This window comes from Streptomyces sp. NPDC013157 (assembly GCF_042899865.1).
Classification (GTDB): domain Bacteria; phylum Actinomycetota; class Actinomycetes; order Streptomycetales; family Streptomycetaceae; genus Streptomyces.
Genome location: NZ_JBIBAK010000025.1, coordinates 1 through 113137 on the forward strand (window position 1 = coordinate 1; position 113137 = coordinate 113137).

98 protein-coding genes and 4 pseudogenes (1 of these 102 cut by a window edge) are annotated in these 113137 nt (G+C 71.4%); 44 read left to right on the plus strand and 58 right to left on the minus strand.

Going from position 1 to position 113137, the window contains the following annotated elements; translation table 11 throughout:
- Positions 1–152: 152 nt before the first annotated feature.
- Together ACFY6U_RS47095 and ACFY6U_RS47100 are read right to left on the minus strand one after the other, a co-directional pair.
- Positions 153–1985: a bifunctional metallophosphatase/5'-nucleotidase gene (locus ACFY6U_RS47095; protein WP_390048581.1), complete on the minus strand. Its 1833-nt coding sequence runs from the start codon at positions 1983–1985 to the stop codon at positions 153–155.
- Positions 1986–2147: 162 nt separating this feature from the next.
- Entirely contained in the window at positions 2148–3431 is a 1284-nt protein-coding gene (locus tag ACFY6U_RS47100; protein WP_390048583.1) for an adenylosuccinate synthase, read from the minus strand.
- A gap of 197 nt (positions 3432–3628) precedes the next feature.
- Here ACFY6U_RS47100 and ACFY6U_RS47105 point away from each other — a divergent pair, with 197 nt between their 5' ends.
- Entirely contained in the window at positions 3629–4474 is an 846-nt protein-coding gene (locus ACFY6U_RS47105; RefSeq protein WP_390048585.1) for a diacylglycerol kinase family protein, read from the plus strand.
- On the opposite strand, the gene ACFY6U_RS47110 is transcribed toward ACFY6U_RS47105, so the two are convergent.
- From ACFY6U_RS47110 to ACFY6U_RS47120, 3 genes are read right to left on the minus strand one after another with little or no spacing between them, the layout of a single operon-like run.
- Positions 4452–5063, minus strand: a complete 612-nt coding sequence (locus ACFY6U_RS47110) for a Uma2 family endonuclease (RefSeq protein ID WP_390048587.1) — start codon at positions 5061–5063, stop codon at positions 4452–4454. The genes ACFY6U_RS47105 and ACFY6U_RS47110 overlap by 23 nt on opposite strands.
- Before the next feature lie 35 nt (positions 5064–5098).
- Positions 5099–5863: an ethanolamine ammonia-lyase subunit EutC gene (gene eutC, locus ACFY6U_RS47115; protein ID WP_390048589.1), complete on the minus strand. Its 765-nt coding sequence runs from the start codon at positions 5861–5863 to the stop codon at positions 5099–5101.
- Positions 5860–7242: an ethanolamine ammonia-lyase subunit EutB gene (locus ACFY6U_RS47120; RefSeq protein WP_390048591.1), complete on the minus strand. Its 1383-nt coding sequence runs from the start codon at positions 7240–7242 to the stop codon at positions 5860–5862. Before ACFY6U_RS47120 ends, eutC begins: the two co-directional genes overlap by 4 nt.
- Positions 7243–7402: 160 nt before the next feature.
- On the opposite strand from ACFY6U_RS47120, the gene ACFY6U_RS47125 reads away from it, so the two are divergent.
- Together ACFY6U_RS47125 and ACFY6U_RS47130 are read left to right on the plus strand one after the other, a co-directional pair.
- Complete coding sequence (locus ACFY6U_RS47125; protein ID WP_390048593.1) at positions 7403–8914, plus strand: APC family permease; 1512 nt, start codon at positions 7403–7405, stop codon at positions 8912–8914.
- A 135-nt stretch (positions 8915–9049) separates the two neighbouring features.
- Positions 9050–10612: an LPXTG cell wall anchor domain-containing protein gene (locus ACFY6U_RS47130; protein WP_390048595.1), complete on the plus strand. Its 1563-nt coding sequence runs from the start codon at positions 9050–9052 to the stop codon at positions 10610–10612.
- 11 nt (positions 10613–10623) lie between these two features.
- Here the strand turns inward: ACFY6U_RS47130 and ACFY6U_RS47135 are convergent, their stop codons facing one another.
- A complete protein-coding gene (locus ACFY6U_RS47135) occupies positions 10624–11139 on the minus strand; it encodes a GbsR/MarR family transcriptional regulator (protein WP_390048597.1) in 516 nt (171 codons plus the stop codon).
- Positions 11140–11213: 74 nt separating this feature from the next.
- Between ACFY6U_RS47135 and ACFY6U_RS47140 the strand changes: the two genes are divergently transcribed.
- Together ACFY6U_RS47140 and ACFY6U_RS47145 are read left to right on the plus strand one after the other, a co-directional pair.
- Positions 11214–12116, plus strand: coding sequence for an ATP-binding cassette domain-containing protein (locus tag ACFY6U_RS47140; protein ID WP_390048599.1), 903 nt, complete (start codon positions 11214–11216; stop codon positions 12114–12116).
- On the plus strand, positions 12113–13684 hold the full coding sequence (locus ACFY6U_RS47145) for an ABC transporter permease (protein WP_390048600.1): 1572 nt from the start codon (positions 12113–12115) through the stop codon (positions 13682–13684). The genes ACFY6U_RS47140 and ACFY6U_RS47145 overlap by 4 nt, the downstream gene beginning before the upstream one ends.
- 10 nt (positions 13685–13694) lie before the next feature.
- Here ACFY6U_RS47145 and ACFY6U_RS47150 read toward each other — a convergent pair whose 3' ends face one another.
- Both ACFY6U_RS47150 and ACFY6U_RS47155 read right to left on the minus strand, forming a co-directional pair.
- On the minus strand, positions 13695–14297 hold the full coding sequence (locus tag ACFY6U_RS47150; RefSeq protein ID WP_390048602.1) for a Uma2 family endonuclease: 603 nt from the start codon (positions 14295–14297) through the stop codon (positions 13695–13697).
- 87 nt (positions 14298–14384) lie between these two features.
- Positions 14385–15590 (minus strand): cytochrome P450, encoded by a 1206-nt coding sequence (locus ACFY6U_RS47155; protein ID WP_390048603.1) that lies wholly within the window; start codon positions 15588–15590, stop codon positions 14385–14387.
- A gap of 143 nt (positions 15591–15733) precedes the next feature.
- Between ACFY6U_RS47155 and ACFY6U_RS47160 the strand changes: the two genes are divergently transcribed.
- Complete coding sequence (locus ACFY6U_RS47160) at positions 15734–16474, plus strand: GntR family transcriptional regulator (RefSeq protein ID WP_390048605.1); 741 nt, start codon at positions 15734–15736, stop codon at positions 16472–16474.
- A 12-nt stretch (positions 16475–16486) separates the two neighbouring features.
- Positions 16487–17731 (plus strand): MFS transporter, encoded by a 1245-nt coding sequence (locus ACFY6U_RS47165; protein ID WP_390048607.1) that lies wholly within the window; start codon positions 16487–16489, stop codon positions 17729–17731.
- 33 nt (positions 17732–17764) lie between these two features.
- Here ACFY6U_RS47165 and ACFY6U_RS47170 read toward each other — a convergent pair whose 3' ends face one another.
- The 12 genes and pseudogenes from ACFY6U_RS47170 to ACFY6U_RS47225 form a co-directional block, all read right to left on the minus strand.
- Positions 17765–17962, minus strand: a complete 198-nt coding sequence (locus ACFY6U_RS47170; RefSeq protein ID WP_390048609.1) for a DUF397 domain-containing protein — start codon at positions 17960–17962, stop codon at positions 17765–17767.
- Positions 17963–18206: 244 nt separating this feature from the next.
- Positions 18207–18578, minus strand: a pseudogene (locus tag ACFY6U_RS47175) (Scr1 family TA system antitoxin-like transcriptional regulator); the annotation flags it as partial.
- A gap of 383 nt (positions 18579–18961) precedes the next feature.
- Positions 18962–19813, minus strand: a complete 852-nt coding sequence (locus tag ACFY6U_RS47180) for an MHYT domain-containing protein (protein WP_390048611.1) — start codon at positions 19811–19813, stop codon at positions 18962–18964.
- Between the two features lie 241 nt (positions 19814–20054).
- Entirely contained in the window at positions 20055–20729 is a 675-nt protein-coding gene (locus ACFY6U_RS47185) for a response regulator (protein ID WP_390048613.1), read from the minus strand.
- Positions 20726–22093, minus strand: a complete 1368-nt coding sequence (locus ACFY6U_RS47190; RefSeq protein ID WP_390048615.1) for a sensor histidine kinase — start codon at positions 22091–22093, stop codon at positions 20726–20728. The genes ACFY6U_RS47185 and ACFY6U_RS47190 overlap by 4 nt, the downstream gene beginning before the upstream one ends.
- Before the next feature lie 108 nt (positions 22094–22201).
- The gene (locus tag ACFY6U_RS47195) at positions 22202–22888 is read right to left on the minus strand and encodes a response regulator (protein ID WP_390048617.1); all 687 of its coding nucleotides are present in this window, start codon (positions 22886–22888) and stop codon (positions 22202–22204) included.
- Positions 22885–24306, minus strand: coding sequence for a sensor histidine kinase (locus tag ACFY6U_RS47200; RefSeq protein ID WP_390048619.1), 1422 nt, complete (start codon positions 24304–24306; stop codon positions 22885–22887). The genes ACFY6U_RS47195 and ACFY6U_RS47200 overlap by 4 nt, the downstream gene beginning before the upstream one ends.
- Positions 24299–25480, minus strand: a complete 1182-nt coding sequence (locus ACFY6U_RS47205; RefSeq protein WP_390048777.1) for an acyltransferase — start codon at positions 25478–25480, stop codon at positions 24299–24301. The genes ACFY6U_RS47200 and ACFY6U_RS47205 overlap by 8 nt, the downstream gene beginning before the upstream one ends.
- A gap of 28 nt (positions 25481–25508) precedes the next feature.
- Positions 25509–26525, minus strand: a complete 1017-nt coding sequence (locus ACFY6U_RS47210) for an alpha/beta hydrolase (protein WP_390048621.1) — start codon at positions 26523–26525, stop codon at positions 25509–25511.
- Between the two features lie 153 nt (positions 26526–26678).
- Positions 26679–27554 carry an alpha/beta hydrolase gene (locus ACFY6U_RS47215; protein ID WP_390048623.1) on the minus strand — a complete coding sequence of 292 codons (876 nt, stop codon included), beginning with the start codon at positions 27552–27554 and terminating at the stop codon, positions 26679–26681.
- Positions 27555–27729: 175 nt separating this feature from the next.
- On the minus strand, positions 27730–28965 hold the full coding sequence (gene kynU / locus ACFY6U_RS47220; RefSeq protein ID WP_390048625.1) for a kynureninase: 1236 nt from the start codon (positions 28963–28965) through the stop codon (positions 27730–27732).
- Entirely contained in the window at positions 28958–29800 is an 843-nt protein-coding gene (locus ACFY6U_RS47225; protein WP_390048626.1) for a tryptophan 2,3-dioxygenase family protein, read from the minus strand. Before ACFY6U_RS47225 ends, kynU begins: the two co-directional genes overlap by 8 nt.
- 181 nt (positions 29801–29981) lie before the next feature.
- Here ACFY6U_RS47225 and ACFY6U_RS47230 point away from each other — a divergent pair, with 181 nt between their 5' ends.
- Entirely contained in the window at positions 29982–30401 is a 420-nt protein-coding gene (locus tag ACFY6U_RS47230; RefSeq protein WP_294005701.1) for a DUF3151 domain-containing protein, read from the plus strand.
- 11 nt (positions 30402–30412) lie between these two features.
- Here ACFY6U_RS47230 and ACFY6U_RS47235 read toward each other — a convergent pair whose 3' ends face one another.
- The 4 genes from ACFY6U_RS47235 to ACFY6U_RS47250 form a co-directional block, all read right to left on the minus strand.
- A complete protein-coding gene (locus tag ACFY6U_RS47235) occupies positions 30413–31003 on the minus strand; it encodes a hypothetical protein (protein WP_390048628.1) in 591 nt (196 codons plus the stop codon).
- Entirely contained in the window at positions 31000–31428 is a 429-nt protein-coding gene (locus ACFY6U_RS47240; protein ID WP_390048630.1) for an ATP-binding protein, read from the minus strand. Before ACFY6U_RS47240 ends, ACFY6U_RS47235 begins: the two co-directional genes overlap by 4 nt.
- 246 nt (positions 31429–31674) lie before the next feature.
- Entirely contained in the window at positions 31675–32460 is a 786-nt protein-coding gene (locus ACFY6U_RS47245) for a zf-HC2 domain-containing protein (RefSeq protein ID WP_390048632.1), read from the minus strand.
- Between the two features lie 25 nt (positions 32461–32485).
- Positions 32486–33088 (minus strand): sigma-70 family RNA polymerase sigma factor, encoded by a 603-nt coding sequence (locus ACFY6U_RS47250; RefSeq protein WP_390048634.1) that lies wholly within the window; start codon positions 33086–33088, stop codon positions 32486–32488.
- A gap of 174 nt (positions 33089–33262) precedes the next feature.
- On the opposite strand from ACFY6U_RS47250, the gene ACFY6U_RS47255 reads away from it, so the two are divergent.
- The 3 genes from ACFY6U_RS47255 to ACFY6U_RS47265 are packed head-to-tail and all read left to right on the plus strand — an operon-like array spanning position 33263 to position 35456.
- Entirely contained in the window at positions 33263–33793 is a 531-nt protein-coding gene (locus tag ACFY6U_RS47255) for a plastocyanin/azurin family copper-binding protein (RefSeq protein WP_390048636.1), read from the plus strand.
- Positions 33790–34782 carry a metallophosphoesterase family protein gene (locus ACFY6U_RS47260; RefSeq protein ID WP_390048638.1) on the plus strand — a complete coding sequence of 331 codons (993 nt, stop codon included), beginning with the start codon at positions 33790–33792 and terminating at the stop codon, positions 34780–34782. The genes ACFY6U_RS47255 and ACFY6U_RS47260 overlap by 4 nt, the downstream gene beginning before the upstream one ends.
- Positions 34779–35456, plus strand: a complete 678-nt coding sequence (locus ACFY6U_RS47265; RefSeq protein ID WP_390048640.1) for a hypothetical protein — start codon at positions 34779–34781, stop codon at positions 35454–35456. The genes ACFY6U_RS47260 and ACFY6U_RS47265 overlap by 4 nt, the downstream gene beginning before the upstream one ends.
- A 128-nt stretch (positions 35457–35584) precedes the next feature.
- Here ACFY6U_RS47265 and ACFY6U_RS47270 read toward each other — a convergent pair whose 3' ends face one another.
- The 8 genes from ACFY6U_RS47270 to ACFY6U_RS47305 form a co-directional block, all read right to left on the minus strand.
- On the minus strand, positions 35585–37060 hold the full coding sequence (locus ACFY6U_RS47270) for an MFS transporter (protein ID WP_390048642.1): 1476 nt from the start codon (positions 37058–37060) through the stop codon (positions 35585–35587).
- 73 nt (positions 37061–37133) lie between these two features.
- Positions 37134–38156 carry a class II fructose-bisphosphate aldolase gene (gene fbaA / locus ACFY6U_RS47275; RefSeq protein WP_294005675.1) on the minus strand — a complete coding sequence of 341 codons (1023 nt, stop codon included), beginning with the start codon at positions 38154–38156 and terminating at the stop codon, positions 37134–37136.
- A 161-nt stretch (positions 38157–38317) separates the two neighbouring features.
- Positions 38318–38866 carry an orotate phosphoribosyltransferase gene (gene pyrE / locus ACFY6U_RS47280; RefSeq protein WP_390048644.1) on the minus strand — a complete coding sequence of 183 codons (549 nt, stop codon included), beginning with the start codon at positions 38864–38866 and terminating at the stop codon, positions 38318–38320.
- Positions 38867–38876: 10 nt separating this feature from the next.
- Positions 38877–39665 (minus strand): aldose 1-epimerase, encoded by a 789-nt coding sequence (locus tag ACFY6U_RS47285; RefSeq protein WP_390048646.1) that lies wholly within the window; start codon positions 39663–39665, stop codon positions 38877–38879.
- Between the two features lie 238 nt (positions 39666–39903).
- Positions 39904–40629: an SRPBCC family protein gene (locus ACFY6U_RS47290; protein ID WP_390048648.1), complete on the minus strand. Its 726-nt coding sequence runs from the start codon at positions 40627–40629 to the stop codon at positions 39904–39906.
- A 63-nt stretch (positions 40630–40692) separates the two neighbouring features.
- A complete protein-coding gene (locus ACFY6U_RS47295; protein WP_390048650.1) occupies positions 40693–42351 on the minus strand; it encodes a polyamine aminopropyltransferase in 1659 nt (552 codons plus the stop codon).
- A gap of 85 nt (positions 42352–42436) precedes the next feature.
- The gene (locus ACFY6U_RS47300; RefSeq protein ID WP_390048652.1) at positions 42437–42967 is read right to left on the minus strand and encodes a DUF2617 family protein; all 531 of its coding nucleotides are present in this window, start codon (positions 42965–42967) and stop codon (positions 42437–42439) included.
- A gap of 331 nt (positions 42968–43298) precedes the next feature.
- Entirely contained in the window at positions 43299–43598 is a 300-nt protein-coding gene (locus ACFY6U_RS47305; protein WP_351486957.1) for a hypothetical protein, read from the minus strand.
- Positions 43599–43738: 140 nt separating this feature from the next.
- Between ACFY6U_RS47305 and ACFY6U_RS47310 the strand changes: the two genes are divergently transcribed.
- Positions 43739–44929: a pyridoxal phosphate-dependent aminotransferase gene (locus ACFY6U_RS47310; RefSeq protein ID WP_390048654.1), complete on the plus strand. Its 1191-nt coding sequence runs from the start codon at positions 43739–43741 to the stop codon at positions 44927–44929.
- Positions 44930–45032: 103 nt separating this feature from the next.
- On the opposite strand, the gene ACFY6U_RS47315 is transcribed toward ACFY6U_RS47310, so the two are convergent.
- Positions 45033–48107, minus strand: coding sequence for an FG-GAP-like repeat-containing protein (locus ACFY6U_RS47315; protein ID WP_390048656.1), 3075 nt, complete (start codon positions 48105–48107; stop codon positions 45033–45035).
- Positions 48108–48615: 508 nt separating this feature from the next.
- On the opposite strand from ACFY6U_RS47315, the gene ACFY6U_RS47320 reads away from it, so the two are divergent.
- The 9 genes and pseudogenes from ACFY6U_RS47320 (at position 48616) to ACFY6U_RS47360 (ending at position 58396) form a co-directional block, all read left to right on the plus strand.
- On the plus strand, positions 48616–48873 hold the full coding sequence (locus ACFY6U_RS47320) for a type II toxin-antitoxin system Phd/YefM family antitoxin (RefSeq protein WP_037676836.1): 258 nt from the start codon (positions 48616–48618) through the stop codon (positions 48871–48873).
- 10 nt (positions 48874–48883) lie between these two features.
- A complete protein-coding gene (locus tag ACFY6U_RS47325; protein WP_390048658.1) occupies positions 48884–49144 on the plus strand; it encodes a Txe/YoeB family addiction module toxin in 261 nt (86 codons plus the stop codon).
- A 157-nt stretch (positions 49145–49301) separates the two neighbouring features.
- Positions 49302–49739, plus strand: a pseudogene (locus ACFY6U_RS47330) (aminotransferase class I/II-fold pyridoxal phosphate-dependent enzyme); the annotation flags it as partial.
- 629 nt (positions 49740–50368) lie between these two features.
- Positions 50369–51826, plus strand: a complete 1458-nt coding sequence (locus ACFY6U_RS47335) for a hypothetical protein (protein ID WP_390048660.1) — start codon at positions 50369–50371, stop codon at positions 51824–51826.
- Between the two features lies 1 nt (position 51827).
- Complete coding sequence (locus tag ACFY6U_RS47340; protein WP_390048662.1) at positions 51828–52220, plus strand: hypothetical protein; 393 nt, start codon at positions 51828–51830, stop codon at positions 52218–52220.
- A 60-nt stretch (positions 52221–52280) separates the two neighbouring features.
- Positions 52281–52640 (plus strand): annotated as a pseudogene (locus ACFY6U_RS47345) (aminotransferase class I/II-fold pyridoxal phosphate-dependent enzyme); the annotation flags it as partial.
- Positions 52641–52949: 309 nt separating this feature from the next.
- Positions 52950–56708, plus strand: coding sequence for a hypothetical protein (locus ACFY6U_RS47350; protein ID WP_390048664.1), 3759 nt, complete (start codon positions 52950–52952; stop codon positions 56706–56708).
- Entirely contained in the window at positions 56698–57054 is a 357-nt protein-coding gene (locus tag ACFY6U_RS47355; RefSeq protein ID WP_390048666.1) for a hypothetical protein, read from the plus strand. Before ACFY6U_RS47350 ends, ACFY6U_RS47355 begins: the two co-directional genes overlap by 11 nt.
- Before the next feature lie 160 nt (positions 57055–57214).
- On the plus strand, positions 57215–58396 hold the full coding sequence (locus ACFY6U_RS47360; RefSeq protein WP_390048668.1) for a hypothetical protein: 1182 nt from the start codon (positions 57215–57217) through the stop codon (positions 58394–58396).
- Positions 58397–58399: 3 nt separating this feature from the next.
- Here ACFY6U_RS47360 and ACFY6U_RS47365 read toward each other — a convergent pair whose 3' ends face one another.
- Together ACFY6U_RS47365 and clpB are read right to left on the minus strand one after the other, a co-directional pair.
- Complete coding sequence (locus ACFY6U_RS47365) at positions 58400–58930, minus strand: YbjN domain-containing protein (protein WP_351486951.1); 531 nt, start codon at positions 58928–58930, stop codon at positions 58400–58402.
- 102 nt (positions 58931–59032) lie between these two features.
- Positions 59033–61666 (minus strand): ATP-dependent chaperone ClpB, encoded by a 2634-nt coding sequence (clpB, locus tag ACFY6U_RS47370; protein WP_390048670.1) that lies wholly within the window; start codon positions 61664–61666, stop codon positions 59033–59035.
- Positions 61667–61779: 113 nt separating this feature from the next.
- On the opposite strand from clpB, the gene ACFY6U_RS47375 reads away from it, so the two are divergent.
- Positions 61780–62193: a pyridoxamine 5'-phosphate oxidase family protein gene (locus tag ACFY6U_RS47375; protein ID WP_390048672.1), complete on the plus strand. Its 414-nt coding sequence runs from the start codon at positions 61780–61782 to the stop codon at positions 62191–62193.
- 187 nt (positions 62194–62380) lie between these two features.
- Here the strand turns inward: ACFY6U_RS47375 and ACFY6U_RS47380 are convergent, their stop codons facing one another.
- Positions 62381–62716 (minus strand): hypothetical protein, encoded by a 336-nt coding sequence (locus tag ACFY6U_RS47380; protein ID WP_089100103.1) that lies wholly within the window; start codon positions 62714–62716, stop codon positions 62381–62383.
- Positions 62713–62937 (minus strand): hypothetical protein, encoded by a 225-nt coding sequence (locus ACFY6U_RS47385; RefSeq protein WP_390048674.1) that lies wholly within the window; start codon positions 62935–62937, stop codon positions 62713–62715. The genes ACFY6U_RS47380 and ACFY6U_RS47385 overlap by 4 nt, the downstream gene beginning before the upstream one ends.
- A 182-nt stretch (positions 62938–63119) precedes the next feature.
- On the opposite strand from ACFY6U_RS47385, the gene ACFY6U_RS47390 reads away from it, so the two are divergent.
- From ACFY6U_RS47390 to ACFY6U_RS47400, 3 genes are read left to right on the plus strand one after another with little or no spacing between them, the layout of a single operon-like run.
- Entirely contained in the window at positions 63120–64085 is a 966-nt protein-coding gene (locus ACFY6U_RS47390) for a helix-turn-helix transcriptional regulator (protein WP_390048779.1), read from the plus strand.
- Positions 64082–65080: a helix-turn-helix transcriptional regulator gene (locus ACFY6U_RS47395; RefSeq protein WP_390048676.1), complete on the plus strand. Its 999-nt coding sequence runs from the start codon at positions 64082–64084 to the stop codon at positions 65078–65080. The genes ACFY6U_RS47390 and ACFY6U_RS47395 overlap by 4 nt, the downstream gene beginning before the upstream one ends.
- A complete protein-coding gene (locus tag ACFY6U_RS47400) occupies positions 65077–66054 on the plus strand; it encodes a helix-turn-helix transcriptional regulator (RefSeq protein ID WP_390048678.1) in 978 nt (325 codons plus the stop codon). The genes ACFY6U_RS47395 and ACFY6U_RS47400 overlap by 4 nt, the downstream gene beginning before the upstream one ends.
- Here ACFY6U_RS47400 and ACFY6U_RS47405 read toward each other — a convergent pair.
- Positions 66017–67081, minus strand: coding sequence for a LuxR C-terminal-related transcriptional regulator (locus ACFY6U_RS47405; protein WP_390048680.1), 1065 nt, complete (start codon positions 67079–67081; stop codon positions 66017–66019). The genes ACFY6U_RS47400 and ACFY6U_RS47405 overlap by 38 nt on opposite strands.
- Positions 67082–67475: 394 nt before the next feature.
- Here ACFY6U_RS47405 and ACFY6U_RS47410 point away from each other — a divergent pair, with 394 nt between their 5' ends.
- The 3 genes from ACFY6U_RS47410 to ACFY6U_RS47420 all read left to right on the plus strand — a co-directional run bounded on the left by ACFY6U_RS47410 (position 67476) and on the right by ACFY6U_RS47420 (position 71008).
- Complete coding sequence (locus ACFY6U_RS47410; protein WP_390048682.1) at positions 67476–69017, plus strand: circularly permuted type 2 ATP-grasp protein; 1542 nt, start codon at positions 67476–67478, stop codon at positions 69015–69017.
- A 214-nt stretch (positions 69018–69231) separates the two neighbouring features.
- Entirely contained in the window at positions 69232–70164 is a 933-nt protein-coding gene (locus ACFY6U_RS47415) for an alpha-E domain-containing protein (RefSeq protein WP_390048684.1), read from the plus strand.
- A 1-nt stretch (position 70165) separates the two neighbouring features.
- Positions 70166–71008 carry a transglutaminase N-terminal domain-containing protein gene (locus tag ACFY6U_RS47420; RefSeq protein ID WP_390048686.1) on the plus strand — a complete coding sequence of 281 codons (843 nt, stop codon included), beginning with the start codon at positions 70166–70168 and terminating at the stop codon, positions 71006–71008.
- 115 nt (positions 71009–71123) lie between these two features.
- On the opposite strand, the gene ACFY6U_RS47425 is transcribed toward ACFY6U_RS47420, so the two are convergent.
- Positions 71124–72233, minus strand: a complete 1110-nt coding sequence (locus tag ACFY6U_RS47425) for a sugar ABC transporter substrate-binding protein (protein WP_390048688.1) — start codon at positions 72231–72233, stop codon at positions 71124–71126.
- A 293-nt stretch (positions 72234–72526) separates the two neighbouring features.
- Between ACFY6U_RS47425 and ACFY6U_RS47430 the strand changes: the two genes are divergently transcribed.
- Positions 72527–74548 (plus strand): PA14 domain-containing protein, encoded by a 2022-nt coding sequence (locus ACFY6U_RS47430; RefSeq protein WP_390048689.1) that lies wholly within the window; start codon positions 72527–72529, stop codon positions 74546–74548.
- 7 nt (positions 74549–74555) lie between these two features.
- Complete coding sequence (locus ACFY6U_RS47435) at positions 74556–76529, plus strand: PA14 domain-containing protein (protein ID WP_390048691.1); 1974 nt, start codon at positions 74556–74558, stop codon at positions 76527–76529.
- Positions 76530–76579: 50 nt separating this feature from the next.
- On the opposite strand, the gene ACFY6U_RS47440 is transcribed toward ACFY6U_RS47435, so the two are convergent.
- The 5 genes from ACFY6U_RS47440 to ACFY6U_RS47460 all read right to left on the minus strand — a co-directional run bounded on the left by ACFY6U_RS47440 (position 76580) and on the right by ACFY6U_RS47460 (position 81843).
- Positions 76580–77026 (minus strand): heat shock protein transcriptional repressor HspR, encoded by a 447-nt coding sequence (locus ACFY6U_RS47440; RefSeq protein WP_089100113.1) that lies wholly within the window; start codon positions 77024–77026, stop codon positions 76580–76582.
- A 5-nt stretch (positions 77027–77031) separates the two neighbouring features.
- Positions 77032–78207: a molecular chaperone DnaJ gene (gene dnaJ / locus ACFY6U_RS47445; RefSeq protein WP_390048692.1), complete on the minus strand. Its 1176-nt coding sequence runs from the start codon at positions 78205–78207 to the stop codon at positions 77032–77034.
- Positions 78208–78243: 36 nt separating this feature from the next.
- Positions 78244–78900 (minus strand): nucleotide exchange factor GrpE, encoded by a 657-nt coding sequence (gene grpE, locus ACFY6U_RS47450; RefSeq protein WP_390048694.1) that lies wholly within the window; start codon positions 78898–78900, stop codon positions 78244–78246.
- Positions 78897–80729 (minus strand): molecular chaperone DnaK, encoded by a 1833-nt coding sequence (dnaK, locus tag ACFY6U_RS47455; RefSeq protein WP_390048696.1) that lies wholly within the window; start codon positions 80727–80729, stop codon positions 78897–78899. The genes grpE and dnaK overlap by 4 nt, the downstream gene beginning before the upstream one ends.
- A gap of 94 nt (positions 80730–80823) precedes the next feature.
- The gene (locus ACFY6U_RS47460) at positions 80824–81843 is read right to left on the minus strand and encodes an MraY family glycosyltransferase (RefSeq protein ID WP_390048698.1); all 1020 of its coding nucleotides are present in this window, start codon (positions 81841–81843) and stop codon (positions 80824–80826) included.
- 228 nt (positions 81844–82071) lie between these two features.
- On the opposite strand from ACFY6U_RS47460, the gene ACFY6U_RS47465 reads away from it, so the two are divergent.
- Positions 82072–84339 carry a heterodisulfide reductase-related iron-sulfur binding cluster gene (locus ACFY6U_RS47465; protein ID WP_390048700.1) on the plus strand — a complete coding sequence of 756 codons (2268 nt, stop codon included), beginning with the start codon at positions 82072–82074 and terminating at the stop codon, positions 84337–84339.
- A gap of 168 nt (positions 84340–84507) precedes the next feature.
- Positions 84508–85791, plus strand: coding sequence for a hypothetical protein (locus tag ACFY6U_RS47470; protein WP_390048781.1), 1284 nt, complete (start codon positions 84508–84510; stop codon positions 85789–85791).
- A gap of 76 nt (positions 85792–85867) precedes the next feature.
- Here the strand turns inward: ACFY6U_RS47470 and ACFY6U_RS47475 are convergent, their stop codons facing one another.
- Entirely contained in the window at positions 85868–87007 is a 1140-nt protein-coding gene (locus ACFY6U_RS47475) for a sugar ABC transporter substrate-binding protein (protein WP_390048702.1), read from the minus strand.
- An 821-nt stretch (positions 87008–87828) separates the two neighbouring features.
- Positions 87829–89175: a S8 family serine peptidase gene (locus ACFY6U_RS47480; protein ID WP_390048704.1), complete on the minus strand. Its 1347-nt coding sequence runs from the start codon at positions 89173–89175 to the stop codon at positions 87829–87831.
- Positions 89176–89450: 275 nt separating this feature from the next.
- On the opposite strand from ACFY6U_RS47480, the gene ACFY6U_RS47485 reads away from it, so the two are divergent.
- Positions 89451–90773, plus strand: a complete 1323-nt coding sequence (locus ACFY6U_RS47485) for a phosphatase PAP2 family protein (protein ID WP_390048706.1) — start codon at positions 89451–89453, stop codon at positions 90771–90773.
- A gap of 303 nt (positions 90774–91076) precedes the next feature.
- A pseudogene (locus ACFY6U_RS47490) lies at positions 91077–91359 on the plus strand (IS200/IS605 family accessory protein TnpB-related protein); the annotation flags it as partial.
- A gap of 38 nt (positions 91360–91397) precedes the next feature.
- Here the strand turns inward: ACFY6U_RS47490 and ACFY6U_RS47495 are convergent.
- From ACFY6U_RS47495 to ACFY6U_RS47505, 3 genes are all read right to left on the minus strand, one after another.
- Positions 91398–91760, minus strand: coding sequence for a cupin domain-containing protein (locus ACFY6U_RS47495; protein WP_390048783.1), 363 nt, complete (start codon positions 91758–91760; stop codon positions 91398–91400).
- A gap of 112 nt (positions 91761–91872) precedes the next feature.
- Positions 91873–94539 carry a SpoIIE family protein phosphatase gene (locus ACFY6U_RS47500; protein ID WP_390048708.1) on the minus strand — a complete coding sequence of 889 codons (2667 nt, stop codon included), beginning with the start codon at positions 94537–94539 and terminating at the stop codon, positions 91873–91875.
- Between the two features lie 119 nt (positions 94540–94658).
- The gene (locus ACFY6U_RS47505) at positions 94659–96056 is read right to left on the minus strand and encodes a helix-turn-helix domain-containing protein (RefSeq protein ID WP_390048710.1); all 1398 of its coding nucleotides are present in this window, start codon (positions 96054–96056) and stop codon (positions 94659–94661) included.
- Positions 96057–96231: 175 nt separating this feature from the next.
- Here ACFY6U_RS47505 and ACFY6U_RS47510 point away from each other — a divergent pair, with 175 nt between their 5' ends.
- From ACFY6U_RS47510 to ACFY6U_RS47525, 4 genes are all read left to right on the plus strand, one after another.
- Positions 96232–96933 (plus strand): DUF4232 domain-containing protein, encoded by a 702-nt coding sequence (locus ACFY6U_RS47510; RefSeq protein WP_390048712.1) that lies wholly within the window; start codon positions 96232–96234, stop codon positions 96931–96933.
- 63 nt (positions 96934–96996) lie between these two features.
- Positions 96997–97119, plus strand: a complete 123-nt coding sequence (locus ACFY6U_RS47515; RefSeq protein WP_351496371.1) for a hypothetical protein — start codon at positions 96997–96999, stop codon at positions 97117–97119.
- Positions 97120–97193: 74 nt separating this feature from the next.
- Positions 97194–98216 carry an aromatic acid exporter family protein gene (locus tag ACFY6U_RS47520; RefSeq protein WP_390048714.1) on the plus strand — a complete coding sequence of 341 codons (1023 nt, stop codon included), beginning with the start codon at positions 97194–97196 and terminating at the stop codon, positions 98214–98216.
- Positions 98217–98322: 106 nt separating this feature from the next.
- Positions 98323–99000 carry a GAP family protein gene (locus ACFY6U_RS47525; protein ID WP_390048716.1) on the plus strand — a complete coding sequence of 226 codons (678 nt, stop codon included), beginning with the start codon at positions 98323–98325 and terminating at the stop codon, positions 98998–99000.
- Positions 99001–99027: 27 nt separating this feature from the next.
- Here ACFY6U_RS47525 and ACFY6U_RS47530 read toward each other — a convergent pair whose 3' ends face one another.
- The 5 genes from ACFY6U_RS47530 to ACFY6U_RS47550 are packed head-to-tail and all read right to left on the minus strand — an operon-like array spanning position 99028 to position 103085.
- Positions 99028–99183: a DUF6131 family protein gene (locus ACFY6U_RS47530; protein WP_390048718.1), complete on the minus strand. Its 156-nt coding sequence runs from the start codon at positions 99181–99183 to the stop codon at positions 99028–99030.
- A gap of 12 nt (positions 99184–99195) precedes the next feature.
- Positions 99196–99876: a D-Ala-D-Ala dipeptidase VanX gene (vanX, locus tag ACFY6U_RS47535; RefSeq protein WP_390048720.1), complete on the minus strand. Its 681-nt coding sequence runs from the start codon at positions 99874–99876 to the stop codon at positions 99196–99198.
- Positions 99873–100913 carry a D-alanine--(R)-lactate ligase VanA-Sc gene (gene vanA-Sc, locus ACFY6U_RS47540; RefSeq protein ID WP_390048722.1) on the minus strand — a complete coding sequence of 347 codons (1041 nt, stop codon included), beginning with the start codon at positions 100911–100913 and terminating at the stop codon, positions 99873–99875. Before vanA-Sc ends, vanX begins: the two co-directional genes overlap by 4 nt.
- On the minus strand, positions 100906–101889 hold the full coding sequence (locus ACFY6U_RS47545) for a D-isomer specific 2-hydroxyacid dehydrogenase family protein (protein WP_390048724.1): 984 nt from the start codon (positions 101887–101889) through the stop codon (positions 100906–100908). The genes vanA-Sc and ACFY6U_RS47545 overlap by 8 nt, the downstream gene beginning before the upstream one ends.
- Positions 101886–103085, minus strand: coding sequence for a lipid II:glycine glycyltransferase FemX (locus ACFY6U_RS47550; protein WP_390048726.1), 1200 nt, complete (start codon positions 103083–103085; stop codon positions 101886–101888). Before ACFY6U_RS47550 ends, ACFY6U_RS47545 begins: the two co-directional genes overlap by 4 nt.
- Positions 103086–103172: 87 nt before the next feature.
- Here ACFY6U_RS47550 and ACFY6U_RS47555 point away from each other — a divergent pair, with 87 nt between their 5' ends.
- Complete coding sequence (locus tag ACFY6U_RS47555; RefSeq protein WP_390048728.1) at positions 103173–103859, plus strand: response regulator transcription factor; 687 nt, start codon at positions 103173–103175, stop codon at positions 103857–103859.
- A gap of 66 nt (positions 103860–103925) precedes the next feature.
- Complete coding sequence (locus ACFY6U_RS47560; protein ID WP_390048730.1) at positions 103926–104513, plus strand: hypothetical protein; 588 nt, start codon at positions 103926–103928, stop codon at positions 104511–104513.
- On the opposite strand, the gene ACFY6U_RS47565 is transcribed toward ACFY6U_RS47560, so the two are convergent.
- The 4 genes from ACFY6U_RS47565 to ACFY6U_RS47580 form a co-directional block, all read right to left on the minus strand.
- Positions 104501–105436, minus strand: coding sequence for a TolB family protein (locus ACFY6U_RS47565; protein WP_390048732.1), 936 nt, complete (start codon positions 105434–105436; stop codon positions 104501–104503). The genes ACFY6U_RS47560 and ACFY6U_RS47565 overlap by 13 nt on opposite strands.
- Positions 105437–105539: 103 nt before the next feature.
- Positions 105540–106760 (minus strand): cytochrome P450, encoded by a 1221-nt coding sequence (locus ACFY6U_RS47570; RefSeq protein WP_390048733.1) that lies wholly within the window; start codon positions 106758–106760, stop codon positions 105540–105542.
- An 11-nt stretch (positions 106761–106771) separates the two neighbouring features.
- Positions 106772–108166 (minus strand): NAD(P)/FAD-dependent oxidoreductase, encoded by a 1395-nt coding sequence (locus tag ACFY6U_RS47575; protein ID WP_390048735.1) that lies wholly within the window; start codon positions 108164–108166, stop codon positions 106772–106774.
- Positions 108163–108390 carry a ferredoxin gene (locus ACFY6U_RS47580; RefSeq protein WP_390048736.1) on the minus strand — a complete coding sequence of 76 codons (228 nt, stop codon included), beginning with the start codon at positions 108388–108390 and terminating at the stop codon, positions 108163–108165. The genes ACFY6U_RS47575 and ACFY6U_RS47580 overlap by 4 nt, the downstream gene beginning before the upstream one ends.
- A gap of 363 nt (positions 108391–108753) precedes the next feature.
- Between ACFY6U_RS47580 and ACFY6U_RS47585 the strand changes: the two genes are divergently transcribed.
- The 4 genes from ACFY6U_RS47585 to ACFY6U_RS47600 all read left to right on the plus strand — a co-directional run.
- Complete coding sequence (locus ACFY6U_RS47585; protein ID WP_390048738.1) at positions 108754–109716, plus strand: cyclase family protein; 963 nt, start codon at positions 108754–108756, stop codon at positions 109714–109716.
- Positions 109717–109818: 102 nt separating this feature from the next.
- Positions 109819–111408 carry a GMC oxidoreductase gene (locus ACFY6U_RS47590; protein WP_390048740.1) on the plus strand — a complete coding sequence of 530 codons (1590 nt, stop codon included), beginning with the start codon at positions 109819–109821 and terminating at the stop codon, positions 111406–111408.
- A 165-nt stretch (positions 111409–111573) separates the two neighbouring features.
- The gene (locus tag ACFY6U_RS47595) at positions 111574–112413 is read left to right on the plus strand and encodes an SDR family oxidoreductase (protein ID WP_390048741.1); all 840 of its coding nucleotides are present in this window, start codon (positions 111574–111576) and stop codon (positions 112411–112413) included.
- A 72-nt stretch (positions 112414–112485) separates the two neighbouring features.
- Positions 112486–113137, plus strand: partial view of a cytochrome ubiquinol oxidase subunit I gene (locus tag ACFY6U_RS47600; RefSeq protein ID WP_390048785.1) — the beginning only. Its footprint extends 734 nt past the window's final position; the window shows 652 of its 1386 coding nt (coding positions 1–652); its start codon is at positions 112486–112488; its stop codon lies beyond the right edge, outside the window.

The window sequence follows — 113137 nt, forward strand, 5'->3', positions numbered from 1 at the left end:
CGCGGCCCGCGGGCGGCCGCCGCGGGGGCCCGCCCCCCCCCGCAGCTCTGTGGCGGGGGGCCGTCCGCCCGCCGGCGGGGGCGGGCTCCCGCGGGAAAATTGGGGGGCCCCCCCCGGGGGGGGGGGCCCACCACTTGTGCGGCTGTGCGGGACTAGAAGACCGGCGTGCCGCCCTGCGTCAGCTTCCAGTTGGTGGCCGCGAAGGCCGACGGGTCGATGGTGCCCTTGGCCGTGGCGTAGGCGATCAGCAGGTCGCGGACCTGGTTGGTGGAGCTGTAGGCGGTCTCCGCGGCGGCGATGTGCGGGTAGCCCGAACCGCCGTTGGCGCGGTAGTTGTTGACGGCGACGACGAAGACCTGGTCGTCGGCGACCGCGGTGCCGTTGTAGGTCAGGTTCTTGACGCGCGAGCCCTCGGCCGCCGCGATGTCGATCTCGTAGTCGACACCGGCCGCCATGTCGTACATGTAGTCCCAGAAGCTGTTGGCGTTGGTGAGGGTGGCGGTGTCCACCGCCGTGCCCGCCGGGACCTGGTGGTAGTACTTCGCCGCGTACTCCAGGTAGTCCTTGAGCTGGGCGCCGGTGAGCTTCTTGCCGTACAGGGTGTTCTCGTAGACGTACAGGCCCGCCACGTCACGGATCGTCACGTCACCGGCCGGGATGGTGGCCGTACGGCTGAAGCACGCGGCCACCGAGATCAGCGGGAGCGCGGCGTCCGCCGCCGACAGACCCGCCTTCACCGCGTCCATCTGGACCTGCTGGATGAAGTCGATGGCGGGGACGTCCTTCCAGCAGGCCTCCGCCGTCGTCATCGCCGCGGTGCAGGTGCCGATCGCGGTGTTGACGTACTTGACGACCAATTGGTGGTCCGCGGTGAGGAGTTCGGTGATCCGCGGGTCCTCGGCCACCGTGTTGCTGTTCAGGGTGGTGGCGGTCTTCTTGGTGATCTTCCAGGAGCCGCGCACGTGCTCCAGCTCGAAGTCGAAGCGGGAGAGGCGGTAGCCGTAGCAGTACGGCTCGGACAGCAGGACGTCCTCGCCCGTCTCCGCGTTCTTCACCGTGTACGACGGGACGTCGACGTGGGTGTGGCCGACGAGGATCGCGTCGATGCCGGGGACCTGCTCGGCGACCAGGTTCGACGCGTTCTCCACGTAGGGGAGTTCGTCGCCCCACGAGGTCGAGCCGTCCAGGCCGGAGTGGTCGGTGAGGAAGACGACGTCGCAGCCGAGGGCGCGCAGCCGCGGTACGTACTTCTTCGCCTGCTCGACCAGGCCGGTGAAGGCCATCTTCCCGGAGACGTTGTCCTTGTCCCACAGGGCGATGCCCGGGTTGGTGAGGCCGAGGATGCCGACCTTGATGTCCGGGCCGTGCGGGACCTTGATGTGCTTGACGGTGTAGGGCCGGAAGGCGGGCTGCAGCGTCTTGGCGTCCAGGGCGTTGGCACCGAGCAGCGGGAAGTCGCACTGCTTCTCGAAGGTGCGGACCGTCTCGATGCCGTAGTTGAACTCGTGGTTGCCGAGGGCCGCCGCGTCGTAGCGCATCTCGTTCATGGCGATCGCCATGGGGTGCTTGGGGCCGCGCTTGCCGTTCTTGCCGGTGATGGGGTCGACGCTCGCGAAGTAGGAGGCGAGGGACGTGCCCTGGATGATGTCGCCGGCGTCGACGAGGAGGACCCGGTCCGCGCCCTTCTCCTTGCGGATGTTCTTCACCAGGGTCGCGATGCGGGCGATGCCGTAGGTGTTGCCCTTGGAGTCCACGGGCGCCGCGTTGGTGTAGTAGTCCCAGTTGAAGACGTGGCTGTGCAGGTCGGTGGTGCCCAGGATGGAGAAGCTCCAGGTCTTGGGCGCCTTCGGCGGCTTGGCGTGGCCGTGGCCGGCCTCGGCGGCCTCGGCGCTGCCGGTACCGACCGTTCCCGCGACGGCCACGGCAGCGCCGGTGACGGCCGACTTCTGCACGAACTCACGGCGGTTCATGGGATTGACGGGCATTCAGGGCTCCTGAAAGGCGGAGAGGACGGGTGGGGCATGCGGGAGGCGGCGGGCTACCCGCGTAGATGCTGACCGTCGCCCGTTACCGGCGTAACCACGGAAACCCCAAGGGCCGGTCAAGGATTACCAAGACCGGCCCAAGTGCGTCGCCCAACCACAGCCCTACAGGAACGAGTTGATCTCGATCGTCTCGTCCCGGCCCGGGCCCACGCCGATCGCGGAGATCGGGGCGCCGGACATCTCCTCCAGCGCCTTCACGTAGTTCTGCGCGTTCTTCGGCAGGTCCGCGAAGGACTTGGCCTTGGTGATGTCCTCGGACCAGCCCGGCAGCGTCTCGTAGACCGGCTTCGCGTGGTGGAAGTCGGTCTGGGAGTACGGGAGTTCCTCGACGCGCTTGCCGTCGATCTCGTACGCGACGCAGACCGGGATCTGCTCCCAGCCCGTCAGCACGTCGAGCTTGGTGAGGAAGAAGTCCGTCAGGCCGTTCACGCGGGTCGCGTAGCGGGCGATGACCGCGTCGAACCAGCCGCAGCGGCGGTCCCGGCCGGTCGTCACACCGCGCTCGCCGCCGATCCGGCGCAGCGCCTCGCCGTCCGCGTCGAAGAGCTCGGTCGGGAACGGGCCGGCGCCGACGCGGGTCGTGTACGCCTTGAGGATGCCGATGACCCGGCTGATCTTCGTCGGGCCGACGCCGGAGCCGGTGCAGGCACCGCCCGCGGTCGGGTTCGAGGACGTCACGAACGGATACGTGCCGTGGTCGATGTCGAGGAGCGTGCCCTGCCCGCCCTCGAAGAGGACGACCTTGTCGTCCTCCAGGGCCTGGTTGAGGACCAGGACCGTGTCGGCGACGAACGGAGCGAGCTTCTCCGCGTAGCCCAGCAGCTCCTCCACGACCTGCTCGACGGCGATGGCCCGCCGGTTGTAGAGCTTGGTGAGCATCTGGTTCTTGACGTCGAGGGCCGCCTCGACCTTCTGGGTCAGGATCGACTCGTCGTAGAGGTCCTGGACCCGGATGCCGACCCGGTTGATCTTGTCGGCGTAGGTCGGCCCGATGCCGCGCCCCGTCGTACCGATCTTCCGCTTCCCGAGGAAGCGCTCCGTCACCTTGTCGACGGTCACGTTGTACGGCGTGATGATGTGCGCGTTACCGCTGATGAGGAGCTTGGACGTGTCGACGCCACGCTCGTTCAGACCGCTCAGCTCGGAGAGCAGGACCGAGGGGTCGACGACGACGCCGTTGCCGATGACCGGGACACACGTGGGCGAGAGGATTCCGGAAGGGAGGAGGTGGAGCGCGTACTTCTGGTCGCCGACGACGACCGTGTGACCGGCGTTGTTGCCGCCCTGGTAACGCACCACATAGTCGACGGAGCCGCCTAGCAGGTCCGTCGCCTTTCCCTTGCCTTCGTCACCCCACTGAGCACCGAGCAGCACAAGTGCGGGCACGCGCGTACACCCCTTCCGGGCGGGGCATGTCCAAGGTCAGGGGCGTACGCGTAAGGTTCGTCGCCGCGTACCACCGCGACCGTCGTTGGCCGCACAACCGTCGGACCGGATGCCCCGGAATAGACGAAGCCCCTGGCGCAATAGCGCAAGGGGCTCTTGCACAGTGATGCTACCCGAGGAAGCGAGGCAGGACCGAGGTGGCGACTTTCGCGAGGTCCGATCAGCTGCTGGTGATCATCGATCCGGCGGCGAGGGAAACGGACGGTGAATCCGTCCGGATCGCGAAAGACGTGCTCAGCGCGGGTGCGGCCGCGAAGGTGTGCATGCCGGAGGGGCCCGAGGAATTCGCCCGTGTGCTGTCCCGCAGGGGCTCGCGGCGGCCGGTGGTCGTCGGGGACGACGGCGCCCTGGTCCGTGCGGTGACCTTTCTGCACCGGAGGCGGGAGCTGGCCGACTGCGTGCTGGCCATGGTCCCGGTCGGGGGCACGCTGGGCGTCGCGCACGCGCTGGGGGTGCCCGCCGGTGCGGTGGCGGCGGCGCGGGCGGTCCTGGACGGGGTGGAACGCCGCATGGACCTCCTCGTCGACGACAGCGACGGGGTGGTGCTGGGCGCGCTGCGGATCCCGCCGCTGGCGGTGGCGGCGGCCAGGGCCCCGGAGCCGGTGCCGGCCCGGGGGTGGCTGCGGCCGTACCAGAACCTCGTGCGCTCCCTGTCCGCGCGCCCGGCCCCGGCCCTGGCCGTGCCCGGCCCGCCGGCACGGCTGCGGGTGGAGGTCGACGGCGAGACGGTCGTCGACCTGGACCAGCCGGTCGAGGGCATCTCGGTGACCCCGGGCGGCCACGACGGCCTCGCCGAGGTGGAGGTACGCCCGCTGTCGGTGGGCGCGGAGGCGACCCCGGTACGGGCCGCGGGGCGGACGGTGACGGTGGCGGGCGCGGACTTCCGCTACCGCGCGGACGGCGGCCTGGCGGGGCCGGTACGGCGGCGGACGTGGCGGGTGGTGGAGGGGGGGTGGGGGCTTACGGTGCCGGGTTCTTCTTGACGGGGGGCTGGAAGCCGCTGGTATCGAGGGTGCAGTCGAAAGGCTTCGGGATATGGAGCTCCTCGCCGAACGGCCGGGTGCAGTGTGACTCGTACCCGTTGACCGAAGGTGTCCAGAACACCGTTGACTGCCCCTTCTGCATGTCGAGGAGCAGGTATACGGGGACACCGGCCCTGCCATAAACCTCGACCTTGTCGGTCAGGTCGTCATCCCGGGTTGAAGTCGATGTCAGCTCGGCGACGAAGACCAGGGCCTCGCCGTCCAAACGATTACTCTCCGTCTCAAAGACCCGCTCGGGAGCTGCATGGATGTCTGGCCCGTACGCACTCTCGTCGCCGGGAAAGACGTAGAGGAACGGCCCCCGATCGATGACGTGCCCCTCCGGAAGATGCGGTTCCAACTGCCTGCACACCAGCGTCATCACTCGGGCGTAGTACCCCTTGGACCACGGCGACACGACGATTTTCCCCCGGTAGATCTCGGCCTTGAAGCCGTCACGCAGGTCCAGCTCATCAAGGATGTCCAGCAGTTCCTCGAAACTGCCGGGCTCGCCGCCGCTTATCACCGGTCGCTCAGTCATCAATGTCATGATGCGCCCTCCCCTCGATGCGAACCAGACGCAACTCAGAGTATCCGGTCGAGCACCTCTCCGTGATCGCTTTCGTCCTTCAGCCCGACCCCCGTCCGCCCCAGCTCCCGCGCCCTCCCCATCAGCCCCGCCAGCTTCCCTGCCGCCGTCTCGTACGCGAGGCCCAGCGGCGGCCGGATGTTGCTCAGGCAGTTGCGGTCGGCGTCCGTCGTCACCCCCGGTGTCGGCCGGTACGTCAGGTACGCGCCCAGCGAGTCCGCCGCCGACATGCCGGGCCGTTCGCCGATCAGGACCACCACCAGGGCCGTACCCATCGTGTGGGCGATGTCGTCGCCGAGGGCCACCCGGGCCTGTTCGGCGAGGACCACCGGGGCGAGGCGCCAGTCCGGGAGGCGGGCAGCCGTCGCCCGGACCACCGCCGCCGCGTGGTCGTGCACGGCCCGGCTGGACAGCCCGTCGGCGACGACGAAGACGACGTCCCAGCTGCCGGCCGGGAGGTGGGCGCGGTCCACGGGGTCGAGGCGGCGGCCCAGGTCGGGGCGCTGCAGATACGTCAGCCGGTCACCGGCCGCGCTGCGGACCCGGACCGTCGGCAGGCCCGCCAGCCCCGCCGCGACCACGTCCGGCTCGAACGGCGAGTGGACCGCGTCCCGGGCCGCCGCGTGCGCCGCCTGGAGGCCCAGGCGGTGCCGGGTGGGGAGGGCGGGGCCGGAGCGGCCGAGGCCGATCCGGGCCTGGGTGCGGCGGCGCAGCAGCGGCCAGAGTTCGTCGAGTCCGGTGGTCGTCGTCACCTCGGTCATGCGGCCAGTTCCCTTCCGATCGCCGCCAGCGGGTGGCCGCCGACCTCCCGTACGCCGCCGTCCTCGGCCAGCAGGCCGACCGACTCCAGCCACGCCTCGAACTCCGGTGCCGGGCGCAGGCCCAGCACCTCGCGCAGGTACAACGCGTCGTGGTAGGAGGCCGACTGGTAGTTGAGCATGATGTCGTCGCCGCCAGGCGTGCAGATCACGAAGGACGCGCCAGCGACGGCGAGCATGGTCAGCATGGTGGCGATGTCGTCGTCATCGGCGTCGGCGTGGTTCGTGTAGCAGATGTCCAGGCCCATGGGCAGGCCGAGGAGCTTGCCGCAGAAGTGGTCCTCCAGGGCGGCCCGGAGGATCTGCCGGCCGTCGTAGAGGTACTCGGGGCCGATGAAGCCGACGACGGTGTTCACCAGGAGCGGGCGGTAGCGGCGGGCGACCGCGTACGCCCGTGCCTCCACCGTCTGCTGGTCCACCCCGTGGTGCGCGTCCGCGGACAGGGCGCTGCCCTGCCCGGTCTCGAAGTACATGACGTTGTCGCCGACCGTCCCCCGGCCGAGCGCCCGTGCCGCCTCGTACGCCTCGTCGAGCAGGCCCAGCGTCACACCGAAGGAGGCGTTCGCGGCCTGGGTGCCGGCGATGGACTGGAAGACCAGGTCGACCGGGGCCCCGCGCTCCATCAGGTCCACGCTCGTCGTGACGTGGCACAGGACGCAGGACTGGGTGGGGATGGCGTAGCGGGTGATCACGCCGTCCAGGAGGTCGAGCAGGTCGCGGACCGCCCTGGGGCTGTCGGTCGCCGGGTTGATGCCGATGACCGCGTCGCCGGAGCCGAGGAGGAGGCCGTCGAGGAGGGCGGCCGCCACACCCGCCGGGTCGTCGGTGGGGTGGTTGGGCTGGAGTCGGGTGGCCAGTCGGCCCGGCAGACCGATCGTCGAGCGGAACGCGGTGACCACCCGTACCTTGCGGGCGACGGCCACCAGGTCCGCGTTCCCCATCAGCTTGGACACGGCAGCGGCCATCTCCGGGGTGATCCCCGGCGACACCGCGGCCAGCGCCCCGGTGTCCGCCGCCAGCAGCCACTCGCGGAACTCGCCTACGGTCAGCCCGGCGACGGGTGCGAAGGCCGCCGCATCGTGGGTGTCCAGGATCAGCCGGGTCACGTCGTCGTCCTCGTACGGGATCACCGGCTCGGTCAGGAAGGTCGCGAGCGGCACCTCCGCCAGCGCCCAGCGGGCCGCGACCCGTTCCCGCGCGCTCGCGGCGGCGAGGCCGGCCAGCCGGTCGCCGGAGCGTTCGGGGCTCGCGGCGGCCAGCAGGCGGGCCAGGGAGCCGAAGCTGTGGCGTTCGCCACCGAGGGTGGCCGTGTACGTGCTCATGGCGGCGACCGTACGAGCCGGGTGTTGCCGACAGATTGCATCAGATTTCTAAAGGTCTGGTTGACAAACATTTAACGCACCGAGACCCTCGACGGACTCATTCGGCCTACAGAGTTCCGGTCCAGTACAGCCAGCGAACAGCAGGAGAGGGGCCACCCCGATGGCAGTGGACGAGGGAGTCGCCCCGGCGACGGAGACAGGCGGCGAGGGCACGGTTCACCGGCTCAAGCCCAACGCGATCGGTCTGCTCGGGGTGGTCTTCATGGCCGTCGCGACCGCCGCACCGATCACCGCGATGACCGGCAACGTGCCCTTCATGGTCTCGTCCGGCAACGGCATAGGCGCGCCGGCGAGCTATCTCGTCGCAATGGTCGTCCTGGCAATCTTTTCCGTCGGCTTCACGTCGATGGCGAAGCACATCACCTCGACGGGTGCCTTCTACGGCTTCATCTCCTACGGTCTCGGCCGCACCGCGGGCCTGGCCTCGGGGCTGCTCGCCACCTTCGCGTACGTCGTCTTCGAACCGGCGCTGATCGGCATCTTCTCGGTCTTCGCCAACACGACGCTCAAGGACCAGACCGGCCTCGACGTTCCGTGGTGGGCGTTCGCGATCCTGATGCTCGCCATCAACGCGACCGGCACCTGGTTCGGCGTCAGCGTCGCCGAGAAGCTCCTCGTGGTCCTCCTCGGCACCGAGGTGACCGTGCTCGCGGCGATGGCGATCTCGGTCGCCCTGCACGGCGGCGGCCCGCACGGCTTCACCTTCGCCCCGGTCAACCCGGTCAACGCCTTCAAGGGGACCAGCGCCGGCCTCGGCCTCTTCTTCGCCTTCTGGTCCTGGGTCGGCTTCGAGTCGACGGCGATGTACGGCGAGGAGTCCCGCGACCCGAAGAAGATCATCCCCAAGGCGACGATGATCTCGGTCCTCGGCGTCGGCGTCTTCTACGTCTTCGTCTCCTGGATGGCCATCACCGGCAACGGCGAGACGGAGGCCGTGAAGGCCGCCTCCTCCGCGAACCCGCTCGCCCTCTTCTTCAACCCGACCGAGCACTACGTCGGCCACTGGGCGGTCGTCCTCATGCAGTGGCTGATGATCACCGGCTCGCTGGCCTGCGGCATGGCCTTCCACAACTGCGCCGCCCGCTACATGTACGCGCTGGGCCGGGAGGGCGTCCTGCCGAAGCTCCAGAACACCATCGGCCGCACCCACCACAGGCACGGCTCCCCGCACATCGCGGGCCTGGTCCAGACGGTGATCTCCGCCGTCCTGATCGCCGCGTTCTGGATCGCGGGCAAGGACCCGTACAACGCCCTCTACGTCCTCCTCGCCATCCTCGGCACCATGGCGATCCTGGTCGTGCAGGCGGTCTGCTCGTTCGCGGTGCTGGTCTACTTCCGCAAGAACCACCCCGAGAGCCGGCACTGGTTCAAGACCTTCGCCGCCCCGCTCATCGGCGGCGTCGCGATGCTCGCCGTGGTCGTCCTGCTGGTGTCCAACATGGGCGTCGCGGCCGGCACCGAGTCCGGCTCACTGCTGCTGAAGGCGACGCCGTGGCTGGTGGCACTGGTGGCGGCGACGGGCATCGGCTACGCGCAGTACCTCAAGCACCGGGCACCGGAGCGGTACGCGCTGCTGGGGCGGACGGTGCTGGAGGAGACGAGGGAGCGGTAGGCGTGGGGGGCCGGTGACCGGTGCGGGCCGGTGGGCTGCCGGACCGAAAGGTGAACTCCCGGACAACCATCGGCATTCGCCGGGTGTCTCAGTGGTGTGGCAGGGGCGAGGGGCGCCCCGCCGGGAGGAGCCACCATGACCCACCGCCGGCACCGATTCGGAGCCGCGCTGGCAGTCTTCGCGGCCGCGGTCGCCGCATGGCTGCCCGTGACGTCTGCCCAGGCCGCCGACGGCCCGGTCGTACACATCTGGCTCCAGGACGACCACCTGGGCCTGCCGATGCCGCCGACGCCGGGCGACCCGACGATGGTGAACTGGGGGCTGCGCAACGACGGCCCCGGCACCGCCAAGGACGTCACCATCAGCGCGGACCTGAGCAACGTCATCGACTGGGTCACCACGGACGCGCCCGTGCCCGCCGACCACGTCTACACCTGGCCCACCCGTGACGTCCCCGAGGGCGAGGCGGCCGGCTCGCTCATCGGCCTGAGCGCCAAGCCCGGCACCCCGCTCGGCACCACCGGCACGGTGACCCTCAGCGGCACGTCCTCGAACGGCACCGTGGTCTCCACCACCGCGAAGGTGACCGTGGGCACCACCGACCTGAAGGTCAACGAACTGGCGGCCCGCAAGGGCGACAAGCCCGGATCCACGATCGACACCCCGGTCACGATCAGCAACGTCGGCACCCTGGCCGCCGACGGGGTCCAGCTGGAGATGCGCACCACCATCGGGCTCTCGTACGCGAAGCACTACTCCAACTGCGTGTACTCCAAGGAGAGCGACACCTACGTCCTGACGGAGCAGGCGCTGTGCACGTTCGACACGGTCGTCGAGCCCGGCAAGAGCTACCGGGTGGACCAGCCGGTCGGGCTGGACGTGACGGACCAGGCCCTGTTCGAGTTCTTCAGCCACGAGGCCCTGCCCCTGTCCGGTAGCGCGCCGAAGCCGGGGGACGGTCCCGTGCTCTCCCTCGTCGCCGCCGGGGACGCCGCCACCGACGGCACGGCGATCGACCGGCAGCACATCGACGCCGACAACACCGCCGACATGGTCGCGGGCGGCGCCACCGCCAAGGGCGCACCGGGCGACCTGGTGCACGTGACCGTCTCCCTGAGCAACGAGGGTCCGGGCTGGGTCGGTTACAACGCGAGCGACGACCAGCCGGCGCTTCTGGTGACCGTCCCCACCGGCACCAAGGCGGAGGAGATCCCCGCCCACTGCAGCGTGTGGAACGACGAGGCGAAGTCCGGTACCGGCGAGCAGACGCCGGGCGCAGCGCAGTACATCTGCCAGTCGAGTCCGAACACGTTCACCGTCGGGGACTCCCGCTCCTTCGACTTCGGTCTGCGGATCCGCGCGAACGCCGCGACCACCACCGGTGAGGCCCTGGCGACCACGGCCTTCGGCAACACCATGACGTTCGACCACACGCACGGCAACGACACCGCGGCCGTCAGGGTCGAGGTCGAGGGCGGCGCCACCGCGACGCCGAGCGCGTCCGCGTCGCCGTCGACGACGGCCGGTACCGGCGGCAACACCCCCGGCACGCAGACGGTCTCCACCACCGGCGACAGCGGTTCCCTCGCCTCCACCGGCAGCAGCGGCGCCGTACCCGTGGCCGCCGCCGGCGGCGCGGCCGCCCTGGTGCTCGGCGGCGGGCTGGTCCTGCTGGTCAGGCGCCGGAACCGGGCCTGAGTCAAGCAGGTTCAGCGGTCTTCGGCGAGGGGTCGCCCCTCGCCGAAGAGCTGATCGCGGTGGACGCGCCAGCGCTCCATCATCTTGCCGATCTCGTCGTCGACGAACTCGAAGAACGCGAGCGTCTCGGCCATCCGGCGCCCCGCCGGGGTGTCGGGGCCGAGGCTGCTCACGCCCTCCCGCAACGCCCCCTCCCACCGCTTGATCACGGCATCCCGGCTGGTGAGGGCCTCGTACCACTGGTTGCTGTGCACCCGGTACCGCTCCCGCCGGGAGCCCGGCTCCCGCTCGCGCGCGACCATGTGCTGCTGGGCCAGATAGCGCACCCCGCCGGACACCGCCGCCGGGCTGACCTGCAACTGCTCCCCCAGTTCGGCCGAGGTCAGGGCACCCGAGTCGGACGACAACAGGGCCGCGAAGATCCGGGCCGGCATGCGCTGCATCCCGGCCTCGACGAGCTGCGCCGCGAAGCTCTCGACGAACTTCGAGACGGCCTCCTGATCGCGCCCCATCGCATCCGTAGTCATGCTCACCAGCCTAGCGGGAGTTTCCACACTTCCTTAACTTCACAATTTTCTGAAGACGGCGTACGTTCTGAACCATGACGCAGGCAATCACGGTCGCCGGGCTCCACAAGTCCTTCGGCCGCACCCACGCCCTGGACGGCCTCGACCTGGCCGTCGAGGCCGGTGAGGTGCACGGCTTCCTCGGCCCCAACGGCGCAGGGAAGTCGACCACGATCCGGGTCCTGCTCGGCCTGCTGCGCGCCGACTCGGGCGCCGCCCAGATCCTCGGCCGCGACCCCTGGAAGGACGCCGTGCAGGTGCACCGCCGGATCGCCTACGTCCCCGGCGACGTGACCCTCTGGCGCAACCTCTCCGGCGGCGAGGTCATCGACCTCTACGGCCGCCTGCACGGAGGCCTGGACAGGGCCCGCCGCGCCGACCTGCTCGACCGCTTCGAACTCGACCCGACGAAAAAGGGCCGGACGTACTCCAAGGGCAACCGGCAGAAGGTCGCCCTGGTGGCCGCCTTCGCCTCCGACGTCGACCTGCTGATCCTCGACGAACCGACCTCCGGCCTCGACCCCCTGATGGAGGAGGTCTTCCAGCGCTGCGTAGAGGAGGAACGGGACCGGGGCCGTACGGTCCTGCTCTCCTCGCACATCCTCAGCGAGGTCGAGGAACTCTGCGACCGCGTCAGCATCATCCGGGCCGGCCGGACCGTCGAGTCCGGCTCCCTCGCCGACCTGCGCCACCTCACCCGCACCAGCGTGACCGCCGAACTCGCCGGTCCCCCCAACGGGTTGGCGCACCTCCCCGGCGTCCACGGTCTCGACGTCCAGGGCCACCGGATCCGCCTCCAGGTGGACTCCGACCAGCTCACCGCCGTCCTCCGTTCCCTCGCCGGGACCGGTGTCCGCTCCCTCACCTCCACTCCCCCGACCCTGGAGGAACTCTTCCTGCGCCACTACCAGGCCGAGGACGAGGCGGTCGCCCGATGAGCACCCTCGCCGGCACCGGCACCCTGCTGCGCTTCGCGCTCCGCCGCGACCGCGTGACCACCCCGGTGTGGATCGCGGTGAACGCGCTGATGGTCCTCTCCATGCCGAACACCCTGAAGAGCCTGTACGGCACGGACGCCGAACGCACCGACCTGGGCCGCCAGTTGCAGACCAACGCCGCCTACCGCGCCCTGATCGGCCCGCTCCACGACACCTCGCTCGGCGGCCTGACGGCATGGCGGGTGGGCGTGTACGCCGGGCTCCTCGCGGCCGTGACCAGCCTGCTCGTCGTCGTACGGCACACCCGTGACGAGGAGGAGACCGGCCGCGCCGAACTCGTGGCGTCGGGCGCGGTGGGCCGCCGGGCGTCCCTGACCGCGGCCCTGCTGGCGGCGGCGGTCGCGAACGCCGTGCTCGCCCTGCTCATCACCGCGGGCCTGGCGGGTCAGGGCACGGCGGGTGCCCTCTCCTTCGGCCTCGGCCTGGGCGCGACCGGCATGGTCTTCGCCACCATGGCGGCGATCGTCGCCCAGCTCACGGAGAGCGCCCGCCTGGCGAGGGGCCTGACGTCGGCGGTGCTGGGCGGGGCCTTCGTGCTGCGCGCCGCGGGCGACTCGGCGAGCAGCGACGGCTCGTCGCCGTGGACGTGGCTCTCCCCGCTCGGCTGGCTGGAGAACCTGCGCCCGTTCGCCGCCGAACGCTGGTGGGTGTTCCTGCTCTTCGCGGCGGCGGTGCTGCTGCAAGGCTGCGCGGCGTATGTACTGGCCGGGCGCCGGGACCTCGGCATGAGCTTCTTCCCGGCCCGCCCCGGCCCGGCCGAAGGCCGCCTCGGCTCCGCCGCCGCGCTCGCCTGGCGGCTGCAGCGGGGCGGTGTGCTCGGCTGGTCGCTCGGCTTCTTCCTGGCCGGCGTGGTCTACGGCGGCCTCACGGAGGGCGCGGCCGACCTGGTCGGCGACAACGACAACGCCCGGGAGATCTTCGAGCGGATGGGCGGCCAGAGCGGGCTGACGGACGCGTTCCTCGCCTCGATGGTCGGGATGCTGGGGCTGGTCGCCGCACTGTACGTCGTCGCGTCGGTCCTCCGCCTGAACGGCGAGGAGACCTCGGGCCGCGCCGAACCCCTCCTCGCCGGCCCCGTGAGCCGCCTGCGCTGGGCGGCCGGCCACCTCACGATCGCCTTCGCCGGCGCCGCCCTGATCATGCTCCTCGCGGGCCTGGGCTTCGCCGTCGGCTACGGCAGGCAGGTGGGCCCGATCCTCGGCGCCTGCCTGGTCCAGCTCCCGGCGGTGTGGGTGATCGGCGGGGTGGCGGTGCTGCTGTACGGCGTCGCGCCCCGCTTCTGCGCCCCCGCCTCCTGGGGCGTGGCGGTGGCTGCCCTCCTGATCGGCTGGGTGGGCCCGGCGCTCGACGCCCCCCGACTCGTCCTCGACCTCTCCCCCTTCGGCCACCTGCCGAAGCTGCCGGGCGGCGGGATGGCATGGGGTCCGGTGGCTACCCTGACCGGGCTGGCGGTGGTGCTGGTGGGGGTGGGGCTGGCGGGGCTGAGGAGGCGGGATCTGACCGGCTGACAGCAGCCGCTCAGTCGACGTACTCCTTGAGCCTCTCGGTGTCGAGTTCGATGCCGAGGGGTTCGGGGAGGACGAGTGCGACGCCGAAGGGTACGGTGCGGCAGTTGCCGTAGCCGACATCCGGCTCCGGATCACTGTAGAGCTTGGCCGTGCAGGCGTCCCGGTCGATCAGCAGGTAGAACGGGATGCCTGCGGCACCGTAGGCAACCGGCTTCTCATGACGGTCAAGGCGGTCGGTGTCGGAGTCGTACGACGTCACCTCGAACACCAGGAGCACCCCGTCGGGATCGGCCCACTCGCCATGCCCGGCGAAGTGGTCCTCGGGCACGAGTACCGCGTCGGGACGCGCCCGGCCCCCGCGGTACTTCTCCACCTTCAGCCCTTGGCCCTGATACAGGTCAAGATCGGGCCTCGCACGCATGCAGCGCTTGCTCAGCCACACGACAATGGTGTTGTGGTCGCCATCGGCCACCCTCTTGACCCCGATCCGCCCGTTGATGAACTCCAACCTGACGGCGTCGTCGGTCTCCTTGGCCGCGAACGCGGCGATCTTCTCGAACTCCTCCACCGACATCTGGGGCAACTGCAAAGCGCGCTCTGCCATAACGGTCATGGTGCACCCCCTCTCAGGTCGTGGCCAGCCTGGCAGGGCACCTGGCGATCTCTCGGGCAGATCAGCACTGATCATCCGAACGGGTGATCACCCCACCTCCACACCCAGCCCCTCCAGCCCCCGGATCACGAAGTTCGGCTTCCGCTCCGGCTCCGCCGCCAGGCGCAGCTTCGGCGCCCGTTCCAGCAGGGCCGTCATGGACGCGGCCAGTTCGATGCGGGCCAGCGGGGCGCCGATGCAGTAGTGGATGCCGGCGCTGAAGGAGATGTGCGGGTTGTCGCGGCGGGTGAGGTCGAGGCGGTCGGGGGCCTGGAACACCGCCGGGTCGTGGTTGGCGGAGCCGAAGAGCATGGCGATCTCAGCGCCCCGCGGGACGGTCGTCCCCTCGATCTCGATCTCGTCCAGCACCCAGCGTTCGAAGAGCTGGAGCGGGGTGTCGTAGCGCATCAGCTCCTCGATCGCGGTGGGGACCAGGGAGTGGTCGGCGCGCAGGGCGGCGAGCTGGGCGGGGTTGCGGAAGAGGGCGTACCAGCCGTTGACCGTGGCGTTGACGGTCGCCTCGTGACCGGCGTTGAGGAGCAGCACGGCGGTGGAGATCATCTCCTGCTCGGTGAGCCGGTCGCCCTCGTCGTGCGCCTCGATGAGACCGGAGATCAGGTCGTCGCCGGGCTCCTTGCGCCGCTCGGCGATCAGCTCCCGCAGGTAGTCGGAGAACTCGACGGAGGCCCGGACCGCCTTCGCGGCCGTGTCCTCGGACGGGTTCAGCTCGTACATCCCGCAGATGTCGGCCGACCAGGGGCGCAGCGGGGCGCGGTCCGCCTCGGGGATGCCCAGCATCTCGGCGATGACGGCGACGGGGAGCGGCTCGGCGACATCGGTGAGCAGGTCGCCGCCGCCCTTCGCCACCAGCCCGTCGACGAGCTCACCGGCGAGCCGGGTGACGTACGGCTTCAGCCGCTCGACCGTGCGCGGGGTGAACGCCTTCGACACCAGGCGCCGGATGCGGGTGTGGTCCGGCGGTTCGAGGTCGAGCATGCCGTGGTCGTTGAGCGTGTGGAACGGCTCGTGCTCCGGCGCGGGCGCACTCCGCCCGAACTCCTCGTGCGTGAACCGGTGCTGGTACGTCCGCCCGAGCCGCCGGTCCCGCAGCAGCGCGGACACGTCCGCGTGGTGCGGAACCAGCCACTGGTTCGTGGGCTCGAAGTACTGCACCCGGCCCTGGGCGCGGAGCTCGGCGTAGGAGGGGTACGGGTCGGCCAGGAAGTCCGGGTCCCAGGGGTCGAAGGCTGCCATGGACGGACGTTAGACCGCCGGTCCCCTTCCTGACCAGGGGTGTAGGGGCGAGCGTCCGACGGAGCGTAGTGCTGCTCCAGTAGCTCTCGGCGGTAGCAGTAGCTTGCGAAGTCCGCCCGGACCCGTGGAACGGAGAATGGCAGATGCCCCGAGAGGCCCCTTATCTGGCCGCCGCCGACGCGTTGCGTAAGCGGATCATCGCGGGAGAGTGGGCGACCGGACAGCGGCTGCCGTCCCGGGCACGACTCGCCGGGGAGTACGGGGTGGGGCGCAATGTCATGCAGCGGGCCGTGGATCTGCTGATCGTGGAGGGGCTACTGGAGGGGCGGGCGGGGTCGGGGACGTACGTCCGTACGCCCCGTGAGCGTCTGCGCATGGTCCGCTCCCGGCGCCGCGAACGCTCCCTGGCCGCCCTGACCGAGCGGGGCCGGGCCGGGGCCTGGGACGCGCACAGCGAGGTACGGGTCCCCGCTCCTCCGGAGATCGCCGAGCGGCTCGCCATCGCCCCCGCAGACCCTTGCGTCCACACGCACTACGAGTTCCTCGCCGATGGCCGGCCCGTCCAGCTCTCCTCCTCCTGGGAGCCGTTGGCCCTCACTGGCGGAACCCCGATCATGCTGCCCGAGCGAGGGCCGCTCGCGGGAAAGGGCGTGGTCGAGCGCATGCGGTCCATCGGCGTGCACGTCGAAACCGTGATCGAGCTTCCCCGCCCGGACCGGGCCACTCAGGCGCAGGCGAACCTGCTGGGAATCGGCGCCGGCGACCTCATCCTCCACATCGAGCGGACCATCCACGACCGCGACGGCCGCCCGGTCGAAACCGCGGACATCGTCATTCCCGACATCCGCCGAGAGGTCGTCTACGAGTTCGCGGTGGAACGGTAGGAACGGCAGCAGATGAGTCACCACCTCTTACGCGAGCCCGACTTCGGCCGTCTCTTCGCCGCCACCGCCCTCGGCCAGCTCGGCGACCGCATCCTCTTTCTCGCCCTCCCCCTGGTCGCGATCGCTGCCCTGCACGCCGACGAGTTCCAGGTCGGCGTGCTGACCGCGATGACCACGGCGGGCTCGCTCCTGGTCGGCCTTCCGGCAGGCGCCTGGGTGGACCGCATGCGAAAGCGCTCCGTGATGATCAGCACCGATCTCGCCCGAGCGCTCGTCCTCCTGACGGTGCCGGTGGCCTGGTGGGCAGGCGTCCTCACCCTCGGCTGGCTCTACGCCGTCGCGCTGCTCCACGGCGTACTGACCGTCTTCTTCGATGTCGCATACACCAGCTTTCTCCCCCACCTGGTCGGCCGGGACCATCTCGTCGAGGGGAACGCGAAACTCTCGGCGATCCGATCCGTGACGAGTATCAGCGGACCGGCGCTGGCCGGACCACTGGTGGGCGGGGTCGGCGCCCCCGCGACGCTGCTGGCGAGTTCGGTAGGGATGGCACTGTCGGGCTTGCTGGCAACCGGTATCCGCCGGCAGGAGGAGAGGCTGGGGCCGGAGGCCGGCGAACACCCGCGACTGGCCCGGGAGATCAAGGAGGGCCTGGCCTTTGTCATCGCTCATCCCATCCTGCGCGCGATCATCCTGGGGGACGCGATGTTCAACCTCTCCCTGGTGATGTACCAGACCATGCTGCTGGTCTACCTGGAGAGGGCAATCGGCCTGAAATCCTTCGGGATCGGCCTCATCCTGTCGGGGATGGGGTGCGGGGCCCTGCTGGGCGCGCTGCTGGCGGCGAAGGCATCGGAGTGGTTGGGTCAAGGCCCGGTCATCTGGCTTGCACCGCTGCTCACTTGCCCGCCGACCGCGCTGATGCCGTTGGCGCAGCCGGGTTGCAGTCTGTACATCGCCGCCGTCGGCCTCGCGGCCCTCTCCCTGGGCGGCGTCATCCGTGTGGTGGCCCAGTCGAGCCTCCAGCAGGCGCTCACACCGGACCGGCTGCTGGGGCGGATGAACGCAACGGCCCGCTTCGTCTCTTGGGGCGGCATCCCCCTGGGCGCCCTGCTCGGCGGCACCTCGGGCTCGCTCTTCGGACCGACGGCCACGCTGGGGATCGGTGCGGCCGGCATGACGCTGAGCGCCCTGCCGAACGTCCTGTCTCGGCCACGCTCCCCACGCGCCCGCTTCGCGCGGCCCAGAAGGGGGTGATCGGGATGTGGGCAGTGGTGGCGGGCAGGCCTGTCACGTTTGCGGGCTACGGCTGCTGTCACCCGACTTGAGGTGATCGACAAAGGCGGTGAAGGAGGCTGCGGGGAAGGAGAGGGTGGCGCGGGTGGGGGCTTTGGAGTCGCGGACGGCTATTCGGGTGACCGTGGTGGCGATTTCGACGCAGGCGTCGCCGTCGCCCCCGCCCGAGTAGGAGGACTTGCGCCAGTTCATCACAGCTCCTTGACCAGTCGGTGGATGAAGTCACGCGACGGGGCGGGATCCAGCGACGCCGACTGCACCCTACGGAAGAGCGTACGTAGCTGTTCCAGCCGTGGCTGCTCATCGATGTACCGCACGCCTGTGGGGGCATCCCGAAGCGCCGTGTCCAACTGGCGCACCGGGCCTCCCAAGTAAGCATCGAGGCCCCGGCTCCGGCGAAGTGTTCGCGCTCGACGGGGATGACACGCACAGTCGCCTGCCCCGCCTCGATCTTGTCCAGGATGAAGCGGAGTTGAGTCAACGACGCCTGGCGGTCGGACACGTGCACCCGTAGGCCGAACTCGTGGACGATCGTCTCGTACGGGGCCGGGTTGTCCCGCTCGATGACAGCGCGGCGCCGCATGCGGTGCTCCGCCCTGAGGGCCACCTCCTCCTCGGACAGGCCCGGATTCGTGTAGCCGAAGACCGAACGGGCGTACTCGGCGGTCTGCAGCAGCCCCGGGACGTACTGGATCACGACCTCGCGCAGGTACGCCGCATGGTGCTCGACCTCGGCTCCGTCCAGGAATGCCTGGGGAAGGACGTCCCGGTACTCCTCCCACCAGCCGCGTGTGCGATCGGTCGCCATCGCGACCAGTGCCTCGACCAAGGGCTCGTCCGTACAGGCGTAGTTGGCGGCGAGGCGGCGCACCCGTTTGGCACTCACCCCTAGCAGCTTGAGAGCTGGGCGCAGCGGGCGGTCCAGGCGCGCACGGCGGAGGACCTGCTGGCCGAAGGCACCGGCTCACCTCGACCACGGGCTCGGCCCGGCGTCCCCGGCGAGGACCAGCCGTCCGTCCGGGTGGGACCTCGTCCGCCGAACGGCCCACCCGGACAGCCTTTGGGCAGGCCAGGTGCCCTGTCCGCTTACCGTCTCTCGGGAACTCCCTCGCCCCGGGCATCCCGCAGGGCAAGGTGCTCGGGATCTCCCGCGTGACGACCGGGGGCGCGGCGCGGCATGACCGAACGGGGTCAGGACGTGTAGCGCCGGTCCGCCAGGGGCTGCGGGCGGTCGGTGGGGGGCCAGGGCTGCTGCTGAGGCGTGGGGAAGGCAGGGGCCGGGGTTTCCGGGGCGGTCCAGTCGCGTTGGCCGCCCACCAGCTCCGGGTCGAACATGACGATCGCCGCGGCCAGGATCAGAGCCGCCACCGGGCCGGCCAGCATGACCAGGAGGAAGGCGAGCAGGCTCGTCGAGGACTGGCCGCCCGCCTGTGCCTGGGCGACGTGGACGCTCACCGCGGACATGCCGGTGTAGTGCATGGTCGAGACGGCCGCGCCCATCACCAGGCTGGCGCCGAGGGTCGCCCAGACCGTGCTGATCGACACCGCCGCCCAGAGCGCGGCGGTCGCGGCGACCACGGCGATCACCACGGAGAGGACGACGACCGCGGTGTCGTAGTGCACGGTGCCGCCGGTGTTCACCGCGGTCATGCCGAGGTAGTGCATCGCCGCCACGCCGAGACCGGTGAGGACGCCCGCGGCACCCAGGGTGACCGCACGCGAACCCCGGTAGCCGACCAGGAAGACGCCGACGGCGACCACCGCGATGCAGACGACGAGGCTCAGCACCGTCCGGCCGGCGTCGTAGCTGACCAGCGCGCCGTCCACACTGAAACCGATCATCGCGATGAAGTGCATGGTCCAGATGCCACAACCGAGGGACACCGCGCCCAGAGCGAGCCAGCCGAATCGTTTCTCCCCGCGTCCGCGGCCGATCGAGCGGGTCGTGCAACGCAGGGCCAGCACGGCGCCCAGGCATGCCATGAGGTAGGCGGCTATCGGGGTGACCAGGCCATAGTGGAACTCGGACACGTCAGCGGTCATCGCGGCAACTTTCTTCACGCGAAACGGGGACGGAGCAGGGGACGGCGACGACTCCCGCCGGGGAAAACGGGAGTCGGTCAGGAGAAGGCACGCGGGGACGGGGATGGCCGGAATCAGCCACCTGGCCGATTCCTTCACCATTCAAACACAACTTGAGCGCACCGTATCCACACCTGTACCGCCCGCGATCGAATCGCAACAACGACCGTGCGCATGGCATGTGCGCCGCCCCGTCGGCCCGCTACCTCGGCGTCACCAGCCGTGCCTCGTAGGCGAACACCGCCGCCTGGGTGCGGTCCCTGAGTCCCAGCTTCACCAGGATCCGGCTGACGTGTGTCTTCACGGTCGACTCGGCCACCACCAGCCGCTCGGCCATCTCCGCGTTGGACAGGCCCTGGGCGATGAGGACCAGGACCTCGGTCTCGCGGTCGGTGAGGTCGCCGTAGGCGGCGTGGGCCGCGGGCATCAGGCGCGGGGGGTCGGAGAGTTTGGAGAACTCGGTGATCAGGCGTTTGGTGACCGAGGGGGCGAGGAGGGCCTCGCCCGACGCCACCACCCGCACGCCTTCGGCCAGTTGGCGGGCCGAGGCGTCCTTGAGGAGGAAGCCGGAGGCTCCGGCGCGCAGGGCCTGGTAGACGTACTCGTCGAGGTCGAAGGTGGTCAGGACGAGGACCTTGGCCGTGGTGTCGGCGGCGACGATCTCGCGGGTCGCCTCGATGCCGTTCAGCTCGGGCATGCGGATGTCCATCAGGACCACGTCCGGGGTGAGTTCGGCGACCTTGGCCACCGCCTCGCGGCCGTTGACCGCCTCGCCTACGACCTCGATGTCCGGCATCGCGTTCAGCAGGACCGAGAATCCCTCGCGCACCATCATCTGGTCGTCGGCGATCAGTACACGGATGGTGCGGTCGGTCATGCGTCACCTTCACGGGTGGTGGCGACAGGGAGGAAGACCGTCACCTCGTAGCCTCCCTCGGACGTCGGGGCCGCCGTCATCTCGCCGTTCAGCATGGAGACCCGCTCCCGCATGCCGGTGATGCCGTGGCCGGCGCCCGGGGACGGTTTGACGAGGGCGGGCCGCGGCGGCGGCCCGTTGACTATGCGCAGGCCCAGGCCTCCGATGACATAGCCGATCTCGACGCGTGCGCCCGCTCCCGGCGCATGGCGCAGGGTGTTGCTCAGCGCCTCCTGGACGATCCGGTACGCCGACAGCTCCACGCCCTGCGGGAGTTCACGCACCGCGCCGGTCACGCCCTTGTCGACGGCCAGTCCCGCCTCCCGCACGTTGTCGAGCAGCGCGTCCAGGTCGGCGAGGGTGGGCTGCGGGGCGTCCGGCACCTCGTAGTCCTCGGCGCGGACCACGCCCAGCACCCGGCGCAGTTCGGTGAGGGCCGCCACCGCGTTCTCCCGGATCGTGACGAACGCCTTCTCCAGCTCCGGCGGCGGGTTCTCCACCCGGTAGGGGGCGGCTTCCGCCTGGATGGCGACGACGGACATGTGGTGGGCGACCACGTCGTGCAGTTCGCGGGCGATCGTGGTGCGCTCTTCGAGGAGCGTGCGCCGGGAACGCTCGTGTGCCGTCTGCGTCTGCTGCGCGGTCACCGTCTGCTCGGCCTCCCTGCGGATCTGCCGGACGGTGACGGCCAGCAGGACTATCGCGGAGACGACCAGCATCGAGCCGACGTCGTTGTCGTAGTGGCCCCCGCCCAGGGCCGAGACGCACACGAAACCGTAGAACGCGGTGATCGCCCACATCCAGGCCGCCGTGCGTGGACGGGTGCGGATCGCGACGACCGTGAGCACCACCAGGTGGGAGAGGAAGTTGGCCGGCTGCCACGGCCATTCGTCCCACGCGTTGGACAGCACGGCGCCGATCCAGGTCACGACGAGGGACAGCCAGAAGGCGGCGACCGGACGCGCCAGCGTGAGCAGCACCGGTGCCAGGACGAGCAGCCCGGACAGCAGGGCCATGGCGGGCCCCAGCGACTGCCGGTCCACGAGGGACACCAGCAGCGCCAGCACGCCGGCCGCGGCCACCGCCAGATGCGTGGTCCATTGCGCGTACTCGCGCAGCGGGCCGGGCAGCCGGCGGGCGAACGGCCGCTCGGTGCTCAGCGGCGGCAACGGCCGGTAGGCGAAGGCGTCCTTGAACAGGTCCTGCCGCAACCTGCCCAGGGCGTCCAGCACCGCCCGGACCTCCGGGCTGCGCGGCTTGTACGGTTCGAACGCGCCGTCCGGCGGCTGTGGCGGCATCGGCTGCGAAGGGGTCGTCTCGGTCACGTACACGACCGTAGGCGGAGGCGGGGGTAGCCGTCGTCACCAGTGAGGCGGGTCCTCGGGCGTCCCTCTCAGGTACTACGGGTACGGCGAGGAGCAGCCGGAGGCCGGTCAGTAACCGGAGGGCCGTACCAGCCCGGACTCGTACGCGAAGACCGCCGCCTGGGTGCGGTCCCTGAGCCCCAGCTTCACCAGGATGCGGCCCACGTGCGTCTTCACGGTCTGCTCGGCGACGACCAGCCGCTCGGCGATCTCCGCGTTCGACAGGCCCTGCGCGATCAGCGTGAGGACCTCCGTCTCGCGCTCGGTCAGATCCGCGACCCGCTCCTTCAGCGGGGCGCGTACCCCGCCCCCGTCCAGCTGGGAGAACTGGGTGATCAGCCGCCGGGTGATGCCGGGCGCCAGCAGCGCGTCGCCGGCCGCCACCACCCGCACTGCCTCCGCCAGTTTGTCCGCGGACGCGTCCTTGAGCAGGAACCCGGACGCGCCGGAGCGCAACGCCTCGTACACGTACTCGTCCAGGTCGAAGGTGGTGAGCACCAGCACCTTGATGTGCGGGCGTTCGCCGACGATCCGGCGGGTGGCCTCGATGCCGCCCAGTTCGGGCATGCGGATGTCCATGAGGACGACGTCCGGAGCGAGTTCGGCGACCTTGGCCACCGCGTCCAGACCGTCCACCGCCTGGCCGACCACCTCGATGCCGGGCTGGGCGTTCAGCAGCACGGTGAAGCCCTGCCGGACCATCTGCTGGTCGTCGGCGATGACCACCCGGATGGGGCTGCCGGTGCTGCTCGTCATGCGCGGTCGTCCTTCGGGTCGAGGGCACGGATGGTACCCGTGGTGGATTCCGCGGTGGGTCCCGCGGTGCGGCGGGGTACCAGTCCGGCGCCGGGAGCGGTGGCCGGGAGCTCCGCGAAGATCCGGTAGCCGCCGCCCTCCCGGGGGCCCGCAGTCAGCGACCCGCCGAGCATCACGGCCCGCTCCCGCATGCCGAGCAGTCCGTGCCCGGCGCCCGGCGACGGCGGCGCGGGCCGGGTCGGCCGGGAGTTCGCGACGGACAGCAGGAGTCCGTAGGCCATGTACTCGATCTCGACATGGGCGCTCGCCCCGGGCGCGTGCCGCAGCACGTTGCTCAGCGCCTCCTGCACGATCCGGTACGCCGACAGCTCCACGCCCGACTGCATCGGGCGCCGCTCGCCGGTGATCCGGGTGGTGACGGTCAGACCGGCCGCCCTGGTGTTCTCGACCAGCGCGTCCAGCCGGTCCAGGGTGGGCTGCGGGCTGTGCGGGCCGGTGCCGGGGTCCTCGGGCGCGTCCTCGTCGGGGCTCTCCGAGCGCAGGACGCCCAGCACCCGGCGCAGTTCGGCCAGCGCCTCCAGCGCGTTGTGCCGAATGCCTTCGAGGTTCTCGCGCAGCTCGTCCGGCGGGTTCTCCACCAGGTGCGGGGCGACCTGCGCCTGGATGGAGATGACCGACATGTGGTGGGCGACCACGTCATGCAGCTCGCGCGCGATCCGGCTGCGCTCCTCCAGCAGGGTGCGCCGGGACCGCTCCTCCTCGGTGAGCGAGGCCTGCCGCCCGAGCTCCGCGCGCGCCTCGCGGCGGCCGCGCAGCGCCGTGCCGAGCGCCACGACGATCACGGACAGGACGACGGTCACCACCGAGGTGGACTGGTGCGGCGGCGCACCCCAGACGCCGTCGAGGAGCCAGGTGACCAGCACGGTCACGGCCAGCGCCTCGACCGTCACCCGCACCCGGACCCGCAGTGCGAGCAGCAGCAGGACCAGCAGCTGTGCGATCATCCCGGCCACGGTCCAGGGCCACGTGAACAGGACCACCGGTGTCGTGCCCAGCCGGCCGTGCAGCGTGAGAGCGGCCACCAGCATGGACCCTGTCGACAGCCACCAGGCCAGGACGGGCCGCCACATCGCGAGGAGCACGGCGCCGCCCGCGGCGAACCCCAGCAGCGTGGCGAGACCGGCACCCAGATGCCCGTTGTGCTGGAACTGCGCCACGCCACCGATCGTGATGCCGATCGCCGCCACACACAGCACGCCGTGCGGCAGCCAGCGCAACCACACGGAAGGGGGCAGCGGGTCCGGTCGGACGGTGCACAGGTCGTCGCGGAGTATCCGCAGCCAGCGCAGCACGCGGCCGATCCCGATCCACTCCGGCCGCCGGGTCCCCGTCTCCGTCACGGCGATCAGCCTAGACATGACGGGCTCCCGTCGGGGTCGCCCGATCGGAGGCGGGGTGGGTCCGGACGAGGCGCGAGCGGGTCCGGGGGCGGCCGCGCTCGTACACGTGGAACGCCGCCCAGCACAGACCGAGGGCCAGGGCGAAGGCCGGGAGCCAGAGCAGGCGGGCCGCGACCCAGCCGAGGTGGTCGGGGGGTGTGTGGAGTCCGGGGAGGGGGCCGAACAGCAGGCCGACGGCCGTGGTCGCCATCATGGCCGTCTGGTGCCAGAGGAAGATCGTCATCGCGGACAGGTTCACGAAGGCCACCACGGCCCAGGCGAGGGGGCGGCGCATCGCGTGACGCAACCGCTCGCGCAGCAGCAGGGCCAGGCCGCACTGGGCCAGCCCGAAGGTGACGGCGGCCAGGGTGGGCGGGTCGAGGTTGGAGACGGCGGCGCCGGGGACGCCGACCATCGACGCCGGGTAGTGCGCCCACGCGACGAGGCCGGCCGTCGCCGCCGTACCGCCGACGAGCAGGACCCAGCCGGCGCGCGGACGGTCCAGTTCGCCGCGGGTCCAGGCGGCGCCCAGGGAGTACGGCACCAGCCAGCCGGCCGCCAGGTTCAGCCAGCCGACGGCGGGCGGGGCGCCGAGGCCGAAACGGAGAAGGTCCACATGGAGGACGACGGCCAGCGGCCACAGGGGGTTGAGCCGGGTGACGAGCGGAGTCGCCGCCGTCAGCGCCGCGAAGACCAGCAGGAACCAGAGGGGAGACAGGGCCAGTTTGGCGAGCGTGCGGACGGTGGTGAGGTCGGTGCCGGACAGGAGCAGGGCGGTGGTCGCGATCGTCCAGAGGGTGAGGAGCGCGGCGACCGGCTTGAAGAGCCTGGACAGACGGGACGTCAGCCAGCGGTGGTAGGGGGTGCCCTGAGCCTGGGCCGTGGCGTGGCTGCGCGTGGCGACGTGGCCGCCGACCAGGAAGAACACGGCGAGGGTCTGGAAGAGCCAGGAGACCGGAGCAAGCCACGGCAGGTGCTGGAGGGGGCTGCTGGTGTGCAGCTCGCCGCCGTCCGCCACCAGCGCCGTGACCAGCCAGTGGCCCAGGACCACACCGAGCACGGCGAACGCGCGCAGGGCGTCCACGGAGCGGTCCCGGCCGGGTGGGGTGGCGATGTCGATGCGGTGGGCGAGGTGGCGTACGCGGTCTCGTATGCGGTCGGGGAGGCGGGGTGTCGGCGGCTTACGCACGGGTGACCTCCGTTGTCTCGCCGAGGACGATCCGGGTGAGGTTGGCCAGGGAGGCCGAGCCCGGGGTGAAGTAGTCGCTGTGGCCGCCGGGGCCCGCCGCGAAGACGCGGGCACCGAAGGCCGGGGAGACGGGGTCGGTGCCGAAGCCGACGGTCGTGCCGAAGAGGTCGGCGCTGACGTGCGGGACCTCGGCTATCCAGTCGTCCGCTCCCCGGGCCGCCCAGACGCGGGCGGAGGTGCGCAGGGCCGCGGCCGAGTCGGCGCCGGTGCCGGGGCTGCCGACCAGGGCGATGTCGGTGACGCCGAGGCCGGTGAGGCCGGGGGCGGCGCGGGCGCAGACCACCGTGCCGTAGGAGTGGCACAGGAGGGCCACGGCCGCCGGCTCGGGAGCGGTGAGGGTGCGCAGTTCGCGGAGGAACGTGCGCAGGTGCGGGGCCGCTTGGCCGGCCCGCGCCGTGGTGAGGACCGTGGTGCTGATCGTGGCGGGGGCCCGGTAGCCGAGCCAGGCGACGACCGCGGTGCGGGTGCCGCCGGGCGCCTCGTGGGCCAGGCGCCGGTACAGGGACTCGGCGGCCGCGTGGAAGCGGGCGAAGGTGTCGAGGGTGGTGTCCGAGCCGGGGACCAGGACGGCGACGCGCGTCGCGTGCGGCAGGTCGCCGAGGACCTCGGTGACCTGGCCGTCGCCTCGGGCGTCGAAACGGAGCAGGTGCCGGGCGGGGGAGGCGAGGACGCGGTCGGCGGCGGCTCGGGAGGAATCGCCGTGGGCGGCGGCCATACGGGCGGCCTCGGCGGCGTTCTCACGGTTGGCGTCGTAGGCGGTGGCGAGGGCGGCCGGAGTGAGGCGGGCAGGGAGCGCGGCGGGCGGCGGGGCGGGGATCCGGGGCCGGACGGCCGCGGAGAGGGGGAGCACCACGGCGACGGTGAGGAGGGTGGCGAGCAGGGTGCGGCGCAGCCTCCCCCGCCAGTGCCCCGGACCCGGCCTCTGCCGCTCCCCCGTCACCGCCGTCATGGTCGGCCCCCCCGTTCAGTCGCCCGGCCATCGGGCTGCTCTGATCGGGAAATTACGGAACGGACCGTGTCGTTCGCGTCCCGCCCGGGAGCTCACCTGGGAGGTAGCTCTCAGGTACTACGGGTATGTGGGGGAAACCTCAGGGACGCACTCTCACCAGGCCAGTTGGGCGATCTCCTCCGCCACCACCGCGCAGGCGTCCGCCGCCGGGTCGATGAGGGGGAAGTGGCCGACCTCCTCCAGGAGCGTCAGGCCCACCACCTCGCCCGCCTTGGCCGCCGCGTCCGCGTAGGACTCGGCGACCGCCTGCGGGACGACCACGTCCGTGCGGCCCTGGACCAGGGTGGTCGCGATGCCGGTCGGGAGCAGGAGCGCGGGGTCCGCGTACGGCTGACGGTCGGCGAACTTCTCGTCGCCGCCGAGGAGTTGCAGGGCCGCGTTGCCGCAGACGTCCAGCTTCTCGGCCATCGCGAAGTCCGCGATCGGGGCCAGGGCCACCACACCCCGCAGCGGCGCCGGGCCGGAGGTGCGCCACGCGGCGTCCGCCGGGAGGACGTGCCGTGCCGCCGCCCACAGCGCCAGGTGGCCGCCCGCCGAGTGGCCGGTGAGGACCGTACGGCGCAGGTCCGCCCGCGGTACCGCCTCGCGGACCAGGGCCGGCAGGGCGTCCAGTGCCGCCGCCACGTCGTCGAAGGTGTCCGGCCAGCGGCCCGCCACCGGGGCCGTGCCGCCCTGCGCGGGGAGCGTCGCGCCGCGCCGGTACTCGACGTTGGCCACCGCGAAACCGCGCCGGGCCAGGTAGTCGGCGAACGGGGTGATGTGGCCACGGTCGTACGGCGCACGCCACGCGCCCCCGTGCAGGACCACCACCAGCGGGGCCAGCGGCTCCTCGGTGCGCGGGGCGTAGAAGTCGATCACCTGGTCGGGATGGTCGCCGTAGGCGGCCGTGGCGTCGGGCGCGACGTGCGGGTGCGAGAAGGCCGACTCCTCCTCGGCGGCGGCCCGGGCTGCTGCGTCGTCGTCCGGCATGCTCCAACCTCTCAGCGGCGTAATGATGTTGGCGGACCAGGGGGGATGTCGGCCGTTGGCCGGGACGGTATCAGGCCCGTGACGTGCGGGGACACGCGGATGTCACGCACGGTGAGGATTGCTCGGTTCTGTACCGTCCCGGTCCCTGGCCGGGGATGACTATGTCGCCATGTCGCTAGGCGACGGCCGTTCCCGACGCCTCCCCCAGCACCTCCGCCAGCACCCGAGCCGCCCGCTCCGTGTCCGCGAAGCCGACGTACAGCGGGGTGAAGCCGAAGCGGAGCACGTCGGGGTGCCGGAAGTCGCCGACCACGCCCCGCTCGATCAGCCGTTTCATCACGTCCCCGGCGTCGGGACAGCGCAGCGCGATCTGGCTGCCGCGCTCCTCGTGGGCCAGTGGGGTCACGCACTCGACGCGGCCCGCCGGGACGTACGCCTCGACGCACTCCAGGAAGAAGTCCGTCAGTGCAAGGGACTTGGCCCGTACGGCCGCCACCGGCACCCCCTCCCACACCTCCAGCGCCGCCTCCAGCGCGAGCATGGAGAGGATGTCCGGGGTGCCGACGCGACCGCGTACCGCCCCCGCCGCCGGTTCGTACGCCGGGCGCATCCCGAAGGGCTCGGCGTGCGAGGTCCAGCCGGGAAGCGGCGAGTCGAAGCGGTCCTGCACCTCCCTTCGTACATACAGGTACGCCGGTGAGCCCGGGCCGCCGTTCAGGTACTTGTAGGTGCAGCCGACGGCCAGGTCGACGCCGTGCTCGTCGAGGCCCACCGGCAGCGCGCCCGCGCTGTGGCACAGGTCCCAGACGGACACGGCCCCGGCCGCGTGGATCGCGGCGGTGAGGGAGGGCAGGTCGTGGAGGCGCCCGGTGCGGTAGTCGACGTGGTTGAGCAGTACCGCGGCGGTACGGTCGCCGAGCGCCGCCGGGACCTCGGCGGGGGTGAGCGGGCGCAGGGTGCAGCCCGTCAGCCGGGCCGCCGACTCGGCGATGTAGCCGTCCGTGGGGAAGGTCGTCGCGTCGACCAGGATCTCGTCGCGGCCCTCCCCCGCCAGCCGTACCGCGCCCACAAGTGCCTTGAAGACGTTGACACTCGTCGAGTCGCCGACCACGATCTGGCCGGCCGCCGCGCCGACCAGCGGGGCGATCCGGTCGCCGATCCGCTCCGGCGCCGTCCACCAGCCGCTCTCGTCCCAGGACCGGATCCGCAGCTCGCCCCACTGTCGCCGGACGACGTCCTCGACGCGGCCGGGGACGTGCGCGGGCAGAGCGCCCAGCGAATTGCCGTCCAGGTAGACGCCCGCGGCGTCAGCCGCATGATCGGACACCGTGTCCAGGACGAAACGCGCGCGCACCCCGGCCAGCTCGTCCTCGGCGTCCAGCTTCTCCGCCCTCAGGGCCCGCTCAGACATGGGACCTCGCCGTCCACAGCTCCGGGAACACGTTCTTGCGGGCGCGCTTCTCCAGCCAGGCGACCCCGGCCGAGCCGCCGGTGCCGGCCTTGGCGCCCATCGCGCGGCGGGTGGCGACCAGGTGGTCGTTGCGCCAGCGCCAGACGAGCTCGGCCACGTCGGTCAGCGCCTCACCCAGGCGGGCGAGGTCGGCGTCCTCGGCGCCGGAGTAGACGGCGGTCCAGGCGGCCTCGACGGCGGGGGAAGGTGTATAGGGCAGTGATATGTCACGTTCCACCAGTACCGCCTCCGGGATCGGATACCCCCGCCGCCCCAGCAGCCGCACCACCTCGTCGTACAGACTCGGCTCGTGCAGCGCCTTCTCCAGTTCCGCGTGCACACGCGGCGCGCCGCGGTGCGGGACGAGCATGGACGCGGACTTCTCGCCGAGCAGGAACTCCATCCGCCGGTACATCGCCGACTGGAAGCCGGAGCCCTCGCCGAGGGCGGAACGGTAGGAGTTGAACTGCGCCGGGGTGAGCTGGCCGAGCGGCTTCCAGGAGGCGTTCAGCGCCTCCAGCTCGCGGGTGGAACGCTTCAGCGCGGCGATCGCGGTGGGGATGTCGTCACCGCGCAGCGCCGCCGCGGCCGTCTCCCACTCGTGGACGATGACGGTGAACCACAGCTCCATCACCTGGGTCGTGACCAGGAAGACCATCTCTCCGGGATCGTCGGAGAGGGTGTGCTGGAGGTGGGTGAGCACGTCCGCCTTGACGTAGTCCTCGTACGGCGTCGTGCCGGCGAAGTCGAGATGCGGGGTCTCGGGCTCGTTCGTTTCGAGAGCCTCATGGGACATCGCTGTCTCCTGTTGTACTCCGGGTAGCGGTCCGCCCCTGCCGATGCCGACACGGGGGCCCCGGTCCCCACCGGCATCTTCCGCAACGTAACCCGGATACGGCAAGGCCCGCCCGTCGGGAACGCCCGTCCGGCGGCGACGGGACGCCGGGTGAGGTCGTCGGCGGTGGCAGACTTGCGCCATGACGACGCACACGAACCTGCTCGGCGGCCCGGAGCCGACGTATCTGCCGGAGAACGAAGAGGCGTACCGCCTGCTGGGCGAGGAGTCGCTGGCTCCCGTCGAGGTGGCGGCGAAGTTCCCGACCTTCTCGCTGGCCTGGGCGCTGCTCGCCGACGAGGCGTTCGAGCGCGGCGCGGTCGTCGAGTCGTACGCCTACGCGCGCACCGGCTACCACCGCGGGCTGGACGCCCTGCGCCGCGCCGGGTGGAAGGGGCACGGCCCCGTGCCCTGGGAGCACCGGGCCAACCGGGGCTTCCTGCGCTGCCTCGCCGCGCTCGCCCGCGCCGCCGGTGAGATCGGCGAGAAGGACGAGAACGAGCGCTGCTGGCAGTTCCTGAAGGACAGCAGCGCGGAGGCGTACGCCGAGCTGCACGGATAGCAGGGGGCGGTTCAGCTTCCGGGGCACCCGGCGGCGGTCCAGGCGGCGTACTCCTGGCGGACGTAGAGCCGGCGTCTGCGGGCGAGCGTGATCGTGTCGGGACGGTACGGGCCTGCCACCAGGTCGGGATGACGGCGGTCGTACCGGACGAGTCGCTCGGCGGTCTCCGCGGCGGCCACGGCCGGGCCGGGGGCGCCGCCCAGGGCCATCCGGTCCATGAGGGCCGCCCTGCGCAGCAGCCAGGCCCGTTCGGCGGCCGTCGGGTCGACCGGGGGGCCGGTGACCGGCCCGGCCCGGCGGCCGTCGCGTTCGGCCCCGAGCGCGAGCAGCCGGTGCATCTCGCGGCGCAGATCCGGCGCGTCCGCGTAGGCGCGGGGGCCGGTGCCGCAGCGTCGGCACGGCGCGGTGTCGTGGCCGGGGGCGTCGGGGACGCCGGGCTCGCCGTGGTCGAGGGCCGATGGAGGCGCCGCGGACCGTGCGGGAACGCCGGCCGGTCGCGGGCAGCCGTCGACGGGGCACGGCTTGTGGGTCGCGGGGGCCCACTCGCGGGGTCGTACGGCGACCCGGTGCCGCGGCTCGCCCGGAGCACCCGGGCCGGTCATGCCGGACACCTCAGGCAGGCGCGGACCTCGCGGCCGCCGCCGGTCTGGTGGACCTCGGTCGACTGGGCGAGGTACTGGACGATGCCGGTGCCGCGGCCGTGTTCGTCGGGGGCCGCGTCGCGGCGACGGCGCTCCACCGTCGTGCCGGAGTCGGTGACCACGATGTGCAGCGTGCCGTGGTCGAGGGCGAGCGACAGGGTCATGTGCTCGCGGCCGTACTGGGCGGCGTTGGCGGCGAGTTCGTCGACGATGAGAACGGCGGAGTCCCGCTCGCTCGCGGGCACGCTCCAGGTCTCCAGCAGATCGGCCGCGAAGTGACGGGCGGCGGAGACATGCGCCTCCTGCGCGGGCAGGGTGAGCAGCGCCTGGTAGCGGCAGGGCTGGCCGGGCAGTGCACCCGGGCGGGGCGAATCGGTCACGAACATGGTCTTCTGGCTCTTCCGTGGAGGTGCGGAGACCGGAACGGGGGGAGACCGCCGACAGTGCCGGGGGTCGGGGTACCGGTCCTGCGTTGGATGCGCTCATTCAGTTCCACGGATGGCAGGTGCCCGACGGTTCGAGCCGTTCGAACCTTTTGCCGGGATTCTCGCGAGTCGCGTTGTGGCCGACGGCAAGTCACCTACGGAACGGGCTGGTTGGCGGTACGCCGTACCGGCATCGGTCTCAGCACCTCACGCCCGGATGGTGACCAGCTTCTGGCCGTCGCCCGCGAGGATCTCGAAGTGCTGGATGTCCCCCGGGGACATGGCGACCGCCCCTGGGACCGTGGTGCCGGGAGGGTATTCGCCCGCCCGCCAGGTGGCGCCGTCCGCCCTGGCGCCGCCGGGCCCAACGGCCTGGAGCCGGCAGGTGATTCCGGCAGGCGCCCCCTTGGCGTGGACCTGTAGGACACTCCCCCAGGCGGAGGGGTAGACCCGCACCGAGGCGGTGACACCGGTGGCGGGGTCGCTTCCGGAGAACGTGCGCCAGGCGGTCGGCGCGGTCGCCCCGGGCGGCGTCGCCTGACTGGTCACGGATCCGACCGTCGCCAGCCACGTGCCGCCGACCGCTGCCGCGATGAACGTCAGGGAGGCGGCGGCACCCGCCAGTTGCAGCCGCCAGGTCCTCCGCCGCCGGACCGCGGCCCGCTGCAGCAGGCTCTCCAGCACACCCGCCTGTGGTGGTGCCGCCACCACCGGCGGCGCGGGCGAGGAGACCTGCGCGCTCTCGGCCGCCTGGGCCACCAGCCGGTCGGCCAGGTCGCCGTCGGCCGCCGGAATCGTCCGGCCCGCGGCCTCGGCCTCGGCCTCGGTCACCGTCGCCAGCAGCGCGGGCAGTCCCGCCAGCCGGACGTGTTCGGTCCGGCACTCGTCGCACTCCGCGAGGTGGACGCGCATCCGTTCCATCTCCGCCGAGGGCAGCGCGCCCAGGACGTATCCACCCAGCGCCAGCCGGAGGGCCTCGTGCTCCGCGCTCACGGTCGCCACCTCCCGCACATCACGGTCACGGCTCGATCCCCCGCTCCTGGAGCGCCAGCCGCAGGGCGTGCAGGGCGTAGTACGTCCGCGACTTCACGGTGCCCAGCGGGATGCCCAGCACCTGTGCGGCCTCCGCCATGGTCCGCCCCCGGTAGTAGGTCTCCAGCAGCACCGCGCGGTGGTCCGGGGACAGCGCCCGGAGGGCGTCGGCGACCGCCCAGCTCTGCAGTGCCTGCTCGATCTCGTCCTCGCCCGGGGTCTGCTCGGCGGCCCGCTCCAGCGCCTCGCCGCCGGCCTCGGCCGGCCTGGCCCGCCGGGCCCGGTGGGCGTCGATGACCACATGCCGGGCGACCGTGCACAGCCACGCCCGGGCCGGGCCGCGTGCGGGCTCGAACGCGGCGGGGTGCTGCCACGCCCGCAGCAGCGTCTCCTGCACCACGTCCTCCGCCCATTGCCGGTCTCCTGAGGTCAGTCGCAGCACGTAGTGGAACAGGGGCCCTGCGTGCTCCGCGTACAGAGTGCGCAGCAGCTCCTCATCCGCGGTCGAAAGCGTTCCTCTACCGGATACACGGCGCGCGGAGCGATCCGGCTCAACCCTTTGCTCACGCTTTCGGAAACTCCGGGGCATAAGTCGATGATCGCGCACATGTACTTCTTTGTCCTGTAACGCAGGGCGCGGTACAGGTAGCGCTCCGCATCACGGTGAAGAAATCCCAGAAAAGCGTATATATGCCGAACCGTATGGCCGTCGCCGTCCGTGGAGCCGGACAAGAACCCCCATACGGCAAGGGACGGATCAGACGTGACCGAGACACACCACCCCCCGAACCCCCACACGCCGGGCCGACGCTCGCGCACTGCGGCCGGGCTGGCCCTCGCCGCCCTCGCCACCGCCGGCGCGCTGGGGCTCCTCAGCGCATGCGGCCAGTCCTCGCACTCCTCGTCCACCGGAGCCGGCGCCATCACGCCCGGTCCGGGCCGGCACGGGGCGGGCTTCTCTCCCGGCGCCTCGCCGATGCCCGGCATGAGCATGCCCGCGAGTCACTCGACCACGGGCACGCAGGCCGCGCCGGTGACCGGGGACGCCGTCGCGATCCAGAACTTCGCCTTCTCTCCGGCCACGCTGAAGGTGAAGGCGGGTACGACGGTGACCTGGACCAACCAGGACACCGACGCCCACACCGTCACCAGCAACGGATCGGGCGGCCCGCTGCGTTCCGCCGCCCTGGTCACGCACGGGACCTACAGCTACACGTTCACCAAACCCGGCACCTATGCCTACCTCTGCACCATCCATCCGTTCATGACCGCCACCGTGGAGGTGACCCGATGACCGCCTACGACGCCTACGACCCCTACCGCGAACCCGATGAGCCCGCTGCCGAACACGGCATGACGCGTCGTCAACTCATGCGGCACGCAGGGTGGTTCGGCGGTGCGGTGGTGCTGACCGTGGCGAGCGGAGAGGTGATCAGCCACATCGCCGACTCCCGGGGCACCGACGCCGAGGCCGCCGCTGCCACCACCACGGCGGGAACCGGCACGCTGCGGTTCGTGCAGGTCTCCGACAGCCACATCGGGTTCCAGGGCCCGGCGAACACGGACGTGGCCGGCTCCTTCACCGAAGCGGTCAACCAGGTCAACTCGCTCGGATTCAGGCCCGACTTCGTCATGCACAGCGGCGACCTGACCCACCTGTCCACGGCCGGGCAGTTCGACCAGGTCAAGCAGATGATGTCCGGGCTGAAGACGGACCGGGTCTTCACCGTGCCGGGTGAGCACGACTCCATCGGCGACGCGGGCCGCGCCTACCGGCGCACCTTCGGCACGGGCACGCTCGGCGACGGCTGGTACAGCTTCGACACCCACGGCGTGCACTTCATCGCCCTGGTCAACACCCTGAGCCTGGAGAAGCTCGGCCACCTCGGCAACGACCAGATCGACTTCGTCCGCAAGGACCTCGCCGGCCTGCCCTCGGACACCCCCGTCGTGGTCTTCAGTCACATCCCGCTGTTCGCCATGTACCCGAAGTGGGGCTGGAGCACCGACGACGCCCTCAAGGTCATCGCCCTGCTGCGCCGCTTCTCCTCCGTCACCTGCCTCAACGGGCACGTCCACCAGCTCTTCACCAAGACCGAGGGCAACATCACCTTCCACTCCGCCACCACCACCGCCTACCCCCTGCCGAAACCGGGCCGTGCCCCCGCCCCCACCCCGCAGGTCGTCCCCGCCCGGCAGCTCAAGGACGCACTCGGCATCCGCAGCGTCGGCTACCGCCAGGGCGACCGCGAGCTGGCCGTCAAGGATCGGAGGCTGGCATGAACGGCCGAAGACTCCTCGTCCCCGCCCTGCGGTGGGCGACTGCCGCAACCCTCGCCGCCGGCGGTTACGTCCACGCCCTGCTGTACGTCGACGGATACCGCTTCGTCCACGTCATCGGCCCTCTGTTCCTCCTCCAGGCCGGCGCGGCCTTCGCCCTCGCCGTCCTGCTGGCAGCAGGGACGCCACGCCTGCTGCTGAGGGCCGCCGCGGCCGGCGTCGCGCTCGGCGCCCTCGGCGGCTTCGCGGCCTCGCGCACGGTCGGCGTGTTCGGGTTCACCGAACACGGTCTGCAGCCCGTGCCGCAGGCCGCCCTCAGCCTCCTCGCCGAGACCGGCACGCTGCTGTTCCTCGCGGCCTGGCAGCTGGCCCTGGCCGCGGCCGGACGACCGGAGGCACCTCCCGGGCGCCTGGAACCACGCCCGGGAAGCGCCTGGCCGAGCCCGCGGCTGCGCGAACTGAGGGACACCGTGCGCGTCCTGCTCGGTCTGGACGACGACACCGCGGTCGTGATCCGCCAGCTCAGGTGCGACGCACGCGGCCGCCCACCGCTGGAAACCGTCGTCGAGGTACTGCCGATGGACGGCGGCGAGACGCACCGCTGGACCCTCCACCGCCCCGCCGACCAGATCACCGAACACGACCTGCGGACCACCCTGCTCCGCCGTCGGCAGTAGCCTCCGCTCCCGCGCCCTGAAGGGGCGCTGGGGGTACCCCCGGCCGAAGGCTGGGGGAGAAACTGCGCGACCAGCCACGACGGCGCCGCAGTCGGCAGACGGCCTCTGCGGCACCTCCAGCGGAGCGTCTAGGGGGCCTTCGCCTCGATCGGCGGCGACGTCACGTTCCCGTGGGTACGGCATTCCGGGCGTACGCAGCCCGGTGCCGGCCTGCGGACCAGGGCGAAGGCCAGGGCCGCGCCGACCACCAGGACACCGGCGCAGATGGGCATGGCCCGGTCGAACGCCGCGTCGAACGCCGAGGGCGACCGGTACGCCTCCGGGCCCATCCCGGCGAGCAGCGGCAGCGCCGCCACCGCGATCAGGCTGGCGGCACGGGCCGCCGCGTTGTTGATGCCGCTGGCGATGCCCGCCCGGGCCGTGTCCACGGAGGCGAGGACGGAGGCGGTGAGGGGGGCCACCAGGGTGACCATGCCGACGCCCTGCACCAGGACCGCCGGGAGGACGTCGGTCAGGTAGTGCGCGTGCTCGCCGACGCGCAGCATCAGGAGCATCGCGGCGGCGCAGAGCAGCGGGCCCACCGTGAGGGGGATGCGGGGGCCGATGCGGTCGGCCAGGGCACCCGAGCGGGCCGAGAAGAGCAGCATCAGGGCGGTCGTCGGCAGCAGCGCCGTGCCGGCGGCCAGCGCCGAGTAGCCCGCCACCACCTGGAGTTGGAGCGCGGTGAGGAAGAAATAGCCGCCGAACGCGCCGTACACGCACAGGGTGACGATGTTGAGCGCCGTGAACTGGCGGGAGCCGAAGATGTCCAGCGGGAGCATCGGGTCCTGGCGGCGCTTCTCGACGTACACGAAGGCCACGCCGGCCGCGACGCCCGCCACGGCGAGCAGGGCCAGGGTCCCGGCCTCGATCAGCGCGTACGTCACCAGGCCGAGGGCGACGGCGCCGAGGACCGCGCCGAGGACGTCGAAACGGCCGTGGCTGCGCTCTCCTCCACTCTCGGCTTCGCTCGAGCGGGAGGTGCCCCCAGAGGACTCCGGGACGTGGCGCAGGGCGATCGGGACGCAGAGCAGCGCCAGTGGGACGTTGAGGAGGAAGACCCAGCGCCAGCCCGGGCCGTCCACCAGCCAGCCGCCGAGGAAGGGCCCCACAGCCGCGCCGATGCCGCCGAAGCCGGACCACAGGCCGACCGCGCGGGCCCGGTCGTCGGGGTGGAAGGAGGCCTGGATGAGGGCGAGGGAGCCGGGGGTGAGGAGGGCGCCGCCGACGCCCTGGAGGGCGCGGGCGGCGATCAGTACGGCGTCGGTCGGGGCCAGGCCGCACATCAGGGACGCGGCCGCGAACCAGACGACCCCGATCACGAAGATCTTCCGGCGGCCGTACTGGTCGCCCAGCGAGCCGCCGAGCAGGATCAGGCCGGCCAGCGTCAGCATGTACGCGTTGATCGTCCACTGGAGCGCGGACAGGCTCGCGTCCAGGTCCTCCCCGATGCGGGGCAGGGCGACGTTGACGACCGTCGAGTCCAGCATCGCCATGCTGGAGCCGAGGACGGTGGTGAGCAGGATCCACTTGCCCTGTGAGGAGGCCAGCCGGACGTCGGGCATGGGTCCAGATATACAGCGGACCCGGCGCTGTCGACAGAGGAAGACAGCCGCCGGGTCCGGACCGTGATACGGACTACTTGATCTTGTTGCCCGCCGAGCGCAGGTTCTGCGTGGCCTCGACGACGCGCGCGGCCATGCCGGCCTCGGCCAGCTTGCCCCAGGTGCGCGGGTCGTAGGTCTTCTTGGAGCCGACCTCGCCGTCGACCTTCAGGACGCCGTCGTAGTTCTTGAACATGTGGTCGGCGACCGGACGGGTGAAGGCGTACTGGGTGTCCGTGTCCAGGTTCATCTTCACGACGCCGTTCTCCAGCGCGGTCAGGATCTCCTGCTCGGTGGAGCCGGAGCCGCCGTGGAAGACGAAGTCGAACGGCGACTGCTTGCCGAACTTGGCGGCCACGCCGTCGCTCAGCTCCTTCAGCAGGTCGGGGCGGAGCACGACGTTGCCCGGCTTGTACACGCCGTGCACGTTGCCGAAGGACGCGGCGAGCAGGTAGCGGCCCTTCTCGCCCAGGCCCAGGGCCTCGGCGGTGCGGATCGCGTCGTCGACCGTGGTGTAGAGGGAGTCGTTGATCTCGTGGGAGACGCCGTCCTCCTCGCCACCGGTCGGGGTGATCTCGACCTCGAGGATGATGTTGGCGCGGCGGGCCTGCTCCAGGAGCTCCTGGGCGATGGCCAGGTTGTCGGCGAGGGTCTCGGCAGAGCCGTCCCACATGTGCGACTGGAAGAGCGGGTTGCGGCCGTTCTTCACCCGCTCCTCGGAGATCGCGAGCAGCGGGCGTACGTAGCCGTCGAGCTTGTCCTTCGGGCAGTGGTCCGTGTGCAGCGCGATGTTCACCGGGTACTTCTCGGCGACGATGTGCGCGAACTCGGCGAGCGCGACCGAGCCGGTGACCATGTCCTTCTTGTACTGACCGCCCAGGAACTCGGCGCCGCCGGTCGAGATCTGGACGATGCCGTCGCTCTCCGCCTCCGCGAAGCCGCGCAGCGCCGCGTGCAGGGTCTGGGTCGAGGTGACGTTGATGGCCGGGTAGGCGAACTTGCCTGCCTTCGCCCGGTCGAGCATCTCGTTGTAGACCTCGGGGGTTGCGATGGGCATCTGTCCGCTCCTTGAGTGTGCGGGTCGGCGTACTGCTTTTTTCTTACGGCCCTGACCTAGACCTTGGGGGCGACGTCATCGTCGTCCCCATCTTTCCAGACATGAACCGATGCTCCGGGCGTCGGTCAAATCCGGGTCAATCCCACTCGTCAACCGGGGTGTCAGTCCAGCCCCAGTTCATCCTTCGAGAAGGCGAACAGGTACGGCACGCCGGCCTGGTCCGCGACCGCCTCGGCCGCGCCCGTCGCCCGGTCCACGATCGTCGCGACGGCGACGACCTCGGCGCCGGCCTCGCGCAGCGCCTCCACGGCGGTCAGCACAGAGCCGCCGGTGGTGGAGGTGTCCTCGACGGCGAGGACGCGGCGGCCCTTGACCTCCGCGCCCTCGATACGGCGCTGCAGGCCGTGCGCCTTGCCTGCCTTGCGCACCACGAAGGCGTCCAGCGTCCTTCCGCGCGCGTGGGCGGCGTGCAGCATCGCGGTGGCCACCGGGTCGGCGCCCAGGGTGAGCCCGCCGACGGCCTCGAAGTCCAGCTCGGCGGTCAGGTCGAGCATGACCTGACCGACCAGCGGGGCGGCCTGGCCGTCCAGCGTGATCCGGCGAAGGTCGATGTAGTAGTCGGCCTCCTTGCCCGACGACAGGGTCACCCTGCCGTGCACCACGGCCTTGTCCTTGATCTGTTGCAGCAGCTCAGCGCGTACGTCCGTCATGCCGACCAGCTTAGAGGCGCGTCCACCTCCAGGTGGTCGCGGCTTCCAGCGGCTCCAGGGGTGTGACGAGCCGGGGGAGCGTGTTCAGCCCGTTGGGCGGTCCGGTCTGCGGCTCCACGCAGACGGCCTCCGCCTGCTCGTCGTAGACGACGACCCACTGCTCGCGGCTGGTGACCTGCAACTGCAGCTGCCCCGGCCAGGTCAGGGTGACGTCGACGCCGTCGGGCATGCCGAAGCAGTCGTCCCAGGGGCCGGGCTTCGGGTCGATGCGGTTGCCGGTGGGCAGGTGGTCCGCGCCGCGCTCCTCCTGCCAGGCGGGGGCGAAGTCCACCTGGGCGTCCTGGCCGCCGAGGTTCCGGTTGAACCAGGGGTGCCAGCCGATCTGCGCCGGGAAGGAGTCGTCGTACGTCTCCACGGACATCGTCAGCGTCAGCGAGTCCTCGGCGAGCTGTACGACGTGGGTGACGCGGGCGGGGTGCGGCCAGGGGGAGCCGAGTTCGCGCGTGATGACGGCCTCGGTCGCCGAGACCCGCGCGGTGCGCCAGGCACCGTCACGGGCGGTGCCGTGGATGGCGTGCGGCGGGGAGTTGAGGGGCATCTGGACGACGGTCGCGCCGTCGAGGAAGCGGCCGTCGCGGATCCGGCCGCACCACGGCACCATCGGGAAGCAGCCGAATCGGTCGCCCTGGCGGAGGAGTTCGAGGGACCCGACTTCGAGACCGGCGATCCGGCCGCCGTTGCCGGGGTGCAGGCGGAGGGTGGCGTCGCCTGCGGTCAGCGTGATGTCTTCGTTACTCACGGGATGAGAGTAGTGGGGGCGCGCCTTGTGCTTCGGCTGCGGGTGCGTGGGGGTTGCTCGCGCAGTTCCTCCCCCGGCCTTCGGCCGGGGGTACCCCCAGCGCCCCTGACGGGGCGCTGTTCAGCCGCGTCCTGCATACCCAGCTGCGGGCAGCTTCGCCAGGTGCCCCCAGGGCGGCACGGGTGGGCGCGGGCGGCACTCTGCCGGCGCCGGTGAGTGTCCCCACCCCCGGGCCCCGTCAACGGCGGCGCCGCAGCGCTCTCGTCACCACGATCGCCGATGCGAGCGCCAGTGCCGCTGCCGGGGCGGCCCAGCGGAGGGCGGAGGCTCCTGCCACCGTCTGGGGTGCCGGGACCGGCGCGTAGCGGCCCCGGGGCGGCGCGTGGTCGACCTCCTCCGCGCTGCGGCCGATCATCGTCCGGCGCGCGTGCGCCGCCTCGGCGAAGATCTCGGGGAGCGGCTCCACCACCGGCTCCGGCTCCGGTGCGAGGGACGGGGGCGGGACCTCCGTCTCGAAGACCGAGGGCGGTTCGGCGGCAGGCGCCGCCGCCTCCCCCAGCCCCTCCGCGAAGCGGCCCAGCAGCCTCGTCGCCGCCGCCTGGACCGCCTCCGCCGACAGCTCGGCGACCCTCCCGTCCGCGGAGGCCGTACCGGTCACCGTGACCGTGCACCCCTCGCCCGTCTCCGCGAGGCGGAACGTCAGCGCCAGCTTCACCGTGCCGGTGCCGCGGGCCTCGGTGGCGTCACCGTCGACCGCGTAGGAACCGTCGTCGTGGGCGCTCACGCGCAGGGAGCCCCGGTAGGTGATCGAGTGACTGCCGATGCGGACCTTGAGGCGGCCGGTGCCGGGGTCGGCGCCCGCGTCCTGCTGGAGGCCGGGGACCGCCCGGGCGACCCGCGCGGGGTCGGCCAGCGCCTCCCTGAGCCGCGAGGCCGGGGCCGGGACGTACACCTGGTGCTCCATGCCGACTGAGCCTACCCAGGAGTCCGTCCGGCACACCCTCCCCGGCGCACCGGCCGGGTCCGTTCAGTACCGCGGGTGCACAAGCGTCGACGGCGGCAGCCCGGCCGCCGGCGTCTGCAGCGCGTCCCGCTCCAGTCCCCCTTCCGTGAGCGTCCGCAGCCGTGGACCGTCGGCCGGGAGGCGCAGCGGCGGCCCGTGGGAACCCGCCGTCGCGAGGAGGAAGCCCCAGTCGTGCGGGGCCCTGGACTCGCCCGCCGAGCGGTCGGGGCCCGGGGTGAAGCCGGCGTCCTGGCCGAGGACCCGGTAGGGCGTCGTGGCGAGGCCCGCCGCCCGCAGGGTCGCGGCGACCGTCCAGAACTCGCGGGGGCGGGCCTGGACCGGTCCGGCGTGGACGACCAGGCGGCCGCCCGGGGCGAGGACGCGGCGGACGAGGCCGTAGAACTCCTGGGAGTACAGCTTGGTGCTGGCGGTGATACCGGGATCGGGCAGGTCGGCGATGACGACGTCGTAACCGGAGTGACCGGAGTGACCGGAGTGGCCGGAGCGGGGCGCCTCGCGCAGCCAGTGGAAGGCGTCGGCGGTGACCACGTGCACGTGCGGGTCGTCGTAGGCGTGGCCGTTGAGCGCGGCGAGGGCGGGGTCGTGGCGGGCGAGGCGGACCAGGCCCGCGTCGAGTTCGACGATGTCGACGCGGTCGACGCCGCGGTGCCGCAGCACCTCGCGCGGGGCCATGCCGTCGCCGCCGCCGAGGATCAGCACGCGCGCGTGCGGGCCGGTCATCGCGGGGTGGACGAGGGCTTCGTGGTACCGGCGTTCGTCGCGGCCGCCGACCCGCAGCCGGCCGTCCAGGAAGAGGTCGAGGGGGCGGCCGTGGGTGCCGCCGGTGAGGACGATCTCCTGGACGTCTGTCTGCAGGGCGACCCGGACGTCCGCGCCGTAGACGGCGTGCCGTGCGGCCCGTTCGAAGTCGCCGACGAGGACGGCCGCGGAGGCGAGGAGGCCGAGGACGGTGACGCCCGCGACGAGGAGGGTCCAGCGGGCCCGGCGGGAGAGGTCGCGGCGGAACAGGCCGAGGACCAGGGCGCCCCCGGCGACGACGTTGACGGTGCCGGTGAGCAGGGTGCCCGTCAGCTGGCCGAGGAAGGGCAGCAGGAGGAACGGGAAGGCCAGGCCGCCGGCCAACGCGCCCACGTAGTCGGCGGCGAACAGGTCGGCCACCGCGCCGCCCGCGTCCTGGCGGCGGATGCGCTGGATGAGCTCCATCAGCAGCGGCACCTCGGCGCCGATCAGCAGACCGATGGCGAGGGAGAAGGCGACCAGCAGGCAGCGCGGGCCGGCGGCCCACAGTCCGCCCCAGCCGCCGGTCCAGGCGAAGACGGCGTACAACGCCATGGCGCTGCAGCCGCCGACCAGCGCCAGCGCGGCCTCCACCGCGGCGAACCCGGCCGCCGCGTGCCAGCGCAGCCGCTTCGCGGCGAGTGAGCCGACGCCCATCGCGAAGACCATCACGGACAGCACGACGGAGGCCTGGGTGACCGAGTCGCCGATCAGGTACGAGGCGAGGGCGACGAGTTCGAGTTCGTACACCAATCCGCAGGCCGCGCAGACGAACACGCATGCCAGCACCAGGAAGCGGCCCGTCCCCGGCCGCACGGGCAGCGGCGCGGGGGCGGCCCAGGACGGCGGTGCGCCGGGAGGGGCCGGTGCGTGCGGATCGATCACTCTGCGACGTTACGTCACTCGCTCGGTACGCTTCGTCACCCACACGTGTGGAACTCGCGGCCCTTTGACGCCCTGTTGGTTTATGTCATCCGGCCACGGGGCGGGACGCCGTCACCCGTACGCCGACCCTCGTCCGGGTCGCCACCAGCTGGCCGTCCTGCGGGTAGGCGTGCCAGGTCCACCAGTGCACCTGGCCCTCGTGGCGCTGGGCCAGCATCGCCGTGAACGCGTGCGGGCTGCCCGGGAAGACCCCGGCGAGGCCGTGCGGGTGCTCGGAGACGAGGGCCAGCAACTCCTGGGCACGGCCCGCGAAGGAGCCCGGTGACAGCACCTCGACGCGGGCCGCGAACTCGTACTCCCAGTCGCCGTTGCGCTTGGCGACTCCGAGCGGCAGGGGGGTACTGGACCCCGGGATGCACGCCACCGTCTCCGAACAGCCGCCGCGCTCCTCCTCCAGGAGCACCTGGTGGGACGCGCCGAGCAGTCTCAACTGCAGCTTCGCCCCGGTCAGTTCCAGGTCGAGGGTGGCCAGGGCGGGCAGTGGCTCGCGTCCCAGGGCCCAGGCGAGGTCGGCCGCGCGCGTATCGGTGTAGGTGGTGTTCAGGGTCGTGAGCATGGATCGGCTCCGCTAACACGCAAAAGGGGAGGAGTGTGGTCCGGCGCACCTCGGTCGACACCGGGAGATCGGCCCGGCCGGCCCAGCCGGGGAGGGTGTCGTCAGGACGTCCGAGGCGCTGCTTTGGTGATTTAGAGGGAATCATGAACTGTGGCGCCGCCACAGCGTTTTTACCCAACTTCGTGGGGTTTCCATCCCTCAGAGGGCTCCACAGCTCAACTGTTCAACCAAGTGGTGCGCCCCACCGCTCCTGGCGTACGCCGGGGCGCCCGGCGAGAGCTCCCCCGCTCGCCGCCCGGACGCCCCGGTCCCCCGCCGCCTGCGCGGCCGCTCAGTTGCCCCCGCCGCAGCCCCCGCCGCCGCACGACGAGCCACCGCCGCAGGAGGACCCGCCGCCGCACGAGGAGTGCCCGCCGCCGCAGGAGTGGCCACCGCCGTGATGACCCCCGTGATGACCCCCGTGCGAGGACGACGACCCCGAGTCCCCGGCCCACCAGCTGCCGGAGCTGTCGTAGGAGGAGGACCCGCCCCCGCGGTACGCCCCCTTGCCCCGTGCGCCCCTGCGGACCGCCGACGCGACGATCGCGAGGCAGATGACCGCGGCCACCACCACGATGAAGACGGTGCCCATGGCGTCACCTTCTTTCCGTTCCCCCGAAGGCGACCCCCCGTGGGCGCCCCGGCCGCCGCGAGAACGCGGCGTGCCCGGGGGATGCCCGGCCGCCTCACCAGCCAAAGCAGAGTTGAGGAACTCCAGAGCTTGGGCGCAGGATGACCGGCATGACCTCCAGCGCACGCCCGCTCCTGAACCGCCGGCTGGCCGAGTTCGGCACCACGATCTTCGCCGAGATGTCCGCCCTCGCCCTGCGCACCGGCTCCATCAACCTGGGGCAGGGCTTCCCGGACACCGACGGTCCCGAGGAGGTCAGGGAGGCCGCCGTGCGCGCCCTGCGCGAGGGGCGCGGCAACCAGTACCCGCCGGGGCCGGGCGTCCCCGAACTGCGCACCGCGATCGCGGCACACCAGCAGCGCCGGTACGGGCTGTCGTACGACCCGGACGCCGAGGTGCTGGTGACGGCGGGCGCCACGGAGGCGATCGCCGCCGCCCTGCTGGCGCTGGTGGAGCCCGGGGACGAGGTGGTCGCCCTGGAGCCGTACTACGACTCCTACGCGGCGAGCATCGCGATGGCGGGCGGCACCCGGGTCCCGGTCACCCTGCGCCCCGACGCCGGCGCCTTCCGCCTCGATCTCGACGAGCTGCGCGCCGCCGTCACCACGCGCACCCGCCTCCTGCTGGTCAACACCCCGCACAACCCGACCGGCACGGTCCTCACCCGCGCCGAGCTCACCGCGATCGCGGAGCTGGCGGTGGAGCGGGACCTGCTGGTGGTGACCGACGAGGTGTACGAGCACCTGGTCTACGACGCGGCGGAACACGTGCCCCTCGCCACCCTCCCCGGCATGCGCGGACGCACGGTCACCATCGGCTCGGCCGGCAAGACCTTCTCCTTCACCGGCTGGAAGGTCGGCTGGGTGACGGCGACGCCGGAACTGGTCACGGCGGTGCGCTCGGCGAAGCAGTTCCTGACGTACGTCGCCTCGGGCCCCTTCCAGTACGCGGTCGCGGAGGCCCTCGCGCTCCCGGACGCGTACTTCGAGGCGTTCCGCCGGGACATGCAGACCAAGCGGGACATCCTCGCGGCGGGACTGACGGACGCGGGTTTCGAGGTCTACGACACCGCCGGCACGTACTTCATCACCACCGACATCCGCCCGCTCGGCGAGACCGACGGGTTCGCCTTCTGCCGTTCCCTGCCGGAGCGGGCGGGGGTCGTCGCCATCCCGAACGCGGTCTTCTACGACCACCGGGAGGCGGGGGCGCCGTTCGTACGGTTCGCCTTCTGCAAGCGGGCGGGGGTGCTGGAGGAGGCCGCCACCCGGCTCAAGACTCTGGCCGGGTAACAGCCGACAGCGGCCCCCGCCGCAAGCGCGACCTGCTCGGGAACGGCCTGCGGGCAGCCTGGTTCGAGGTCGACCAGCCCCGCGGCGCGTTTTTCGTCACCACTCAGAAGATCCCCTTGTACCCCTGCCACCCGGTGGCGATCTTCGTGCGGGCGCCGAACGCCCCTTTGCCGTTGCCGTTGTTGCGCCACAGGTTGCCGGAGGTGTCGCGGGACAGGAGGTCGGCCTTGCCGTCGCCGGTGAGGTCGCCGACGCCGATGACGGTGTTGTACGAGCCGCCCCAGGCGGAGGACAGCTTCACGCGTGCGGAGAAGGTGCCGTTGCCCTTGCCGTAGTAGCGGTACAGGTTGTTGGACTTGTCCTGGGCGACCAAGTCGCCGATGCCGTCGCCGTTGAGGTCGCCGACGCCCACGACCTTCTTGTACGTCTTCCAGTCGGCGTAGAGCTTCACGCGCGCGGAGAGCTTTCCGGTGCTCGTCCCCCTGTAGAGGTAGACCGCGCCGGTGGCGGAGTTGCGGGCGATGAGGTCGGGACGGCCGTCGCCGCTGATGTCCCCGGGCGAGGTCAGGACGTCGTACTGGTTCCAGCCCTTGCCCAGCGAGGTGTGCGGGGTGTTGGTGAGGAACGCCTGACCGAGCATGGTCCGGTACACCCGCAGTTCGCCGCTGCTGAACCGGACGAGGATGTCGTTGCGCCGGTCGCCGTCGAGGTCGCCGAACGGGACGAGCTTCACGGAGGCGGGCCAGCCGGAGGCGGACATGGCTTTGCCCAGGGTGCCCGTGCCGGTGCCCGGCCGGTAGCTGATGGTGCCGGAGGAGTTGAGGGTCAGGATGTCGCCGTTTCCGTCGGGCGCCCAGGAACCGGCACCGGTGAAGTCGTGGCGTACGGCGGCCCCGTCGGACACCTTCACCGTCTGCGACACGGTCAGCGCGCGTCCCGAGCCGTCGGCGGGCGGGATCGTCACCGTGAGGGCGTAGGTGCCGTTGGGGACGAACGCGCCCCGGGCGTCGCGGATGTCCCACCGGACGGTCAGGTCGCCCTGCACCGCCCCGCCGGACAGGGTGCGGACGACGGCGCCGGTGGCCTTGCTGGTGAGGGTGGCCGTCCAGGAGGCGGCGGGCTTGGAGAGGAGTCCGCGCCACTGCCACCACGGGGCGCCGGCCGCGCTGCTCTCTCCGGCGTTGCCGCTCGTCTCGGACTCGACGGCGGAGAGCGGCTGGGTGGCGACCCCGCTGGGCACCAGGTGTATCCGGTGGTCCGCGTCGACGTAGGCGACGGGGCCACCGAACTTGTCCACGGTCCAGGTCGTCCCGCGCCCGCCGGAGGTGGCCGCCGGAAGGTCGGCTATCTCACGGGTGGCCGCGGTGCCGTCGGCGAAGGCGGTGAGGAGGAGCGTCCCGGTCGTCGTGTCCTGCCGGACGAGGTACCCGTCGCCGAGTTGGACCTGGCCGGAGGGGACGGGGATGTTCTTCTTCGCCGTACGGTCCCAGACGCCGGCCGTCCCGCCGGACCCGCAGGACCAGTAGATCCAGCGGCTCACCACCTGGAGCTCCTTGGGGACGCACGGCGCGCCGGTGCTGACGGTGGCGGCGATCGCGCCGGTCTTCAGGTTCCTGGCGGTGACGACACCGTTGCCGGAACCCGGCGTCCACAGGCTGGTCCCCCAGACGGAGGCGGCTGTGACGGAGCGGGTGAGGACGGGCTGCAGGTCGGTGTAGACACCGAGGTCGCCGACGTACTGTTTGCTGGGGGAGGAACCGTTGACGACCGCGTAGCGGCCGGTGACGTCGAGGACGGTGCCGGAAGCCGAGGGCAGGTAGAAGAAGCCGGCCTGGTCATCGCTGTCGACGGACTGGACGTACGAGCCGACCGGGTCGGAGTCGGCGGTGAACGTCACGGCGCGGCCGTCTCCGGTGGCATACGGCCCCGAACCGAGGCCGTCCCACTTCCGCCAGGTCCGGGTGCCGGGTGTCCCGTCCGCGGCGACCGGCCGGGTGTAGTACGCACCCATGAAGCTGCTGTCGGCCTCGTCGGTGGCCAGGGTGCCGTTCTCCAGCGACAGCCGCGTGATCTTCGCCGCCATCGGCGGTACGGCGGTCAGTTCGGTCGGGACCGGGGTGTCCGCGCCTGTGCCGGTGACCCGGCGTACCGCCCAGTGCCCGGCGTCGGTGCCGCCGACGACCAGCAGGCTGCCGTCGGGGGCGGGTACGACGGAGCTGTTCGCGTGGCGGAGCAGCGTGACCGGGGCGCCGCCCGTGACAGGGACGGCCATGAGCTGCTCGCCGGACTCGTCGGCCAGATTGGAGGGGTCCGACGGCACGGTACGGGCCACCACCAGCCAGCCCCCGGTGATACCGACCGACGGGGTGCCCTCGGTGCCGGGCAGAGTCACCGTCGTCCCGGGGGAGGTGAGGTCACCGCGGTCCAGGACGTGCGCCGTCGGCGTGGTGCCGGACGGGTACCAGACCAACCGGTCCGCGCTCAACGCGACGGCTGCCGGAGCGGCGGACAGGGTCACGTCGCCGGTGACCTTCGCCGCGGCCAGGTCCACCAGCGCCAGGTGCTGCACGCCTCCCAGCGCGTAGCCGACGACAGCGGTGCCGCTGTCGCCGCCCAGCACCCGGAAGTTCGACGTGATCCCGGCCGGCCACCCGTCGGCGAGGGTGCCGTCGGTGGGGGCGCCGCCGCCGTAGAGCCACAGCCTGCGGCTGCCGTCCGTGTCCTGGGCCTGGGTCAGCACATGGGCGCCGTAGGTGGCCATGTATGTGCCGTGGGTGAGGGTGACGTCGGCGCTGGTGGCGGCGGAGAGGTCACGGAGGACGACCTTCTGGGTGGGCGAGACGACGTCGGTCACGATGTCGGACGACGAGCCCAGGTAGCCGGCGAGTTCGAGTCGCGACAGCTCGCCCAGTTCGGTCGTCGCCCCGGTGGCGTACGACGTCCACAGATAGCCGGAACGGCCCTCCTGGGCATGCAGGTAGCCGTCGGCACCGGCGCTGTAGAGCCGGTCGGCGCGGGGCTGGTAACGGTCGGACTGGAAGACCTTCTCGGTCGCGAGTGCGGTGCTCCCGGCGCCGTCGCCCGCATCGGCCGTGCCGACGAGCGGACCGGGACCGGCGACAACGGTGAGGACTGCCAGCGCGGCGACAACGCCACGGGCGGTGGTACGACGAGCCATCGTCGCCTCCTGAGGGCTTCCGGCGGAAAGAGGCGTGACGGAGGTCGACGGTCGAAAGGCGTGCGTTGACGCTGCCGCGAAATATCCGGCCCCCGAACTTCCCCCTGCACGCGGCAAGTTGAGGATAACAGTGGCCACAGAGTTCTCTGAGGCGCCGGTACGACGAGATCCTGATCGTCTTCGCGACGGCCACCGCGTCGGCGCCCCCAGGCCCCTTCTCGGCGCACCTGCCGTTGTCGGTGACGTCGATGCCGTCGCCACGCGGCGGACAAAAAGCTCCCTGCCGCAGCGGCTGGAAGCGGCGGAAAGGCTTCGCACAGCGCTCGCGCTCCGACCGCCGCCGCAGGTCGGTCCTCGCACTCCCCGTAGCCCGCCCGGCCCCACCCGCCCGGCCCCACCCGCCCGGTACGTCCGCATCGGAGGCCGCATGCTCCCGACCGTCGTGCCTGCGCTTGTCGCACCACAGAGCAAGACGTACAATTTCTTGTACGTCGAAGGAGGGTTGATCGTGAAGACCATGACGTATTCCGAGTCCCGCGCGCGGTACGCCGAGGTGCTCAACTCCGTCACCGACGACCGCGAGGAGGTCGTCATCACCCGGGCCGGACATGAGCCGGTCGTCATCGTCTCCCTTGAGGACTACGAGTCCCTGAAGGAGACCGCGTACCTGCTGCGAAGCCCAGCCAACGCCCGACGCCTGCTCGCCTCCATCGACGAGCTGGAGAACGGCGGCGGCACCGTACGCGAGCTGGCGACCGACGAATGAGGGACCCGAGTTGAAGATCACCTTCTCCTCCCGTGCCTGGGAGGACTACCTGTGGTGGCAGCTACAGGACCGGAAGATCCTCAAGCGCATCAACACGCTCATCGCGGACATCGCCCGAAAAGGCAACGAGGGGATCGGCAAACCGGAACCGCTCAAGCACGGATTCCAGGGCTACTGGTCGCGCCGCATCAACGACGAGCAGCGACTGATCTACAAGGCCACCGAGGACGCCGTCCTGATCGCACAGTGCCGCTACCACTACGAGAGCTGACCGGTGAACCGCGGCGATCCACCGGTCCCGATCCATCCGCACGGTGCTTTCAGTCGTGCGGCGGAGAGCGGCGGACTTCTCAGCCTGCGCCTCGGTCGGCGACAGCTGACCCTGGTGAGCCCGGTGCGCCACGCGTGAATGGGTGTGCGAACGAGGCGTGGCCTGGGTGACGTCGACGCCCGCCCTCGTCTCCGCCGTGCGCTCAGCCAAGCAGTTCCTGACGTATGTATCGGCCGGCCCCTTCCAGTACGCCGTCGCCGAAGCGCTGCGCCTCCCCGACAGCTACTTCGACGAATTGCGCGCCGATCTGCTCGCCAAGCGAGAACTGCTCGGCGCGGGTCCGGAGCGGGCCGGGTTCAAGGTCTTCCGCTCGGCCGGCACGTACTTCATCACCACCGACATCCGCCCCCTCGGCGAAAGCGACGGCTTCGCCTTCTGCCGTGCGCTGCCCGAGCGCTGCGGAGTCGTGGCGATCCCCAACGCGGTCTTCTACGACCACCGAGAGGCCGGCGCCCCGTTCGTACGGTTCGCCTTCTGCAAGCGGACGAGCGTGCTGGAGGAGGCGGCCTCCCGGCTCAAGTCGCTGGCCGCGTAACAGCCGCACGGTCCGGGGCCGCTCCGTGGAACCGCGCCCCGCACCGGAGGAGCCACGTGAGTCGCGTGTCAGCAGACACCTTCGCGGCGCGCGCCTCGGCCTCGGTTTCGGCCGGAGCTTCGGCAACACAGACTGCACATCATCCCAGTACGCCACCTGGGCACAGGGCCGTCCTCAGGTGCAGGAGGCTGCGGATCGCCGTCTCCGACCGGGCGGAGGGGGCGTCGCGGTCGGGCCCGCTCCAGTGGCGGCCGAGCCGGGGCGGTGCCGGACGGGTGACAAGCGCGCCCGACAGCCCCTCCAGCCCGCGACGAAGGCACAACAGCGCGTGTTCCGCCCACAGTTCGAAGCGGCACGTGGCATCTCGATGCAGACGCCGACAGGGCTTGTGCGGCCTTCGAGCCTGATGTGACAAAAGCTGCAGAAGAGAAAAATCGGAGTAAAGTGGGTGGCGCCCTGGGTAGCCTGCTGATCAGGCACAGCGCCTCAGCGCGCGTCCGCCGCAGTTGCCGGAAATCCCCTAGGCAGTAGCGATGAACTCGTCCATTGATCCACCTGATGACGCCTCCGGCGGCCACTCACCCGTTCCTCCGCGGTCCACGCGACCCGTCTCGCCCGCGTCCGAGGCCGTGCGGACGCCGGCTCACTTCCCGCCCCTGCCGCAGTCGGCACCCTCGGAGGGAGCGCCCCCTCCCTTCACCTACGACGTCACCCGGTATCTGTGCGCCGCGATGCACACCGACATCGGGCTCGCCCGCAAGGCCGTGGCCCGGATCGTGCACGAGCCGCGCCGTGCCGCAGCCTCCTCGCCCGGAGTGGACCTCGGTTGCGTGCTGCGGCACGCGCTGGCCGCCCGCGGCCGGCAGCAGCGGCGGGATGTCGTACTCCTCCTTCTGCTGCTCGTCGTAGTGGTCACCCTGCCGTTCACCTTCGGCGGATCCCTGCTCCTAGGTCTGCTCGCCGCCTGGGTGATCGTGGCCGCCGAACTGCTGTCCGTGCACTACCGAGTCGTCTCGCGGCAGTTGAAGCGGGAGAACTTCGACCCCAGGCAAGCACCCAGACCGCCGACGGCCATGGAGGCCGCACGCATCGAGGCGATCGAACTCCGTGACCGTGGCAATGTCGTGGTCTCTTCGCGCTTCGAGCCCTTCGTCGGGCACGGCCTGACCTACAGCACATGGTCGTTCGCGCTGAACACCGGGCGCCCCGAGACCGGCAAGCAGGTCATCCCCTTCACCGTCCACGAGCTCAACGCCCATATCTCCGCCCGGGTCGGGGCGCTCAAGCTGCCCGGCATGGACATCGCCGACGTGCTCCTGGTCAACGGGGCCGACCTGCTGATCGGAATCGACGACCGCACCCGGGCCGAGGTGCTGCGCAACCGGGCCGGACCACCCGGAGCGCAGGTCTCGGACGCCCTCCTGCGCGATCTGCGCGAGGACGGCAAGGGCAGGGCGCGGCCCTATCTGGCGATTCGCGTCGCCGGATGGAGCGGCGAGCTGGTCAGCACCCTGCTCCTGAGGTGTGCGCTTCTGCCCGACCGTGACATGGCGTTCATCGAGGGCACCAACTGTCTGCTCGCACCCGTACGTGAGCGGTACCGGACCGTGGACGTGCTGCTGGACTCCCCCACTTTCCGGCAGTGGTGCCGACTGGTGGGAGAGGCGGCTCTGCGCACCCCGATCCTTCTGGTCCGGGCTCCGTTCGCGGTCGTCGGAGATCTCTTCGCACCGCTCGCGCAGCGGCGCGAGCAACGTCGGCAGGAGCGCAGGATCCGCCTGCGCTCCTTCGACTACGGCGCGGAGTTCAGCCTCCGGGAGGAGGCGAGCGACCAGCTCTACCACCGCTACTTCCAGTCGCTGGACCGAGAGTTGTATGCCAAGACGATCGAACACCGTGTGCTGGACGCCTTGGTGGAGTTCCTGGAGAACCACAACATCGACTCCAGCGACCTGATCCAGCGGCAAACGACCATCTACAACTCGGGTCTGTTCGCCGGACGCGACATCTCCATCACCCGCTCCGCCGTCCGCGCCGGAGGCGGCGGCCAGTGGAACAACCCGCCGCAGCCAGCCAAGCAGAGGTGACATGATGCCCGATCACGAGGCTCATGGGGCGGCGGGTCACGTCAGCGGTATTCAGGCCGGCCGGGACGTGCGGATCGAGCAGAGCACGGTCGCCGTGGGACACGCCACGGCGACCGGCGCTCCGACTCCGGCCGAGCACGCCGCGGCCGTGGCGGAACTCCGCGCTGCGGCGAGCCTGCTGCTGGACGAACTGCGCCGCAACGAGGAGCGGTACGACGACGGGGCGGAACTGGTCGAGGCCGCCGAGCAGGTCGAGGCCGAGCTCGCCCGTGACGAGCCCCGCCGCAGCACGCTCCTGCGCTGGCTCGGCTTCATCGCCCCCGGGGTCCACGCGACCGCCACGGTGGCGGCGGACGTGGCGGCCATCCAGCACAGCGTGACGGCCCTGTTCTGAAACCCCTGCCAGGGCAGTTCTGGTGTCGCACGTACCCTCGAATGAGTGCGCGAACGCGGTGTCGGCCGGGTGACGTCGACGCCGGAGCCGGTCACGGCGGTGCGCTCGGCGAAGCAGTTCCTGACGTACGTCGCCTCGGGCCCCTTCCGGTACGCGGTCGCGGAGGCCCTCGCACTTCCCGACGCGTACTTCGAGGCGTTCCGCCGGGACATGCGGACCAAGCGGGACATCCTCGCGGCGGGGCCGGCGGAGGCGGGCTTCGAGGTCTACGACACCGCCGGCACGTACTTCATCACCACGGACATCCGCCCGAACGCGGTCTTCTACGACCACCGGGAGGCGGGGGCGCCGTTCGTCCGCTTTGCGTTCTGCAAGCGGGCGGAGGTTCTCAAGGAGGCGGCGGAGCGGCTGCGCCGGCTCGCCCGGCCGCCGTGGCGCCGCGCGTGGCACACCCCCGGCTTTACTTCAGCAGAGCCGGGGATGGGAAACTCTTTACCGAACTCCTGTTTCCTGTGTACCTTTTGTGAGGCCCTGAGGGAGAGGGCGCGGGGGACGTGTGCCTGACCAGTACACGCGATACTCGACCAGCTGACCGCTTCTCTCGACGAGGCTGTGTCCGCAATCCGACCAAGGCTGTCGCACAGCCATGCCCGCCTGCTCTCTTCCTGGGCCGAACCAATCGTCCAGAAGACAGGCGACAACATGCGAAGAGCCTTGCGCTCAAGGGGGATGGCGGGCACCGCTCTGGTGGCGGCTTCCGCGGTACTGACGGGACTGGTGTACGCGACGCCCGCCCGGGCCGACGATCCGCCGCCGCAGGATCCGGACACCGGCCGGTTCCGGATCAGCCTCGGCGAACAGCCCCGTGTCAACCGGTGCACGGCCGGCGTGGCCCTGCACATCGGCGGCCCCGCCCTGAAGTCGGCGGCCGCGAAGGCGCTGAACGGCACCGATGCCGATCTCGCCACCGCTCTCGACGGCGTTCTCTGGGGCCTGGGCCCCCTCGGTGACGCCCTGTCCAAGGACAAGGACGGCGTCACCGAGTACCTGAACCAGTCCAGGGCCCGCAAGGAGCGCTGGGAAGGCGCGAACAAGATCTACGCCCAGACCGGGTGGGACTCGGGCACCAGCTACCACGCCCCCGAGTTCGACACCGACGTCGTGGCGTTCACCCTCGGCCCGCAGCAGGACCTGTACGGCCGGCTGGGGCAGGACGGCCGGAGCGTACCCACGCCGGCCTCGGTCGAGCAGGCGAAGAAGATCGCCGCCGCGATCGAGGGCCAGGACAGCTGGAACGATTTCGCGGCCGGCTCCATGTTCCGGGACGGCGACGTCAAGGGGCCCTACAACTCGACCACCGCGAGCGACGTCGCCTCCTTCCTGCGCCACGGCGGCTTCGTCACCAAGCCGCTGGAGGAGGGCTCCGCCGAGTACCGCATGGAGGTGGAGGCACTCAAGGTCGCCTGGGGCGACTGCGACAGCTTCAACCCCGTCGACGCCCGGCGGATCCTCACCCCCGTGGTCGCGACGGCCGACCAGGAGTGGGAGCAGGAGTACGCCGCCCAGGCCAAGCCCCGCGCCACCATCATGACCGCGGAGGCGAACGCGTCCGCGGAGGCCCGCAAGGCCACCGAGACGATGATCGAGTCCATCGGGCAGGCATGGCTGGCCGAGCAGATCCTCCTCTGGCAGAAGTACTGGGCCGCCCAGCCCAAGGACGACATCCACCGGCCCAAGCCCGCGGTCTTCACCCAGGCCAAGGCGGACCTGGCCACCGCCCAGAAGAAGGCCGCCGATCAACTGGCGCTGGCCAACAAGGCGGTGACTGCCGCCAAGACGGCCGCGGAGCAGGCCGCCACCGCGCAGAACGACGCGTACGTCATCGCCGACGCGGCCAGGACACCACGCGGTCGCGGGCTGTTGTACGCGCAGCAGTCGGTGCAGGTCGCCAAGGCCTCGTACGCGGCGGCCCAGGCGGCGGCGAAGGCCACACAGACCGCGGTGAACGCCGCCAAGGCGACGGTGGCCGACAGCAAGTCGCTGTTCGCGCTCTCCCAGAGCCAGGCCCACGCCGTCAACACGGAGTTCCGGCGGATCGCCGCGCAGGAGGCGGCGGCGCAGGCGAAGGCGGCAGCCGCGTCCGCGGACGCGCTGGCCAAGGAGGCCGCCGCCAACGCCACCAGGGCGAAGAACGCGCAGGCCACCGCCGAGCGGGCACAGGAGACGGCCCGCGCCGCCGCAGAGACCGCCAAGGCGCAGCGGGCCAAGGCCGAGCAGGAGAAGGGCCTCGCCGCGAAGGAGCGCCGGAACGCGGCCGACGAACGGGCCAAGGCGAAGGCGGCCGAGCAGCGGGCGGCCGACGAGCGCGAGACGGCCGGCGCCGCCCGTGACCGGGCGGAGGACGCCGCGAGGACGGCCGACGAGCAGCTCACCACAGCACTCCTGGCCGAGGGCCAGGCCTCCGCCGCACGGGAGAAGGCCGAGGAGGCGGAGCGCACCAAGAAGGCCGGCGCCGCCCGGGCCGCCGCCCTGGAGTCGGCCGCCGCCGCGGCCGTCGGCACCAGCGCCGCCGGCGAGACCCGGGAGGCGGCCACCGCCGCCCGGGCCGCCGCCGACGACGCCGCCGGCGCGGCCGGCCGGGCGCACGCCGCCGCCGGCGAGGCGAGCACCGCGGCGCAGAACGCACGCGCCGCCGCCACCCGGTCCGATGCCGCCGCGCAGCGCTCCCGCGCGGCCGCCGACAAGGCGTGGTCGGCCTACCAGACGGCCGTCGCCGCGGGCGCGGTCGCGCACGCCGCGGCAGCCGAGGCCATCGACGCCTCCGAAGCCGCGGCGGCGAACGCCGCCGAGGCCGAGAAGGAGGCCAAGAAGGCCCAGGCCGCCTCTCTCAAGGCGAGCCAGGAGGCCCAGGCGGCCCGCGACGAGGCCGCCAAGACCAGGGCCTGGGCGGCGGAGGCCGCCGGACACGCGTACGCGGCCGGCCAGGCGGCCGCCGCGGCCCGCGACTCGGCGACCGAGGTGATCAAGCCCGCCAACACCGCCATCGCGGCGGGCACCCCGTACCGGGAGTCGGACACCGCGGCCGCCTTCGCCGTGCTGATCGGCCAGACCTCCATGTCGCTGTCCGAGCAGCAGGCAGCCGCGGCCGCCGCCAAGGCCAAGGAAGCGGCCAAGGCCGCCGCCGACGCCAAGGCGCTGGCCGACAAGGCCGCCGGCGACGCCAAGCTCGCCGCGCAGGCGGCAGCGGCAGCGGCGGCCGACGCGGCGGCCGCGCTCAAGTCCGTGGCCGAGGCCCGGGCCTCGGCAGCGGAGGCGGCCAAGGCCGCCGAGGCGGCGAAGAAGGCCGACGCCAGGACCAGCGAGTACGTCGCACAGGCGGGCACCGACTGGTTCTACGCCGACAGCGCCGCCCGCGACGCCTCCAGCGAGGCCGCCGCGGCGGACGACGAGGCCACCGAGGCCGAGCAGAGCGCCACGAACGCCCGCGCCTCCGCCGACGCCGCCACCCGCGACTCCGGCGCCGCGGACTCGGCGGCCACCCGGGCGGAGAAGGACGCCGACGCCGCGGAGAAGTCCGCGGCCAACGCAGGCGAGGACGCGAAGGCGGCCGACGGGGCGGCCGACCGCGCCGAGCAGGAGTTCCTCAAGGAGCAGGAGGAAGCCCGCAGGGCCGCGCTGGAGGGCCCCAAGCCCGACACGGGAGCGGACCTCTCCCAGAGCGAGGAGGCGCTGCTCCTCGCCCAGTGCGGCCAGTCCTGCGTGGACGACTTCCGAGCGGCCAGGCAGCTGCTGGCCATGGACGTCATGGACTGGGTGGTCGACAACGGCGGCCAGATCCTCCTCGACGAGCTGGGCTACACGGACGCCAAGAAGTGCTTCACCCAGGGCGACGTCGAGGGCTGCCTGTGGACGCTGGTCAACGTCATCCTCGTGGGCGCGGCCGTCACCAAGGTTCCGGCCGTGGGCAAGGCGATCTACCGGGTCAGCAACGGCATCTACTCCTTCTGGGAGAAACTGGACAAGGCCAAGGACACCCTGGACCGGCTCCGTACGGTCCTGGACCGGGTCAAGAAGGGCCAGAGCGCCGTATCGTGCCTCCTCGCGGCAGGCACCGCCGCCGCCCGGCCGGCCGCGTTCCACGCGGCCACCACGAAGACCGCGGCACTGGCCGCCGCCGGCAAGCCGAAGATCTGCGTGACCTCGGCGCTCGGCAAGAACAGCAGGCTCGCCAAGCTCGCCGAGAAGTCCACGAAGAACGAGGACGTGCAGCGCGAGATGAACCAGCTCATCAACAAGCTGATGGACGGCAACGACCAGCCGGGCAGGGGCTCCAAGGCCCTCTCGCACGGCATCCGGTACCTTCGGAGCGACAAGGGCGCACGGCTCTTCTTCCGCGAGGTCGAAGGCGGCTTCGAGATCATCGGCAAGTCCGACAAGCCGAACGAGCCGAACGTCATCAAGGAGTTGCTGAAGATCTATGGCTCATGAGCCGCTCGTGACCGTGGAGACGGCCGACTTCTCCGTCACGTACGTACTCGGCCTGGAGGACGACGCCGACACCGTCGAGGACGTCGACGCGGTCATCCGCGCCCGTGACGGCAAGGGGTGGACCGCCAGCTTCATGACTCCTCGGAAGATCGCCGAGGTGATGGACCGCTGGTCCACCACCGGTGAGTGCGCCGACGGCCTGTATCTCCAGATCCCCGACCTCGTGATCGTCCGCGAAGCCGGCCTGGACGCCATGACCAGGGCCCTGGTCGACCTCTTCGGCACATACGGCATGGACACCGACGTCCTGCCGCGTTTCGAGGCCGACGAGGACGAGGACGACTGACCTCACGTACCCGCCCGTGCCCCGCCAGGTCGATCCTGGCGGGGCACGGTCCTTTCGCGGCTCACCCCAGGGGGCGCAGCGGCTCGCGCCTCTCCGGGGCGCTTCCCCCATCGGGCGTACATTTCTCGCACGCGCCCCGATCGCCCGGCACTGTGCGAATGTGAGCCACGCCAGCACCACCGCCCTCGCCCCGCCCGTCGCGCAGCAGCCCCGCGCCCGGCTGTCCGTCGTCACCGCCGGCGGGGTTGCCGTGGGGCTGTTCGCGGCGGCCCGGCTCACCGGCATGGCCGTGCTGGCGCTGGCCGCCTGGGCGGGCGGCCGGCATCCGCTGACGCTGCTCGGGAGGTCGTGGGACGCGGCCTGGTACCTGGGGATCGCGGCGCACGGCTACGGCCGCACCCTGTACTTCGGTCCCGGCATCGTCCACAGCGACCTGGCGTTCTTCCCGCTCTACCCGGCGCTGATCCGGACCCTGACAGCCGTGACGCCGCTCAGCGGGGCCGGCGCGGGGCTGCTGGTGTCGTGGGCGGCGGCCGCCGTCGCCGCGGGCGGGATCTACGCGGTGGGCGCCCGGCTGCACGGCCGTGCCGTGGGCGCCGCCCTGGTGCTGCTCTGGGGGCTGCTCCCGCACTCCGTGGTGCTGTCCATGGCGTACACGGAACCGGTCCTGACCGCCTTCGCCGCCTGGTCACTGTATGCCGTGCTGGCCGGGAACTGGCTGTGGGCGGGCACCCTGGCCGCCCTGGCCGGTCTGTCCCGGCCGAACGGCTTCGCGGTCGCGGTGGCCGTCCTGCTGGCCGCCGGCCGCGAGCTGCACCGCGCCCGCGGCCGGGTTACCCACAGGCTGTGGACGGGCGCGGCGCTCGCCCCGCTGGGCTGGACCGCGTACGTCCTGTGGGTCGGCCACCGCACCGGCGACGCGCTGGGCGGCTACTTCGGCGTACAGCGGCTGTGGGGTTCGCGCTTCGACTTCGGCCGGGGCTCGCTGGCGTTCGTCCGCACGCTGCTGCTGCGCGGTGACCGGTTCGTCTTCCCGATGGCGCTGGTGATCGTGGCGGCGGCGGTGGTCCTGTTCGCCCTGCTGGCGCTGGACCGCGCCCCGTTCCCGCTGCTCGCCTACACCGCCGTGCTCCTGCTGATCGCGCTCGGCGGCTCGGGCTTCTTCGAGTCGAAGCCGCGCTTCCTGCTCCCGGCCTTCCCGCTGCTCCTCCCGCTGGCCCGGGCGCTGGTCCGCACAGCGAGAGCCCGGCCCTGGCACGCGACGGTGGTGGTCACGGCCCTGGCCGGGCTCTCGTTCGGCTACGGCACGTACCTCGTCGTGTACGCGCACACGCCGTTGTAGGTCCTACTCGTCGCCGTCTTCCGGCTCGTCGGCCTCGTTGACGGCCTCCTCCAGGCCGAGCTGCTCGACGAGCCACTTGTCGAACTCGATCGCGGCCCGCACCCAGCTGACCGTGGACGAGACGAAGTGGTTGATGTCGACACCCGTGCCGATCAGCATCTGGGCCTCACCGATGAGACGGACGGTGCCGTCGTCGTGGGTGTGGGTGTAGACCTTGGGCCACAGGGTCCGCCGGTTCCAGTCGTCGATGGACTCGAGGAGCTGCGGCTTCTCGTCGATCTTGTGGGGGCGGTCGTAGAACGTCCGCACCGAGAAGACGGCCTGCTCGTCCTCGCCGCGGAACATGAAGTACGTACGGAACTGCTCCCACGGCGCCGCGAGGTCGCCCTCGTCGTCGACGACGTACTTGAGCTCCATCTGGTCGAGGAGCTGCTTCACAAGATCCTGATCCGGGACGACGGGGCCCGCCGGTCCTTGGGGCTGCGGCTCGGGCTGGCCCCCGAAGTTCGGAATCGAGGACGGGTCGATGGTCACCGTGTTTTTCCCTTCATGCGGATTCCGTCATCCTCCCCCATCCGGGGAGGGGGGTGGCAACCCCCGCCCCGGCGGGTTCATCTCGCGTTGGCGGAATTCCGCTCAGAGCGTTTTTCCGGTCTCCTGACCGGGGCTTTCCACGGCCTCCTCCGCCGTCACCGGCCCCACGATCAGCCCCTCCCCGAAGGCGTCCACGCGGATCGTGTCGCCGTCCTTGACCTCGCCGGCCAGGATCTCCCTCGCCAGCCGGTCGCCGATGGCGGTCTGGACCAGGCGGCGCAGCGGGCGGGCGCCGTAGGCGGGGTCGTTGCCCTCCTCGGCGAGCCAGGCCAGGGCCTCGGGGGTGATCTCCAGGGCGAGCCGGCGGTCGGCGAGGCGCTGGGCCAGCCGGTCGATCTGGAGCCTGGCGATCCGGGCCAGTTCGTCCTTGGCCAGGGCGGAGAAGACCACCAGGTCGTCGAGGCGGTTCAGGAATTCCGGCTTGAAGGACCGCCGGACCGTCTCCAGGACCTGCCGCTTCTTCTCCTCCTCGCCGAGCACCGGGTCGACCAGGTACTGGCTGCCCAGGTTGGACGTCAGCACCAGGATGGTGTTGCGGAAGTCGACCGTGCGGCCCTGGCCGTCGGTGAGGCGGCCGTCGTCCAGCACCTGGAGGAGGATGTCGAAGACCTCGGGGTGGGCCTTCTCCACCTCGTCCAGGAGGACCACGGTGTAGGGCCTGCGGCGGACCGCCTCCGTGAGCTGGCCGCCCTCCTCGTAGCCGACGTAGCCGGGCGGGGCGCCGACCAGCCGGGCCACGCTGTGCTTCTCGCCGTACTCCGACATGTCGATGCGGACCATCGCCCGCTCGTCGTCGAAGAGGAAGTCGGCGAGGGCCTTGGCGAGTTCGGTCTTGCCGACGCCGGTCGGGCCGAGGAAGAGGAAGGAGCCGGTGGGTCGGTCCGGGTCGGCGATGCCCGCGCGGGAGCGGCGGACGGCGTCGGAGACCGCGCGTACGGCCTCGGTCTGGCCGATCAGGCGGCGGCCCAGCTCGTCCTCCATGCGGAGCAGCTTCTGGGTCTCGCCCTCCAGCAGACGGCCGGCCGGGATGCCGGTCCAGGCGGCCACCACGTCGGCGATGTCGTCGGAGCCGACCTCGTCCTTGACCATGGTGTCCCGGGAGGTCTCCTCCTCGGCCTCGGACGCGGCCTCCAGCTCCTTCTCCAGCTGCGGGATCTCGCCGTACAGCAGCTTGGAGGCGGTGTCGAAGTCGCCGTCGCGCTGGGCGCGTTCGGCGGTGCCGCGCAGGGCGTCGAGCTTCTCCTTCAGCTCGCCGACCCGGTTCAGGGACTGCTTCTCGCGCTCCCAGCGGGCGTTGAGGCCGCGCAGGTCCTCCTCCTTGTCGGCCAGGTCGCGGCGCAGCTTCTCCAGGCGCTCCCGGGAGGCCGGGTCGGTCTCCTTCTCCAGCGCCAGCTCCTCCATCTTCAACCGGTCGACGGAGCGCTGGAGTTCGTCGATCTCGACGGGCGAGGAGTCGATCTCCATGCGGAGCCGGGAGGCGGCCTCGTCGACGAGGTCGATGGCCTTGTCGGGCAGGAAGCGGGAGGTGATGTAGCGGTCGGAGAGGGTCGCGGAGGCGACCAGTGCCGAGTCCGCGATCTGGACCTTGTGGTGGGCCTCGTAACGGCCCTTCAGGCCACGGAGGATGGCGATGGTGTCCTCCACCGTGGGCTCCGCCACCAGTACTTGCTGGAAGCGGCGCTCGAGCGCCGGGTCCTTCTCGATGCGTTCGCGGTACTCGTCGAGGGTGGTGGCGCCGACCATGCGCAGTTCGCCGCGGGCCAGCATCGGCTTCAGCATGTTGCCGGCGTCCATCGCGGAGTCGCCGCCGGCGCCCGCGCCGACGACCGTGTGCAGCTCGTCGATGAAGGTGATGATCTGCCCGTCGGAGTCCTTGATCTCGGCGAGGACGGTCTTCAGCCGCTCCTCGAACTCGCCGCGGTACTTCGCACCCGCGACCATCGCGCCGAGGTCCAGCGCCACCAGCCGCTTGTCCTTCAGCGACTCGGGGACGTCGCCCTTCACGATCCGCTGGGCGAGCCCCTCGACGACGGCGGTCTTGCCGACGCCGGGCTCGCCGATCAGGACCGGGTTGTTCTTGGTCCGGCGGGACAGCACCTGCACGACCCGGCGGATCTCCTGGTCGCGGCCGATGACGGGGTCGAGCTTGCCGTCCCGGGCGGCGGCCGTGAAGTCGGTGCCGAACTTCTCCAGCGCCTTGTACTGGCCCTCGGGGTCGGCGGTGGTCACCCGGCGCCCGCCGCGCGCCTTGCGGAAGGCCTCCGCCAGCTTCTTCGCACTGGCGCCCTGCCGGTCGAGCACCTCGCCGGCCGCGCCACCCTTCGCGGCGATGCCGATGAGCAGGTGCTCGGTGGAGAGGTAGTCATCGCCGAGGTCGCCGGCGCGTTCGCCGGCGTCGGCGATGACCGCGAGCAGGTCGCGGTTGGGCTGCGGGGGCGCGACCGTGGAACCGGTCACGCTGGGCAGCGCGGCCAGCACGCGCTCGGCGCCCTGGCGCACGGCGGCCTGGTCGGCGTCGACCGCCGCGAGCAGGTCGGTGATGTTCTCGTTGTCCTGCCCGGCCAGCAGAGCCAGCAGCAGGTGGGCAGGGGTGAGGTCCGCATGCCCCTCGGTCACGGCCCGGTTGCTGGCCGCGTTGATCGCGTCCCGGCTCCTGTTGGTCAGCTCGGCGTCCACGTTCGCGTTCTCCTCCTCGGCGTCGTACGGCTGACTCAGCCAACGTACACAAAGTTGAGTCTATTCCACTCAAGGTGCAAGCGGGAGCCCTTCCCGGGACTACCTTCCGAGCCATGAGTACCTACCGCGTGAACCCTGCCGCACCGGACGAGGCGTACCTGCGCTTCTGGCTGGAACGCCACCAGTGCACCCTCACGACCCTGCGGCCCGACGGCAGCCCGCACGTCGTGCCGGTCGGGGTGACCTACGACCCGGAGGCGGGCCTCGCCCGGGTGATCACGAACAGGGCGAGCGCGAAGGTGTCCCACGTGCTGGCCGCGGGACCGGACGGGGCGCGGGTGGCGGTGTGCCAGGTGGCGGGGCGGCGGTGGGCGACGCTGGAGGGCCGGGCGTCCGTCCGGACCGAGCCGGCGAGGATCACGGAGGCGGAGCGCCGGTACGCCGAGCGGTACGGGAGGACGCCCGGCGAGAATCCGTCGAGGGTGGTGATCGAGATCGCGGTGGAGCGGGCACTGGGACGCGGCTGAGGGCCGGACAGGGGCGGGGCGGCCGACCGGTTCTGGCGATCGGTTTCAGCCACCGTGAGGCAGGACCGAAACCGGCCGAAACATCGAAATGTCCCCCAAAACTGCAGCGGCGTCACCGTGTTCAGGTCACGGTGACGCCGCTGCGGGGGGAAGCACCTGAGCGATCTTTTACGACGGGGGAATCGCGTCAGGCACTGCGGGGGGTGGCCGAGATGGTCCTCACGTCCGGGACGTCCGGCTCAGCCAGCCGGTGGTCCCGTTGGTCCAGATTCACAAAGATCATTCCGTACCGGATCGCGCACCGCACGGGCTGCGGCGCACCCCGGGGCTTGCGCAGGCACCGGTACGCCCGTACGTCCTCATCCTCGTCGCGCGTGACGACGACCGGCTCACCGAAGACGGTCACCATCAGCGAGTCACCGGAGTGGGGGATCGCGGTGACAAGGTCGATGAAGTGCCAGCCCGAGCGGTAGGCCGTGGCCATTTCGCGGCGGAAGGAGCGGTCGTCGGGTGGGGTGGTCATGACGAGACGGCCCAGCTGCTGTCGTCGGCCGGGGCGACCCAGGAACTGTCCCCGGGAACGTCGGACGCCACGATCACCCAACTGCTGTCACCGGGAACGGCGGCGGCGGTGGTGCTCCAGCTGCTGTCCCCCGCGATGTCACTCTTCGTCGCCGAGAGGCCGCCCAGCGCTCCGAAGGCCACAACGGCGGAGAAGGCGGCGACAAGCGCCGAGCGAAGCATTCTCTTATGCATAGTCGGCTTCGTCCTCATTTGAAGGTCACCTCTCCCCCGTCCGAATACGACGATGGCCCATTCCGGCACGTCGTGGCCACACAATCGATGCATCATGTTCCTGCACGTTCAGGACCCTGGGGGGTGGAGATTTGGCAATAAATGAGACTAAGCGGACACATCCCCACGGGCTGACCGACCTGTGCGAGGACGGGCGCCGTCTCTACGGGAACGCTCTCCGGACGGGACGCGTCGCCCGTGCGGATGTGGAACCGGCGCCTTGTCTGATGGAGTTCGCCCTCCTTCATGCCGATCCGGACGACCCGAACTGGCTGCGCCCGGTCCCCCCTTCGATCGCCCTCGCCCAGCGGCTGAACCCGATCGAGAACGAGATCACCCAACGCAGGCGGATGTCGATCGAACTCGCCGACGCTTTCGAGCCGTTCATGACTCTCAGCGCCCAGTCCACGACGACCACGCACTCCATCACGGTGCTGGAGGGACTGGACCGGATCAACGCGGCCCTCGACCTGGCCACCGCTCAGTGCCAGACCGAGATGCTCACCGTCCAGCCCAGCCGCCGGCGACTGGAACACACCCTCACCAAGGCCCTGGAACGCGACCGGCCGCTGATCGAACGCGGCTGCCGCATCCGCACCCTCTACCAGCATCCGGCCCGCTACAGCCCTGAGACGCTCGCCTACGTCGCCCAGTTCACCGACGGCAAGGTGGAGTACCGGACGATCGACGAACTCGTCGAGCGGCTGATCATCTGCGACGAGACCGTGGCCTTCATCCCGACCCGCGACGACGGGGAGATCGCCCTCGAACTCCGTCACCCGGGACTCGTCCGCTACCTGATCAAGGTCTTCGAGTTCATGTGGACCCGCGCGGTCCCGCTGAGCGCCGGCGCGCCCTACGAGACCGCCCCCGACGGCATCACCGAGATCCAGCACTCCATCGCCAAGCTCCTCATCGAGGGCCATGTCGACGAGGCCATAGCCCGGCGCCTGGGCATGAACGTCCGCACCTGCCGGGCCCACATCGCCAAACTGGCCCAGCTCCTGGGCAGCGGCAGCCGCGCCCAGCTCGGCTACCTGATCGCTCAGTCCGGAATCCTGGACGAGACGCCTCCCGAGGAGGCCGCCCGGCCGTGACCCCCGACCCGCATGCCGAGCACGGCGTCGAGGACCTGTGCGCCGCGGGCGCGGAACTCTACAGGCGTGCCCTCGGCCACGGGCACGTCTCCGCCCAGGACGCCACGGGGGTGCCCTGCCTCCTCGCCCTCGGCCTGCTGCACCCGGCGCCGGGCGACCCCGGCCGGCTGGAGCCCGTGGCCCCGGCCGTCGCCCTCGACCGGCTGCTGCGCGGTGCCCGGGTCGGCATCGCCGACGAGTGGCGGCGGCAGGAGCGGCTGGCCGAGCTCTTCGCACCGCTGATGCACCTCGCACCGGACACCGGCACGGTGCCGTCCTCCCCGGCCCTGCGGCTGCTCAGCGGCACCCGGCGGATCAACCAGGCCATCGGCGAGGCGATGGCACAGGCCCGCGAGGAGATCCTCTGCATCCAGCCGCACGCCGGCATGGTCGGCGAGCGCGGCACCGCCGCGGGATCCGTCGCCTACGAACGCGACAAGGCGTTCCTCGACCGCGGCGGCCGGTTCCGCACGCTCTACCAGCACACCCTGTTCCACGTGCAGGCGGTCTACGCCTACGCCGAGTCCCTGCAGGGCGACACCGTGGCCCGCGGCCTCGACGAGGTGCCCGACCGGCTGATCGTCATGGACCGCACCGTCGCCTTCCTCCCCGCCGACGACGACGGCCGCATCGCCCTCGAAGTCCGCCACCCCGCACTCATCGGTTACTTGGCCACCGCCTTCGACCGCCTCTGGCACCTGGCCACCCCGATGTTCCCCAAAGCCGAGCACCGCCCCTCCGTCAACGGCATCACCCCCCGCCAGCAGGCCATCGCCGCCCTCCTCGTCGAGGGCCACACCGACGCCGTCGTCGCCGCCCGCCTCGGCATGAACATCCGCACGGCCCGCGTCCACATCGCCAAGCTCGCCGCCACCCTGGGCAGCGAGAGCCGCGCCCAGCTCGGCTACCTCATCGGACGCTCGGGGATCCTCAAGGACCGCGAGGGCCGACCGTGATCCACTGCGAGCACGGCGTCGAGGAGCTGTGCCCGGCCGGCGCGAAGCTGTACGAACGCGCCCTGCGCACCGGGCACATCAGCGCGGAGGACACCGCCGAGGCCCCCTGCCTCACCGACTTCGGCCTGCTCCACCCGGCCCTCGACGACCTGGGCCGGCTGGAGCCGGTGGCCCCCGCCGCGGCCCTGCACCGGCTGCTGCGCTCCTCCGCCGCCCGGATCGCCGACGAACGGCGGCGCGAGGAACGGCTGCTGGCGCAGTTCGAACCGCTGCTGCGGGCCGGCGAACCGGGCCCGGACGGCGAGACTCCCACGCTCCGCCTGCACAGCGGCACCAAGCCCATCAACCAGGCCATCACCGACGCCATGGCCGAGGCGGCCCGTGAGGTGCTCTGCATCCAGTCGCACGCCGGGCTGACCGGCCCCCGCGCCCGCGCCGCCGTCGCGGCCGCCCGCGAGCGCGACCAGGCGATCCTCGACCGCGGCGCCCGCATCCGCGCCCTCTACCAGCACACCCTGCGCCATGTCCCGGCCGTGTACGGCGGCTTCGAGCAGCTGCGCGGCGACATCGAGGTGCGCGGCCTCGACGAACTGCCCGACCGGCTGATCGTGATCGACCGCGAGGTCGCCTTCCTCCCGGCCGACGGCGACGGCGCCCTCGCCCTCGAAGTCCGGCACCCCGCGCTGATCAAGTACTTCGTCACCATCTTCGACCGCCTGTGGCGCCTGGCCAGCCCCCTCTACCCGGTCCTCGAGCACCGCCCCACCGTCAACGGCATCACCCCCCGCCAGCAGGCCATCGCCGCCCTCCTCGTGGAGGGGCACACGGACGCCGTGGTCGCCGAACGCCTCGGCATGAACATCCGCACCGCCCGCGTCCACATCGCCAAACTGGCCGCCACCCTGGGCAGCGAGAGCCGCGCCCAGCTCGGCTACCTCATCTCACACTCGGGGATCCTTGATCAGGAAGACTGACCGCGTCCGAGGCCGCGTCGGACGCCGCGCTCGTGCCGCCCGGCGGCCGGTCCAGGCCCACCTGCGCTATGCGCACGCCCAGTTGGGTACGGCTGGCCGCGCCGAGGGTCTCGGAGAGGCGGGCGATGTGGGCCCGGCAGGTGCGCACGCTGATGCCGAGGCGTTCGGCGATGACCGCGTCCTGGTGGCCCTCCGCGAGCAGCGCCGCGATGGACTGCTCGCGGTGCGAGATGCCCTCGATGCCGGTGTCGGGGAGCGGGGCGGTGAGCGGGATCGCGAGGCGCCAGAGGCGTTCGAAGACCGTGACGAGGTACTCGACGAGGGCGGGGTGGCGCAGCTCCAGGGCCATCGTGCGGTCGGAGTTCGCGGGGATGAACGCCACGGTGCGGTCGAAGAGGATGAGGCGGTCGATGACCTCGTCGAGCGTGCGGGCCTCGACCGCGTCTCCCATCAGCTCCAGGTAGTTGAGCAGGCCCTGGCCGTGCCGGGCGACGTGCGTGTACAGGTCGCGCATCCGCACGCCCCGCCCGCGCAGGGCGACGGCCCGGTGCAACCCCTCGGTCAGCTCCGACTCACGTCGGATACCGCCCGGCTGCACCGTCAGCACCTCCTGCGTACAGGCCTCCGTCGCCTCGTCCATGGCCGCCTGGATCCGGGCCAGCCCGTCGAGCACCCGGATGGCGGCCGTGCCCTCCGCGGAGGCCGACACCGCCTGCAACTGCCGTCCCAGACCGGCGTACCACTCGAACGCCTCGACCGCCGACCCCACCCGCCGCTGGCTGTCCGTCACCTCGTCGTACACCCCGCGCAGCAGCCGGGTCATGACCTCCTGCGGGGCGGTCGGCACCAGCCAGTCCATGTCGTCGGGGTCGGGGTGCAGCAGCGCCAGCTCAAGCAGGCAGGGCACCGTGTCGGCGTCCGTGCGCGGCACCCGGCCCCGGCGCACGGCGCGGGAGTACACACGGTCCCCGACGGCGCACAGCCGGTCGGCACCGTGCGGATGCTCCTCCGTCCTGTGCCCGGCCATCGACCGTTTCACCCCCGGTTTGCTGCCTCTTCCGCAGCGCAACTATGAGCGGTCCGGACCGGGTCCGCAACACGGCTCCCCTCGCCCGGGGCGTCGTAATGCCCGGATGCGACCGGATATCGCACCGCCTCCGCCGGTCACGTTGCAACAAGATGACGGTGGTGGCAGGGGGGCGCGGGCGGCATCGTGGGAGCCGCTTCCCACGGGTGTCGCCGGACACCCGGCGGGGCCCCGGGCCATCCTCCCCCGATCGGGCCGGGGCCCCGTGCAACGCACCCACGGGGGAGGTGCGTTGCAGGGAGGGTCGCTCGCGGACGCGTGACGCGGCGGTCCCGGCGAATCCCCGAAATCCGCCAGTGATCGCCGCGTTACGTGCCCGCTCTAACGTCCCTTCATGGCGGACATATTTGACGCGTACGCGTTGGCCGACGCGTGGGACGAGATGTTTGTGCGGCCGGGTGAGGTCAGGACCGCCTATGAGCCGGTACTGGCAGCGCTCCAGCCGATCGAACCGAGTGAACTGCGGTTCCGGGCCGACCAGATGGCCCGGGCCTTCACCGACCGGGGGGTGACCTACGCCTTCGCGGGCGAGGAACGGCCCTGGCCGCTCGACCTGGTGCCGAGGATCCTCGACGCCCTGGAGTGGGATCTCGTACGAAGAGGCGTGGCCCAGCGGGTCCGGGCGCTGGAGGCCTATCTGGCCGACGCCTACGGACACGCCCGGGCCTTCGAGGACGGGGTGGTGCCCTGGCGGCTGCTGCTGGGCTCACCGCACTTCCACCGGGCGGCGCACGCGGTGGAGCCGCCGGGCGGGGTGCGCATCCACGTGGCCGGAATCGACCTGGTCCGGGACGAGGCGGGGGCCTTCCGCGTCCTCGAGGACAACGTGCGGGTGCCGAGCGGGGTGTCGTACGTCATCGAGAACCGGCGGGCGATGACCCGGATCTTCCCGTCCCTCTTCGCCGAGCAGCACGTGCTCCCGGTGGACGGGTACGCGGGGCGGCTGCTCGCCGCCCTCCGGGCCGCCGCGCCGGGCGGGGCGGCGAGCGATCCCCGGGTCGTCGTCCTCACCCCCGGGCCCAGCAACGCGGCCTACTTCGAACACGCCCTGCTGGCCCGGCTGATGGGCGTGCAGCTGGTGGAGGGGCACGACCTGGTGTGCCGGAGCAACCGGGTGTGGATGCGGACGACCCGCGGCGAGGTCCCCGTGCACGTCGTGTACCGGCGCCTCGACGACGACTTCCTGGACCCGCTCCACTTCCGCCCCGACTCGGTGATCGGCTGCCCCGGCATCCTGAGCGCCGCCATCGCGGGAAACGTCACACTCGCGAACGCCGTGGGCAACGGCATCGCGGACGACAAACTCCTCTACACCTACGTCCCGGACCTGATCCGCTACTACCTCGGCGAGGAACCGGTCCTCCCCAACGTGGAGTCCTACCGACCGGACGAACCAGGGCAGTTGGAGGCCGTCCTCGACCAGCTCGACCAGCTGGTCGTCAAGCCGGTCGACGGCGCCGGCGGGCAGGGCATCGTGATCGGCCCGAAGGCCGACCGGGAGACCCTGGAACGCACTCGCAAAGCCGTCGCCGCCGACCCGCGCGGCTTCATCGCACAACGCCCGGTCGCCCTCTCCACCTCCCCCACCCTCTCGGGTGAACGGATGGCACCGCGCCACATTGACCTGCGGCCGTTCGCCGTGAACGACGGCGACGGCATCTGGGTACTGCCCGGCGGCCTCACCCGGGTCGCCCTCCAGGAGGGCAACCTGATCGTCAATTCCAGCCAGGGCGGCGGCTCCAAGGACACCTGGGTGCTCGCCGAGGGCCCGGCGGAGCGACCGGCGGTACCGACAGCGGCACAACCCGACGTCGCTCCGCGGCAGCTCGGTCCAACCAGCACCCCCAGTGTCGTGCAGGAGGAGGTGCAGCAATGAAGGAGCGCAGCAGCATTGAACCCTCCCTCTCTTGGACGAGAGGGATTCCTGGCTCACACCGCTCGGCCGCTCAGCGAACGGTCGAGTCTTACGCGATCAGCACCAGCCGGGTTGGAGCCAGCCCGGTTCCCCAAGGAATGGAGGTTGCTGTGCTGGCTTGGTTCTCGCTCAGCACGTGTCAACCGTACCAACCGATGTGTGACCGGGGGGCTCGATGAACGACGTGATCCTCTCCCGTATCGCCGAGTCGCTGACCTGGACCGGGCGGTACGTCGAACGGGCCGACGCCACCGGCCGGATCCTCGACGCCTACCTGCACCGGATGCTGGAGGACCCCTGGCGCGACGAGGACGCCGCCTGCCGGTCGCTGTACGCGATCCTCGGCGTGGACGCCGGCGCGGAACGGGTCGACATGCAGCAGGTCCTGGACCAGCTCGCCTTCGACGCCCGCTCCACCTGCTCCATCGAGGGCGCGCTCGGCGCCGCCCGGCTGAACGCGCGCAGTGCCCGTGAGGCCATCTCCTCGGAGATGTGGGAGTGCCTCAACTCCACCTGGCACGCGCTCGGCGACCGGCGCCGCGCGGCCCGCCGCACCGGCCCCTACGCCTACCTGGAGCTGGTCCGTAGCCGGGCCGCGCTCTTCTTCGGGCTGGCCGACTCGACCATGAGCCGGGACGACAGCTGGCGGTTCGTCGTCCTCGGGCGGAGCCTGGAGCGGGTGGACATGACCGTACGGCTGCTGTCGGTGCGGGTGCTCGACGCGGCGCATGCGCCGGACTGGCCGACGCTGCTCAGCGCCAGCGGCGCCGACGAGGCGTACGCACGCGTGCACACCGGCTTCGGGGACACCCCGCGAGTGGCCGAGTTCCTGCTGCTGGACCGGGACTTCCCGCGCTCGGCGCTGCACGCGCTGACCACGGCGGAGGAGTGCCTGGCCGCGCTCGGCCGGCCGCGCCAGGACCCGGCCCGCTCCCCGATCGGCCGGGCCCGCACCCGCCTCGAATACCTGGACACCGCGTCCCTGGAGGAGCAGCTGCCCGTCCTGCTGCGCGACCTCCAGCAGGCCTGCATGGCGTCCGCCGACGCGGTGGCGGAGCGGTTCTTCCCGTACCAGGGGCTCGTGCAGTGGGCCCAGGAAGGAGCCTGAGATGGCTCGTCGCCTCCGGATCCGGCACACCACCCGGGTCTCCTACGCGCAGCCCGCGGCCTCCTCGCACAACGAGGTCCGGATGACCCCGCTGACCCTGCCGGGGCAGACCACGCTGGACGCGCGGGTCACGGTGCAGCCGGCGACCGCCGTCTGGTCGTACTGGGACTACTGGGGCACCCAGGTCACCGGCTTCGACCTCCTGGAGCCCCACGAGGACCTGACGATCACCGCGTCCAGCCTGGTGGAGACGGCGGCGCCGGGCCCGCTGCCGGCCGCACCGGAGTGGGCGGAGCTGGCCGAGCGGGCAGCGGGGTCGCGGCTGCTGGAGTTCGTGAACCCGACGGGACGTACGTCGGTGCCGAAGAAGCTGGTGCGGAAGGCGCTGGGCGCCGCGGAGGGGCTGGGCCCGCACGAGGCCGCGATGGCCGTCTCGGGGCTGGTCGCGGACCGCGTGACCTACCTGCCGGGCGCGACCGGCGTGAACACCTCACCCGCGGAGGCGTGGGCCCAGCGCGCGGGTGTCTGCCAGGACATCACCCACCTCACCATCGCCCTGCTGCGGGGGCTGGGGCTGCCGGCCCGGTACGTCTCCGGGTACCTGCACCCGGAGCGGGAGGCCGAGCTGAACCGTCCCGTCGCCGGGCAGAGCCACGCGTGGATCGAGTACTGGGCCGGCGACTGGTGCGGGTACGACCCGACGAACCGGGTGCGGGCCGGGGAGGACCACGTGGTGGTGGGGCGGGGTCGGGACTACGACGACGTCACGCCGCACAAGGGGATCTACCGGGGGGTGCCGGGAGGGACGCCGGAGGTGACGGTGGAGTTCACGAGGGTCGCGTAGTCGTCTGCGGGCGCGCGGGGGCTGGTCGCACAGTGCCTCCCCCAGCCTTCGGCTGGGGGAGGCACCCTGCCGACGCCGGTAAGCGCCCCACCCCCGCCCGCCCCTTGGGCAGGGCTTACTTGAGGCCCGCCTCCGCGCAAGCGGTCTTGTACGCGGCCGTGCAGATCTGCGAGATCTTGTAGATGCCGTCGGCGACGACGGTGTCCTTGATCTTGCTCTTGGTCACGGCGCTGACCTGCACCAGCTGGGAGGGGATGTCCTTGTTGGTCGGGCTGTCGACGGTGTCCTGGGTGAGCGCGTCGAACTGGATGTCCTTGCCCTGCACCTTGTAGACGGCCATCTGGGCGGCGGCCTCGGCCTCGTCCGGGTAGGGCTTGTAGACCGTCATGTACTGCTCGCCGTTGAGGATCCGCTGGATGGCGTCGAGGTCCGCGTCCTGGCCGGTGATCGGCGGCATGGTGGTGACGCCCGCCGCCTTGAGGGCCTTGACGACGCCGCCCGCCATCGCGTCGTTGGCGGAGTAGACCGCGGCGACGTTGTCCTTGCCGAGCAGGCCGATCGCCTTGGTGACCTCCTTCTCGGCGATGTCCGGGTTCCAGTCCTTGGTGTCGTACGAGTAGCCCGCGGTCGTCACCTTGCCGTTCAGCTCGGACATGGCGCCCGTCTTGAACTGCTTGGCGTTCGGGTCGGTCGGCGAGCCGTTGATCATGATGACCTTGTCGGAGGTGTCGACGTTGCTGCCGAGCGCCTCCAGGAGGGTACGGGCCTGGACCTCGCCCACCAGCTCGTTGTCGAAGGAGACGTAGGCGTCGATCGGGCCCTCGGCGAGGCGGTCGTAGGCGATGACCGGGATACCCGCGGCCTTGGCCTTCTTCACCGTGCCCGCGATGGCGTGCGCGTCGACGGCGTCCAGGATGATCACGTCGACCTTGTCGTCGATCATCTTCTGCATCTGCGTCGCCTGCGTGGAGGCGGACGACGCGGCGTTCTGGTAGTCGACCTTGCCCTGCTTGTTGGTGAGCTCGGCGATCTTCGCCGCCATGATCGGTTCGTCGAAGTTGGCGTACCGGGTGTTGATCTTGTCCGGCATCAGCACGCCCACCGTGATGTCGTTGCCCTTCGTCGGGGTCGCGGACGTCGACGATCCTGTCGCGTTGAGCACGCCGCAGCCGGCAAGCGAAAGGGTCATCGTGGACGCGGCCACAAACATGGCTATACGACGCATACGGGGGCTCACTTCAGGTGCGTTCCGGACGTGGGCTGCTTTGCGACCCAGATGTCTGAAAAGCCAACGCGCACGCCACACCCGACGTCAAGCGGAACTACTTAACGAGTGCGCAACAGCACGCTCCGCTGCAACTGTGAAGACTCCGCGGAATCACCTCCAAACACCCTTTACGGACCCTCCATCCAAAGGGAGTTCATGGGCAGGCAAAGATCAGTACAACCAAGTCGTTTCCTCATGAGTCGACATCGGCAACGGCCGTCCCCGCCGTGTCGATCCGATCAGAGGAACGAATGAACCCAGCCAGAAGCGCCGCGGTCGCCGCCGTGGTGCTCGCCACCGCCGGCACCCTGCTCGGCGGCGCCGTCGTGACCGCCTCGGCGGCCACGAGCTGCGCCTCTCCCGTCCTCAAACGGCAGTTCTTCGCGAACACCACCTTCAAGGGCACCCCGAAGAAGACGGACTGCGACTCCGCGATCAGCGAGAGCTGGAGCGGCGCCCCCGCGTCCGGGCTCCCGAAGGACAACTTCGGCGTCCGCTGGACCGTCACCCGCGACTTCGGCTCCGGCGGACCCTTCGCCCTCACCGCCTCCGGCCTCGACGGGATCCGGGTCTACCTCGACGGCATCCGCAAGGTCGACCTCTGGAAGAACACGACGAAGACGGTGAGCAAGACCGTCAACGTCACCGTCCCCAAGGGCAAGCACACCCTGCGGATCGACTACGCCAACTGGACCGGCGCCGCCAAGGTCAAGTTCACCTACACACCCCGCACTTCCGCCGGCGTCGACAAGGTCAGGCCGCTCGCGCCGACCGGCGCCTCGGCCGACTACATCCCCGACGGGGAGACGGCGTACGCCGAGCTCACCTGGTCCGCCAACAAGGAGATGGACCTCGCCGGATACCGCGTCTACCGGCGGCTGAAGGGGTCCGGCAGCTGGACCCGGGTGGCCGCCACCACGCCCGCCCGGCGCACCGCCGGCGACCAGCCGCCGCCCACCGGGCAGTCATACTACTACGAAGTGCGCGCCTACGACAAGGCGGGCAACGAGTCGGCCGGTTCCGAAGACCAGCTGGTCACCTCCTACGACTGGACCGCCCCCGCCGCCCCGGTCCTCACCGCCTCCGCCGTCGAGGCCTCCAACGACCTCTCCTGGACGGCCCCCGCGGACGCCGCGACCTACAAGGTCTTCCGCAAGTCGGCGTCGGAGACCTCGTACACCGAGATCGCCGAGACCGCCGGCACGAGCTACTCGGACACCAGGGCGTCCTACGGCCGGGCCTACGACTACAAGGTCAGCGCCCTCGACGCGGCCAGGAACGCCCGCGCCTCCAACGTGGTGCGCAGCACCCGGTCCATCCTGCCGCCGCAGAACGTGACGGCGACCGTGCCCAGCTACGGCGTGACGTTCACCTGGACCGAGGCGGCGGGCGGCGACACCGCCGACTACGACGTCTACCGCTCCGCGACCTCCCCGGTGGAGCTCACCAACGACAACCTCACCGACTGCCGCAGCCGCAAGAAGAGCACGGACGCGGCCGGCAACACGGTCCGCTCCTGCGTCGACTACGACGGCGACCAGGGCACCACGTACCACTACGTGATGATCCGGCAGAACACCGCCGGCCGCTGGTCCACCGGCTCCGCCGACATGACCGTCACCCGCCCGGGCGACGAGATCGCGCCGCCTCCGGTGGCCAACCTGACCGCGCAGCCCCTGGAGTACGGCTTCAAGCTGGACTGGGACGACAGCACGGCGGCGGACCTGAAGGAGTACCAGGTCTGGGAGTACTTCTCCTGCTGCACGCCCGACTACCTGGGCACGGTGCCCGCCGGCACCTCCGAGTTCGTGGTCGGTCCGGAGGCGGCCGACGGCGAGTCGCACGAGTACGTCGTCATCCCGGCGGACATCTACGGCAATTACCCCGATTTCACCGGCGCCTACTGGGACGGCGCCGTCTCCCGGGTCACGGCCACCGAACTCGACCTCAGGCCCACCACCGTCCCCGAGGACACCGCGGACTGCTCGCTGACCACCTACACCGCCCTCGGCTACGAGGGCGGCATGTACATCGACTGCGCGGACTCGGTGGCCACGGAGGCCGCCGGCATCAACGTGTACCGCTGGGACCCCGCGACGAGCGCCTACGTCCGGGTGACGGACGTACCGCTGGCTCCCACCGCCACCCACTACACCGACACCACCGTGCCGCACGGCACCACCGTCTACTACCTGCTCTCGGTCGTCGCTCCCGACGGCTCGGAGACCTTCAGCAACGTGGACGCCAGTGTGTCCCTGCCGAGCGGAGCCTGACCACCTGATGAAGACCACCCTGCAGGCGACGGCCGTGGTGCTGGCCACCACGGCCGGCCTTCTCACCACCGTCGCCGTGTCCACCGCCTCGGCGGCCACGAGCTGCGCCTCTCCCGTCTTCAAACGGCAGTTCTTCGCGAACACCACCTTCAAGGGCACCCCGAAGAAGACGGACTGCGACTCCGCGATCAGCGAGAGCTGGAGCGGCGCCCCCGCGTCCGGGCTCCCGAAGGACAACTTCGGCGTCCGCTGGACCGTCACCCGCGACTTCGGCTCCGGCGGACCCTTCGCCCTCACCGCCTCCGGCCTCGACGGGATCCGGGTCTACCTCGACGGCATCCGCAAGGTCGACCTGTGGAAGAACACGACGAAGACGGTGAGCAAGACCGTCAACGTCACCGTCCCCAAGGGCAAGCACACCCTGCGGATCGACTACGCCAACTGGACCGGCGCCGCCAAGGTCAAGTTCACCTACACACCCCGCACTTCCGCCGGCGTCGACAAGGTCAGGCCCCTCACCCCGCTGGATCCGCTGGTGTCCTACGACGGCAACGCCAACACGACGAAGCTGAGCTGGACGAAGAACCGGGAGATGGACCTCGCCGGATACCGCGTCTACCGGCGGCTGCGCGGCAGCACCAGCTGGACGAAAGCGGGGACGACGACGTCGACGACCCTGACCGACGCTCCGCCCGCGACCGGCGACCTCTACTACTACGAGATCCGCGCCTACGACAGGGCCGGCAACGAGTCGACCGGCACGGCCGACGCCCTGGTCACCAGCACCGTGCTGCAGACGCCCGCCCGGTTCACCGCCTCGGCCACCGGCACGGGCGCCGAACTGAGCTGGTCGGGGGTGCACGCCGCGGTGAAGTACCGGGTGGAGCGGACCGACTTCTACGGCGTCGTCACCAAGTCCTGGGACCTCGCCTACACGGTGAGCCTCACCGACGACACGCTCACCCGGGGCGAGACCGTCCAGTACCGGGTCGCGGCCGTGGACGGCTCGGGCCACCTGTCGCCGTTCACCGACCTCAAGGCGGTGACCCGCCCGCTGGCCGCACCCCGCGGACTCACGGCGACCGCGGGCATCGGCAGCGCGACCCTCCAGTGGACGATGAAGGCCGAGGACACCCCGTACGGCGAGTTCCGCGTCTACCGGTCGACGACGCTGCCCGTGGACACCTCGACGGCGCAGTGGGTGACCTGTACGACCAGCTACACCACCCTCTCCGACGGGTCCCGCCGGTACAGCTGCGGCGACTTCTCGGCCGAGGAGGGCACGACGTACCACTACGCGGTGGCGAACGTGCAGTGGCCGCAGGTGTCCCCGCTCTCCGACACCGCGACCGTCACCACGCTGGAGTCGGACAAGCCGCCCGCCCAGGTGACCGGCCTGACCGCGACGGCCACCGAGTACGGCATCGAGCTGGACTGGGACGACAACACCGAGCCCGACCTGAAGCGGTACGCGGTCTACCGGGGCACGGTCCTCGGCGAGGAGGGCGAGGAGCAGGTCTGCTCCGGCTCGGAGTGGGCCTGGCTGTCCCCGTCCACCTCGCACTACCGGGACGTACGGCTGCCGGACGGCGACCACGCCTGCTACTGGGTGGACGCCATCGACAATGCGGGCAACTCCAGCAGGTCGCTGGGGCCCGTGACCGCGGTCGCCGTCGACGAACTGGACCTGACCCCGTCGGTGGCGACCCCGGACGGCTCCCCGCTGACCCTGACGGCGGACACCCCCGACTCGGGTGGCGTCCACCTCGGGTGGAGCGCGGTCGACGCGGCGACCGGCTACCTGGTCTACCGCTGGAACCCGGCGACGCAGACGTACGAGAAGCTGGCTGCCACGAACGACCGCTCCTACGACGACACCACGGCCGCCCGCGGCACCACCCACTACTACTGGGTGACCGCGCTGTACGCCGACGGCACGGAGTCGGCGCCCGGCGCGGACCGGGCGGTCCTGGAGCCGTAGCCACGAGAAGGGCCCCGGCCTGCGGCCGGGGCCCTTCTTCGCGCGGGTTGCTAGTCCTTGGCCTTCTTCGGCCGCCACACCACCAGCGCGCTGGTCTGCTGGACCTCCTGGTACGGGACCAGGTCGCGGCGGTAGGAGGCGTGGACGGCGGCCTCGCGCTGCTGCATCGCGGCCGCCGCGCCGTCGACCGCCGCCTGGAGTTCGGCGACGCGCTGCTGGAGCGCTATGACCTGGTTCTCCAGTTCGATGATGCGCTTGATGCCGGCCAGGTTGATGCCCTCGTCCTGCGACAGCGCCTGCACCTGGCGGAGCAGTTCGATGTCGCGGGCCGAGTAGCGGCGGCCGCGCCCGGCCGTGCGGTCGGGGGAGACCAGGCCGAGGCGGTCGTACTGGCGCAGCGTCTGCGGGTGCAGGCCGGAGAGCTGGGCCGCCACCGAGATGACGTAGACCGGGGTCTCCTCGGTCAGTTCATACGGGTTACGTCGACGGCCGTCCATCTCTGTCATGCTCCCTTCGCGGCCTCGAACAGCTCGGCACGCGGGTCCTCGCCCGCGGTCGCCTCGCGATACGCCTCCAGTGCGTCACGAGCATTCCCCGACAGGTCCTTCGGGACACTCACCTCGACGGTGACCAGGAGGTCGCCGCGGGTGCCGTCCTTGCGGACCGCGCCCTTGCCACGGGCGCGCATGGTGCGGCCGTTGGGCGTGCCCGGGGGCAGCTTGAGGGTGACCGGCGGGCCGCCCAGGGTCGGGACCCTGACCTCGCCGCCGAGCGCCGCCTCGGTGAAGGTCACCGGCACGGTCACCGTGAGGTTGTCGTCCTTGCGGCCGAACACCGGGTGGGCGTCCACGTGCACCATGACGTACAGGTCGCCCGCGGGGCCGCCGCGTTCGCCCGGTGCGCCCTTGCCGCGCAGCCGGATGCGCTGGCCGTCGGTCACCCCGGCGGGGATGCGGACCTGCATGGTCCGGGACGACTTGGCGCGCCCGCTGCCCTTGCAGTCGGGGCAGGGGTTCTCCGCGATCAGGCCGCGGCCCTTGCAGTCCGGGCAGGGGTCGGTCAGCGAGAAGCCGCCGCCGGATCCCCGTGCCACCTGGCCGGTGCCGACACAGGTCGGGCACACCCGCGGGGTGCCGTTCGCGTCGCCGGTGCCCGAACAGGCCTTGCAGGGGGCCTGCGAGGACATCCGCAGCGGGACCGTGGCGCCCTCGATGGCCTCCGTGAAACTGAGCGTGACCTCGGACTCGATGTCCTGACCGCGCCTGGGCTGGGTGCGCGCGCCGGCGCCCCCACCCCGGTTGAACAGGCCCCCCAGGACGTCACTGAAGCCGCCGCCGCCCCCGCCGAAGCCGCCGCCCTGGGCGCCGCCTCCGAAGAGGTCGCCCAGGTCGAAGTTGAAGTTGCCGCCGCCCGCGCCCGGCCCGGGGCGGAAGCCGCCGTTGCCGAAGAGGGCGCGTGCCTCGTCGTACTCCTTGCGCTTCTTGGGGTCGCCGAGTATGTCGTTCGCCTCGGAGATCTCCTTGAAGCGCTCCTCGGCCTTGGCGTTGCCCTTGTTGGCGTCCGGGTGGAACTCGCGGGCGAGCTTCCGGTACGCCTTCTTGATCTCGGCCTCGGTGGCGTCCTTGGGGACGCCGAGGACCTTGTAGTAGTCCTTCTCGATGAAGTCCTTGGTGCTCATCCCCGACGCCCCTCCTTCCACGTGTTACCTACGACGTCAGCCCTCCTCAGGGCCGTTGTCCTTCTCGTCCCCGGCCGCCGGGGCCTCGTCGGTCCCCTCGGCCTTCACCGCCGTCGCTCCCGGCTGCGGTTCGGCGACCGCCACCCGCGCGGGGCGGATGGTGCGCTCGCCGATGCGATACCCGGGCTGCAGGATGGCCACGCACGTCGTCTCGGTGACGTCCGGCGCGTAGCTGTGCATCAGCGCCTCGTGGATCGTCGGGTCGAAGGGCTCGCCCTCCTTGCCGAACTGCTGCAGGCCCATCTTCGCCGCGACCGTCTCCAGCGACTCGGCCACCGACTTGAAACCGCCGACCAGTTCGCCGTGTTCCCGGGCACGGCCGATGTCGTCGAGCACGGGCAGGAGCTCGGTCAGGAGGTTCGCGATGGCGATCTCCCGGACCGTGATCCGGTCGCGCTCCACCCGGCGGCGGTAGTTCTGGTACTCGGCCTGGAGGCGCTGGAGGTCCGCGGTGCGCTCGCCGAGCGCGGTGCGTACCTGGTCCAGCTGCGCGGTCAGACCGGCCAGCTGTGCGCTTGCGTCCCCGGCCGGGGCCGCCCCCTGTGCGGGAGCGGCCTTCGGCTCGGCGTCGTCGGGGGTGGCGCCGGAGGGGACGTCGGGCTTCTCCTCGAAGCCCGGGGTCTCCTCCGTCACGCGGCACCGTCCTTGCGCTCGTCGTCGACGATCTCGGCGTCCACCACGTCGTCGGCGTCACCGGCGGGGGCACCGCCGGCCGCGGCCTGCGAGGCCTGGGCGTCGGCGTACATGGCCTGGCCCAGCTTCTGGGAGACGGCCGCGACCTTCTCCGTGGCGGTGCGGATCTCGGCGGTGTCCTCGCCCTTGAGCTTCTCCTTGAGCTCCTCGACCGCGGCCTCGACCTCGGTCTTGATCTCGCCCGGGACCTTGTCCTCGTTGTCCTTGAGGAACTTCTCGGTCTGGTAGACGAGCTGCTCGCCCTGGTTGCGGGTCTCGGCGGCCTCGCGGCGGCGGTGGTCCTCCTCCGCGTACTGCTCGGCCTCCTGGCGCATGCGGTCGACCTCGTCCTTCGGCAGCGAGGAGCCGCCGGTGACGGTCATCTTCTGCTCCTTGCCCGTGCCCAGGTCCTTCGCGGTCACGTGCATGATGCCGTTGGCGTCGATGTCGAAGGAGACCTCGATCTGCGGGACACCGCGCGGGGCCGGCGGCAGACCGGTCAGCTCGAACATGCCGAGCTTCTTGTTGTACGCCGCGATCTCGCGCTCGCCCTGGTAGACCTGGATCTGGACGGAGGGCTGGTTGTCCTCGGCGGTGGTGAAGATCTCGGACCGCTTGGTCGGGATCGTCGTGTTCCGCTCGATGAGCTTGGTCATGATGCCGCCCTTGGTCTCGATACCGAGGGACAGCGGGGTCACGTCGAGGAGCAGGACGTCCTTGACCTCACCCTTGAGCACACCGGCCTGGAGCGAGGCGCCGATGGCGACGACCTCGTCCGGGTTCACACCCTTGTTGGCCTCCTTGCCGCCGGTCAGCTCCTTGACGAGCTCGGCGACGGCGGGCATACGGGTGGAGCCGCCGACGAGGACGACGTGGTCGATCTCGCCGAGCTGGATGCCGGCGTCCTTGATGACGTTGTGGAACGGCGTCTTGCAGCGCTCCAGGAGGTCCGCGGTCAGCTGCTGGAACTGGGCGCGGGTGAGCTTCTCGTCGAGGTGCAGGGGGCCCTCGGCGGAGGCGGTGATGTAGGGCAGGTTGATCGAGGTCTCCGTGGAGGAGGACAGCTCGATCTTGGCCTTCTCGGCGGCCTCGCGGAGGCGCTGGAGGGCCATCTTGTCCTTGCCGAGGTCCACGCCGTGGCCGGACGCGAACTGCTTGACCAGGTAGTCGACGACGCGCTGGTCCCAGTCGTCACCACCGAGGTGGTTGTCGCCGTTGGTGGCCTTCACCTCGACGACGCCGTCGCCGATCTCCAGGAGGGACACGTCGAAGGTGCCGCCACCGAGGTCGAAGACGAGGATCGTCTGGTCGTCCTTGTCGAGGCCGTACGCCAGCGCCGCCGCGGTGGGCTCGTTCACGATGCGCAGGACGTTCAGACCGGCGATCTCGCCGGCCTCCTTCGTCGCCTGGCGCTCGGAGTCGTTGAAGTAGGCCGGGACGGTGATGACCGCGTCGGTCACCTTCTCGCCCAGGTAGGCCTCGGCGTCCCGCTTGAGCTTCTGCAGGATGAACGCGGAGATCTGCTGGGGGTTGAAGTCCTTCCCGTCCAGCTGGATCTTCCAGTCGGTGCCCATGTGGCGCTTCACGGACCGGATCGTCCGGTCCACGTTGGTGACCGCCTGTCGCTTGGCGACCTCGCCGACCAGAACCTCGCCGTTCTTCGCGAAGGCGACGACGGACGGCGTGGTCCGGGCACCCTCGGCGTTGGTGATGACGGTGGGCTCGCCGCCTTCAAGAACGCTGACGACGGAGTTAGTCGTGCCCAGGTCGATGCCGACCGCACGTGCCATGGTGATTTCCTCCAGCTGACTTGAGTGGAACGGACTCAAGTGTGCATGAAGCCTCGCCCTGGGTCAACAGACCTGAGTGGAGCAGACTCAAGTCTTATCCGTTCCTTACACGCAAGTGCCCGCTGACCTGCGTCGATACAGCATTACGGGGCCCGTACACCGGCACCCGAAGGAGTAGCAGCACGATGCTGAAGGTGACGCAGGCGACGCAGGTGGCGCCGGCCCGGCCGACCCAGCCGCCGTGCACGAGCACCGCGACGAGCACCCCGGCGAAGGACGCGGCACCGAGGACCACGGTTGCCCGCCGCGAGGTGAGCCCGAGCCGCCGCAGCCGGTGCGCGAGATGGTCGGGCCCGCGCCGCAGCACCGGGCGTCCGGCGAGGAGCCGTGACAGCACGACGAGCAGGACGTCGGCGCTCGCCACGGCGGTGAGCGCGAACAGCACGCCCGCGCTGGCCGCCGGGTCGTACCCGGACCGCGTGACCAGCGCGGCCGCGGCCAGCACGAACCCGGTGAACAGCGAGCCGGTGGCACCGAGGGCGATCCGCGCGGGAGCCCAGTTGTGGAGCAGGAACCCGGTGAGCGCGGCCGCGAGCACGCTCAGCAGTACGGCGAGCCCGTCCATCACCTCGGCGGCGGCACAGGCCCCGACCCCGAAGGCGGTCACCACCCCGACGGTCCCGGCCAGCCCGTCCGCGTGGTCGAGCCCCTTGAAGGCGACGGCGACGAAGGCGATCCAGCCCGCGCCGAGCACCCCGCCGACGATCCCGAACTCGCCGTACGGCACCACGCACGCGGCCGCCACCGCCGTGCCGAACAGCAGGAACCGCGTCTTCAGCCGCCACACGTCGGCGACCACCCCGAGCAGCGCCACGGCTCCCCCGGCGGCCACCAGCTCCCCGACGCCGGTGCCGAGCGGGGCGACGCCGGTCCAGTCACCGGCGAACGCGACCAGGCAGGTGGCGCCGACCACGGCGAGGCCGCCCAGCGCGGGCACCCGCCGGGCCCGCCGCCGGTCGAGGAGCCCGAGCCGCAGGGCACACGGGCGGATCAGCGCGGCGAGGAAGGCGGCGAGCAGGAAGGCGGTGGTGGCGGCGGCGATCCCGTAGAGCACGGGTCCAAATTAGACCTACATGTAACAATTCTGTACGAATAACACGATCGGGTTGGGGCGTACCGCCCAGGCAGACCTCAGCGATCCAGATCACCCCGCACCTGGCTACAGTGCGAGTAAAGATGCGGGTAGTCTCGAACGGACTGCATAAGTTACCGCTTAGTAATTTCGGGAACCCTCTGAGAAGAGACCCGAAGAGACCACCCCTCGCAGGCCCGAGGAGCCCCCATGCAACTCGCCGCGATCATCGTGTCGCTGGTTCTGATCGTGGTTGGCGTGGCGTTGTTCGCCCGCGCCGTCCTGCAGATCTACAACTTCATGCGGCTCGGCCAGAACGTGCCCGCCGGCACCCGTACCGACGAGCCCGTCCAGCGGACCGTCACGGTGGTCAGGGAGTTCCTCGGCCACACCCGGATGAACCGCTGGGGCATCGTCGGCGTGGCGCACTGGTTCGTCGCGGTCGGCTTCTTCTCCCTCCTGCTGACGATCGTCAACGCCGTCGGCCAGCTGTTCCAGGCCGACTGGATCCTGCCGGTCATCGGCGACTGGGCGCCGTACAACGTCTTCGTCGAGTTCATCGGCACCATGACGGTGCTCGGCATCCTGGTGCTGATCGCGATCCGCCAGCTGAGCAAGCCGAACCGGCCCGGCCGCAAGTCCCGGTTCGCCGGCTCCAACTTCGGCCAGGCGTACTTCGTCGAGACCGTCATCCTGATCGTCGGCGTCTGCATCTTCACGCTGCACGCGCTGGAGGGCGCCCAGCACCACGTGGACTCCTACGAGGCGTCGTTCTTCATCTCGTACCCGGTGGTGTCCTGGTTCCGGGGCATGGACCTCTCCACGCTCCAGAACCTCACCTACTTCTTCGCCGGCCTGAAGATCGCGACCTCCTTCATCTGGATGATCGTGGTCGCCCTCAAGACCGACATGGGCGTCGCCTGGCACCGTTTCCTCGCCTTCCCGAACATCTGGTTCAAGCGGAACGCGACGGGTGAGACCTCGCTGGGCGCGCTGCTCCCGATGACCTCGGGCGGCAAGCCGATCGACTTCACCGACCCGGGCGAGGACGACGTCTTCGGCGTCTCCCAGGTGGAGCAGTTCTCCTGGAAGGGCCTGCTCGACTTCTCGACCTGCACCGAGTGCGGTCGATGCCAGTCGCAGTGCCCGGCCTGGAACACCGGCAAGCCGCTCTCCCCGAAGCTGCTGATCATGTCCCTGCGGGACAACGCGCACGCCAAGGCGCCCTACCTGCTGGCCGGCGGCGGCAAGACCGCCGAGGGCGAGGAGAAGGGCTCCGAGGAGCAGCTCGCCCAGGTGCCCGCCGCGGCTCTCGCCGAGGCCGAGCGGCCGCTGATCGGCACCGCCGAGGAGAACGGCGTCATCGACCCGGACGTGCTGTGGTCCTGCACCACCTGCGGCGCCTGCGTCGAGCAGTGCCCTGTCGACATCGAGCACGTCGACCACATCGTCGACATGCGCCGCTACCAGGTGATGATCGAGTCCGCGTTCCCGTCCGAGGCGGGCACGATGCTCAAGAACCTGGAGAAGAAGGGCAACCCCTGGGGCCTGGCCAAGAAGCAGCGCCTGGAGTGGCTCAAGGAGGTCGACTTCGAGGTCCCGGTCGTCGGCAAGGACATCGAGGACCTCACCGAGGTCGAGTACCTGTACTGGGTCGGCTGCGCGGGCTCCCTGGAGGACCGCGCCAAGAAGACCACCAAGGCCTTCGCCGAGCTGCTGCACATCGCGGGCGTCAAGTTCGCGATTATGGGCGGCGACGAGAAGTGCACCGGCGACTCCGCCCGCCGCCTGGGCAACGAGCCCCTCTTCCAGGAGCTCGGCATGGAGAACGTCGCCGCGCTGAACATGGCGTTCGGCGAGGATGACGAGGACGAGTCGACGAAGAAGCCGAAGTCGGCCAAGAAGATCGTCGCCACCTGCCCGCACTGCCTCAACACCATCGGCAACGAGTACCCGCAGCTCGGCGGCGACTACGAGGTCATCCACCACACCCAGCTGCTCCAGCACCTGGTGGACGAGGGCAAGCTGGTCCCGGTCACCCCGGTCGAGGGCATCATCACCTACCACGACCCCTGCTACCTGGGCCGCCACAACAAGATCTACACGCCCCCGCGCGAGATCATCGCCAACGTCCCGGGCCTCAGGAACGAGGAGATGCACCGCCACAAGGAGCGCGGCTTCTGCTGCGGCGCGGGCGGCGCGCGGATGTGGATGGAGGAGCGGATCGGCAAGCGCATCAACAACGAGCGCGTCGACGAAGCTCTTTCGTTGAACCCGGACATCGTCTCCACCGCCTGCCCGTTCTGCCTGGTCATGCTCACCGACTCGGTCAACGGCAAGAAGAACGAAGGCAAGGCCAAGGAGTCCATCACCGTCGTCGACGTGGCCCAGCTGCTCCTCGACTCGGTGAAGACCCCGGTCGACCCGGCGGGCGCCGCTGAGCAGGAGAGCGAGCCGGAGCCGGAGCCGGTGAAGTAGCCCCTTCGGACGCGGAACGCCCCCCGAGCCCCCTGTGGCTCGGGGGGCGTTCTGGTTTCCCCGGGGGCCGGTCGGCCGCCTCCGTCCCCCGGACGGCCCTCTCCTGCTCGCGTGCGCGCGCCGCGGCGGTTCGGCTGGCAGGAGGGCCGGATCGAGCGGGAGGTACGGGTGGCGGAGGACAACGCGCACGACGGCGGTGCCGGGGACCGGTCCGACGACGTGCGGGAACTGCGGGCCCGGGTCGCGGCCCTGGAGAGCGAACGGGCCCGGCCGCCCCGGCACCACGTCAGGTCCCTGCTCGCCGTCGTCCTGATCGTCCTCGGCTGCCTGCTCGCCCCGCTCTCCGTGGTCGCCTCGTGGGCGGCCGACCAGGTGGGCGACACCGACCGTTACGTCAGCACGGTCGCCCCGCTCGCCTCGAACGCCGACGTGCAGAACGCCGTGGCCAACCGGGCCACCGACGCCCTCATGTCCCGCCTCGACCTGCCCGCCCTGCTCGCCGACGTGGCCCCCGCGGACCGGCCCCGTCTGCAGCAGGCGCTGGGCGGCAGACTCGGCGACGCGCTCGAAGGGGCCGTCCGCAGCTTCGTCCACGACAAGGCCCGCGAGGTCGCCGCGTCCGACGCGTTCCGGACCGTCTGGACCGACGCCAACCGCCGGATCCACAGCAGCCTCGACAAGGCCCTCACCGGCAGCGGCGGCGGCGCGGTGCAGCTGACGGACGACAGCGTCACCCTCGACATCGGCCCCATCGTGGACCAGGTCAAGCAGCGCCTCGTCGACGCCGGGCTGACCCCCGCCGAGCACATCCCCGCCGTGCACGCCGACTTCACCCTCGTCAGGTCCGACCAGGTCGGCAAGGTCAAGACCTACGTGCGGCTGCTGCAGCTCGCCGGGGACTGGCTGCCCGTGCTGGCCGTGCTGCTGGTCGCCGCCGGGGTACTGCTCGCGGTCCGGCGGCGCCGGGCCCTGGTGGCGGGCTGCCTCGCGGTCGCCGTCACCACCGGGCTGCTCGGCATCGGGCTGCGCGTGTTCCGCGTGTTCTACCTGGACCGGCTGCCCGCGGGCGTCTCCCCGGGCGCGGCGGCCGCCGTCTACGACGCGCTGACCCACTTCCTGCGCACCGGCGTGCGCGTGGTGGTGGCCCTGGCCGTCGTCGTCGCCCTGGCCGCCTGGCTCTCCGGCCCCGGCCGGTACGCCGGGCTGGTCCGGGGCCTGTGGACGTCCGGGATCGGCGCGGTACGGGGCACCGCCGACCACGCCGGGCTGCGCACCGGGCCGGTCGGCCCCTTCGTCCACCGCTACCGCGCCTGGATCACCTGGGTCCTGGTCGCCGTGGCGGTGCTGGTCTACCTGCTGTGGCCCTTCCCCACCGGCTGGGTGGTGGTCGGCACGGCCCTGTGCCTGCTGTTCGTCCTGGCCGTGGTGGAGTTCCTGGCGGCGGCCCCATAGCGGCCGAGCGCCGTCGTTCGTCCGCGGCACCGTCGTGGCTGATCGCGCGGTTCCCCACGCCCGTTATGGGGCGCTGTCACGCCTTCAGCCCGATCGCCGCACACGCCGACCGGTACTTCGGGGTGCAGATCTGGGCGACGGTGTAGACGCCGTCCGCGATCACCGTGTCCTCGATGTTGCTCTTCGTGAGGGCGACCACCGGCACGAGCGTCGCGGGGACGTCCTTCTCGGTCGGGCTGTCGACCTTGTCCTGGGCCAGCGCGTCGTACTGGATGTCGCGCCCCTGCACCTTGTACACCGCCATCTGCGCGGCGTCGGTGGCCTCGTCCAGGAACGACTTGTACACGGTCATGTACTGCTCGCCCGAGACGACCCGCTGCACCGCGTCCAGGTTCGCGTCCTGCCCGGTCACCGGGGGAATCGTGGTGGCGCCCGCCGCCTTGAGCGCGTCGATGACGGCGCCGGCCATCCCGTCGTTGGCCGAGTAGACGGCGGCGATGTTCTTCAGGCCGACGGCCCGGATCGCCTTCTTCATGTTCGCCCCGGCGACCGCGGGCGACCACTTGTCGGTGTCGTACTCCTCGGCGATGCGGACCTTGTTCTTCAGCTCGCCGAGGGCGCCCTTCTTGAAACTCGCCGTGTTCGGGTCCGCGGGGTCGCCGTTCATCATGACGACCTCGCTGGCCGCCGCCCTGTCGCCGAGCGCACCGAGGATGGCGCGGCCCTGGACCTCGCCGACGAGTTCGTTGTCGTGCGAGACGTACGCGTCGATCGGGCCCTGTGCGAGCCGGTCGTAGGCGATGACGGGGATGCCGGCGGCCTTCGCCTTCCGGACGTCCGGTGCGATGGCCCTGGCGTCCACCGCGTCGACCAGGATGACGTCGGCCTTCCGGTCCACCATCTGCCGGAGCTGCCGGCTCTGGGTGGCCGGGCTCGCCTCGGCGTTGGCGTAGTCGACCTTGCCCTTGCCGTGGGTGAGGGAGGCGACCTCCTTCTCGATGATGGGGCGGTCGAAGTTCTCGAACCGTGCGGTGTCCTTGTCGGGCAGGAGCAGCCCGACCGTGATGTCGTCGCCCTTCTTCGCGGACGCGGAGTCGCCGCTCCCGCCGATGCCGTCGACGACGCCGCACGCGCTGAGCGCGAGGGCGGACGCGGAGGCGGCCAGGGTGATCGCGAGGCGGGGCAGGGGGATCCCGCGGAGGATGGGAACGCTCACATCAGGCGCCTTCCGGGTGGGGGGAGCGTCATGCGCAACCGATGGTGTGAACGAAGCAAACGCGTAGCGGCCGGATACGTCAAGACGTATGGACAACGCGGCAGTTGGGGGCCGTTCCGCACACTGCCCGGCGGCGCCCGGTGGGTGACCGTTCTACCAGGTCAGGCCAGCAGGGCGGGAGTTGGGGGGCGACGGTCCGGGGGCGACGGGCCGGGGTCGCGGAGGGACGGAAGCCAGGAGTGGACAACGGGTGCCCCACGCCGGGGACTTCACCAGGTCTTCGCAGTTGCTACCGCGCCTTCACAGGCGCGAGCCGGGCACCGTCGTCCCGGCGGGCGCCACCGGAGGGTCGGCACGCCCCCGACGGGAGGACGTCGCCACCCGTGTCGGTCCGTCGACGGCCTCGGTCCCCCCTGGTACTGCGGGGCGTGCCCGGTCCCGGCGAGCGCACCCGGCTGCCGGTCCTCAAGGCGACCGCCGAGCTCGGCCACCGGCTCGACCGCACCGCCCTGGAGAAGACCCACGTCCTGCGCCGGCTCCGCTTCCGCGACCGCCAGGTCGTCGTCCTGGACGCCCGGGGCGAGGACGGCGTGGGCGAGTGGAACCTCGTCGCGGAAGACCAGGTCCCTTACCGCCCGGTCGAGTTGACGGTCGGACGTCGCGGGCGCGGCCAAGGCAGGGGGTGTCGCCTCCCCGGCGGCGGTCCCGCCCTCTCGACGCCCCGGCGTCGGTTCCCGTCGCCCCCGCCCGGCTGCCGCCCCCCGGAACGGAGACGGCCCGGGTGCGGGACCCGGGCCGTCGTCCGTGTGGTGCCGGCGGGATCAGGGCTTCTGCTTGACGAGGGCCGGGACGAAGCGCAGGGCGTCCACGGTGCCGACGCCGGTGGCGAGGTCGTAGCCGTTGACCGCCTTGTAGCCGGTCACGCCCTGGTAGCTGTTGTCCGTGCCGTCGTTGACGTCCACGATGCCGGTGATCTTGGAGCGGTAGGAGGAGAGGTCGTACAGCCGCTTCTGGATGTTGCCCAGCCGGTGGCCGGCGGCCTGGTCGGCGAGGGCGACGATGCCCGCGAAGAGCGGGGTGGCCTCGCTGGTGCCGCCGCTGACGTCCCAGCCGGTGGCGGTCGGGTCGAAGCTGGAGTAGATCCAGGCGCCGCCGTTGACCGCGGCGGACATCGAGATGTCCGGGGTGCCGCGGCGGGTGCCGACCACCTTCTTCACGCCGTTCTGGAAGGACGGGCGGGTGAACACGTGGGACTGACCGCCGCCGCCGGAGCCGTAGTCGTTGTAGACGCTGTCCGGCTTGACGCGGTTGCCCTTGTCGTCCAGGTGGAGCTGGGTGCCGCCGACGGAGGTGACCAACGGGTCCGAGGAGGGCCAGGAGTTGACGCGCTTCTTGTAGTACGTCTTGCCGTCCGCCTGGAGGTCGGTGGCACCGCCGTCGCCGGAGGCGGCGAGCACGGTGACGTGCTTGCGGTCGGCGTCCTGGAAGGCGTACCGCAGCTTCTTGATGCTGGAGAAGTCACCCTTGGCGAAGCCGGGGAAGGTGTTCTCGGTGGCGCCGAAGCTCTGGCTGATGACGTCGCCGACACCGTGGTCGATCATGTACTTCTCGGCATCCATCATCTCCGGCAGACCGGTGGTGCCCTCGGTCTCGGAGACGGCCGTCTCGACGACGACGATCTTCGCGGCGGGCGCCACCGCGTGCGCCATCTCCACGTCCAGGGTGGTCTCGCCGGCCCAGCCGGTCATGTCGGAGTTCTTGGGGTCGAAGGCGGGGACGTGCCCCCACTTGACGACCTTCACCTTGGTACTGGGCAGCCCGAACTGCCTGCTGTAGACGTCGAGGTCGTGCTGGACGGTCGGCGAACCGTACGAGTCGACGATGACGATGGTGCGCCCCTTGCCCGTGACGCCCTTGCGGTAGAGGGCGTTCAGGTCGTACGCGGTGCGGTACTGGAGCGGGGTGTAGCAGTTGATCTGCCACTTGGCCTGGCACTGCGCGTCGGAGAGCGGGCTGCTCACGCGGTGTGCCAGGGTGTGCCCGACGACGGCCGGTACCGCGAGGGTGTGCGGTGCGGCGACGGGCGCGGCGGCCGTGAGCGCGGTGGCCGCGAGGGCGGCGACCGACGTGGCAGCCGCGACGCCCCGCCCGGTGCGGGCTATCTGCATGGATCCCCCTGTGGTTCGGAGTCTCACGAAGTGATCTCGGAGTGGTCTTCGCGCATCACACCGGAGAGGTCATGCACAGATCAAGTACGTTGAACCGACAATGCCGAACCCTTTACCCTGCGTTATCCCGCCATTAGCCTTCCAGCGGTCGGGAACAGAACTGGAACCCCGGTAGCGGTCTTTCCGTCTTCCCTCGTCGAACAGGACCTCCACCTTCCCTCAACCTCTAGCAAATCGGCCGGGACTTGAGACACACACCACTGAGACCCTGGGCCGTGGCGGCTGCCACGGCCTTCGCGTTCCTCGTCGCACTGGAGGTCGCCGCACGCCACTACGGTCTGCCGGGACCGCTCACCAACCAGGCCCGCGAGGTGATGTGCGCCCCCAAGTCCGGCTTCCTGCTCTACGCCGGGCTGGCGTTGACGATGGTGGTGCTCACCTGGCGGCAGCGGTTCGCCGCCCTCGGCGCCGCGATCGGCATCGACCTCGCCTTCGCCGCGGTCCGGTGGGCGACCGGTGCCGAGGTGACCCGCGGCCAGCCGTTCGGCAACGGCGCCCTGTGGGTGCTGCTCGGCTGCGCGGTCGTCGCCGTGACCCGCCGCACCGGCCCGGAACGCGTCCTGCTGCTCAAGGGCGTCGGTCTCGGCCTGCTGCTGGTGACCGGCCGCAAGACCGGCGACACCTGGCTGCTCATCACCTCCAAGACCCGCCCGGCGGTGCTCGACCAGTACGTGGCCACCGCCGACCACGCCCTGGGCAACCCGTCGTGGCTGGTGGGCCGGGTCGTCACCGCAAGCGGCCCGGTCGGCTTCAACCTCCTCGACGTCGTCTACGGCCAGCTCGCCGTGGCCGCGGTCGCCGTCGCGCTGTACCAGCTGCGCGGCGTGGCGGCCGACCGCCGCTTCCCGCGCCACCACCTGGTCCGCACCTTCCTGGTGATAGGCCTGCTCGGGCCGGCCGTCTACATGATCTTCCCGGTGGTCGGACCGGTCTTCGCCTACGGCACCGGCGCCGACCACTGGGCGTCGGTCAGCCTCTGGCCGGAGCGGCCGCCGCACGGCGGCCACTGGCCGGTGCCCGACCTGTGGCCGCGCACGGTGCCGCGGATCAGCGCCCCGCGCCCCGTGTCGTACGACGGGTTCACGCCGCGCAACTGCATGCCCAGCCTGCACACGGCGTGGGCCACCGCGATCTTCGTGCACTCCCGGCGGGGCCCCCGGGCGCTGCGCTGGGCGGGCACGTTCTGGCTGGCCGCCACGGTCACCGCGACGCTGGGCTTCGGCTACCACTACGGCGCGGACCTCCTCGCCGGCGCGGTGTTCGCGCTCACGGTCGAGGCGGCCCTGCGCACGTTCGACCGCGGCTGGGACCCGTCCGGCATCCGGCTGGTCGCCCACGGTACGACGGTCTTCGTCGCACTCCTGGCGTCCTACCGCTGGCTGCCGCTGGAGATGGCCACGCACCGCTGGGCAGCAGGCCCGCTGCTCATACTGGCGACGGCCTCGGTGGTCCACCACTACGTGCGGACCGTCAACCGCTGGGATCCCCGGCCCGAGACGGCGGCGCGACCCGGGGTCCCGCAGCCCGAACTGGTCTGAAGCGGTGTGCTGGCACGAGGCCATGGCGGGCGCCCCGGCCACCGGTAACACGCGGGCCGGGTGTGCCGCCGTCGACCACCATCCGGGGTGGACGCCACTGGCAGGCCCGCTCTGGGGGGAACGAGAGTTCTTGCGTCAAATGCGTGGCCTTCACCGATGGTGGTCGTTGGACGGGGTGACGGATTTCGGCGACACAGGGGCGGGGGTGCGGGCGGTGAGTGAGCTGCGAGAGATGGCGACACCGTTCGTGGTGCCCGGCCCTGCGGGCGTCGCAGTCCGTCGCCCAAGGGGTGGCACGCCTAGTCCCGCCGTCTACGCGTCCTCGAAGACCGGCTGGAGGCGACGCGGGCCGACCGGCAGGCCGGTGTGGTGGACGTGGTGCGCGGCGGGAAGCGGTTGCTGACCACACGGCACCATCTGAAGGCAGCGCAGCTCGCCGAACGAAGAGTGGCGTCGGCGGTGGCAGGCCGGGCGCCGGTTCCTCCAGGCCGATGGCGAGTCCGGCAAGCGGTACGGCAGTGAGACCATCCGCGTCACCCCCGACGGCGAAGTCTCGATCAAGCTGCCCTCGCCGCTGGCACACCTGTTCTGGTCGACCGCGTTCGCTCCGCGTCCGGGCAGCACCTACTCACTCCCGCTCAGTCTCCAGGAACGGTAGGTGATCACCAGCATGGTGACGCCGTCCGGGGCGGTCCAGGGGCCGTGCGGCATGCCGGGCGGGCGGCAGGCGTACATGCCGGCGGTGAAGGTCCGCTCCAGCGTCAGGTCGTACAGGGCTCCCTCGACGAGGTAGACCTCCTCCCAGAAGTCGTGGCGGGTCACCCCGTCCGCCGAGGTGTCCGTGCCCGGGGCCCAGCGGACCAGCGCGGTACGGGACCCGCGCTCGGGGTCCTCGGCCAGGACACGCTCCTCGACCCCCGGGGCGGCGCCGGCCGGGGCCCGCCACGGTCCGTCGGGGACATGGAACTCCAGCTCGGGCTTGCTCACCGCGCCGCCTCCGGTCTCGATCACGGGACATCGACGCTGGGCATACTTCTTGCCTCCGGACCGCGTGCGCAACCTCCGTGCGGGACCGGTCCGCCGACGGCGCCGTGCCGGTTCACGGCCCGGTGCCGAGCCACTGCTCGGTCCAGATGACCTTTCCGTCGGGCGTGTAGCGCGTCCCCCAGCGGTCGGCGAACTGGGCCACCAGGAAGAGCCCGCGACCGCCCTCGTCCAGGGTGGCGGCCCGGCGCAGGTGCGGGGAGACACTGCTGCCGTCGGAGACCTCGCAGATGAGGCAGCGGTCGTGGATCAGGCGTACCCCGACGGGGCCCGTCGCGTGCCGGATGGCGTTGGTGACCAGCTCGCTCAGGATCAGCTCCAGGGTGAACGCCTCCTCCTTCAGGCCCCAGTCCCGCAACAGCTCGGTGGCCGCGGCCCGGACCCCGGCGACCGCCGCGGGATCGGACGGCACGGTCCAGAACGCGGTGTGCTCGTCGTCCAGCGCCCGGGTGCGGGCGACGATCAGGGCCACGTCGTCCCGGGACGCCCCGGGCAGCATGGCGTCCATGGCCGCCTGGCACATCTGGTCCGGCGTGCGCCCCGCCACCGCCAGGGCCCGGCGCAGGCGCTCGATGCCCTCGTCGATGTCCTCGCGCCGGTCCTCGATCAGGCCGTCGGTGTAGAGCACGATGCCGCTGCCCTCGGGCAGCAGCACCTCGCCCGCCTCGTAGGGCAGGCCGCCCAGCCCCAGCGGCGGCCCCGCCGGTACGCCGGGCAGGCGGGCGTCGCCGTCCGGGAGCACGATGACGGGTTCCAGGTGGCCCGCCCTGGCCATGGTGCACACTCGGGAGACCGGGTCGTAGATCGCGTACAGGCAGGTGGCGCCCGTGAGGGTGCTGGTGCCGTGCTCGCCGTCCCGGTCCTGGTCGATGCGGGTGACCAACTCGTCGAGATGCCAGAGGAGTTCGTCGGGCGGCAGGTCGAGCGTCGAGAAGTTGAGCACGGCGGTGCGCAGTTGGCCCATGGTGGCGGCCGCGTGCAGTCCGTGCCCCACGACGTCGCCCACCACGACGGCGACGCGCGCCCCGGGCAGCGGTATCACGTCGAACCAGTCGCCTCCCACGCCGCCGAGCCCCGCCCCCGCCGGCAGGTAGCGGTACGCCACGTCGACCGCGTTCTGCTCCGGCAGGGCGTGCGGCAGGAGGCTGCGCTGCAGCGTGACCGCCATCGTGCGCTCCCGGGTGAAGCGGCGCGCGTTGTCGATGCTGGTGGCCGCGCGGGCCACCAGCTCCTCGGCGAGCGAGAGGTCCTCCCTGGTGAAGGGGGTCGGCTCCTTGGAACGCCAGAAGGTCGCCACGCCGAGGATCACGCCGCGGGCCCGTAGCGGAGCGGAAATCATGGAGTGGATGCCGTAGGCCACCAGTTGGCGTGCCCGGTCGGGGTCCTGGGCCTGCCAGCCGGAGAAGGCCGCCATGTCGGACTCCAGCACCATCCGCCCGGAACCGAAGCCCTCGCCCTGCGGAGAGAAGGGGGCGAAGTGGATGAGCGCGCCGGGCGGGCAGAGCGGCACCCCCTGCCGGATGCCGTGCAGGGCGACCCGGCGCAGCTCGGCCAGGCCCGCCTCGTCGGGTTCCTCGCCGCCCAGCACGGTGTCGGCCAGGTCGACGGTGACGTAGTCGGCGAACCCCGGCACGGCGAACTCCGCCAGCTCCTCGGCGGTGCGTGTCACGTCGAGGGTGGTGCCGATGCGCAGTCCGGCGTCGTACAGCAGCGTGAGCCGTTCCTGGACCAGCTCGATCCGGCCGGTCAGCGCGATGAGTTCGGTGGTGTCCCGCAGGGTGGCGACCGTGCCGCCCGGTCCGGACGGCACGTCCATGGGGCGCTGGCTGACGGCCAGCAGCCGGTCACCGACCTCGATCACCTCGTCCGTGGCCGCCCTGCCTGACGCGAGGAGCTCTTCGGCCCTGGGGGCGATCCCCAGCTCGGTGACGGGCCGGCCGTCCCCGTCGCCCGCGAGGCCCAGCAGGCGCCGCGCCTCGTCGTTGGCCAGCAGCAGCCGGCCCCGCGGGTCGACGATCAGGACGCCTTCGCGCACCGAGTGGAGGACGGCGTCGTGGTGCTCGTACATACGCGTGATCTGCACCGGCCCCAGACCGCGCGTCTGGCGGCGCAGGCGCCTGCCGACGAGTGCCGTGCCGCCGGTGGCGGCCGCGAGTGCCAGCCCCGTGCCCCCCAGGACGAGCGGCACCTGCCGGGCGGCCGCCAGGCTCACCCGGTGGACGGTGATGCCCGCGGAGACCAGTCCGACGACCTTGCCCGCGGTGGTCGTCACGGGCACGACGGTCCGGACGGAGGGGCCGAGCGTCCCGGTCGTCGTCTCGGTGACGGTGCCGCCGCGCTGTGCCGCCCCGATGCTGCCGATGTAGCGGTTGCCGATCTCGGCGGGGTTCGGATGGGTGTACCGGATGCCCTCGGGGCTCATCACGACGACGAAGTCCACATGCGCCCGCCGGCGGGTCTCCTCGGCCAACTGCTGGAGCACGGCGGCCGGATGGGCGCCGGTCAGTGCCTGCCGCACGGTGGGGTCCGCGGCGACGGAGGCGGCCACGGCCTGGGTGCGGTTGCGGGCCTCCCGCTCGGCGTCGGTCCGCGACTGCAGCAGGAGGGCGGCGACGGCCGTCGCCACGAGAACCAGGACGACCGCGACCTGCAGGAGGAACATCTGACCGGCAACGCTGCGTATCCCGTACCGGGACCGCACCTGCCGGAGCATATGGTGCATACGGCTCATATAACACCAAACTCATGCGGCTCCATCACCCCTGAGCCGCATCCGCCCCCACCGCCGACGCGCTCCGCGCCCGGGCGCGCACGACACGTGAGCGCCCGGCGTCGCGGCCGTCAGCCGCCCTCCCGCGGGATCCACTCGCTGCCGCCCAGCGGGTAGTCGTAGCCCGGGCGCCCGGCGTCGGCGCTGGTACGGAAGGAGGTGCCGGCGTTGTCGACGCGGACCGTGCCGTGGCGGCTGCCGCTGGACCAGTCCAGGGTGAGGTCCCAGCGGACGTCGTGGGCCTTGGTCCGGGCGAAGACGTAGAAGACCTCCGGGTCGGACTCGCTGACCTTGTACGGGAAGTCGCGCTGGCCGTTCCTGGCGGTGACCGTGGGGCTGCCGTTGTCGAGGTCGATGTCGAACGACTTGGTCCCGACGCCACCGCCGCAGCCGACGCCCATCGAGTAGTCGTTCCAGGCGAGCGGTGCGCCCTTGCTGAGCACGCGCACGTGCAGCGCCTCCAGGACGACGGTCTCCGAGCCGGTGCCCTGGACGGTGAGGGCGACCTCCTGTTCGCCCGAGGACACCGCCCCGTACGCCGCGGCCCAGCGCGGGGCGTCCTGCTCGCTCGCCGGCGGGCCGACCTGCGCGGGTTCGCTGTCGACGAGGAAGTGCTGGCTGCACGGGTCGTCGTAGACATAGGGACGCGTGTTGACGGTGAGCGGGACCGCGGTGCCGGTGGTGCCGCCGTCGGTGCCCTGGGCCCCGCCGCCCTGCTTGCCGTCGTCGGCCGAACCACGGGACCCGGTCCCCGCGGACCCGGTGGGGGTGGCGGAGGACGATGCGGAGGGCTTGCGTCCGCTCGCGCTCGGGGACGGGGAGCGGGACGGCGTCCTCCCGGCGTCCGGCGCGCCGGTGACCGCGGCGGCGTCACCGGCCGCCTGCCCGTCGTCCGCGCCGCCCTTCCCGCCGCCCGGCGACGGACTCAGGGCGAACACGACGGCCCCCAGCACGGCGGCCACCGCGACGGAGGCGATCAGGGCGGTACGACGCCGGCGCGGCGCCACGGGCTCCCGCGGCAGGTCGACCACGACCGGCTCACCGTCGTCGGCGCCGTGAGACGCGCCGGAGTCAGCTCCGTGCGACGCGCCGGGGCCGGCGACGACCGGCTGCTCACCGCCGTCGTCGGCGCCGTGCGGCGCCCCGGTGCCTGCCTGCTGCGGCGCGGCCGTCGCCGTGGCCTGGTCCGCCCTGCTCCCCCGTGCCGCGTCCGCCAGGATCCAGCGCCGGTGCAGTTCCACCAGCTCCTGGGGGGTCGCCCGGCAGACCCGTGCGAGGCGCTCCACCGGCGCGTACTCGACGGGCACCGCCGTGCCGTTGCAGTACCGGTGCAGCGTCGACGTGCTCATGTGCAGCCGCTTGGCCAGCACGCCGTAGCTGAGTCCCGAGCGGTCCTTGAGCTCCCGCAGCAGCAGCGCGAACGCCTCCGTCGCGTCGGCCCCTGTTGCCCCTGACACCCGTTTCCCCATCCCCTCGCGTTCCAGTCCCGCGTTCCAGGGCGACGGTGTTCGCCCTGGTCGGAGCCCGTTTCCGCGTTCCAGTGTCCCCAACTGCCCGCCGTGCCTGGCGGTTGGGACAGATCGCCTCGCAGGCTTCGGTCATCCAATCACCACCGCCACCCGAAAACCGAAGGGGCACGTCCACATGTCCAGCCTCCGCACCTCCCGCACCCGTCTCGTCGGCGCCGCCACCACCGTCGTACTCGCCGCGCTGTCCCTGACGGCGTGCAGCGACGGCACGGGCGTGCACGCCGAGAGCGTCGCGGCCACCACCCCGACCGCGCACGCCTCATCCCCCGCCCCGGCCGCCGGCTCCGCTTCCGCGACCGCCGCCTCCGCCCCGACGGCCAGGGCCGCCACCGGCACGCCGAAGTCCGCCGCGGACGCCGCCGCCTCGAAGGCCCCCGCCGCGGCCGGCAAGCCGGTCACCTGCGAGGGGTCCAACACCAGGACGGTCGCGGCCCCGCTGAACCGCCCGGTGAACCACATGCTGCTCACGGTGACCAACACCGGCAGCAGGACCTGCTACCTCTACTCCTACCCGGCCGTCCGCTTCGGCGAGGCCCAGTCCGTCCCCCCGGTGATCGAGGAGTCGCAGCCGCAGGCGGTCGTCACGCTCCAGCCCGGCGAGTCCGGCTATGCCTCGGTGAACCTGTCCGCCACCGACGGCAGCGGCACCGACGGCCACACCGTGAACTCCCTGGACGTCTACTTCCACGGCCGCTCCGGCAACGAGAGCGTCGGCACGGGCGCCCACCCGCCGCTGCCCGCGAAGGGCGTCTACGTCGACGACTCGCTCAAGGTCACGTACTGGCAGCAGTCGATGGACGACGCCGTCAACTGGTGACGCCCCAGCCCCCGTTCGCAGCACCGGCCCTCGGACCACCCACGGCGGAAAGGTCACCCCACCATGCGCAGCACCCGCAGAATCGCCCGCTTCGTGACGGCCTACCTCGGCGCCGCCTTCCAGGTCCTCGTCCTGGGCGGCACCGGCCACCTGCCGGAGGCCGCGGCAGTCCGCCGCCGCGGGTAGGCCGGAGACGCGGCCCCTCCCGACGGAGGGTCACCGCAGCGCGTCAGGGCGTGATGTGTGCCTAAGGTGGGCGGGTGACGGGCGTTTCCCCGGCCGCGCGGGCGGGCCGCAGGCTCCGGGCGCAGGGGCCGACGGCGGCCCGGATCCTGGTGATCGCGGTGCTCTGCTGGCAGACCGCGCTGTGGGCCGGTGCCGACCAGCCACCGGTGTTCGCCGCCATCGTTCCGCTGCTGTGCCTGCGCGGTGATTCCGCCTCCTCCCTGGCGGCGCTGCTGCTGAGGATCCTGGGCGTGCTGGCGGGCGTGGCCCTGGGCGTCACCGTGGTCAGCCTCTTCCGGCCGAGCACGCTCGTCCTCGCCGTCGTGATCGGGCTGGCCCTGCTGTGCGGGACCGTCATCAGTTCCGGGACGACCCTGAACGTCCAGGTCGCGGTGACCTCGCTGCTGGTCTTCGCCAACCCCTCGCCGGAGTCGTACGGCTTCGCCCGGCTGTGGGAGAACGCGCTGGGAGGTGCCGTCACCGCCGTCCTCGCTCCGGTGCTCTGGCCGCGGAACCCCCGCAGCGAGATGGCGGCGCTGGCCCGGGAGTGCGCGGACGGTCTCAGGGAGGGCCTGGTGCGCACCACGCGCGCGCTCGGGTCCCCGGACGCGGCGCGCGCGAACCGGATGTCCGCGCAGGCGACGGCGGACCGGCTGCGCGGCTACGGGGCACAGGCCCGGGAGGCGGAGAAGGCCCTGCGGTTCAATCCGCTGCGGCGCCGCCACCGCGACGAGGTGGCCGAACTGGGCGACCGGATCGACCTCGCCGTCCGTGCGGTGCCCCAGCTCCTCTCCCTGGCCGCCGAGGCCGAGTTCTTCAGCGTGCGCGACGGCCCCGCCCCGGCGCTCTCCCGGGCCCGGACCTTCCTCCTCCCGGTCGCCGAGGCCACCGGACGCGCCCTGGAGGCGGTCCTCGCGGGGCGGGATCCGCGCGCCGACACGGACGCCGCCCGCGCCGGACTGGCCCGGTACGCCGAGAACGACAGGGAGCCGCCGGCCGTGGTGCTCCGCAGGCCGTTCACCAGGATCCTCGGCCTCTGCGACGGCTCCCGGAGCTGACCTTCACGACGTGCGGCCCGGGCGCGCGGCAGGCTCCCGAGGACAGATCGGGCCGGGGGCGTGAGGATGGAGAGGATGGGGAGCGCCGAGCACGTCGGAGGCAACCATGGGCGCAGTTCTCGGTGACGTACTGGGTTTCGCCGCCGCTGTCGCGGTCAGCCCCCTCCCGATCATCGCCGTCATCCTGATCCTCGCCACGCCCCGGGGGCGTCTCAACGGCGTCCTCTTCACCGTCGGCTGGATCCTGGGACTCGCGGTACTGGGCGCCGTGATGCTGGCCATCGCCTCCCCCGCGCACGCCTCCGCCCACAAACACCCGGCCACCTGGGTCGGAGCCCTCAAACTCGCCCTCGGCCTGTTCCTCGTCCTCTTCGGCGCCCGGATGTGGCACCGACGGCCGCGGGACCCCTCACAGGCCCGGCTCCCCAAATGGATGAGCGCGATCGACAGCCTCACCCCCCTCAAGATCTTCGCCCTGGGAGTGGGCCTGGCCGCGCTCAACGCCAAGAACGCCCCGCTGACCATCGCCGCGGGGGCCGCGATCGGCTCCGCCGGCCTGCCGGTGGGGCAGCAGATCGGGGCCCTGGCGATCTTCGTCGTGATCGCCACCCTCGGTCTGCTGGCCCCGCTGTGCGTCTTCCTGGTCGGCGGAGAGCGAGCCAGGACCACCCTCGGCAACTGGAAGGAGTGGGCGGCTCAGCACAACGTCGCCGTGATGGCCGTCCTGTTCTTCGTCCTCGGACTGAAACTCCTCGGCGACGGCATCTCCGTCCTCACCTCCTGACAGCGAGGTGGCGGAACGCTGTCACGTTCACCAATAGTGACGTCGACCGGCGACCGCGTGACCCATCGATCCCATGATCCAGAAGACGGCGCCGACGACAGCCAGAATGATGCCCAGCGTCCACAGGATGGATATGCCCGTGAGGAATCCGACGATGAGCAGGATGATGCCCAGAGCGATCATGACCCGTACCTCCTAGCGCGTTCCACGGCCTCTGTCGGTTTGCCGGGTTCCCCGAAGCGGGGAGGTCATACCGGAGCCGTTCGACCAGGTGACGGGGAAATCGAAATAGGTGTCCGGATACGGCTCGCCCTTCAGCGTGTAGTGCCACCACTCGCACTCGTACGCGCCGAAACCGGAGGCCGCCATGACGTCGCGCAGATGCTGCCGGTTCGCCGCCTCCGCCGGCGTGATCCCCTGCGCTCCGTGATGTGAGACGGCGTCCATCAGGTCGTGGTCGCCGCCCATGGGAGCGAGTTCACCGGTGGCCAGGTGGTACAGCGTGAGGTCGACGGTGCTTCCCCGGCTGTGGCCCGACCTGGCCGCGACGTATCCCATGTCGAACATCTGGGCCCGGTCGATGTTCGGATAGTGCCGCGGCTTGGTCCGGCCGTCCTCGGGCTGCTGTGCCCAGCGCAGGAAGCAGTCCACGGCGCGCTGCGGGCGGTAACCGTCCCAGAGCAGGAGCCCGAATCCGAGGGACGCGGCTTTCCCGCGCGCCTTTTCCAGGGCCGCGCACAGAGCCGTCGTACCGACGATGCGATTGGCCAGGTAGCCGTCCACCGGTCTGCCGGTGAAGTTGTCCCAGGTGGCGTACTTGGCATCCCAGCGTATTCCGGGGACCAGCTCGTCCACGAAGACGAAACCGTCCTTCACCGGCCGTTCCCCGTCAGTGCCAGCGCCACCGTCCGGTCGATCACGTCGGCGAGCGGCAGCCCCGCGGCCGCCATCATCCTCGGATAACGGCTGTACGAGGTCATGCCGGGCAGCGTGTTGACCTCGTTGAGGACCACTTTCCCGTCCTGAGTGAGGAACATGTCCACCCGCGCGAGCCCCCTGCACCCCAGGGCGTGGTACACGGCCTTCGCCGTCTCCTGGACGCGGGCCCGGGCCGCCGCCGGGATGTCGGCGGGGACGACCGCCGTCGAGTTCTCGGAGCCGCTCTCCGGCTCGGTCTCCTGGTGGATCCTGAAGAAACCGTGCGAGAGGGCGATACGGTCCACCTCGCCCGTGACCAGATCCCGGCCGTTCCCCAGGACGGCGCAGCCGATCTCGCTGCCGGCGACGGCGTCTTCGACCAGCACCTTGGAGTCGTACCGGCGTGCGGTCGCCACCGCATCCGGCAGGTCCTCCGCCCGGGACACCTTGCTGACGCCGAAGGACGACCCGGAGCGGGCCGGCTTCACGAAGACGGGATAGGTGAGCCGGCCGGGATCGACGTCGTCGTCCGCCGTCACGGTCCGGAACTCCGGCGTGGCGATTCCCGCGCTCCGGGCGACGAGGTAGGCGAGGGACTTGTCCATGCACAGCGCGGAGCTCTGGACGTCGCAGCCCACGTAGGGGATGCCGGAGAGCTCCAGCAGGCCCTGGATCGCACCGTCCTCACCGAGTCTGCCGTGCAGCACGGGCAGCACGACGTCCAGGCGGACCGTCCCGTACCGCCCCTGCTCGAGAACGAGCAGTCCGCGGACGTCGCGGTCGGGAGAGAGCACCACCGGGCGGCCGCCGCCGTTCTCCCAGTCCGCTCCGGGGCCGTCGCAGAGCTTCCATGCCCCGTCCTTCGTGATCCCGACGTAGAACGGTTCGTACTTCTCGGTGTCGAGGTTCCGCGCGACCTCCCGCGCGGACTTGACGGAGACGGGGTGTTCCTCGGAGCGGCCCCCGAATATGACGCCGACCTTCAGCTTAGCCATGCTCATTCCGTTCGTTCCTGCTCTCGAATTCCAGACACTTGGCGAGGGAGTTCTCGACCGTGTCGCTCAGGGCGTGGTCCGTGTAATAGGCGGTGTGCGGAGTGATGAGCACGTTCGGCATTTCCTGCAGCCGCACCAGCGGTTTGCTCTCGACGGGCCTGTTTCTGCGGTCGGCGTAGAAGATGCCTTCCTCCCCTTCGACGACATCCAGTGCCGCACCCCCCAGCCGGCCGCTGTCCAGTGCCGCGACCAGGGCCTCGGTGTCCACCAGCGGACCGCGTCCGGTGTTGACGACGAACGCGCCGGGTTTCATCCGCTCGATACGCCGACGGTCGAGGAGTCGGTGGGTGTCCGCGGTGAGCGGTGCGTGGAGCGTCACGACGTCGCTCAGCCGCAGCAGCTCGTCGAGCGGAACGTAGTCGGCAGCGATCTTGGGGCGTCTGTCGTGGGCCAGCACCCGACAGCCGAAACCCCGCAGTCTGGCCACGACGGCGGTGCCGATGCGTCCCGTTCCGACCACCCCGACGGTCAGGTCACGCAGTTCCCTTCCGCGCACGTCGTGCAGCCGGTAGTCGTGCAGGTCCGCGCGGCGGAGCGTGGATTTCGCGTTCCGCAGCACCATCAGCATCAACATCAACGTGTAGTCGGCCACGCTGTCGGGCGAATAGGAGACGTTCTCGACGGTGATGCCGAGACCCGTCGCGCAGTCCACGTCGATGTGGTTGCAGCCGATGCTCCGCGTGGAGATGTACGTGACGCCGGCCCGGCCGAGTGCGCGGAGGGTGGAGCCGGTGATCCCGGTCTTGTGACCCACGCTGATGCACCGGTTCCCGGCAGCCAGCCGGGCATTGGCCTCGGACACCGCCGCCTCCGTGACGGTCGCCACCACGCCGAAGCGGGGAGCCAGCTCCCGGAAGAGGACGGCCTCGTCCTGCCCGCATCCGTAGACGGTGATCCCCGTGCCACGCCCCGTCATCGCCCGCGCCGCTTCATGTAGAGGTCGAAGGCCCGGTAGACCATCGGCCGCAGCGGCAGGTCCCATTCGCCGACGTACCGCACCGCCCGGCCGCCGGTACCGGCCTTGAACCGGACCAGCCCGGCGTGCGGGTCGCCGGCGTCCAGGGTGGGGGTGATGCCGCGCAGGTCGTAGACGTCGCAGCCGGCCGCCAGCGAGTCGCGGATCATCGCCCACTGGCAGGCGTTGGAGCCGCGCACCTCGCGCTTCTCGGTGGCGGAGGCGCCGTAGGAGTAGCAGGCGTGGGCGCCGACGCGGACCAGGACGGCGGCGGCGACCAGGTCGCCCCGGTGACGGGCCAGGTAGAGCCGGATCCGCCCGGGATCCTCGGCGGCCAGCGCCGCGAACATGGTCTCGAAGTAGTGCAGCGGCCGGGGCGTGAAACGGTCGCGCCCGGCGGTGTGGACGTAGAGGCCGTGGAACGCCTTCAGGTCCGTGCCGACCGTGACCTGCACGCCCTCCCTGGCCGCCTTCCTGATGTTGCGGCGCCAGAGCTGGTTCATGCCCTTGAACAGGTCGTCCTCGGTCCGGCCGGTCAGCGGGAGCTCGTACTTGAACTGCGGATGCCCGACCCCGAAGCCGTCCTCGGGGCTCTGCGGCAGCCAGCCGGCGTCCCTGAGCCCGCCGGTCACCTGGGCGCCGACCGGGTCGGCGGGCCCGCCGGACAGGTCGGTGAGCCGCCCGGTGCCCGGGTCGGCGATGCCCTCCTTGACCTGTTCGGCGCTCCAGGTGTGCGTGCGCACCGGCGGCCCGAGCCGGATCGCGAACGCGCCGTGGGCCCTGAGCCGGGCCGCCAGCGGGTCGAGCCACGCGCCGAGCTCGCCGGTCCAGTCGATGACCGGGCCCTCGGGCAGGTAGGCCAGCGTGCAGCGCTCCAGCCGCGGCACCGGGCGGTGCAGGACGAGCCCGGCACCGACCAGCCGCCGGCCGTCGTACCAGCCGAGGGACTCGCTGCGCCACTCGGTCTTGACCCGGCCCCACGCCGGGGTCTGCAGGAAGCTGACCGACCGCTGTGCCCGCACGAACGCCAGGTGCTCGGCGGCGCTGATCGGCCGGACGCTCAGCGCCCGGTCCGCGGCCCCTCGGTGGTGCGCGGTCCGGCCCACCGGTCCCCCGGCCGCACCGCCCGCTGTTCGTGCTGGTTCGCTGTAGGACATGCCTCCAGCCAAGGCGGTGCGGTGTTGCCCGCGCGTATGCGGATTTCGATACGCCGGCCATAGGTGCCGGCTCGTAGCCTCGATGACATGCGTGTGCTGATCGTCGAGGACGAGCCCTATCTGGCGGAGGCCATCCGCGACGGCCTGCGCCTGGAGGCGATCGCCGCCGACATCGCGGGGGACGGCGGTACGGCCCTGGAGCTGCTGGGCGTCAACAGCTACGACATCGCCGTCCTCGACCGCGACATCCCCGGACCGTCGGGGGACGAGATCGCCCGGCGCATCGTCGCCTCCGGCAGCGGTATGCCGATCCTCATGCTCACCGCGGCCGACCGCCTCGACGACAAGGCGTCCGGCTTCGAGCTCGGCGCCGACGACTACCTCACGAAACCCTTCGAGCTCCAGGAACTCACGCTCCGGCTCCGGGCACTCGACCGCAGACGCGCCCACAGCAGGCCCCCCGTACGGGAGATCGCGGGGCTGCGGCTGGACCCGTTCCGCAGGGAGGTCCACCGGGACGGGCAGTATGTCGCGCTGACCAGGAAGCAGTTCGCCGTGCTGGAGGTACTCGTCGGCGCCGAAGGCGGTGTCGTCAGCGCCGAGGAACTCCTGGAACGCGCGTGGGACGCGAACGCCGACCCGTTCACCAACGCCGTGCGCATCACCGTCTCGGCGCTGCGCAAGCGGCTCGGCGAGCCCTGGATCATCGCCACGGTCCCCGGCGCCGGGTACCGCATCGACACGCAACCGGGCACCGGGCCCGGGGGAAAGTGACGGAAGCCGGTCGCAGCGGCGGGAGCGTCTGGTTCACCATGGGGTGTGCGATTCGATTCCGTTCCCATGCCGGCGACCGTCGAGGCCAGGCCTCGGGACAGCCGTGGCTATCCGGTGCCCGCCATCACGCCGTGGGAGGGCGACGAGCCGCAGTTCGCGCTCACCGACTACGGGCGCAGCGCCGAGTGCGCGCGACAGCGGCTGTGTTCGGTCTGCAACACGCTGATGCCCAGGGGCCCGGTGTGGCGGGTGGTCGGGGCCGCGGAGAGCGCCGCCATCCGCGAGGCGCTCGCCGCCGGGCGTCCGTACCGCAACATTGCGGCGACCCTGGAGGGTCCGGGGCACCGCGCGTGCATGCTCTACGCCTCGATGGTCTGCCCGTACCTGGCGCGCCCCAACGCGCGGCGGGGGCTGACGGCACAGAGCCCGGACGACATGACCGCGCATGTCGTCCGGGGCGCCGTCCGTGGGGAGATGGGTGCCGTGGTGGGGTACGGCGACTACGAGTTCGCCGTCACCGGCACCAAGGTCCTGTTTCGCTTCCTCGACGTGGTCGAGTACCTGCCGCACGACACGGCCGACCAGCACCTGCCGGAGCTGGAGGCCGAACTCGCCCGTTCCGGCGGCAGGTTGGGCGGCGGTCAGCCGCGGTAGGCGGACAGGCCGGTGTGCGTGGAGACCTTGACGGGCTTGCCGAAGCCGTGGGCGGTCTTGGTGAGGGTGTACGTCCCGGTCGGGGCGCGGAAGGCGATGGTCTTGCCGTTCGGCGACCAGGTGGGCTCGGTGTAGTCGGTGGTGGCGTTGGGGGTGACGTCCTTGACGACGTTGGTGGGGCCGCCGAAGTCCTCGACGAAGAGATGGTCGTGCCCGTGGACGGAGCGGACGAAGACGACTTCCTCGTCGTCGGGGGAGAGGGCGGGCTCGGAACCCTTGGTCAGCGCGCCGCCCTGCTGCCGCAGGTAGTCGTCGCGGATGTAGACCTCGCCGGTGCGGGTGTTCTCGTAGACGGCCGAGCCGTAGTCCCCGCCGACGTTGGGCCAGGTGTTGTCGGTCTGGGGGACGGCGCCGTCGCCCGGGTCGCCGTTGAGGCTGATCTTCGCCGGCTTGCCGTGGTTGCTGGTGGCCTTGACGCCCTCCAGGACGGTGTGGCCGTGGATCTTGGCCGAGAAGATGAGGTTGTTCTTCGCGGGGATGTGGTTCGCCCGGTCGGCGGCGGTCACCTGCCAGGTGGGGTGGGACCAGGTCTGCCCGCCCGGGTTGACGGCGACGGTGACGCGGTGGCTGCCGTCGGGGTCGGAGACGACGAGGTTTCCGTGCCCGTCGACGAAGGCGGCCTTGCTGCCGCTGGGGTTCCAGGCCAGGTCGCGGACGATGGTGCCGAAGTCGATCGACTTGCCGCCGACCACGACGTACCGGGTGCCGTTGCTGATGCTGAGCCCCCGGGGCACGGTGACCGAGGCGGCACTGCCGGAGGACGGAACGGCCGTCGCGGTGGCGGCCGCGGCGCACAGGGTGAGCAGTGCGGCGGCACTGGCGGTGGTGACGGCGGCGGTGCTCCGACGGTGACGAGCGGACATCGAGGTTCCCCCAGGCATGTGAACGACGCTGCGATGAGAGAAGTCTTCCGCCGGGGGGTGACGGAGCTGTGCGCCCGCCGTCACAGCTGTGCAATAGCCCGCGCTAACCGCCGTTCTGTCCGACCTGCAGATGGATCGGCCCGCGCAGCACGGGGCTGCGCCGGTACGGGGGCGGGTCGGCGAGCAGGGTGGGGCCGTCGAGGCGGCGTACCAGCTCGGTGAGCGCGATCTGGGCCTCGCGGCGGGCCAGCGGGCCGCCGAAGCAGAGGTGGATGCCGCTGCCGAAGCCGAGGTGCTGGTTGTCGCTCCGGTCCGGGTCGAAGCGGTCGGGATCGTGGAAGCGGTCCGGATCGCGGCTGCCCGAGGCCAGCATCAGCATGATCTGCGAGCCCTGCGGGATGACGGTGTCTCCGACGGTGATCTCGCTGTACGCCGCCCGCCAGGGAATGATGTGCACGGGCGGCTCGTAGCGCAGCAGTTCCTCGACCAGGGGTACGGCCAGATCCGGTTCGTCGCGCAGCCGTTGCAGCACCTGCGGGTGGCGCAGCAGCGTCAGCATGCCGTTGGTGATGAGGTTGACGGTGGTCTCGTGGCCGGCGATCAGCAGCAGGTTGGCGGTACTGATGATCTCCTCGTCGGTCATCTGCCCGTCCGGCCCGTCGTCGTTGGCCAGCCGTGACAACAGGTCCTCGCCCGGGTGGCCGTGGCGCTGTTCCACCAGCCCGCCGAGGTACCCGCGCAGGTCCTTGCGGGCCTGCACACCGTTGTCGAGTTTCTCCTTCGGGTCGGTCCTGGGGTCGTAGTCGATCGAGTTGATGATGTCGTTCACCCACAGGCGGAACCTCGGCTCGTCCTCGCGCGGCACGCCGAGCAGGTGACAGATCACCGTGACGGGGAACGGGTAGGCGAGGTCATCGACGATGTCGATCCGCTCCTTGCCCGCGAAGTCGTCGATCAGGCCGCTGACGGTGGCGGACAGGTCGGGTTCCAGGCCGGTCACCAGCCCCGGGGTGTGCGGGGGCCCGAAGTGGCGCATCGCCATGCGTCGCAGGCGGTCGTGTTCGGGCGGGTCCATGTTGATGAACGCCGGCGTGTCCCCTCCCGGGGCCGCGGGCATCGGATGCGACAGATTGCGCACGTCGGAGCTCAGGTGCGGATTGTGCAGGATGTCGGCGAGCTCGCGATACGTGCTGATGACGTAGCTGCCGTCCTCCTGCCGGGCCACCGGTGTCCTGCGCAGCTCCGCGTAGAGCGGGTACGGGTCGGCCCGGGAGGCGTAGTCGAGGATCCGGTGCAGCGTGTCGGGCATCTCGGTCGTGGTCATGGCGCTCCCTCCTACCGGTGGTGCTGGTACGCAGCCGTGACGCGTCGCTCACTCGGGTTGTGTCCGGTGACGACCACGGTGGCGCCCTGCGCGAGCAGGACCGGGCCGGGGAAGTCGACGGGCACCGGTTTCGAGTCGACGGGCTGGTCGGGGGTGGGGCAGGACGGCGGGAAGGTCGCGGCCGTCTCGATGAGACGCCGGTAGTGGTCCAGCCACTTCGCGTTGTTGAAGCTCACCGCGGCGGTGACCCGGCCCTGGTAGCCGTAGGCGGCGACGAAGCGGTGGTCGGACACCGATCCCTGGCTGACGACGACCTCGTCGGCGAAGGTCGGCACACCGACGGTCTTGATGTTGACGCCGAACTGGATCGACCAGAACGTCGGGATGGACAGGTGGGGCCAGCGGTCCGCCTGGCCGTTGACCATGTTGTGCGCCGCCACCTCGGCCTGCTCCACGGCGTTGGCCCAGTGCTCCAGGGAGATGAGCCGGTACTCGTAGACCGGGTTGGGGCAGCGCGCCACGTCACCGGCGACGAAGACGTCGTCGGTGACCAGGCCGTTGAGGTCGAGGGCGCGGCAGCCCGTGTCGCAGGCGATGCCCCAGACACCCGCCGCCAGTCCGGAGCCCTGCAGCCACTCGGTGTTGCGGATGCCCCCGAGCGCGACCACCGCCACGTCGGCGTCGACGGAGCTGCCGTCGTCGAAGTGGGCACGGCGAAGCCGCCCCTGCGCGTCGCCCTCCAGCCGGGTGACCTTGACACCGCACCGCAGGTCGACGCCGTGCGCGCGTTGCATGTCCGCCGCGACCTCGCCGATCATGGCACCGAGCGCCCCGACCAGCGGAGCCGGCGCAAGTTCGGCCACCGTCACCGGGATGTCCCGCTCACGGCAGATGGAGGCGATCTCCGAGCCGGTGAACCCCGCACCGATGACCAGCACGCGCGAGGGCCCGGCGGCGAGAGCCTGCTGCAGGCTCTCGGCATGCTCGCGGGTCCGGACGACGAACACCCCGTCCAGCGCGGCCTCGGACTCGACGAACCACGGCCGGGCCCGTACCCCGGTGGCGATCAGCACCCGGTCGAAGGGGATCTCGCGCCCGTCGGCCAGACGCACGTTGTTGGTGGCCAGATCCAGCCCGCCGGCAGGCACACCCAGCAGCCACTCCGCATCGATCTCACGACGGCGCGGCAGCCTGGTGCCGTGCGCGGGCACCCATCCCGTCAGTACCTGCTTGGACAGGGGAGGCCGGTCGTAGGGCTCGCCCGCCTCGTCGCCGATCATCGTCAGCGACCCGGTGAAACCCTCGTCCCGCAGGAACTCCGCGGCCCGCAGCCCCGCCAGGGACGCCCCGACGATCACGATGCGGCCGTCGCGCTTGAACGCACGCAGGTTGTCGGCACTGGTCATGACCTCGCCGCCTCCACCGGTGCCGGCCGGCCCTCCAGCCGGTCGACGAGAATCGCCTGGACCGGGCAGGCCGCCGCCGCCCGCAGCACCCGCTCGCGCTGGGCGTCGTCGGGCTCCGGGTCGTACATCAGCGCTTCCTCCCCGTGCATCCGGAACGCGTCCGGAGCCAGGAACGCGCACTGCGCATAGCCTTGACATCGGGAGAGATCAACGACGACTCGCATCCCGGCCTCCACAGGGGCTGAGGCTGCGGATCCGTACCGGGAGGCGGCGCTCCGCGCTCGTCGGGTCTCCGCAGAAGGATTGTGTGATCGCGAGAAAGCACGCGGGCGGGGATCAGTGGTCGCGCAGACCGTCGGACGGCGGTGAGACCGCCTGGAGATCCTGCGACTTCACCCGATCAGCGTATGCCGCGCCCACATCGCCCGCACGCCGGGAAGCGGTTGTCCGGGGCCCGGAGGCGGCCGCACCGGGAGCGTCCTCCGCCCCGCGTCCGGCGGGTGCTCCGGCCGCCCGGGTGGTTCGGTGTCAGCAGGAGTGCCGACCGGAACAAGAGCCGGAGCAGGACCGGAGCAGGAGGTGTCCCGATGGCCTCGGACCAGCCCGCGCCCTCCGCGCCCGTGCCCCCGCGGGCCCTCTCCGAAGCGGCCTTCCGCGATCTGTACCGCAGGCTGCGGGACCGGGCCCGGGACGGCGGGCCGCAACGGCGTGGCGCGCTGGACCGGCTGACGCCGGAGCGGGTCGCGGCGGCCGCCGCCGAGGTCCGGTGCGGGCGCACCGTGTCGTTGGCCGCGGCCGTCGAGACGCGGCGCGGTCCGGACAGCCCGGAGCCCGCGACCCACCGGATGACGGCTCCCGCACCCGGCGAGACCGGCGCGCCCGGGCTCGTGTTCGCCCGCGACCGGTTCGCCATGAACGTGCACAACGACGTCGACAGCCACCTCGACGCGCTCTGCCACGTGATCTTCGACGGCGAGCTGTACGGCGGTGTCCCGGCGAGCACCGTGACACCGGACGGTGCCCAGGCGCTCTCCCTCGACCTGGCCCGGGACGGAATCGCGGGCCGGGGTGTCCTCCTCGACATCCCGCGCCTGCGCGGGGTGCGCTGGCTGGAGCCCGGCGACCAGGTGACCGCCGAGGACCTCGTCGCCGCCGAGGCCTCCCAGGGGACCACGGTCGGACCGGGCGACCTGCTGTTCGTACGGGTGGGGCACCGGCTGCGGCGCCGGACCCTCGGCCCCTGGGACGTGACGCGGTCCCGCGCGGGTCTGCACCCGACGGCCATGGACTTCCCCGCCGAGCGGGGCGTGTCGGTCCTCGGCTCGGACGGCAACAGCGACGCCGCGCCCGGCGCGGTCCCCGGAGTCGGGTTTCCCGTGCATGTGCTGGCCGTCAACGCCCTGGGCCTGCACCTGCTGGACTGGCTGGACTTCGAGGAGCTGGTACCGGTGTGCGAGCAGTGGGGACGCTGGCACTTCCTGTGCGTGATCGCCCCGTTGCGGCTCCCGGCGGCGACCGGCTCTCCGGTGAACCCGATCGCCCTGCTGTGACCGTTCCGCAGCGGGCTCCGCCCGGATGCCGCACCCCCGTACGGCGCGTACGTTCGAATGAGGGATACCCGCACCGGGCCGCGGGCCAGGCGGACAAGGACGGTGGTTGCCGTGGACACCCTGCCCCCGTACGACGTCATCGTGATCGGTACCGGTGCCGGCGGCGGCACCCTCGCCCACCGCCTCGCCCCGTCCGGCAAACGCGTGCTCATCCTCGAACGCGGCGGATACCTGCCGCGCGAACGCGACAACTGGGACTCCACGGCCGTGTTCGTGAAGGCCAAGTACCGGGCCCCGGAGTTCTGGCTGGACCGGCACGGCAAGGAGTTCCCGCCCGAGGTGAACTACTACGTCGGCGGCAACACCAAGTTCTACGGCGCGGCCCTGTTCCGGCTGCGCCCCGAGGACTTCGGCGAACTCCGCCACCACGACGGCATCTCCCCGGCCTGGCCCATCGGTTACGACGACTTCGAGCCGTACTACACGCAGGCCGAGCACCTCTACCTGGTGCACGGCCGGCACGGCGAGGACCCCTGGGAAGGGCCGTGCAGCGCCCAGTACGCGTACCCGCCGGTCGAACACGAGCCGCGCATCGAGCGGTTGAGCATGGACCTGGAGAAGCAGGGGCTGCACCCCTTCCACCTGCCGATCGGGGTCAACCTCACCCAGGACGAGGACGGCCGGGCCACCCACTCCAGCGTCTGCATCCGCTGCGACCGCGTGGACGGATTCCCCTGCCTGGTCCGCGCCAAGTCGGACGCCCAGGTGATCTGCGTGGAGCCGGCGCTGGAACACCCGAACGTGGAGATGATCACCGACGCCCGGGTGACCCGCCTGGAGACCGACCCCACCGGACGCAGCGTCACCTCCGTCGTCGCCGAGCTGCCCGGCGAACGCGAGGCCCGGTTCTCGGCCGACGTCGTGGTGGTGGCCTGCGGGGCCGTCAACTCGGCCGCGCTGCTGCTGGCCTCGGCGAACGACCGGCATCCGCGCGGCCTCGCGAACAGCTCCGACGTGGTCGGCCGGTTCTACATGCGCCACAACAACGCGGCGCTGATGGCCGTCTCGGAGGAACCCAACGACACCCGGTTCCAGAAGACCCTCGCCCTGCACGACTGGTACCTGGGCGCGGACGACTGGGAGTACCCGCTCGGCGACATCCAGATGCTCGGCAAGTCGGACGCCGACCAGATCCACGGCGAGGCCCCGCGCTGGGCCGGAGCGGTCACGCCGGACATGCCGTTCGAGGTCCTGGCTCACCACGCCGTCGACTTCTGGCTGTGCGGCGAGGACCTGCCGCAGCCGGACAACCGGGTGACCCTGGAGGAGGACGGCCAGATCCGGCTCACCCTCGACGAGGGCAACAACATCGAGGGTCTGAAGCGCCTGCGGCACAAACTCCAGCACCTGCTCGGCCATCTGGGCATGCACGAGCACCACCTGCTGTCCCACAGCATCTACCTGCACAAGGGCATGCCGATCGGTGCCACCGCCCACCAGGCCGGCACGGTGCGCTTCGGCACCGACCCGGCGTCCTCGGCCCTGGACGTCAACTGCAAGGCGCACGACCTCGACAACCTCTACGTCGTGGACACCAGCTTCTTCCCGAGCATCGGCGCGGTGAACCCGTCCCTGACGGCCATCGCGAACGCCCTCCGGGTGGGCGACCACCTGCTGGAGCGACTGGGCTGAGTCCGCGCGGGCACCCGGCCCCCGACCGGGCGAACATCCTCCGCCGGGCAGCGCAACGCGGTCCGCCGCCGCGTGCCGTCGTGCCCGGCCGGTGCTTGTCTGATGCCCGGACCTCCGGGCGACGGGCCCGGCGGGCGCGGGCACGCAGTGGAGGAGCAGGACATCGTGAGTTCCACCGAGGGCGCACCCCTGAACGTGATCCCCGCGCACCTGCTGAAGGGCCAGAAGGCGCTGGTCACCGGCGCCAACTCCGGTATCGGCAAGGCAACGGCCATCGCCCTGGGCCGGGCCGGGGCCGACGTCGTGGTCAACTACGTCGCCGGCGGCGACGAGGCCGAGAAGGTGGTCGAGGAGATCACCGGCTCCGGGGTGAAGGCGGCCGCCTACGAGGCGGACGTCTCCGACGAGCAGCAGGTCGTCGCCATGATGGACCGGATGGTCCAGGAGTTCGGCACGATCGACATCCTGGTCGCCAACGCGGGACTCCAGCGGGACGCCCCGTTCACCGAGATGACCCTCGCCCAGTGGCAGAAGGTCCTCGACGTCAACCTCACCGGGCAGTTCCTCTGCGCCCGCGAGGCGACCAAGGAGTTCCTGCGCCGAGGTGTGGTGCCCGAGGTGTCGCGGGCGGCCGGGAAGATCATCTGCATGAGTTCGGTGCACCAGATCATCCCGTGGGCCGGGCACGTCAACTACGCCTCCTCCAAGGGCGGCGTGCAGATGATGATGGAGACCCTGGCCCAGGAGCTCGCCCCGAAGAAGATCCGCGTCAACGCGATCGCCCCCGGCGCCATCAGGACCCCCATCAACCGCAGCGCCTGGGACACCCCCCAGGCCGAGCAGGACCTGCTGAAGCTGATCCCCTACGACCGGGTCGGCGACCCCGAGGACATCGGCTACGCGGCCGTCGGCCTCGCCTCCGACCTCATGGACTACGTCGTCGGCGCCACCCTCTACGTCGACGGCGGGATGACCCTCTTCCCGGGCTTCGCCACCGGCGGCTGACGCGTGCACACGGCCCTGCTCCTCGCCGGATCCCTCGCCGACGCACCGGCGCAGACGCTGCCGGCCCGGTCGATGATGGCCTTCACCCTGGCCTCCCACATCATCCTGGTCCCCCTGGGCGTCGCGCTGCCGCTGATCACGCTCGTCATGCACGGCTACGGCCTGCGCCGCGGCGACGCCACCGCCCTGCTGCTGGCCCGGCGGTGGTCGGCCGTGATGGCGGTGCAGTTCGCGATCGGCGTGGTCACCGGCACGGTGCTGTCCTTCGAGTTCGGGCTGCTGTGGCCGGGCATGATGGGCCGCTGGGGCGACGTCTTCGGCATCGGCTTCGGCGTCGAGGCGTGGGCGTTCTTCCTGGAGGCCGTGCTCATCGCCATCTACCTCTACGGCTGGCGGAGGCTGCCCGCCCGGACCCACTTCCTGCTCGGACTGCCGCTGCCGCTGGTGGCCCTGCTCGGCGCCTTCGGCATCCTGGCCGCCAACTCGTGGATGAACACCCCCCGCGGCTTCACCCTCGACGCCGCGGGCAACCCGGTCGGCGTGAAGATCTGGAAGGCCGTCTTCACCCCCATGTTCGGCCCGGAGTACTGGCACTTCGTCTTCGCGATGTTCGTGACCGCGGGCTATGTCGTGGCCGGCGTCTACGCCGTGGGGTGGCTGCGCGGCCGCCGGGACCGCTACCACCGGCTCGGTTTCACCGTCCCCTTCACCCTCGCCGCGGTGT

What these genes read in the sequence shown, in the direction of transcription:
- ACFY6U_RS47095 (WP_390048581.1), bottom strand. Translation starts at nt 1,985, where the DNA reads ATGCCCGTCAATCCCATGAACCGCCGTGAGTTCGTGCAGAAGTCGGCC.
- ACFY6U_RS47110 (WP_390048587.1), bottom strand. Translation starts at nt 5,063, where the DNA reads ATGACATTGATGACTGAGCGACCGGTGATAAGCGGCGGCGAGCCCGGC.
- eutC (WP_390048589.1), bottom strand. Translation starts at nt 5,863, where the DNA reads ATGACCGAGGTGACGACGACCACCGGACTCGACGAACTCTGGCCGCTG.
- ACFY6U_RS47120 (WP_390048591.1), bottom strand. Translation starts at nt 7,242, where the DNA reads ATGAGCACGTACACGGCCACCCTCGGTGGCGAACGCCACAGCTTCGGC.
- ACFY6U_RS47125 (WP_390048593.1), top strand. Translation starts at nt 7,403, where the DNA reads ATGGCAGTGGACGAGGGAGTCGCCCCGGCGACGGAGACAGGCGGCGAG.
- ACFY6U_RS47130 (WP_390048595.1), top strand. Translation starts at nt 9,050, where the DNA reads ATGACCCACCGCCGGCACCGATTCGGAGCCGCGCTGGCAGTCTTCGCG.
- ACFY6U_RS47135 (WP_390048597.1), bottom strand. Translation starts at nt 11,139, where the DNA reads ATGACTACGGATGCGATGGGGCGCGATCAGGAGGCCGTCTCGAAGTTC.
- ACFY6U_RS47140 (WP_390048599.1), top strand. Translation starts at nt 11,214, where the DNA reads ATGACGCAGGCAATCACGGTCGCCGGGCTCCACAAGTCCTTCGGCCGC.
- ACFY6U_RS47145 (WP_390048600.1), top strand. Translation starts at nt 12,113, where the DNA reads ATGAGCACCCTCGCCGGCACCGGCACCCTGCTGCGCTTCGCGCTCCGC.
- ACFY6U_RS47150 (WP_390048602.1), bottom strand. Translation starts at nt 14,297, where the DNA reads ATGACCGTTATGGCAGAGCGCGCTTTGCAGTTGCCCCAGATGTCGGTG.
- ACFY6U_RS47155 (WP_390048603.1), bottom strand. Translation starts at nt 15,590, where the DNA reads ATGGCAGCCTTCGACCCCTGGGACCCGGACTTCCTGGCCGACCCGTAC.
- ACFY6U_RS47160 (WP_390048605.1), top strand. Translation starts at nt 15,734, where the DNA reads ATGCCCCGAGAGGCCCCTTATCTGGCCGCCGCCGACGCGTTGCGTAAG.
- ACFY6U_RS47165 (WP_390048607.1), top strand. Translation starts at nt 16,487, where the DNA reads ATGAGTCACCACCTCTTACGCGAGCCCGACTTCGGCCGTCTCTTCGCC.
- ACFY6U_RS47170 (WP_390048609.1), bottom strand. Translation starts at nt 17,962, where the DNA reads ATGAACTGGCGCAAGTCCTCCTACTCGGGCGGGGGCGACGGCGACGCC.
- ACFY6U_RS47180 (WP_390048611.1), bottom strand. Translation starts at nt 19,813, where the DNA reads ATGACCGCTGACGTGTCCGAGTTCCACTATGGCCTGGTCACCCCGATA.
- ACFY6U_RS47185 (WP_390048613.1), bottom strand. Translation starts at nt 20,729, where the DNA reads ATGACCGACCGCACCATCCGTGTACTGATCGCCGACGACCAGATGATG.
- ACFY6U_RS47195 (WP_390048617.1), bottom strand. Translation starts at nt 22,888, where the DNA reads ATGACGAGCAGCACCGGCAGCCCCATCCGGGTGGTCATCGCCGACGAC.
- ACFY6U_RS47200 (WP_390048619.1), bottom strand. Translation starts at nt 24,306, where the DNA reads ATGTCTAGGCTGATCGCCGTGACGGAGACGGGGACCCGGCGGCCGGAG.
- ACFY6U_RS47210 (WP_390048621.1), bottom strand. Translation starts at nt 26,525, where the DNA reads ATGACGGCGGTGACGGGGGAGCGGCAGAGGCCGGGTCCGGGGCACTGG.
- ACFY6U_RS47215 (WP_390048623.1), bottom strand. Translation starts at nt 27,554, where the DNA reads ATGCCGGACGACGACGCAGCAGCCCGGGCCGCCGCCGAGGAGGAGTCG.
- kynU (WP_390048625.1), bottom strand. Translation starts at nt 28,965, where the DNA reads ATGTCTGAGCGGGCCCTGAGGGCGGAGAAGCTGGACGCCGAGGACGAG.
- ACFY6U_RS47225 (WP_390048626.1), bottom strand. Translation starts at nt 29,800, where the DNA reads ATGTCCCATGAGGCTCTCGAAACGAACGAGCCCGAGACCCCGCATCTC.
- ACFY6U_RS47230 (WP_294005701.1), top strand. Translation starts at nt 29,982, where the DNA reads ATGACGACGCACACGAACCTGCTCGGCGGCCCGGAGCCGACGTATCTG.
- ACFY6U_RS47235 (WP_390048628.1), bottom strand. Translation starts at nt 31,003, where the DNA reads ATGACCGGCCCGGGTGCTCCGGGCGAGCCGCGGCACCGGGTCGCCGTA.
- ACFY6U_RS47240 (WP_390048630.1), bottom strand. Translation starts at nt 31,428, where the DNA reads ATGTTCGTGACCGATTCGCCCCGCCCGGGTGCACTGCCCGGCCAGCCC.
- ACFY6U_RS47250 (WP_390048634.1), bottom strand. Translation starts at nt 33,088, where the DNA reads ATGCCCCGGAGTTTCCGAAAGCGTGAGCAAAGGGTTGAGCCGGATCGC.
- ACFY6U_RS47260 (WP_390048638.1), top strand. Translation starts at nt 33,790, where the DNA reads ATGACCGCCTACGACGCCTACGACCCCTACCGCGAACCCGATGAGCCC.
- ACFY6U_RS47265 (WP_390048640.1), top strand. Translation starts at nt 34,779, where the DNA reads ATGAACGGCCGAAGACTCCTCGTCCCCGCCCTGCGGTGGGCGACTGCC.
- ACFY6U_RS47270 (WP_390048642.1), bottom strand. Translation starts at nt 37,060, where the DNA reads ATGCCCGACGTCCGGCTGGCCTCCTCACAGGGCAAGTGGATCCTGCTC.
- fbaA (WP_294005675.1), bottom strand. Translation starts at nt 38,156, where the DNA reads ATGCCCATCGCAACCCCCGAGGTCTACAACGAGATGCTCGACCGGGCG.
- pyrE (WP_390048644.1), bottom strand. Translation starts at nt 38,866, where the DNA reads ATGACGGACGTACGCGCTGAGCTGCTGCAACAGATCAAGGACAAGGCC.
- ACFY6U_RS47290 (WP_390048648.1), bottom strand. Translation starts at nt 40,629, where the DNA reads ATGGAGCACCAGGTGTACGTCCCGGCCCCGGCCTCGCGGCTCAGGGAG.
- ACFY6U_RS47300 (WP_390048652.1), bottom strand. Translation starts at nt 42,967, where the DNA reads ATGCTCACGACCCTGAACACCACCTACACCGATACGCGCGCGGCCGAC.
- ACFY6U_RS47305 (WP_351486957.1), bottom strand. Translation starts at nt 43,598, where the DNA reads ATGGGCACCGTCTTCATCGTGGTGGTGGCCGCGGTCATCTGCCTCGCG.
- ACFY6U_RS47310 (WP_390048654.1), top strand. Translation starts at nt 43,739, where the DNA reads ATGACCGGCATGACCTCCAGCGCACGCCCGCTCCTGAACCGCCGGCTG.
- ACFY6U_RS47315 (WP_390048656.1), bottom strand. Translation starts at nt 48,107, where the DNA reads ATGGCTCGTCGTACCACCGCCCGTGGCGTTGTCGCCGCGCTGGCAGTC.
- ACFY6U_RS47340 (WP_390048662.1), top strand. Translation starts at nt 51,828, where the DNA reads ATGATGCCCGATCACGAGGCTCATGGGGCGGCGGGTCACGTCAGCGGT.
- ACFY6U_RS47350 (WP_390048664.1), top strand. Translation starts at nt 52,950, where the DNA reads ATGGCGGGCACCGCTCTGGTGGCGGCTTCCGCGGTACTGACGGGACTG.
- ACFY6U_RS47355 (WP_390048666.1), top strand. Translation starts at nt 56,698, where the DNA reads ATGGCTCATGAGCCGCTCGTGACCGTGGAGACGGCCGACTTCTCCGTC.
- ACFY6U_RS47375 (WP_390048672.1), top strand. Translation starts at nt 61,780, where the DNA reads ATGAGTACCTACCGCGTGAACCCTGCCGCACCGGACGAGGCGTACCTG.
- ACFY6U_RS47380 (WP_089100103.1), bottom strand. Translation starts at nt 62,716, where the DNA reads ATGACCACCCCACCCGACGACCGCTCCTTCCGCCGCGAAATGGCCACG.
- ACFY6U_RS47385 (WP_390048674.1), bottom strand. Translation starts at nt 62,937, where the DNA reads ATGCTTCGCTCGGCGCTTGTCGCCGCCTTCTCCGCCGTTGTGGCCTTC.
- ACFY6U_RS47405 (WP_390048680.1), bottom strand. Translation starts at nt 67,081, where the DNA reads ATGGCCGGGCACAGGACGGAGGAGCATCCGCACGGTGCCGACCGGCTG.
- ACFY6U_RS47410 (WP_390048682.1), top strand. Translation starts at nt 67,476, where the DNA reads ATGGCGGACATATTTGACGCGTACGCGTTGGCCGACGCGTGGGACGAG.
- ACFY6U_RS47415 (WP_390048684.1), top strand. Translation starts at nt 69,232, where the DNA reads ATGAACGACGTGATCCTCTCCCGTATCGCCGAGTCGCTGACCTGGACC.
- ACFY6U_RS47420 (WP_390048686.1), top strand. Translation starts at nt 70,166, where the DNA reads ATGGCTCGTCGCCTCCGGATCCGGCACACCACCCGGGTCTCCTACGCG.
- ACFY6U_RS47425 (WP_390048688.1), bottom strand. Translation starts at nt 72,233, where the DNA reads ATGCGTCGTATAGCCATGTTTGTGGCCGCGTCCACGATGACCCTTTCG.
- ACFY6U_RS47430 (WP_390048689.1), top strand. Translation starts at nt 72,527, where the DNA reads ATGAACCCAGCCAGAAGCGCCGCGGTCGCCGCCGTGGTGCTCGCCACC.
- ACFY6U_RS47435 (WP_390048691.1), top strand. Translation starts at nt 74,556, where the DNA reads ATGAAGACCACCCTGCAGGCGACGGCCGTGGTGCTGGCCACCACGGCC.
- ACFY6U_RS47440 (WP_089100113.1), bottom strand. Translation starts at nt 77,026, where the DNA reads ATGGACGGCCGTCGACGTAACCCGTATGAACTGACCGAGGAGACCCCG.
- dnaJ (WP_390048692.1), bottom strand. Translation starts at nt 78,207, where the DNA reads ATGAGCACCAAGGACTTCATCGAGAAGGACTACTACAAGGTCCTCGGC.
- dnaK (WP_390048696.1), bottom strand. Translation starts at nt 80,729, where the DNA reads ATGGCACGTGCGGTCGGCATCGACCTGGGCACGACTAACTCCGTCGTC.
- ACFY6U_RS47465 (WP_390048700.1), top strand. Translation starts at nt 82,072, where the DNA reads ATGCAACTCGCCGCGATCATCGTGTCGCTGGTTCTGATCGTGGTTGGC.
- ACFY6U_RS47480 (WP_390048704.1), bottom strand. Translation starts at nt 89,175, where the DNA reads ATGCAGATAGCCCGCACCGGGCGGGGCGTCGCGGCTGCCACGTCGGTC.
- ACFY6U_RS47500 (WP_390048708.1), bottom strand. Translation starts at nt 94,539, where the DNA reads ATGCACCATATGCTCCGGCAGGTGCGGTCCCGGTACGGGATACGCAGC.
- ACFY6U_RS47505 (WP_390048710.1), bottom strand. Translation starts at nt 96,056, where the DNA reads ATGGGGAAACGGGTGTCAGGGGCAACAGGGGCCGACGCGACGGAGGCG.
- ACFY6U_RS47510 (WP_390048712.1), top strand. Translation starts at nt 96,232, where the DNA reads ATGTCCAGCCTCCGCACCTCCCGCACCCGTCTCGTCGGCGCCGCCACC.
- ACFY6U_RS47515 (WP_351496371.1), top strand. Translation starts at nt 96,997, where the DNA reads ATGCGCAGCACCCGCAGAATCGCCCGCTTCGTGACGGCCTACCTCGGC.
- ACFY6U_RS47525 (WP_390048716.1), top strand. Translation starts at nt 98,323, where the DNA reads ATGGGCGCAGTTCTCGGTGACGTACTGGGTTTCGCCGCCGCTGTCGCG.
- ACFY6U_RS47530 (WP_390048718.1), bottom strand. Translation starts at nt 99,183, where the DNA reads ATGATCGCTCTGGGCATCATCCTGCTCATCGTCGGATTCCTCACGGGC.
- vanA-Sc (WP_390048722.1), bottom strand. Translation starts at nt 100,913, where the DNA reads ATGGCTAAGCTGAAGGTCGGCGTCATATTCGGGGGCCGCTCCGAGGAA.
- ACFY6U_RS47545 (WP_390048724.1), bottom strand. Translation starts at nt 101,889, where the DNA reads ATGACGGGGCGTGGCACGGGGATCACCGTCTACGGATGCGGGCAGGAC.
- ACFY6U_RS47550 (WP_390048726.1), bottom strand. Translation starts at nt 103,085, where the DNA reads ATGTCCTACAGCGAACCAGCACGAACAGCGGGCGGTGCGGCCGGGGGA.
- ACFY6U_RS47555 (WP_390048728.1), top strand. Translation starts at nt 103,173, where the DNA reads ATGCGTGTGCTGATCGTCGAGGACGAGCCCTATCTGGCGGAGGCCATC.
- ACFY6U_RS47560 (WP_390048730.1), top strand. Translation starts at nt 103,926, where the DNA reads ATGCCGGCGACCGTCGAGGCCAGGCCTCGGGACAGCCGTGGCTATCCG.
- ACFY6U_RS47565 (WP_390048732.1), bottom strand. Translation starts at nt 105,436, where the DNA reads ATGTCCGCTCGTCACCGTCGGAGCACCGCCGCCGTCACCACCGCCAGT.
- ACFY6U_RS47570 (WP_390048733.1), bottom strand. Translation starts at nt 106,760, where the DNA reads ATGACCACGACCGAGATGCCCGACACGCTGCACCGGATCCTCGACTAC.
- ACFY6U_RS47575 (WP_390048735.1), bottom strand. Translation starts at nt 108,166, where the DNA reads ATGACCAGTGCCGACAACCTGCGTGCGTTCAAGCGCGACGGCCGCATC.
- ACFY6U_RS47580 (WP_390048736.1), bottom strand. Translation starts at nt 108,390, where the DNA reads ATGCGAGTCGTCGTTGATCTCTCCCGATGTCAAGGCTATGCGCAGTGC.
- ACFY6U_RS47585 (WP_390048738.1), top strand. Translation starts at nt 108,754, where the DNA reads ATGGCCTCGGACCAGCCCGCGCCCTCCGCGCCCGTGCCCCCGCGGGCC.